Consider the following 115343-nt stretch of genomic DNA (forward strand, 5'->3'; position numbering starts at 1 on the left):
AATCCAGACTGGGCCTGCCTGTCTTGGACGTAATAATTTCAACAATATCGCCGTTCTTAAGCTCATAATCAAGAGGTACGATTTTACTGTTTACCTTGGCACCGACGCAGCGATGGCCCACGTCCGTATGAATGCGGTAAGCAAAGTCGATGGGAATAGCCCCCTGCGGCAAGTCGATAACGTCGCCGCGAGGTGTAAAGACGAAAACTTCATCCGAGAAAGCATCCAGTTTCAAGGCATTTACAAATTCCTGAGGGTTGCTCGTGTCCTGCCATTCGAGAAGGTTGCGGAGCCAGCCCATTTTTTCGTCAAACGACGATTTGGGAGCGTTCGCGTTTCCTTCCTTATAGCGCCAGTGGGCGGCAACGCCGTATTCGGCAATGTGGTGCATTTCCCACGTACGTATCTGTATTTCCACGGGCTGTCCGCGCGTGCCGATAACCGTCGTATGCAGAGATTGGTAGTTGTTGGACTTGGGCATGGCAATATAGTCCTTGAACCGGTAAGGCAGGGGCTTCCACAGGCTGTGCACGATGCCGAGAACGCCGTAACAGTCCTGAACGGTGTCGACAATAACGCGAATGGCATACAGATCGTAGACCTGGCTGAGATCGCGGTTATCTTTCTTCATTTTTTTGTAAATGCTGTAAAAATGTTTGGGCCTGCCGTTGATTTCAAAGGAAATGCCCGTTTCGGATAACGTTTTTTTCAAGACGTCAATAGCTTCGTTGACGATTTCTTCGCGCACCTTGCGCTTTTCCTTCATCTGATCTACGAGGTCGTAGTACTTGTCCGGCTCCATATAGCGGAAAGACAGATCTTCCAATTCCCATTTGATATTGAAAATACCGAGACGGTGCGCAAGTGGTGCGAATATTTCCAATGTTTCCCGGGAAATGCGCTTCTGTTTTTCGCCGTTCATGTACTTCAAGGTGCGCATGTTATGCAGTCTGTCGGCAAGCTTAATGACGACGACACGCACGTCCTTGGCCATGGCGAGAAACATCTTGCGCATACTGTCGACCTGCTGGTCTTCTTTCGTCCTGTAATCGAGGCGGTTCAATTTGGTAACGCCGTCGACCAGAAAGGCCACTTCTTTACCGAAAATTTCTTCTATATCTTCAAGCGTATAATCCGTATCCTCGACGACATCGTGCAGCAGCGACGCCGTAACGGTCGTCGTATCAATGCCCATATCCGCCAGAATTTGAGCAACCGCCAAGGGATGGAGGATATAGGGATCGCCGCTGACACGTTTTTGATCCTTATGTGCCTCGCCGGCCAGTTCATAGGCCTTGCGCACGCTTTCACAGTCCGCTTGGGGCCAATATTCTTTTATTGTTTTCACTAAATGCCCGAACGCTTCGCCCGGCTCCGTAAAGGTCATGGCAAATTCCTCCTATTTCCCGCCGCAGGCGACATACGTGGCCGAATCGCTCAGGGAAAGTTTCACCGCCTGTACAGGCATTTCATAATATATGTCATCTTCGGCGGTACGGCTTGTAAGGATTCCCAGTTCCCTGCAAACCTGCAGGGCCGCCAACAGAGTATGTCTTTCTTTTTGCGGCAAAGCGCCGCAAAGGTACTCCCGCACGTCATAAGCCGCTTTGGGCTTCCCTTCCATATACGCCCTGAGGGCCTTGTAGACGGCCACCATAAAATCTCTGTTCAGGCAAACGGGAGCTGCCGTCGTGAGGCGCGCATCCTTTAAGACGAGCCGGGCCGATTCGTTGCCGCGGAACGAATTGATATCGAGCTGAAAAGCCAGGTCAACTTCATCACCGGGAAGAAATTCTTCTGTAAGTTCCGCCATGGACCAGCCGACAGCACTCACTTCACTGCCGTCGGCAGCCTTTGCGGCCAGGCGCAGATGCGTCTTGTCGCGGCCGATTTCTTTCAGTGAGTCCACCGTTGCACCGGTCAGAACGAAAACGGGGCGGCCGTTGCCCATGCCGTAGGGTTCAAGACGGCTTAATTCACGTATACCGTCAAGTGTAATATCCGCACCTGTGAGAGCGGCGTCGACGGCAAGGGTAGGCACGTAATCCTCAGGTGTAAGCGTTTGAGCGGCAAACTCCTTAAGGCGCTGCCGCAGGGCGTCAATATTCCCGGCGGCTACGGAAAAGCCTGCAGCCATGGCATGACCGCCATACTGAATGAGTAAATCGCTGCAATATGACAGGGCCTCATACATGTGAAATCCTGCAATGCTGCGGCATGATCCCTTGCCGACGCCGTCGGCGACGGCAATGACGAGAGCCGGTTTATAATATTTTTCGACAAGGCGAGACGCGGCAATACCGATAACACCGCTGTGCCAACCGTCGCCGGCGGCTACGAGGACATTGTCCCGCTCGCAACCGCCGGCCTTAATTTCGTCGATGGCTGCGCGGGTTATACTCCTCTCTATATCCTGCCGTTCTCTGTTCAATTCATTTAAGTCGACTGCCGTCTTCCGCGCCTTCTCTCCGTCTTTTTCAAGAAGGAGAAAAACGCTTTTTTCGGCATGACTGATACGGCCGGCAGCATTCAGGCGCGGTGCCAGGGAAAAGGCAACGTTGCCGGCGTTGACATGATCAATGTCAATGGACGCGGCTTCCGCCAGGGCGCTTATACCCGCATTGTGACCGACAGCCATACGTGCCAACCCGTGAGCCGTAAGAATACGGTTCTCCCCCATGAGCGGCACGAGATCAGCTATCGTGCCCAAGGCGACAAGCTCCGTATACTCCTGCAGGGATTCATGAAAACGGCGCCGCCACAAAACGCGGCAGAGTGCATAAGCCACACCGACACCGGCCAAATCCTTATACGGATAGGGGCAGCCGGGCTGTTTCGGATTGACGACGGCAAAAGCATCGGGAATCTTTTCCGGCGGCTCGTGGTGATCCGTAATGACAATACAGACCTTATCTTTAAATTCTTCTACCAAATCATACGACGAAATGCCGCAGTCTACAGTGATGATGAGATCCGTGCCGCGCTCGGCCAATTCCTCCAGAGCCTCCCGGTTCAAGCCGTACCCTTCAGATTGGCGTTCGGGAATATAAAAAGCCGGATCGCCGCCCATACGGACCAGAACCTCATAAACGAGAGACGTCGAGGTAATGCCGTCCACGTCATAGTCACCATAGACGACGATACTTTCCTTGCCGGCCAAAGCAGTCTCAATACGCTCTGCGGCCTTCTCCGCTCCTTTTAAGAGGAGCGCATCGGCCAGACTGTCCATATCGTCCCGGAGAAAATGAGCGCCCGCTTCCGCATCCGCAATGCCGCGGTTTATCATAACGGCGGCGAGGACGGGCGATATATTAAGCTGCCGAGAAAGGGTCTCTGCCCTTTCGATTGACGGCTCCTTAAAGAGCCAACGTTTCTTCATTATCCGTGGTTACCCTGCAAAATAAATAATTTCTATCAATTAGGCCTTTTCATTCTATCACATTTTCATTCTCAAATAAAGAGTTAATTTTGCGAATGGCCAAAATAAGCTATATCATTTATACACCCAAAGCTGTCAGAATTATGTTTTTATTATATATGGTCTCCAATGCAAAAATGCCCCTCCGTGCGGAGAGGCATTTCTGCAAATAATCTATGCGATTTTACTGAGCGAGCTGAGCTTCGAAGCCGCTTTCCAAACGGACATACGATTCACGCCGCGCTTTTGCATCGGCAACAGTCTTGTCGTAGAGAGACTGCGCCAATTCGGGGAATCCCTTTGCCAGGGATGCATACCGTACTTCGCCTTCAAGGAATTCCTGGAACTTCGTGTAATCCGGCATCTTGGAATCAAGCTTGAACGGATTCTTACCCTGTTCCTTGAGTTCCGGGTTATAACGGTAGAGGTCCCAGTAACCGCATGCAACGGCAAGCTTTTCTTCTTCCTGGCTCTTGCCCATGCCCTTGCGAATACCGTGGTTGATGCACGGGCAGTAGGCAATGACTACAGACGGGCCGTGGTAGGCTTCCGCTTCGGTCATGGCCTTCATGAGCTGATTCTTATCGGAACCCATAGCAACCTGTGCTACATATACATAGCCGTAGGAAATAGCCATCATGCCGAGGTCTTTCTTCTTCGTACGTTTACCGGATGCGGCGAACTGTGCGATTGCTGCCGTCGGCGTTGCCTTGGAAGACTGACCGCCCGTGTTGGAATATACTTCCGTATCAAGAATGAGGATGTTAATATCCTGATCCTGCGCGAGTACATGGTCTACGCCGCCGAAGCCGATATCATACGCCCAGCCGTCGCCGCCGAAGATCCAGTGCGAACGCTTAACGAGATATTGCTTGTTTTCAAGGAACTCTTCGAGAACAGGCTTGCCTGCCGCTTCTTTTTCGAGGAGAGCCGTAACCTTATCAGCCCGTTCACGCGTGCCTTCGCCTTCATTTATATTGGCGAGCCAATCACTGAGAGCTTCCTGCAATTCAGGCGACGCAACAGCCTTGGCCGCTTCCACCTTGAGTGCCAAGTCCTTACGGATCTTGTCGACGCCCGTGAACATACCGAAACCGTATTCAGCGGCATCTTCGAAGAGGCTGTTTGCCCAGGCCGGGCCGTGACCCTTTTCGTTCATCGTGTACGGAGCAACCGGAGCGGAACCGCCGTAAATGGATGAGCAGCCCGTTGCGTTGGCAATCATCATGCGGTCGCCGAAGAGCTGTGTTGCAAGCTTAACATACGGTGTTTCACCGCAGCCCGCGCAGGCGCCGGAGAATTCAAAGAGAGGTGTTTCAAACTGAGAGCCGATAACGGTCTTCTTGTTCTGCGGATTCTGTTTGGGAGCCACTTTTTCGATACCGTAGTACCAGAGATCCATCTTCTCCCGTTCTTCGTCCGTATTCGGTACCATCGTGAGTGCCTTTGTCGGGCAAACGTTGGCACAACTGCCGCATTCGAGGCAGTCGAGCTGGTCAACTACAATAGTATAACCGTATTCTTTACCGGATTTGGCCTTAGGAGCCGTCTTGAAGCCTGCAGGAGCTGCAGCCCGTTCTTCTTCCGTCGTGAGGACGGGGCGAATCGTTGCATGCGGGCAGACGAAGGAGCATTGTACGCAGCCGATACATTTTTCACTGTCCCACGAAGGAACATAGAGAGCCGGGCCGGCTTTTTCGAACTTAGCCGTACCTGACGGCATAGTGCCGTCTTCGCGGCCGGTGAAGTCCGATACCTTCAAATCGTCGCCTATTTGACCGAGAACAGGTGTTGCTACCTTTTCAAAGTATTCCGTCGCCGGACGGCCTGCCGCAACTTCATCCACCGCGTCGGCCCACGATGCGGGATACTTGACTTCATGGAATTCACCTACGCCGGCATCAACGGCAGCCCAGTTCATATCGACAACCTTCTGCCCCTTCTTACCGTAGCTCTTGACGATGGAGTCTTTCAAATATTTAACGGCGTCATCCAGGGGGATAACCTTGGCAAGCGCAAAGAACGCCGCCTGCATAACCATATTGATACGCGTGCCGAGGCCGAGTTTCTGGCCGATAGCGTCACCGTTCAAGGTGTAGAATTTAACGTGATGCTTAGCGATGGCCCGCTTGATACGTGCCGGCAATTCGTAATCCAGTTCTTCATCGGACCAGGTACAGTTCAGCATAAACGTGCCGCCGTCCTTAATGCCGCGGAGCAGGTCGAAGCGTCTTACGTAAGACTGTCTGTGACAGGCAATGTAATCTGCAGCGTCAATGAGGTACGGCATGTCGATAGGCTGTGTGCCGAAACGCAAATGCGAAATCGTTACGCCGCCGGATTTCTTGGAATCATATGCAAAGTAAGCCTGCGCATACATGTCCGTATGGTCACCGATGATCTTGATGGCCGACTTGTTGGCACCGACAGTACCGTCGGAACCGAAGCCCCAGAACTTGCACGCCGTAAGACCGGTCGTGTCGATAGGCATCTTATCCGCACGCGGCAGGGACAAATTGGTAACGTCGTCGACAATACCGAGGGTAAAGCCGTTCATGGGGTGCTCTTTCTTGAGTTCGTCGAATACGGGCAGGATGTCTTCCGGCAAAACGTCCTTCGAGCCGAGACCTGCGCGGCCGCCGATGATGTCCGCATCAAGGCCGACTTCCTTGGCAAAGTTGACAACGTCGAGGTAGAGCGGTTCGCCCATAGCACCCGGTTCTTTCGTACGGTCGATAACGGCAATTTTCTTAACCGACTTCGGCAATACGGCCTGCAGATGTTTTGCGGAGAAAGGACGATAAAGGTGAACATTAATAAGGCCGACTTTTTCGCCCTTGCCGTTCAAATATTTAACGGCCTGCTTTACAACGTCCGACAGGGAACCCATAGCTACGACGACGTATTCCGCATCGGCTGCGCCGTAGTAATTAAAGAGTTTATAATCACGGCCCGTGATTTCGGAAATCTTGGCCATGTAATCGGCTACGATATCAGGCATGGCGTCATAGTATTTATTGTTTGCTTCGCAGTGCTGGAAGTAAATATCCGGATTTTCGGCAGTACCGCGGATTTCCGGCACATCCGGGTTGAGAGCATGCTGGCGGAATCTCTTAAGTGCATCCCAATCGAGGAGGTCACGGAATTTCTCAAACTCCATGACTTCAACTTTTTGAATTTCGTGAGACGTGCGGAATCCGTCGAAGAAGTTAATGAACGGCAAAGATCCTTTCAACGCTGCCAAGTGGGCGACACCGGCAATATCCATAACTTCCTGTACATTCGATTCCGCCAAAAGACAGCAGCCTGTAGCACGAGCGGACATAACGTCCTGATGGTCGCCGAAGATGCTGAGCGCATGGTTTGCCAAGGCACGAGCGGCTACGTGAAATACACCGGGCAGCAATTCGCCGGCAACCTTATACATCGTCGGAATCATGAGAAGGAAGCCCTGAGACGCCGTATAGGTCGTCGTCAGCGCCCCCGCCTGGAGAGAACCGTGGTATGCACCTGCGGCGCCCGCTTCGGACTGCATTTCAACGACCTTGACGGTGTTGCCGAACAAGTTCTTGAGGCCCGCTGCGGACCAGTCGTCAACGTGTTCCGCCATCGGTGAAGACGGAGTGATCGGGTAAATGGCGGCAACTTCGGTGAAGGCGTAGGACACCCAGCCGGCAGCCTCATTCCCATCCATGGTTTTGAATTTACTCATTACTGAAACACGCTCCTTTTGTTAATAACAACAATACATCAATAAAAATATATTGAACTTTGAAAGTTAAAAACAAGCTAGTCCAGTCCACTCATATATACACCATAGTTTACATATTTTATACATACACGTCTCGACCATACCTTTTGGGTATATAGCGCGAGAAGGTGCAGAAATCCGCCAAAAAAATATTGTCATCTAGGAATCCTTGTATTATACTTAAACAATAAAGTACTATACGGGCGTGATTCGGTATGACAACTTCTCATGCGATTTCCGACCAGCACATGAACGGCTTTTCTAACTTTTTCACGTTCATTATATTCTTTGCAAATTTGAAATTCAATAGTCCGGGCATGCTGTTTTCACTATTAAAATGTGCAAATTTGTAAACATATACCTATTCAGTGCACTATATTCCAGGAGGTATTGAGATGGATTTTCACCACTTAAAATATTTTACAGAAGTCGCCGATAAAAAATCATTCAGCAAGGCTGCCCGGACATTACACATCTCTCAATCTGCCATCAGCCGTACTATTAAAGCCCTGGAAGAAGAGCTGGGCGTCGTTCTCTTCATGCGCAACGCAAAGGCTGTAGAACTCACGGACGCAGGTGCCATCTTCCTGACACACGCGAAACGCGTGGTCTTTATGTTTGAACATTTGAAAACAGATTTTGAGAATGAATTTAAACTGGAACAGGGCACGGTTCTCATCGGTTTACCTCCTATTACGGGCGCACCCGTCTTTGCAAATTTATTAGGCGCATTCAAGCAGGAGTATCCTCAGATTGAATTGGATCTTTACGAACACGGTTCCAAAAAAGTCGGCCTCAGCGTTCAGGAAGGACTGATCGACTTGGGCATTATTTGCACACAGCCGAAGGAAAAAGACTTTGATTCGTTCTTCCTGGATCAGGATCCGATGAATGTCATCATCCACCGGGACAACCCGCTCAGCAAGGAAGCGACGATTCCCCTGAAAAAGCTTGCCAACGAATCGCTCGTTCTCTACCGCGACGACTTCAACTTACACGACGAAATCATTACGAATTGTAAAAAAATCGGTTTTCAGCCGAAAATAGTATTTGAAACGAGCCAGCGTGATTTAATGATTCAGACGGTCGTCGCCAATTTGGGCATCGCCCTTTTGCCGAGCCGCCTCTGCCCGACTAAAGAAACGTCGCCGCGCGTATACGAATCCGTTATCGTCCGCCCTTTGGTAGAGCCGAAAATTCTCCATGTCCTCTACGTTATTTGGAAGCGGGGTCATTATCTGTCTCACGCAGCTCAGTTGTGGCTTGACTTCGTAAGGAGCAGAACACGTATTTCCTCTAATGTATAGTATAAGTAAAAACCTGCAGACTCTGCGCAACTTCATAAAGGCCTTTCTCGAGGGCGAGGAAATTTCTCTTGTCCGCTTACGTCGGATGGCCTTTGCCGCGGTTCTTCTCATCTGTATAGAAACGGCATATATTATTTTCCTGCAAATACAAATAGCCGCATTGACGGCAAAGGTTGAGACACAAGAAACGCGGATTGCACAAACCGAGCAGGATTATGACAAGCATAATCACCTGTTGTACAGTCTGAATGAAACCATTACGTCTATACAACGACAATGGTCGGCATTAAATTTCAGAGTTCTCGAAAACTCGTGGAAGCTGGACGAGGCGGCATCGGCTAATCCGCCGCAGGATGCACGCTAAAGACGGTGTAGAAATTACAAAACCCCGGAGCAATTCGCTCCGGGGTTTCCTGTCTTTTCTCGACTTACTCTTCCTCGACTTCTTCGGCCAGGAGTTGTTCATACTCTTTAAGGACGCCGTCAAATTCTTCATCTGTCGGCGCGAGAAAAACGAGTTCTCCGTCTTCCGTTTCAACACGGGCTATGATAGCTTCGCCATCTTCCATTTCTTCACCCGTTTCCGTGACCTGTGTGAGAAATGCAAACCTCTTACCGTCAAATTCAATTTCTCCGTCTTCGAGATAGTATTCCTCCGTTCCGTCTTCGCCGGTAATCGTAATTATACTTACTTCTTCCAACATTTCTTCATCAGCCATGAGATCCTCCTTGGGCGTCTAAATAATTTTGTAATATAAACACGGCCGCAATGGTGTCGACCATAGCTTTGCGCTTTTCTCCGCGCACGCCGGCAGCCGTCAGTTGCCGCTGTGCCATAACCGTAGTCAACCGTTCATCGCGATAGACCATCTCCGTCTCGGGCAATTTTTTTTGCAAGGCTGCCACGAGTTCTTCAATACCGTCCATATTGGTGCTTCTGTCACCGTTCATGTGAAGCGGTTTTCCCACGACGACACGGTGTACCTCTCGCTCTTTGCAGATGGCGGCCAGTTCGGCCACATCATCCTTCAAGGTCCTTCGCTTGACCGTCCTGACGGCCTGTGCCGTCAAGAGAAGGGCGTCGCTGCAGGCGACGCCGATTGTTTTGGAGCCCACGTCCAATCCCAGTACACGCATACTTATAAATCCCGCTGTTTTACATATGAACTGAGCAGTTCCTCCACCAATTCGTCCCGTTCGATTCGGCGAATATTGCCGCGCGCATTATTGTGGCTTGTAATATACGTGGGATCACCGGAAAGAAGATATCCGGCTATCTGGCTGATCGGATTGTATCCCTTTTCTTTCAATGCGTGGTATACATCTTCCAAAATCATGGAAGCCACGGTTTGATCGTCATCCCGCTTCTTGACAATCATGGTTTCATCATTTACTGCCACTATACTCACACTCCCTTATTGCCCGTGCGGACATTTACGAGATTATTTCTTCAACTGCTTTCTTGCCTGCTGCCAAAGCGGCATCCAATTTTTGCGGCTCCTTACCGCCCGCCTGGGCCATATCGGGACGACCGCCGCCGCCGCCGCCTACCGTTACGGCTGCGGCTTTGACGATCCGACCTGCATGAAAGCCCTTCTGTACGGTGTCCTTCGCCACTTTACAGACAAAGTTCACTTTATCTCCCTGCACGGCACCCAAAAGGACGATGCCGGTGCCGAGTTTATTGAGGACCATGTCAGCCATGTCACGCAGGCCTTCCATGGATTCGGCCTGTACAGCTGCCGCCACGACGGACACGCCGCCTACATCCGTTTCGGCCGCCAAGATTTTGTCGAGTGAAGAGGTCGCAAGTTTGCGCTGCAGCTGCTGCAGTTCCCGTTCACTCTCCTTAAAGCCGGCCAAAACCTGTTCGACTTTGGCAGGTATTTCCTCTTCCTTTGTCTTTAAGAGGGCTGCCGTCCGTGCCAAAAGGAGCGAGTCATGTGCAGCCGTTTCGTAAGCGGCCTGTCCCGTTACTGCTTCAATACGGCGAATCCCCGTACCCGTACCCGATTCGCCGACAATACGAAAGAATCCGATGACGGACGTGTTCGTCACGTGTGAGCCGCCGCAGAGCTCGCAGCTGAAGCCGGGAACCGTAACAACGCGAACGATATGGCCGTACTTTTCGCCGAAGAGGGCCATGGCACCCTTCTTTTTCGCTTCATCTATAGGCATCTCTTCAATTTCAAGAGAAATATTCTTCCAAATCTGTGTATTCACTTCCCGTTCAACAGCGGCAATTTCATCAGCCGTAAGCGGCGAGAAGTGAGTAAAGTCAAAGCGCAGCCTGTCCGGGGCCACTAAAGAGCCGGCCTGATTGACGTGACTGCCCAGAACCTTGCGCAGGGCCGCCTGCAAAAGATGCGTTGCCGTATGGTTGCGGGCAATGGCGAGGTTGCGCACCTTGTCAACCGAAAAAGTGACGTCGTCACCCTTCTTGAGACTGCCTTTCGTGACGATGGCAATGACGTAACTGAGGCCGTTGGGAAGGCATTTCGTGTCGGTTACCTCGGCCGTACCGTTTGCGCTCATCACGAAGCCCGTATCGCCCACTTGACCGCCGCCTTCGGCGTGGAAGGGCGTTTTGTCGAAAATAATCGTTACGGCTTCGTCTTTTTCCGCTTCATTCACGGCGACACCGTCGTTGCCGAGGATGACAATCTTCCCTGCCGCCGCGCTCTCGTCAATGACAACGTGAGACCGGTCAAGGCCCGTCGTATCGGGAACGGCAACGGTGGCGGATACTTTTGCCCGCGCCGTACGCGCCCGTTCCTGCTGGGCTTTCATCGCTTCGTCGAAGCCGGCCTGATCGAGTGCAAGGCCGTGCTCCCGGGCAATTTCTTCGGTCAGTTCCAAGGGGAACCCGAAGGTATCGTAAAGGCGGAAGACCTGCCTGCCTTCCAGGATCTTCTTGTCACCGACTGCCGCTATCATTTCATTTAAAAGTTCCAATCCCTGCGCCAGGGTTGCACCGAATTGAGCCTCTTCCGTGTCGATGACGGTCTTGATCAGTTCTTTGCGTTCCAGAAGCTCGGGATACGCTTCCTTGTACATGTCGACAACGATGTCGACAAGATCGGCGAGAAACGCTTTTTCTATACCGAGGACTCGGCCGAAGCGGACGGCACGGCGCAAAATACGGCGCAGCACGTAGCCCCGGCCTTCGTTACCGGGCAAAATACCGTCGCCGATCATCATGGTCACGGCGCGAATGTGGTCGCCAATGACCTTCATGGCGATCTTTTGCTGCGGATCCGCATAGTTACCGTGACATATATCGATTACTCTTTCCATGAGCGGAAAGAGCAAGTCCGTTTCAAAGTTCGAATCTTTTTGCTGAATAACCGAAGCCAACCGTTCCAATCCGGCTCCCGTATCAATATTCTTCTTTTCGAGCGGTTCGTATTTGCCGTCCTTCGTACGATCGAACTGCGTAAAGACGAGGTTCCAAATTTCCAAGTACCGATCGCAGTCACAGCCGACCGTACAGGTAGGTTGCCCACATCCCCGTTCGGGACCGAGGTCGTAAAAGATTTCCGAGTCCGGACCGCAAGGCCCTTCACCGATTTCCCAAAAGTTGTCTTCCAGTTTAAATATCCGTTCGTCTGCAAGACCGATCATATTGTGCCACAGATCGTAGGCTTCTTCGTCATCCGGATAAACGGTGACGTACAGCTTGTCCGCATCAAGTTCCAAAACTTCCGTCAAAAACTCCCAAGCCCATGCGATGGCATCCTTTTTGAAATAATCACCGAAGGAAAAATTGCCGAGCATTTCGAAGAATGTATGATGCCGCGCCGTACGGCCTACATTGTCCAGGTCGCCCGTGCGAATACACTTCTGGCTGGTCGTTACACGATACGAAGGAGGGACGAGTTTACCCGTAAAATAGGGCTTGAGCGGCGCCATACCGGCACCGATAAGCAAAAGGCTCGGATCGTCTTCCGGCACGAGAGAAAAACTGTGCAGCTTTAAATGTTTCTTGCTTTCAAAAAAATCCAGAAACGCCTTGCGAATTTCATTGCCCGTCATGTACTTCATAATCGTGGTAACACTCCTCATAGTTCGACTGCCATTCCCCGGAGTCGTTATTTTTTTCGTGCCCCGTACTCCCTCGGTACGGCACATGAACGCTATATTTATATACGGCAATTTCTATTTCTTAATCCGTTTGGCACCGACGTAGCGGGAACGCCAATATTCGCTGTTCAGGCTGTCCACGTGAATGCCGCTGCTCGACGTGGCACTGATGAACTGGTTATTGCCGACATAAATCCCCGTATGCGATATGCCCGATTCATAGGTCGTAAAAAAGACCAGATCGCCGGGAATGAGATCCCGCTTGGAGACGGACGCTCCCAGACGGTACTGCTCGTCGGCCATGCGCGGCAAAGTAACGCCGCTGTGGGCGAAGACGTACCTGGTAAAACCCGAGCAGTCAAAACCGCTCGGCGTGTTGCCGCCGAATACATAGGGAACGCCAAGGTACTGATAAGCCTGCGAAACGACCTTATTACCGAAGACGTTGTGCTTGATATCGTCTTTGCCGGCCTTGCCTTTGCCGTAATCCTGGATAGTAACGGCTTTTTTCTTGTTTTTTCCGCCGGAAACCGCCTTTTTCTCCGCTTTCGGCATAGTCTTTCCGGTCAAAAGTTTATAGGTCTTCGCATCAACGTTACCGCTGATATCAAGGCCCTTGTCGGCCTGAAAACGTCCGACGGCGCGGCTTGTCTCGCTGCCGTAAATGCCGTCGGCGGAAATTTTATAGCCCCGCTTGACGAGCTGCTTTTGAATCAACAGCACGTCCGCTCCCTGCGAACCGACGGAATAGGCACCGACGGGTAAAACCGCAAGTGCGGCAACGGCGCATGCAATAACGGTTTTAGAAATCGCTCTCCACATAAAAACTCCTCTCCGCCTCCGAGGTTAACTGACGGGTTAGGCTTGAAGGCAGCCCGCCGCGGAGCGGCTTCACCCCAAAAACATGGTTCCCCCGTACCTGTCAGACAGGATTCGGCACTACATCTTTACCATGGAGCATCGTCGTCACGATGATGTCCCAGTTCGGCCTTTATCCAATATAAGGGCCGTCCCTTTACTTCTTCAAATATTCTGCCTATATATTCTCCGATAATACCGAGAAATGTAAGCTGCAGGCCGCCGACAAGGCAAACGACAATCATTGTTGTCGTCCAGCCCGGCGTAGTGCGGCCGGTCAAATCACAATACAGAACGTGAACAATCATGAGAATACTGAGGAGTCCGCTCAGTAAACCCGTATAAAAGGATATGCGCAAGGGCACTTTGGAATAGGCCATAATGCCGTCCAAGGCAAAACTCAGCATCTTGTGCAGGGAAAACTTCGATTCCCCCGCATAACGCTTGGGCGCTACGAATTCGACGGTCGTCTGCCTGTAGCCTATATCGGCGATAAGACCGCGAATAAACCGGTCATGTTCGCGAAAGAGCTTGAACGTCTTGAGGACGCGCTTGTCAAGAAGGCGAAAATCGGAGCCGCCCGGCCTGATATGGACAGGTGAGATGACGTTCAAAACAGTATAATACAATTTTGACGTAAGCCGTTTAAAAACCCCCGCATCATCCGTCGCCAGCCGAATGGTCTGCACGACGTCATAGCCTTCGCGCCACCGCTGCAGAAGATCGGGAATCATTTCCGGCGGATGCTGCAGGTCACCGTCCATCGTAATAACGGCATCGCCTGCGGCGTGGTCCATACCGCACGTAAGGGCCGACTGATGGCCGAAGTTCCTCGCGAAAATGAGGGCGCGGACACGCTCGTCGCGCTGTGTCAACCTGCTGAGAACGAGAGGCGTGGCATCTCGCGATCCGTCATCGACAAAAATGATTTCATAATCATAGTCGAGATCCGCCATGGCCGTCGTCACTTCTTCATAAAACTTTTCAATATTCAAATGCTCGTTATACACGGGTGCAACGATAGAGACCGTCTTTTTCGCCTGATTTTCTAAAAAGGTCATTTTTAATTATACCATTCACATAAAATCACTGTCAAAACAAGGTGCATGCCCAATCGGCACGTCATATTGCGCCAAACGGTTTTATTATTATACCACTTTGCGTGAAAACACGCCAATTACGGTCAATCTGACCAACCGGAATCCCGTCAATCAGTAAATTCGCAAAATAACATCCGGAAAAATCCGCCTACAGGAAGTTATTCTAAGAAGTCTGTATACCGGAAGTTCCCCTGAGAAGGGGGCTTGTCGGAAGGATGATTTTATGCATACCAACACGACTTGAAACTATGCGCATTTAACCTTAGCGGATCAAACCACCATTGAGCAATTCTTGCAAGAAGGTCTTTGTTTTGCTCACATTGCTGCCAAACTCCACAAAGATCCATCCACTGTTTCCCTCTCACCAAAGAATCGTTCTATGAAATGGCTGCACTTGTTACACAAGGCTTGGAAAAAAGGCAACATCTGTACCAAATTCATTGTGCAGACACATCAGCTGTCCCATCATGTATGGATACGGTCATCGGTCGAATCGGCGGCAAAGCACTGCTTACCCTAACCTTTACGCGCTATAATTTCATGATAGGCAATTATATTACCAGATAAATCGGCAACTTCCGTTTCTACTGCCATTCTTACGTTGAAAAACTGACTGCTGCGTTCGGGCACTACGTTTGGACACTATGTCCCGGTCCTTCTGACCGATAACGGCAGTGAGTTTTCTTACGTTCACGTCCCGTAACAAGGACCGGACCGGCAACAAGAATCGCACGTATTTTTCTGCCACCCCGGGCGCCCTGATGAAAAAACGCATGTCGAGAAGATGTATGCATTAGAAATATCTGCCCGAAAGGAACTTCGTTCGTTTACGCAAGATGCGGTAAATGAAATCGTTTCCCATATCAACTCAACTACCCGCAAATCGCTTCACGGAAAGGCCCCCGTATGAGATGTTTTCGTTTCTGTATGGGGAAGAGGCGACTCATCTTTCTCCATAGCAGACAAGCAGTTCCTTCTCATACAAACATCATAGTAATCGGAACTTACCGTAAGAAATTCCTGCTTACGGTCTGTCTGCTATGCCCAAAAACGGAAATTTCTCACGTGCGTATGCCATTTTTCAGCTCATTTCCCACGCTTACTTCCGGTAACAGCCGCAATAAGACTAACTTCCGGTTTACCTAGAACTTACTTACAGCTAAAAAAACTCTCTGCGCCTGCATAATCGCAAACACAGAGAGTTTTTCCCGTATTAAACTATATAAGCCCTCTTTCGCAGAGACTGACGTAAATGCCGTCGCCGATGATGATATGGTCGAGGACGGGTATTTCCATAATGCGCCCGGCCTCGGCGATGTAGCGGGTTACGGCAATATCGTCGCGCGACGGTTCCGGATCACCTGACGGATGATTGTGCGCCAGAACGATAGCCGCCGCATTATATTGCAGAGCGTAGCGAAAGACTTCGCGTGCCTTGGCAAGACTGGCATTAATCGTACCGACCGTCAGTTCCCGAACGGCAATAAGCTTGTTTTTGGACGACAGGTAAATGGCCGAAAAACGCTCCTGCTTAAGACAGCGCATGTCTTCCATGACATAGGCCGCAATCGTTTCGGGCCTGCTGAAATCGGGCGCATTCTTTTTGACGCGCTGCCGCGCTATGCGTCGTCCCAGCTCAACGGCCGCACAAATAGTGACGGCTTTATCCCGACCGATACCGCGGTGGGCGCAAAGACCGGCGATGTCCGTCTCACCGAGGTAGTAAACATTTTCTTCCGGCAGGGACTGTAAGATGCGGCGCGACACGTCCAAGGCGGACGCGCCCTTCGTGCCCGTACGCAATAAAATGGCCAGTAAATCCTGATCCGTCACGGCCTGCGGACCGACGTGCAGGAATTTTTCCCGCGGCTTTTCGCACGTCGACATTTCTTTTACGATTGTCGTCATAGGCGTATACCCGCTTTATGCATGAGCATGCAAAGGGCACACAAGGGAAGACCTACGACATTTGTGTAATCGCCGACAATTTTCTCGACGAAAACGGCACCCCTGCCTTGGATGCCGTAAGAGCCCGCCTTATCCATGGGTTCACCGGTCGCCACGTAAGCCGCAATTTCCGCTTCCTCAAGGGGGCGGAAAAAGACGCTCGTCTTCTCTACATGGCTGTATACGCTTTCGCCACACTGCAGAGCAATACCCGTATATACGTCATGACCCTTGCCGGAAAGATTCCGCAACATTTGTACCGCTTCGGCCTCGCTGCCCGGCTTTCCTAAAATCTTCCCGTTCGCCGCCACAATCGTATCGGCACCGACCACCCACGCATGAGGATACAGGGCGGCAACGGAGGCAGCCTTGCCGACTGCCTGTGTATGTACAAACTTCTCGGGATTATCACGTCCCGGCACATCTTCGTCATACGTTCCGGGGCATACAGTAAAGTCCGCGCCTATTTGCTGCAGGAGTTCCCTGCGGCGCGGCGAGCTTGATGCCAGAATAAGCATAGACATGAGACCTCCTATAGGCGTCTATAAATGAATAAGGCAATCAAGATACCGATAATACTGAGAAGATTCGGGGCAAAATGAATACCGAAACTCAGTTGCATCACGTATAAGTTTAATTGTACATTCTGAATATTAAAAATTTCGTAGTGTTTAATGAGCGTCGGCATAATACTGCCTATATTTAAGCCGGACAAGGCGTCACCGACAATGCCGCCTAAAATACCGCCGGCGACAAGCAGTAAAACGAGAAATAAAACGCCTTTGCTTCCTACCGCTTTCATACTTCGTCCCCCTGTATAACGTCAACTCTTTTTCTGCAGCTTCGCCCACGTATCGCGCAGACCGACGATACGGTTTACGACGAGTACATCCGCCGTCGAATCTTCGTCGATAATAAAGTAGCCCCGGCGGAGAAACTGGAATCGGTCGCCTGCCTTAAAAGCTGCCAAACCCGCTTCGCCCTTACCTTCGGTCACGATTAGGCTGTCCGGATTTATTTGACTGAGGAAGTCGCCGTCATCTCCTTCACTGTCCATGCGCAGGAGCGAATCATAGAGGCGGCATTCCATATTGACGGCATCCTTCGCGTTTACCCAGTGAAGAGTCCCCTTTACTTTGCGGTCCGCATTGACGCCGCTGCCGCTCTTGCTTTCCAAGTCACAGGAGCAGTGAAGTTCTTTAATTTCGCCGTTTTCGTCTTTTATCACTTCATCACACTTAATGATATACGCGTACTTCAGGCGTACTTCCTTGCCCGGCGCAAGGCGGAAGAACTTCTTCACCGGTTCTTCCATAAAGTCTCCCCGTTCGATGTACAATTCATTGCTGAAGGTCATGCCGCGCCTGCCCATAGCTTCGTTTTCCTGATTATTGTCAGCCTGAAGAACTTCCGTCCTGTCGGCCGGATAGTTCGTCAAAACGACCTTAATCGGATCGATGACGGTCATGTAGCGCGGCGCTTTTAATTTCAAATCTTCGCGAATGCACGCTTCCAGGAAGGCCGGTTCCACCGTGCTGTCCGCCTTGGCTACGCCGATGCGCTCACAAAAATCGCGAATCGCTTCAGGCGTATAACCGCGGCGCCGTATACCTGCAATAGTGGGCATGCGCGGATCGTCCCAACCGCTGACCAGTCCCTTTTCCACGAGAAGCCGTAACTTCCGCTTGCTCATGACCATGTGGGCCACGTTGAGACGGGCAAACTCGATCTGCTGCGGCTTCTGTCCTTCCGGATCCTCCCATTCGGCAACGACCCAATTGTACAGAGGCCGGTGATCTTCAAACTCCAGTGTGCAGATGGAGTGCGTAATCCGTTCGATTGCGTCTTCCAACGGATGAGCATAGTCATAGACCGGATAAATGCACCACTTGTCACCCGTACGGTGATGGGATGCGTGTACGATGCGATATAAAACGGGGTCACGCATATTGATATTCGGACTGGCCATGTCGATTTTTGCGCGCAGCACTTTTTTGCCGTCTGCATATTTGCCGTCCTTCATTTCTTCAAAGAGATTCAAATTTTCTTCTACGGATCGATTGCGATAGGGACTTTCTTTACCGGGTTCATTGAAAGTGCCTCTGTATTCACGAATTTCGTCACCCGTCAAATCATCCACATAGGCCAGCCCCTTGCGGATGAGTTTCAAAGCGTGTTCATAAAAAATGTCGAAGTAGTCGGAAGCGAAATAGAGGCGTTCTTCCCAGGAAAATCCGAGCCAGGCGACGTCACGCTTAATGGACTCCACGTATTCCACGTCTTCCCTGGACGGGTTCGTGTCGTCAAAACGCAGGTTTGTGAGGCCCTTGTATTTTTTGCCGATGCCGAAGTTCAAACAAATGGACTTGGCATGCCCCAAGTGCAGATAACCGTTCGGCTCGGGCGGAAAACGTGTATGAACGCGGTTACCGTAGGTCCCGGCTTCATTATCCTTATCAATAATGGTTTCAATAAAATTTCTCGTATTTTCCTGATCCATAATGTAGGCAAACTCCCTCTCATCAAATATTGCTTAAATTGTAACATAAACGCCCGCCACCTACCAGTAATACAACAATTTATAACCTTGACCCGCCATTTCTATGATATAATTTAGACATCATACATTTCGGGAGTGAATATACATGGAAATAAAAAAGCTTATTACCTTTGAAGATGCGGGCTTTGAGCAGTGGGGCGTCATTTCCGAAGACGGCAAGAGCGTATACGGCGCCATTGCCCTGGAAGAAGCGTTCTTTACACCCCTGCCGGAAAAGCTCGTCGAATTTATTGCCCAAGGAAGCGAAGGGCTTTTAGCCTTGGCGGACAGCTTGGAACAAAATGAAAAGACCGGCGCCGTCGCGGCCCGCCCCTTGGATACGCTGCACATTCTTACGCCGCTGCGCGGTATGAGCCGCAATATATTCTGCGTCGGCAAAAATTACGGCGACCACATTGTGGAATTTGACAAAGTCACGACACCGGACTTGCCGCAGTACCCTATTTTCTTTACCAAGGCCGCAACCTCCGTCATCGGCCCGAATGATATGATCGACAGTCATCCGGATGTAACGGCACAGCTTGATTACGAAGGTGAGCTGGCGGTCATTCTCGGCAAGACGGGTGCGGATATTCCGGAAAGCGAAGCCATGGACTATGTCTACGGCTATACGATTCTTAACGACGTAACGGCCCGCGACTTACAGCGCAACCATGTACAATGGTTCCACGGCAAAAGCCTCGACACGTTCTGCCCTATCGGTCCGTCCATCCTCCTGCGTGATGCCGCTCCTCCCTCATTCGACGTGGTGACCAAGATAAACGGCGAAGTGCGACAGGACGGTTCGACAGGAGAGTTTATCTTCTCCATTCCCCGCCTTATTGCGGAGCTCTCCAAAGGAACTACTCTCCTTTGCGGCGATATTATCGCCACGGGAACACCGGCAGGCGTAGGCGTCGGCTTTAATCCGCCGAAATTTCTGAAAAAAGGAGATGTTGTGGAAATCACGATTTCCCACATCGGTACCTTAACCAATACGGTAAAATAGCCATCTGCCTGCATAGCAGACGGCTTTCTTCCAACTATATCAAAATGAACGAAAAGTTCTGTCACACGTATGCTCATTATGTCGAACGTACTGACAGGTGATAATCATACATAAAAATCGGGCAACGGTATTAGGCCGCTTGCCCGATTTTCGTAACAGTTATTAAAGGTTAGAACTTTTATTCCTGTGTTTCTTCCTGAACTTGAACGCCCTTTTGCAGCAAACTGTGACGATAGCCGTAGACGCCGTAAAGGACGGCGCCCAAAACGGACCAGCCTACAAAGAGCTCCAATGTATGTGGCGATAAATGAGCGAATACAAAAGCACAGAAGACGAAGCCCAGCGGTGCAATAAGATATACTGCAGGGCAACGGAAACCGCGCTTAATATTCGGGTAGAGTTTACGTAATACGAGAATGCCTACGCACGAGCAGAGGAAGGCAAAAATCGTGCCGGCGCTGCATGCTTCCGCAACGACCTGGATAGGCGTAAAGCCCGAAACGAAAGCAACGATAATGCCGACAATAATTTGTACGCGGTACGGCGTTTTATACTTTTCGTGAACCTTGTACAGTCCCTGCGGCAGAAGGCCGTCGCGGCTCATGGAATAGAGGGCACGGCTCTGTGCAAAAAGCATATTCAGGACAACCGTGGATAAACCGCAGAGAGCGCCTGTACCGACCAAGGCCGAACCGGCACGCATGCCTATGTATTCGAGAACATACGAGGCGGGCGCTGCCGTATTGAGTTCTTCATAAGGAACTACCCCCGTCATGGTGGCACAAACGGCAATATACAAAATCGTACAAATCGTTAACGCCGAAATAATGCCGATAGGCATATCACGGGTAGGATTCTTCGTTTCTTCCGCAGCCGTCGATAAAGCGTCAAAGCCGAGGTATGCAAAGAAGAGTACCGCCGTCCCTGCCGTCACGCCTTCCCAGCCGAAGGGAAGGAAAGGTTCCCAGTTCGACGGTTCAATGTGAGGGCCGGCGAAGAAGAGGAAGACAAAAATCGTGACAATTTTTACAACGACGAGTATCTTATTGACCCTGGCTCCTTCGCGAACACCGATAATAAGACAAAGTGTCGCAAGAAGCACTATGATAAAGGCAGGCAAATTGATGATACCGCCGTCGGCCGGCACGGCCGTCAAAGCCTTCGGCAAATCAATGCCGCATGAATGAAGGAGGCCGACGAAGTACGCCGACCAGCCGCCGGCAACGGCACTGGCGCCGACGGAGTATTCCAAAATAAGGCTCCAGCCTACCCACCAGCCGAAAAATTCACCGAGAGACGCGTATGCGTACGTATAAGAACTGCCTGAAACGGGCAGGAACGTGGCCAATTCGGAATAAGCCATACATACGAAAGCACACGTAACGGCCGCCAGAACAAAGGATAACATCAGACCGGGACCGGCATACTTTGCCGCGCCGATACCGGTGAGTACGAATATGCCCGTACCGATGATAATACCCAGACCCATTAACGTAATATCAAAAGCCCCGAGAGCTCTGTCCAATTTTTTATCCTGTGCATTACGCATGAGATCTTCATACGGCTTCCGTCGCAGAATATCCACAAGAATCACTCCTTTATTATTTCGTATCGGATGACGAAATTCTCCTCCCGGAACGCAAAGATATTGCGATTTCTCAGTAAAATTTCGTACTTATGCGGCCGTTTTAGAATTGACCGCCGCCTTCCATGCAAGGCCGATGACAAAACCGACAACGGCAAAGCAGAGCCAGCTCATACCCAGGGAATGGAGAGGCACGGTCATACTGAAGAACGTATCAACGGCACCCAAGGGAATTTTGGCCGTCTGCAGACCCGTAACAAAGGCGGGAATAAGCGTCAGGCCGATAGTCCAGGCATATACACATTGCCGTCCGCCGAAGAGCTTGTGCAGGAAGGTCAAAATAACGAGAGCCACGACGATAGGATAAATAAACATCAATACGGGAATAGCGGCGGTGATGATTGTCTTCAAGCCGAACATTGCGACGGCAAAAGAAATGACGGAGAAAATAGCTGCATACGTCTTGTAGCCGAAGCCGCCCAAAATCTGCTGGAAGTACGTTGCGCAAGACGTAATAAGGCCGATACTCGTCGACAGGCAGGCAAGCAGCACGATAACCGCCAAAAGCATGGCCCCCGCTTCACCGAAGAGAATCTTTGCACACAAGGAAAGGACGGGAGCGCCCGTTTCCTGCATACCGATAGCCGTTACGCTGTCCGCACCGATTTTAGCAATAAAAATATATACGAAAGCCAAACAGGAAACGGCAACAACACCGGATTTGAATACGTCGAACGTGATTTCGCTCGGTGTGGAAGCACCCGCTTCAACGACAAATTCAACGACAAGAATGGCAAATACGAGAGAAGCGATGGCGTCCATCGTATTATAACCGTCGAGAAAGCCCTGTACGGCAGCCAAGGTAGCCGTACCGTATTCCGGCGTCGCACTCAAGGGATCCCCTAAGGGCGAAATGAACGACTTGACGATCAGGGCCAAAATGGCAATCAGAAGACAAGGCGTCAAAATTTTGCCGATACGGTCAACCAGTTTGGACGGCGATGCCGAAAGCCAATAGGAAATGATGAAGAAGATAACGAGGAATATAGTCATATTCATGTCGGTACCGCCGTTTTCCAAAAAGGGACGGACTGCGATTTCATAAGATACGCTGCCCGTACGGGGAGTTGCAAAGAACGGTCCGATTGTTAAATATGATAACACCGTAAAGAAAAGACCGAATTTGGGATGGACGCGGCCGGCCAATTCTTCCAAATTCTTACACCCGGAATAACCGATAGCCAATACGCCTGCCAAGGGCAGCCCTACACCTGTAACGATGAAGCCCAGGACAGACCACCATACGTTGACCCCTGCATGCTGCCCCATGGCCGCCGGGAAGATAAGATTCCCTGCGCCGAAAAAAAGCGCGAACAGCATAAGACCGACTGCAATAAATCGTTTTCCGTTTTTCTGATTCTCATTCATTTTCGATCACACTCCGTTCTAAAAAATTTATGCCGCCCTTTCGCCGTTTCCGCAAAGGCGCGGCATATTTACAAAGCATCTCTTATAAACTATTACTTTTCCGCAAGCAGATGCTTTAACTTTGATGATATTGTATCATAATAGTATTTTTAAATCATCACTTTTCTCCTGTTTTTTTTAATATATCCGTTTTTAATCTAATAAACGTTTAACCTTTGCGTTTTTCTCACTAATGATATAGTTATGTATCTCTTTTATTACGGTTTCATTATCTCTTTCATTTTTTACGGCAAGGCGCATAAATTGAGCGTTTAAGCCTTCATACATATGACAGGGCCGGACCAATATGCCCCTTTCACGCAAATAGGCGACGCAGTCCGTGCCGCTGCCGAATGAGGGCTTTATTTTTACAAGCAAAAAATTAACGGTCCCGCCGAAGACCGTAAGACCTGTCAGAGAACGCAGTTTCTCAGCCATAGCGTACGGTTCTTTTTTTATAAAGGCCAAGGTCTTTTCACGATAGGCCTCATCTTTTAATGCCGCCGCGCCTGCATACTGCGCCAAGGTATTGACATTCCAACAATCCTTATGCGCTTCAAGTTGTTTGCAGACGTTTTTATGCGTAACACCGAACCCGAGGCGCAGTCCCGGCAAGGCGTAAAATTTCGTAAGTGAACGCAAAACGAAGAGCCCCTCATTGCGGGATGCCAAGTCCATTACCGAATAGAGAGCCTCATCTTCACGAAAATCAAGAAAAGACTCATCCACGACAAACTGAACGTCTCGCGCCGCTCCCGCTTTCAAGCAGCGTTCCAGAGTTTCGCGACCGATTAAGTTGCCTGTCGGATTATTGGGATTGCACAATACAATACAGGCTTTTGCGGGACAGCTATCTATGACGGCTTCCCAATCGGCCGCAAAATCGTCTTCTTCTTTCAAGCGGACATGGTGAATGACCGAACCGGCCGCGCAGGCGGCTTTTTCATACTCACTGAACGTCGGCACGGGCAAGATAACCGTCTTCGGCTTTTTCGCATGAAAATAGACATATAAAAGTTCGGCCGCGCCGTTACCGGCAACAACGGCATCCGCATCTATACCGTAACGGGCGGTAACGGCAGCCTTAAAGGCCTTCGCTTTCGGGTCGGGATAATGGACAATATCGTCTATGTGCTCCGTCACGGCACGACGAACCGATTCGGAAATGCCGAAGGGATTTATATTGGCACTCATGTCGAGCCACTTTCCCTTTGTTCCGTCCGCATTATAGACGTTGCCGCCGTGGACGAATTCTTTCATCTCATTCCCTCCGTTCAATCGTATAGCCGCCTGAAGAAAATCTGTATGTTCCTACGTAGCGCAGGCTCGGCAAGGTTCGGCTCACGGCCGCAACAAAATCCCTGCCGGCGGCAGACGCCGCCTTTTCGGGCAGCAGCATGTTGAGAAGTGTTCCCGTATGGGCCGTGCCGACGCCGACGGCACCGCAGTTTTCGGCCAGGCGGATAAATTCAATAAGCTCCGGCTTGTAAAGGACTTTTTGATTCAGCAAGGCGCTTCCCGTCGCCGCCCTGCCCCAAACACGGGAATCCGTCGGCCTGCGAAGCAGCGCTTCATAAAATTCACTTACGTCGGTATTTTGACCGGAACCGCTTTTGCGGCCATAAAAAGCCAGTGTATCAACAATACCGCCCCTGTCAAAGCAAAGAACGGCAAGAGGCGGTACATGCGTGAATGTATGTATAATTTCGCCGCTGAGCCTGTTCATAACGGCAAGACCCGTACAAAAGACGGGATTTGTCGGCTCAACGGTCAAGGCAATTGCGCAAATCTCCCGCTCCGACAGGGTCACGCCGAACGCTGCGGCGACGGCGACGATGAGAGCGCCCACGTCGGCACTGCTTGACGACATCCCCTTCCCCTGCGGCACGGTTGACAAGAGTTTGATATCGTAAGGAAACCGCTTTTCACCCAAATAAGCGAGCGTCGCAGCAACGGCACGACGCGATTTTTCCTGAAGGCCCGTCTCCTCATAGACGCCGTCCGAGACGACAGCCTGCACGCAGAGGTTAATCGGGCAGGTCACAATGGCGGATATCGTTTCTATATTTCCCTGTAATATCTCACCGCACCCTGCCGGTACGGTAACGGTCATTTCCATACTTACTCCCAATAGCGGCACAAGGCCGCCACAATAACGGCGCCTATACTTGCCGTGTACATGAGCTGCACGGCACGAAGAATCGTCTTTTCCGTAAGATCCCGCAAGGGATCACCCATGTAAGCGCGAAAAGACATTTTGCCGAAGTACGAGTTATAGCCGCCTAAACGCACGCCCAAGGCCCCGGCTGCGGCCGCTTCGGCCCAACCGCCGTTCGGGCTGGGATGCTTGTGCGCATCACGCCGTATGATACGCACGGCATTACGGTAATCAAAGTGCCGAAGAAAAGCCGCCCCTACGAGAAGAATCGCCGTAATGCGGGCGGGAATAAAGTTGCATACATCGTCCAGGCGCGCCGCAAAACGGCCGTAATAGAAATACCTGCCGTTTTTATAGCCCATCATCGAGTCAAGCGTATTGACGGCCTTATAGACGGCCGCCAAGGGCAGGCCGCCGAGAGCATAAAAAAAAAGGGGCGAAACGATGCCGTCCGTCGTATTTTCCGCCACTGTTTCCACGACGGCCCGGCAAATTTCGGAAACGTCCAAATTTTCCGTATCTCTGCCGACGATATACCCTACTTTTTTACGGGCCTCCGCCAAATTGCCGTTTACGATTTCCCGTCTGACGGCAAGGGCCGCGGCAGCAAGACTGCGCGGGCAAATGAGAAAAGCGAGGATAACGCCCTTGACAATATAAACACCGTAAAGCGGCAAGGTCATATGAAGAAGCATTACCATACTCCGCATCAGAGCAAAGGTGAGGGCCGTTACGGCGACGGCAATACCCGCACCGGCAATCAGATAATAGGCCGGCGATTTTCCCGGTTTATAGAAAAACTTATCCGCCGCTCCGATGAAGCGTCCCAAGAGGGAAACAGGATGGTATTTTGTCTGCGGATCACCCAGGATGCAGTCCGTAATAAATGCGATAAACGTCGTGATCATGAGCTCTGTTCACCTAATACCGCATAGACCGCATCCATGTCGAGGCTTGCTTCGGTCAGGTCGGCCAATCTGTCGTAACACTCGTCCTTTTTTTGTCTATAGTTTCCGCGGTTTGTAAGAGGCGCTAACCCCTTATGCCGGCGAAGGGCATTTAAAAAGGCATTGCGAAACTCGTCGTTATCAAAAAGGCCGTGTACGTACGTGCCGAATATCATTGCGTTTACAGATGCGGCGCCGACAATTTCATTACAGGGCCTTCCCTTCCGCTCCGTCAGCTCAAATACGAGCATGACGTCGTCAGTAAACGTTGTTTGTCCCATATGAATTTCGTAGCCGAGCATACGGGTAACCGTGATTTTTTGCCCGAATACGTCAAGGCCGTTACATGCACAGCACACTTGTGCCGTCAATTTTGTGCCGGTAAAGACCGTTTCCATAGGTAATAAACCCATGCCCTGCACGAGTTCACGGTCGGACTCGACGCGGTGCGGATCGGCAAGGCTCCGCCCGAGCATTTGATAACCGCCGCATATACCGACAATGGGAATGCCGCGGCGCTGCACACTTTTGACGGCCTCTTCCAAACCGGACCGGCGCAAATAAAGGAGGTCTTCCGTCGTATTTTTGCTGCCCGGTAATATAAGAACGTCCGCTTCAGCCAGAGCCGCCGCATCTTTAACGTAATAGAGGCTTACGTCTCTTTCAGATGCAAGGGCGTCAAAATCGGTAAAGTTTGATATCCTCGGCGTCAAAAGGACACCTATTTTTATATCCGCCTCTTCCGGCCGCAGCGGTTTTTCCGCAAGAGACACGGAGTCTTCCTCATCGATGCCGAGGTCGTCTATATAAGGCATGACACCGATAACAGGCTTACCCGTCTTTTCTTCCAAAAAGGTGACGGCCGGTTCAAAAAGATGCGGATCGCCGCGAAATTTGTTGATAATAAGGCCTTTCACCAAATCCCGCTCTTCCGGTTCCAGGAGTTCCAGTGTGCCGACGAGGGCAGCTAAAGAGCCGCCGCGGTCAATGTCCGCAACGAGAAAAACGGGAGCGTTCAGATATTTGGCAACGCGCATATTGACGATGTCCGTGTCCTTCAGGTTAACTTCAGCCGGGCTGCCGGCCCCTTCAAGGACGATGAGTTCATATTCTTCATCAAGGCGCTGCAAAGCTTCTTTGACGGCCTCAAAGGCTTTTACGGAATATGACAGGTGATATTCACTTGCCGACATGGTGCCGACGGGAACGCCCCTGATAATAACTTGTGAACGGCTGTTGCCGACGGGCTTGAGGAGAACCGGATTCATGTCCGTTTCCGGCACGAGCATGGCCGCTTCGGCTTGGGCAACCTGCGCTCTGCCCATTTCCCCGCCATCCGGCGTAACAAAGGAGTTGAGCGCCATGTTCTGCGCTTTAAAAGGGACGACTTTGCACCCTTTGCGCGCAAAAGTCCGGCAAAAGGCGGCGGTTAAAATGCTTTTGCCCACATGGGAGCTCGTACCTTGGAACATAATGTATTTCGCCATGGTTTTCCCCTTCCCTTCGCCAATGCATAAGAGATTTATTCCGATTTTACGTAAATACTGGGTACACCGCCCACGTCGGCACAGCGCGTGCGGCAGTTTCCGTTACTGCAGAGCCAGTAGTCGCCGTAGAGTCCTTTGCGTTTTATAAAACGGCCTGTCCTGCAGCGCGGGCAGGTATATTCCGATACCTCCCGCGATGCCGATTCAACCGCTTCCGTGTGCCTGCACTCGGGATAACCCGTACAGCCGTAGAATTCTCCGAATTTACCGTTTCGTTTGATCATCATTTTGCCGCAGTCGGGACAACGTTTCCCTGCCGCTTTGTCGGCAGCCGCGACGGAGGCTGCAGCCGCTCTCCCGATGAGGCGCTTCAAAAACTCTATTTGGTCCGCCAGAAAAGACTGCAGATCATCCTTGCCGAGACTCATCTGATGAAGCCGCTCTTCCCAGATTGCCGTTTCGTCGGGATAAGAAAGCTCGTCAGGTAAAGAGTCTATGAGTACATAGGCCGAATCGGCCGGCACGAGATATTTCTTTTTGCCCTCTTCGAGGAGAAATTTACGCGCAATAAGCTCGTTAATGATCGTCGCCCGCGTCGCTTCCGTACCGATACCCTGCACTTCCTTCAGCTTTTTCTTCAAACCGTCGTCCTTGACATACTTGTATATTTCTTTCATCGCCGCCAAAAGGGTCGACGCCGTAAAGCGCGGCGGCGGTTTTGTCTCTTTTTCGTCAATAAGGCCGGCTCTATACGTCACGGCCATTCCCTTGCGCAGAGCCAGCAGCTCTCCTTTTTCTTCTTCCCTGTCGTCCGCCTTGTCGCGTCCGTAAAGACTTTTCCAGCCCGGCACGGTAACGGTCTTTCCGTAAGCAATAAAATTTTCCTCCGCCGCGCGAACGGTAATGCGCTGACTGTCATATTCATGAACATCGTAAAACTGAGCTATATATGCGAGCGCAATAAGAAAATATATATTGCGTTGTATCTCCGACAGTTTATCGTACGGGCATATGACGGTTGTCGGAATAATGGCGTGATGAGCCGTGATTTTACTGTCATTCCAGGCCCGGCTTTTCACGGTGCAGTCGGCTTCCCCGGCCCAATTCGCCAACGAATCGCCGGCAAGTCCGCTCAAGTTCTCCAAAATTTTCGCCGCGTCACGACGCTGATTGAGGGGCAAATATTCACAGTCCGAACGGGGATAAGTCGTCAATTTCCGTTCATAGAGCTGTTGTGCCGTATCCAGTACCTGCTGCGGACTGTAACCGTATTTTTTCCCCGCCTCCACTTGCAGGGATGACAGGGAATGCGGCAAACGCTGCGGTTCCTTCTTATGTATGACACGACGTTCCGTTACGAGGCCGTCGGGCTTGCCTTCCAATTTGCGCAGAATTTCTTCGGCAACATCCTTGTCTACGCAGCGGTTTTCCGCGTCAATACCGCCCTGTGTATCCTGCGGCTGCCACTGCGCACGCAGACAGCCGTCACCGTAATCAAAATCCGCCTTGACAAGGTAGTAGGTGACGGGCCTGAAATTATCCAGCTCCCTCTGCCGCCTTACGACAAGTGCCAAGGTCGGCGTCTTGACACGGCCGACGGGAAATACGCCCTTGTGCCCCTGTCGCCTCGCAGCCAACGTATAGGCACGGGACAAGTTCATGCCCATAAGCCAGTCGGCACGGCTTCTCGCCAAGGCGGAGTCTTTTAAGGGCCGAAAATCTTTATTATCGCGCAAATCCGCCAAAGACTCATGAATGCTTTTTTCGTCGAGCGCATTGAGGAGAATCCGCTCGACGGGCTTCGTCGTACCTACGTAATCGAGAATTTCGTCGATGAGGAGCTGCCCCTCCCTGTCCGGGTCACCTGCGTTGACGATGGAATCCGCTTCGTCGATGAGACTGCGAATAATTTCAAATTGCTCCCTTGCCGCCGATGAAACGAGAAGCTGCCACTTTTCGGGAATAATGGGCAGGTCCTGGGCACGCCATTTCTTAAAGGCCGCATCGTATACTTCCGGCTCGGCCTGCTGCAGAACGTGGCCGTACGCCCACGTAACGATACCGCCGCCCGTATAAATACAGCCGTTTCCCCGCCGCTGCGGACCGGGGAGGCACTTGGCCAGCTCCCGGGCCATGCTCGGTTTTTCGGCTATGAATACCTTCATACTTACCACACTTTCATCAGAAAAAAACGCTGTTTCTGTCCTTTGCCATTTCCGCCGCCGCCTTAATAACTCTTGCAAAAGAGGGCGGGATCCAGTCTTTTTGTAAATACAGGCCCAAATACCGTCCCAAAATAACGCCTTTATTACTGTACATCCAGGCAAAATAATACAGCTCCAGTTCCGCCGTATTGCGAGGGTTGACGTTGCATAAAAGGCGCGGTTTGTAATCGTGATAATCCAGATCCAATTTGCGGCACACTTTTTTCAGCATATCCGAAGTCACGCGGGAATGTTCTCCGCCGACCATATCGAAAATACGGTTCAGCTCCCGTTTTTTGCCGCAAGACAGCATCGTCTTGACCAAATCCATTTCAAAGCAGATTTCTTCCGTAAAATAAGTGTTTTCTTCGCCGCGGCGAAGCCTTTTGACGTCCGCATCATAGAGAGAAACGGTCGGGATTTTAAAGTACTGCAGCAACTTTCTGATCTTATCGATTGAGCTTTCGCCTCTCGCATTGATCAACGTAATGCCGTAATAATCAAAAGGAATCCCCATAGTTTTGCCGAAGAGGCCGAAGCACCCGTACTCCGTCTCCCCTTCGACGATAATCACGCTGCGTGAATATAAAGCCGCCTTTACTTCCGGAAAATGCATGATCAAATGTTTTTCTATTTCTCCGTTAAAATAAGCGACAGCACCGCAGGCAGCACAAACCTCATCTTTTCCGTTCCTGTAAAAGCGGATGATATTGCGATAGTCATCCACCAGCGAATCCGTCGAATGCGTAACGACTATCAACTGCCCGCGCAGGCCGTCGAGATCGAACAGCTTTTTCAAAATGTGAGAAAATGCGGGTTCCTCATTCCGCAGCAAGCGCTTGATATAATCCAAAACGGCGCGCTGCATATAGGGATGCAAATGGATCTCCGGCTCGTCGAAAGAAATAATAAGAGGTAAGAGCCGGCGTCCCTGCCCATCTACGATAACGGTCTGTTCAGTCCGTACATTCTGCCGATTCATCATATGGTAGATACGGCTGAGCAAATGCAGTGCGACAAGAGAAATGAATTTCACATTATCGGCCCGCGCTCTGTCCTGTCGCCCCAGCAGCTTTGATAAAAGCAAAATATTGATATAGTATGAGGAATCATAAACGCTTATCTGCTCTTCATGCTCGATAAACGCCTTAGCCGCTCCTATAATAGCCGGTTTATTTTCTCCTAAAACGGCGTACAGCTCTTCTTCCAGGGAACGATAGACATATGTCGGAACGGTATCATGTTCGGGATATAAAGCGGAATGACCGATATAGCGTACATGCCGTACTAAATGGAGCGGCAGCTCCGCGCCGCTCTCATCATCGAATAACCGAGGGTAAATATCCTCTATGTGCTGCTCCAGTCTGACGCGTATATACGAGCTGCGATCATCCGGCGTATCTTCATAAAATTCCTTTTCATTATTGAGCAGATTTATATCCAGCGTAATAATAACAGGCAATAAAGGATTGCGAAAATCCTTTTCATCCACTCCCGCACCGCTGCTGACGGAGCCGAGAAGATGCAGAAAGCCGCTCTTGCCTATATTATTCTCACCGACAAGATAATTGGCCACATGGTGGAATTTTATTTCAATATCACTGAAACTTCGGTAATTCCGGATCCTCATATAACGGATATACAAAATTAATCACCTGCTTATCGCACGTTCACACGGGCTGAACCGATTTCCCCGTCCTTATCATAACATGTTCCTTCATCTAAGCGTATCCCGTTTCTCCGCCAATGCTTCTTTATAGGTGAGAAAGCGTACGGAGATCGGCAAATCTCGAAGCAATTCCCGCACTTCCGCCGCCGTATCGGCAGTAGTCCGTAAAAAAGCAATTCCCCGTTTGCCGTCAAGGGCAGTCAGTACGCCTATATGATCAACGCCCTCCACAATCCTGTTGACAAAAGTCATCTGCGACGGCTCTATCTGAAAATAAACGTATTCTTCATATAACATGCAAGCCTCACAGTTTCCGCCGCATCATACCGCCCGCTTCAAGAGCGGCGTCCGTCTTCATATAGACGAGCTGCCGCGGATGACGGGCTGCATCCAGCTCATTGCCTTCCGCATCGGCAAGTGCCGTAACAACCGTTTTGACGAGCGGAAGACGGGGCAGGAGGAATTCCACTTCCTCTCCGACTTTAAAATAGTTGCGCTGCTCTATACAGACGGTCTTCGTCTTTTCGTCATAAGACTTGATGAAACCGATAAAATCATAGGTTTGTGTATTGCTCGACTTGCCGTATACCTGATCGTCCGCCGTGGGCTTGCCGAAATAAAAACCCGTTGTATAAGGACGATGGGAAATCTTTTCCAGTTCTTCCGTCCATTGCGGCCTGACCGTAAAATGTTCCGGATCCGCTTCATATGAATTCATCGCCTCACGGTAAACCTTGATGACCGTCGCCACGTAATGAAGGCTCTTCATGCGCCCTTCCACTTTGAGACTGGCAAAGCCGGCCCTATAGAGCTCCGGCAGATACGGCAAGAGACAGAGGTCTTTGGAATTAAATATATATGTCCCCCGTTCGTCTTCCATTACGGGAAAATACTCGCCCGGCCGCTTCTCTTCGACGAGATTGTATTTAAAACGGCAGCATTGAACACATTCACCGTGATTGGAGTCGCGCTCTTTTGTAAAATAATTGCTCAAAAGACATCGGCCCGAATAGGAAATGCACATGGCGCCATGGACGAATCCTTCCAAGTCGACATCCGTCTTGGCACTGATTTCACGCACATCTGAAAGAGGCACTTCCCGCGCCAACACAACCCGTTCGGCGCCGCAGTCCTGCCAGAATTTGACGGCCGACCAATTTGTCGTATTGGCCTGCGTCGAAATATGAACGGGAAGGGCCGGTGCCACTTCGCGGCAAAGGCGGAATATGCCGGGGTCCGCAATAAGGACGGCATCGGCATGAATTTTTTCCAAATAACGCAAGTAATCGGGAAGCTCCTCAAAGTCCCTGTCCGACGGGAAAATATTAACAGTCACATATATCTTTTTCCCCTGTATATGGGCATAGTCTATGGCCTCTTTCAGCTCGTCCGGCGAAAAATTATCACTGAAGGCCCGCAGGCTGAAGGACGTGCCGCCCAGGTAAGCCGCATCCGCACCGTAGAGAAAGGCGAGCTTTAATTTTTCCATATTGCCTGCAGGCGCAAGTAATTCCATTTTTTTCATATCCAATCCTTCCGGCGGGAAACGGTCATTCCGTCCCCGTTTTCAAACACGACGGTTTCAAAAAGCGCCTTATTGCCAACGAGTTCCAAAAACTCGCGCAGCCGCCTTACGGCCGTGCGGTGTTTATGAGGAAGCTCACCGTCCATATACATCATATCGTGATAACGCACATTGTCGGCGGCGATGACGGCACGCGCTGCCAAATGCGGCATGAGCAGCTTAAGCTGCCGTCCGTACTGCCCCTTCGGACCGTCGAGAAAGACGAAATCCCAAGGACCGCTCAAATCTTTGATTATCTCCGTCGCATCGCCTTGAAGAAGCGTAATTTTTTCGATATAAGGCGAACGGCCGAGAAACGATTTTGCCCGCTCATAACGCGCCTCATCCAGCTCAATTGTCGTCAACGAGGCTTCGCCCTGCAAACACTCCAAGATGAGAAGTGCAGAGTAACCGATGCACGTCCCTATTTCCAAAATCCGCTGCGGCCGGGTTCGCCGTATAAGGTGCTGTAAAAGACTGACCTCTTCCGTGCGCAAAACGGGCAGCCCGTGAGCTGCCCCGTATGCTTTCATTTCTTCGCTTAACTTCGTCATGGTATATACCGGTGAACGTTGTTCATATGGTCTTCATAAGTCATAGCAAAATAATTATGACCTTCCTTATCGGCAACGAAATAAAAATAACTCGTCTCCGGCGCGTTCAGAACGGCTTCCATGCTCTTCAAACCGGGATTGCCGATAGGTCCCGGCGGCAGTCCCTCGTGGAGATACGTGTTGTACGGCGAATCGTAAGTGATTTCGTCGAGGTTGTACGCGTACTTATGTGAACCCATAGCATAGGAAACGCTTGCGTCCGACTGAAGCTTCATATCCCGTTTTAAACGGTTCAGGAAAACCGATGCGATAAGCGCCCTGTCGTCATCATACTTCGCTTCCTTTTCCACGAGGGACGCGATGGTGGTAAATTGGTAAATCGAATAACCCGTGGCAGCAATTTGTTTTTTCATAACGTCCGTCAAATGATTGTCGTAGTTCTTAAGCATCATGCGTACCAAGTCATCTGCCGCCCCGCCATAATGGGGAAAATACGTATCCGGAAAGAGAAAGCCTTCCGTAATATACGTAGTCTTTCTATTTCCTTTCATATAAGGATAGAGAAGATCCGCCTTATTTGCAGCAGCCAGAAATTCTTCTTCCGTCACGTTCGTGTTCGCCGCGACGACTTTCGCGATTTGCCTCACCGTATAGCCTTCGGGAATGACCAGGCGATAAGCCTCGGACTGACCGCTCGTCAGCTTGGCAATGACGGCATGCAGGCTCATGTCGGACTGAATCGTATATTCGCCGCGCTTCAAGTCGCCAGCCTGACCGGTCAGGAGCAGGGCAGCGCGGAAAAGCCCCGTACTCTCAATAAGTCCCGCCTCGGAAAGCTCATCGGCGATTTCGGCACCCGACATGTCCGCTTTGACTTCTATATACGCCTCTTTTGAGGTCTTCCAAAAGGCCGGCATGTAATATACGAGGGCCGCGCAAAGGACAATGAACGCAACCGCAGCACTTATAAATACGGCAGGACCGAGTTTGCCGCGCCCGCCTCCTTCACTGCCGGAACCGGCCGCCTTCTCCGTGAGTTGACGTGCCTTCCCCTCTATGTGTACAATCGTCTTATTATCCATAAACGGTATTATACATGAAAAACCTGCAGAATAAAAGGATACGCCTTCAGGCGCCCGTATTCTGCAGGCTTTTTGCATTCATTTGGTTTTACATTATCGTGAAGGCGACCATGTTCTGCTGCGCTGCGCAATCTGTTCGCTTTGTCTGTTCACTTCCTGCGTGCGTACTTCCGTGTCGTATTCGGCCTGGGCCGCATCTTTATCCGCCTTTAAGCGGGCCTCCGTTGCCGCGTCGAGTTTACCGTCTTTGCTTTCCTTTTTCGCCGTATCGTATGCCTTTACGGCCGTTTCCAGTTTTGCCGCCAACCGGGCAAGTCTTTCGGCGTCGGCCTTTTCGCGAACCTTTGATTCAAGCTGCACGTTCGGCATCGCGTGAACGTCCACGTACACTTCGAAGAGGCGGTTCCACGGCAAGGTGACTTCCACCGTCTGCGGGTCAACATCCAAATAAGTCTCGGCATAGCGCTGCAGTTCCAGTTTGGCAATGCCCTGAAGCTCACGCATGGTCGTCGGGTAATATCGTCTCAGTTTACCTGCTTCAATGGACTGCTGCATGCGGTAGAGGTAGCTGCGAATATTGGCCTGGTACACCCAGTTGTCGAGGTACTGCGTCGTCAGCATGCGCTTATGGGCATCGGCGCTCATATACTTGGACAAAATGCCCTGAGAAAGACCGTAGCCTACGGAATTGCTGGCCGTATTCCAGCCGTTGTAAGCCGTAAGGCGATACATCATCTTATCCTTGTAAAGGCCGTAAACGAGAGTATTGTCCGAGCCGTTGGAGAAAGCCATATCTACAATACTCACGGGAATGCCGTCATTGACGGCGCTTTCGATTTGTCCCAAAAACTCGCGCGTCGAGTCGAGCATAATGGGAAAGTTTTCAAAGCTTCCCGATTCGGACGTCGTCGTCGAAAGGGGCGTATTCACGGCCAAAAGCAAATCGGGGCGGCCCGTATCGGTAACTTCCCCGCCGACAGCTTCAATGTGCTCGGCAATAGTCTTGCCGATGGCCTGCCCGTCATAGGCGGGCACGGTTTTTTCACCGCCGCCGAGGGGGTAGATTATCGTAATCTTGGGATGATAATTATTGAAATCGTTGCTCGCCCGCGTAATCAACAGAAGACCGAGCTGATCCGCACCGGGGAAGGAGCCGAAAGCCGTCTTCGGCACGTCGGCGCTGCGCATTTCCAGGTACTTCGCTTCCAGTGCCGACTGGGTATGAGCCGAATTGTCGTCATGACCCAGACTGAAATAGGTAAAAATGCCCTTCTTCGCATCGTCAATGAGACGGTAGTTGACGGACATATTCTTTTGCCGCCGTTCGTACCAGTCCTGCAGGTATTCAAGGGGTACACGGCGCATGAGGGCAAACCAGTTGGCCCGTTCTTCCGGCGTGAGAACATCCGTGTCCGCCTTGTTCTGCAAAGCCGCAAGCTCATAAATGTCGCTGCCGAATTTTAAATAATAGTCGGGTTCCACACCCTGACCGCCGGCCCAAGGACTGCGCATGACCGTGCTGAAAGCGTAAATGGGAACGTGCATATACTTGGAATGCAGTGCTTCGACGCTGCTCAGACGGCCCATAAGGGTATGCATATCCAAGTTGTGCTTGCGTGAATCGACAAGGCCGCCGTAAACGAGAGAGTCTACGGAAAGAACCATGGCATCCGCTTCGGCCGCATGCATTTCCACCCAGTCCATGAGCTGCTCCGGCGAGCCGCGGAAGTTGGCTCCCGACAAATACTGCTCCGGCGGCGTAAGGACCGTATAGCCCGCGTCCTGAGCTGCCTTCACCGTATAGGCGCAGTCGACGGGACGATTATCCTGCGGTACATATAAAATAGTTTTGCCGTGTGAAAAAGCAGTTACGTTGGCCAATAAAACGGCGCAAACAACCGTTTTGAGCAAATTTGAAACCTTCACAATATCACTCCTGACTAGATGACGTACAAGTGTTCCCATTATAGCAAATGCATGACAAAAGATGAATTTACAAGAACTGGTCGTGCCGTTTCCGCTTGATATGCGGCACGTCAAGTTTCGCCTTAATGGCGACGAACCGGCAGGAAACGGTAACGGCAAAGGATACGAGTGACGCAATTTCAAGCGGCCACTCAAAAGTATAAAGAATATAAAGCGTGAAAGATCCTAAAATAGAAGCCGTCGCGTAAACTTCGTGAATCAGGACGGTCGGCACTTTGCCGGCCAGGACATCGCGAATGATGCCGCCGCCGACAGCCGTAATGACGCCGAGGGTAATGCAGAGAACCCACAAGTTCGGCGCGTAGTATATGCCCGACAGGGTACCCGTAATTGTAAAAGATGCGAGGCCGATCGTGTCGCCTGCCAAATAAAGGTACAAGGAGCGGTGCATAATCTGCAGGCGCAGGTCCATGTCAAAGTAGCGCAGAATTATGGTCGTCGCGACGATGGCGCCTACAATAAGAAAGAAGTACAGACCGCTCTGCAGCGCTATGGGCGGCGTATGGCCCAACATGGTGTCACGTATAATGCCGCCGCCGACGGCAGTTACTGCGGCCAGAACAAATATACCGAATAAATCCATTCGCCTGGACACTGCCACCAGTATACCAGAAACGGAAAATGCCAGAGTTCCTAAAATATCAAAAATCTGCCACCAAATAGCTTCCATGTACTCCTGAAATCCTTTCCGTTTATATAATGGCGAGTAACCGTGCCGCTGTTACGTATTATACAATTCTTTTCGGTCTTTCGCAAAATTTTACCGCCCCTATACAATTGCCTTCTCCCCTTTTCGTCTTGTACAATGGATAGTACAGAACGGAGAGGATTGTATGACAAAAGATGAATTTTATATGGGAAAGGCCCTGGAAGAGGCAAAATCAGCCGCTGCCAAGGGCGAAGTCCCGATCGGCGCCGTCATTATTTATAAGAAGAAAACCGTTGCACACGCCCACAACCTGCGCGAGACCATGCCTTCCGCCACGGCCCACGCGGAGCTCCTGGCCATCGAAGAGGCTTGCCGCGTCCTCGGCCGCTGGCGCCTTACGGGCTGCACGCTTTACGTCACGGCCGAACCCTGCCCCATGTGTGCCGGCGCCATAGTCAACAGCCGCTTGGACCGCGTCGTCTACGGTTGTGCCGACACAAAGGGCGGCGGTTGCCGCTCGCTTTTTACGATTGCCGACGATGAGCGCTTAAATCACAGAGCGGCAGTCACTGCAGGCGTCCGGGAAACGGAATGTGCCGCCTTATTAAAAAATTTTTTCAAGCAAAAACGTCTTGCCGATACGCAAAAACAGGGTCCGGAATAATTCCGGACCCTGTTCCGATATAGTTTAGATAAGCATTTGGCCGAAGTAAGTAATAAGACCGGCGAGAATAATGAAAGCAATGAGATACGGCAATGCAACTTTCATGATTTCGCTTTCCTTACCGTATATGTCTTTATCGACAACGCCGACAGCACCGATGGCAATAGCGATACTCTGAGGCGACAGCATCTTGCCTATACCGGCACCGGCGGAGTTTGCCGCAGCGAGCCAAATCGGGCTGGCGCCGGGAATATCGGCAGCGGCAGCAGTCTGCAGCAGACCGAACAGCACATTACTGTTCGTACCGGAACCGGTAATGAAGGCGCCGAGAGCACCGGCAACAGGTGCAAAGGCGGGATATGCCGTTCCCGTCGCGGCAACGAGCGCTTTGGCGATACTGCCGGTCATACCGCTGTATGCCATGAGTTTTGCCGTAATAACGACAGTAATAATCGTAAGGAACGTGTAGCGGAGATTCTTCATCGTTTCGCTGAATTTACCGAATATTTCACCGAAAGACGCGCCTTGATACTTACCGCCGAGAATAGCCGCGAGAATAATCATGATACCCGGCGTTGCAATCCATACAAAAGTATACGGTTTCGCACCGACAGCGGAGTAAATTTGAACGGATGTTTTAATGGAGCTGAGCGGACCGTTAATAACCGGAACCAGTTTGGACGTGATAATGAGGAATACGAAAATCAGGATAAAAATCATGGCCGCTTTCACACCGGCAGAGAATGATACCGGCTGCGTCTGAATATCCATAGCATATTCGGGATCGTTTGTTTTAAAAATTTTCGAGTAAATAATGATAACGCCCATAATGATGATGGACGGCAGCATAACGGCCAATTCAGGCCCGAGCGTTGCGGAAATCAAGTATTCCGGAACGACCAGTGCAAGGCCTGCCAGCAGGGTCACAAAGAAAACGCCCTTCAGCGCACGTACGGAACCGCCTATAACGATTACCATGAAGAAAGGGCAAAGAATATCGAGAAGGCCGAGCTGAGTCGTAATATACGTTGCCAATTGGATAGGATCGAGATCCGTAAGTGCCGCCAATGTCGTCGTCGGAATACCGATAGAACCGAATGTCGTCGGCACCGTGTTGGCAATAAGGCAGGCCAGAATGGAACGAATCGGATTAAAACCCAAACCGACGAGTATGCTGGCAGGGATGGCAACCGCCGTTCCGAACCCCGCCATACCTTCCATGAAAGCGCCGAAGCCCCAGCCTATGAGGACGGCAAGGATACGTTTGTCATTGCTGACCGTCGTCAACATTTGTTTAATGACGTCCATACTCTTCGTATAAACGGTCAGATTATACGCAAAAATTGCTGCCACGATAACCAATAAAATCGGCCATACTGCCAAGGCAACACCTTCCAGTGCGGCAGTTCCCGCATTCAGCGCAGGCATATCAAAGGCATATACGGCTATAACAGCCGCAATAACGGCTGCAATCGGGCAAGCCTTATAACCGGGAATCTTTAAAAATCCGAGACCGATAACCAGCCAAATTATCGGCAGCAATGCTAAAAACACCATTTCTTATCAACCCTTTCCCTGTGTAAGTTCGCGTGTTCGGAACGGGCAAGCAATTTTACGTAAAGCATAAAAACCGACTGAAAAATATTGTTCCCTGCCTGTTGTCACGCTTTTCTCAGTGTAGACCGTTCAAGTAATCAGTCCTATCACATTATAGTATAATAACTGCCGGGAATAAAGTATTATTCCAAAAAACAGCATGTTTTTTGCAGTAATGACTTTCAGGGATAGGTTAACAAAAAAAAGAGATGCAGGCCGCAAAAAACCTGCATCATCTTCTCAGGCCTCCAAAGCCTTTATCAATAATTCATTAACCGCTGCCGGATTGGCCCGGCCCTTTGTCTCTTTCATGACCTGCCCGACAAGAAAACCGACGGCCTTCTTCTTGCCTGCCTTATAATCCGCTGCCGATTGAGGATTGGCAGCAACAATTTTTGTAATGATTTCTTCCAGTGCGCCTGTGTCGCTGATTTGGACGAGGCCCTGCTCTTCCACGACAACAGCGGCTTTTTTGCCGGACTGCCACATTTCGGTCAATATCTTCTTGGCAATTTTCCCGGAAATAGTGCCCTTGTTTATGAGGATAATCAATTCCGCCAAATTTCCCGGCGGTATGGGCGATTGCTCTATGGGTACACCGCCTTCATTCCGGAGTTTGGCAAGGTCACCGAGCATCCAGTTGGACACGAGTTTCGCATCGGCACCGGCCGCAACGGCGGCTTCAAAGTAATCGGCCGTCCCTTTTTCGAGGGTCAGCAAGTCGGCGTCATACTCGGGCAGAGTCAGGTCCGTAACAAAACGCCGCTTCCGGGAATCGGGCATTTCCGGAAGTTCCCTGCGTACTTCTTCAATCCATTCTTGTGAAATATCGAGGGGAATCAAATCCGGTTCAGGGAAGTAACGGTAGTCGTCGGAGCCTTCCTTAACGCGTTGGCTGAAGGTAACTCCCTTTGCTTCATCCCAACCGCGCGTTTCCTGCACGATCGTGCCGCCCTCTTCCAAGACCCGTGCCTGGCGAACCGCTTCGTATTCGATGCCCTTTTGCACTCCCGTCAAGGAATTGATGTTTTTGATTTCCGCCTTCGTGCCGAGCTTGTCCGAGCCGACGGGGCGAACGGAGATGTTGGCATCACAACGCATGCTGCCTTCTTCAAGACGGCAATCGGAGACTTCCAGATACTGAATGACGGAGCGTAATTTTTCCAGGTACGCCCGCGCTTCTTCGCCGCTGCGGATATCCGGTTCCGAAACGATTTCCAAGAGGGGCACGCCCGTCCGGTTGTAGTCGACGTTGGACGATTCGGACGTATTGATGGTGGCGCCGCTATGCACGAGTTTGCCCGCGTCCTCCTCCATATGGATACGCGTCAGGCGAATACGGCGCTGCTCACCGTTTACTTCAATGTCCACATAGCCGTTCAAACAAATGGGCATGTCGAACTGAGACGTTTGGAAGTTCTTCGGCAAGTCCGGGTAATAATAATTTTTCCGGTCAAATTTGTTGTGCAACAAAATATCACAGTGCAGAGCCAATCCGACTTTAATGGCGTAGTGTACCACCTCTTTGTTAAGGACGGGCAAACACCCCGGCAGACCGAGGCAAACCGGGCAGACATGCGTATTCGGTTCAGCGCCGAATGCGGTGCTGCAGCCGCAGAATATTTTTGTTTTCGTCTTTAATTCCGTGTGGACTTCCAATCCGATGACTGCTTCATATTTCATTAGATTTCCACCTCTCCCGTCGGAAAGGACCGGCACAAATCCGTCCGTTCCTGTTCAAATGTATATGCTGCGCGCAGCAGTGTTTCTTCATCAAGGGCCTTGCCTATGAGCTGCATGCCCACGGGCAGGCCGTTCTTGTAGCCGCAGGGAATGCTGATCCCCGGCAGTCCGGCAAGGTTGACGGTGACCGTGCACACATCTCCCAGGTACATGGACAGGGGGTTTTCTTTGTTTTTGCCGATTTCAAAGGCCGTATCCGGTGCCGTCGGCGTAAGAAGAATATCGCATTGAGACAGGGCCTTGTCGTAGTCCTGCCTGACCAGCGTGCGTACCTTCATGGCGCGCAGATAATATGCGTCATAGTAGCCGGCACTGAGCACATACGTACCCAGGAGAATGCGCCGCTTGACTTCCGGCCCGAACCCTTCGGATCGGGTCTTGCAGTACATGTCGACAATATCCTTGCCGGGCACGCGCATGCCGAAGCCGACGCCGTCATAACGGCCCAGGTTGGAACTCGCTTCGGCCGGGGCGATAATGTAGTAAGCCGCCAGGCCGTATTTCATATTCGGCATCTTAACGGTGATGATTTGCGCCCCCAATTTTTTATATGTCTCAATGGCGTCATCCAATATTTTACGGCATTCCGTATCGAGGCCTTCGCCGAAGAACTCTTCAGGTATACCGATTTTCATACCCTTCACATCATTGACAAGGGCTTTTTTATAATCCTTCGCCCCTTGCGGCACGGAGGTGGAGTCCTTTTTGTCGTAACCTGCAATAGCGTTCAACATGACGGCGCAATCCTCCACGTCGTTTGTAAAACAACCGATTTGGTCGAGAGATGACGCAAAGGCGATGAGACCGTAACGGGACACGAGACCGTACGTCGGCTTTAAGCCGACAACGCCGCAGTATGCCGCAGGCTGGCGCACGGAACCGCCCGTATCGGAACCGAGGCTCCAAACGACTTCTCCCGCCGCAACGGCAGCGGCCGAGCCGCCGGAAGAGCCGCCGGGGACGTATTTCGCGTTCCACGGATTCGTCGTCACCTGAAAAGCCGAGTTTTCCGTCGAGCTGCCCATGGCAAATTCGTCCATATTCGTCTTGCCCAGACTTACATAGTCAAGGGCATTCAGCTTTTCTATAACTGTCGCATCATAAGGAGAACGGTAGGAAGCGAGCATTTTTGATGCACACGTAACCTGCTGCCCTTTGACGCAAATATTATCCTTTATAGCGCCGGGTATACCGGCGAGGTCGGCAATCGCTTCGCCGGCGGCGATTTTCTTATCTGTCAGTGCAGCCGCCTCCAAGGCAAAACCGCGATTATCCGAAAGAAACGCTTTGACAGTCGGCTCCAACCGATCTTTGCGGGCAATAAATTTTTCCGTCAGCTCGACTGCCGAAATTTCTCCCTTTACGAGTTTATCATGTAAGGAATGAATAGTAACGGGTTTCACAATACTCCTCCTTAGTCCTGGATAACCTTAGGCACTTTAAAGTACCCGTTTTCCGCTTCCGGCGCATTTTGTAACGCTTTTTCATTAGATAAGGATTCATGAGGCACATCGTCACGCATAACATTGGACAAAGCTACGGCATGTGCCGTCGGCTCAATATTTTCAATATTCGCCTGTTCGATAAGTTCCATGTACGATAAAATATCACTCAGCTGTTTTTCTACGGCTTCCACTCGTTCCGGAGCAAATTCCAACCGCGATAATAAGGCGATTTTCTTTACTTCTTCCGCACTGATTTTCATGGGAACACTCCTTATTACTAGAAATATATATCATAATTGTTTATTATATCATAAAGCAGCCGGCCTATAAGAATTTATTCCCGTTGCAGCCAAGCGACGAATTCTTCTTCCGATATAACGGGCGTGCCTAAAGCCTGCGCTTTTTCGTACTTGCTTCCCGGTTCGGTACCGGCGACGACGAGCGTCGTCTTGCCCGTAACGGAACCGGTACATTTGCCGCCGCGGTTTTCTACGGCCCGCTGTGCTTCTTTGCGGCTCATCGTTTCCAGCCTGCCCGTAAGCACGACAATTTCTCCGCTGAAAGAGGTTCCTTCGGCAATCTTTTTTTCTGCGGTCAAATCCACCCCGGCAGCACCGAGACGTCGTACCAGATCCTGATTATCGGTATTTACAAACCATGCCCGAACCGATTCGGCAATCCGCGGGCCGATTTCATCAACGGCCGTAAGTTCTTCCAACGACGCATCGGCCAAGGCTTCAACGGAACCGAAACGGTTTGCCAGAATACGCCCCGCCTTGGCGCCGACAAAGCGGATGCCCAAGGCGAAAAGTACGCGCGCAAGGCCGACATGCTTACTTTCTTCGACTGCCTGTAATAAATTGTCCGCCGATTTTTCACCGAATCCGTCCAAGACCGTTAACTCGTCTTTTTCCAAAGCATAAATATCGGCTACATCATGAATAAGACGCCGTTCGAGAAGCTGCCTGACAATAGCGCTGCCGAGGCCGTCGATATTCATGGCGTCACGCGAGACGAAATGGGCCACTTTTTCGGCAATAACAGCCGGACACTGCGGGTTGACGCAGCGCGTAGCCGCCTCGCCTTCCCGCCGTACAACGGGCTCTCCGCAACCGGGACAACGGGCCGGCATGACAAAGATTTCTTCCGCCCCGGTCCGTGCCGCCGGGACGGGACCGATTACTTCCGGTATGATTTCGCCGGCCTTTTGGATGATGACGGTATCGCCGATGCGAATATCTTTTTCTGCAATATAGTCTTCATTATGCAGGGTCGCCCGCTTGACCGTCGTCCCGGCCAGGCGGACGGGCTCAAGATCCGCAGCCGGCGTCAAGACGCCCGTTCTGCCGACGGTAACGGAAATACCGAGAACTTTCGTCTCCGCCCGTTCGGGCGGGAATTTATAGGCAATAGCCCATTTGGGAATTTTGACCGTATTTCCCAGCCGTTCCTGCTGAGCGAAAGAATTTACTTTCACAACTATGCCGTCCGTCGCGTAAGGCAACGTATTGCGCCGCTTGTCCCAGGTGTGAATGAAAGCGATTACCTCTTCCATATTGTCAAAGGTCTTATGCTCTTTGTTGACATGAAAACGGAAAGCCTTCAAATCATCCAGGAGCTCTTCCTGGCTCTTAATGTCGATGCCTGCAGTACCGCCGACGGCATAGGCGAAGAACGAGAGTTTTCGCTGCGCCGTAATCTGCGGATCCAACTGCCGTAAGGAACCGGCTGCGGCATTGCGCGGGTTGGCAAAGGGTTCAAGCTCATCTTCCACGCGTTGCTTATTGAGTGCGTCAAAGGCACTTACAGGCATATACACTTCGCCGCGGATTTCAAGATGCGGCGAAGCACTGTTTATCTTTAAAGGTATCGTCTTAATGGTGCGAATATTGGCGGTCACATCTTCCCCTACGATACCGTCGCCGCGCGTAACGCCGCGGACGAAAATGCCGTTTTCGTAAATAAGGTTGATCGCCAGACCGTCTATTTTAAGCTCCACTACGTACTGCGGCGCTTCTTCTCCCAAGTCGGCACGGACGCGGCGATCAAATTCGCGCAGCTCATCGTCGTTGAACACGTCACCCAGGCTGAGCATGGGCCGGTCGTGCGTATACTTATTGAAGCCGCCGGAGATCTTATGGCCTACACGCTGCGTCGGCGAATCGGCCGTAATCCATTCGGGGTGGGCGCCTTCAATCGTCTCCAGTTCGCGATACAGCATATCATAATCGTAGTCCGATATGGTCGGTTTATCGAGCGTATAGTACTGATAGCTGTAAAAATCAAGCTTTTCCTTCAGCTCCTGTAACCGGTCATAAGTCTTGTCCTGTTCCATAAATACTCCCTTCTTACATTTTTTCAAGAGGCGCGTATTGAGCTACAACCTGGCGCACCCCCTTCGTCGGAAACGCTATTTTCAGCTGCATGCCGGCGCCTGCGCCCATGACTTCCCGTACCGTGCCGACGCCCCATACTTTGTGACGCACCTTGTCACCGGCCCGCCACTCTTTATCTGTATTGCGGACTTTCGGCAAATTTGAGGTCACCTCTTTGGTCAGGATGGAAACGCGCTGCCTGCCCGGCATCCGTCCGTCCCGCTGAGGCATGGCGGCCTTGCGCTTATACTCTTCTACAAGCTCTTCAGGTATTTCCCGCAAAAAGCGGCTGGGCAAATACGCCGACACGCGGCCGTACATGGTACGCGTCGATGCGTTCGTCACGTAAAGCTGTTTTTCGGCACGCGTAATGCCGACGTAGGCAAGACGCCGTTCTTCCTCGATTTGTGCCGTGTCCATAAGAGTACGGCTGTGCGGGAACAGGCCTTCGTCAAGTCCCGCCAGAAAGACGACAGGAAATTCCAGTCCCTTTGCGGAGTGAAGCGTCATGAGCGTAACCTTGGAGGCCGTGCTTTCAAACTCGTCCAAGTCGCTGACGAGAGCGATATTTTCCAGAAAATCCTGCAAATTACCGTTTTCATTCGTATCCATATAGTCTTTGGCAACGGAAAGAAATTCGCCTACATTGTCACGGCGGCTCTCTCCTTGAGGATCATGCTCCGCTTCCCTGTCGAGCATGTCACCGTAACCCGTATCCTTGATGACATGCTCTATCAGCGTCAGGACGTCCCATTCGCCTACATGCTCCAAAAGACCGAAAATAAGGGTCGCAAAATCCTCAAGGGCTGTTTTTACCCGCTTCGTCACGGGCAGCTCGTCCGGCGTCGACAGGGCTTCAAAGAGGGAGATACCGCTTTCTTCGGCATAGTCCGTCAAATGTTCGATTGAAGCGGCGCCGATACTTCGCTTGGGCACGTTTAAAATACGCACGAGACTCAAGCTGTCTTCGGGATTACAGAGAAGCCTTAAGTAGGCGAGAACGTCCTTTATTTCCTTGCGGTCATAAAACTTCGTCCCCCCTACCATCGTATAGGGAATACCGTAGCGAATAAGTTTTTCTTCCAAGACGCGGGACTGAGAGTTCGTACGGAATAAAACAGCCATGTGCCCGTAAGGATCGCCTTCAATTTGATGGCGGTTGTAAATGACGCCGGCAATGTAATCGGCCTCATCGTGCTCCGTCTGGGCGTGATAGTAAACAACTTTGCGGCCTTCGGGATTTTCCGTCCATAAGTCCTTCTTCAGCCGCTCCGCGTTATTGGCGATAACCGCATTGGCCGCACGCAGAACTACCTTCGTAGAACGGTAATTTTGTTCCAAACGAATAGTAATGCCGTCCGGGTAGTCACGCATAAAGTTCATAATATTGCGAATATCCGCGCCGCGCCAAGCGTAAATACTCTGATCCGCATCACCGACGACGCAAATATTGCGCCACTTTGCGGCGAGCAGCTTCGTCAGCACGTATTGCGCTTCATTCGTATCCTGATATTCGTCAACGAGAATATATTGAAAGCGGTCCTGATACTTTTCCCTCACGTCCTGCCGTTCCTGCAGAATTCGCACGGTCAGACGAAGGAGGTCGTCAAAATCAAGGGCGTTGTTTTCTTTTAACTTCTTCTCGTACAAAAGGTATGCTTCGGCCACCTTCCGCTCGTAAAAATCACCGGCCCGCGCGGCATATTCTTCAGCCGACAGAAGCGCATTCTTCGCCCCTGAAACGGCAGCCAGCACATTGCGCGGCGGGAACTGCTTGTCGTCGAGATTAAGAGCTTTCAGGCAGTTCTTCATGAGCGTCAACTGGTCCGACGCGTCGTAAATAGTAAAGTTTTTACTGTAACCGCCAAAGCCGTCGATTTCCATGCGCAGCAATCTGGCGCAGAAAGAGTGGAACGTACTGATCCAAATGCGTTCCGCTTCGACACCGACGAGATTCTGTACGCGTTCAGCCATTTCTTTGGCCGCTTTGTTTGTAAAGGTAATGGCTAAAATACGGTACGGTTTAACACCAGACTCCAACAAATGCGCAATGCGGCAGGTCAGAACCTTCGTCTTGCCCGAGCCGGCCCCGGCCGTTACGGACAAAGGGCCTTCCGTGTGCATGACTGCAGCCAGCTGTCTTTCATTTAATGTATCATAAACGGGATTCATATCCTTCCCTCTCCCCAGTTACAGATAAAAAGACCCACACCGTCATGATGAGGGTCTTTGTCACGGCAAGCACCTTACATGGAAGATAAGATTTGCGGAATAATCTGCTTTTTACGGCTCATGACACCGGGCAAGTACACTTCGCTGTCAAGGACGTCTTTGTCGAAGGCCTTGGCCACGACGCCGTCCATATTGCCGGCGTAAACGAGATTCGTCGCTTCATCGATGATGCTCGTAATCATGAGAAATGACGCAATATAGCCGTTATCGGCGCGCAGTTTCTCCAAAGCATTGAGCAGGACCTGTTTTTGCGCCAACAAATCGGTCGTATCCATGACCTGTACCTGCGCGACCGTAAAGGTTTGGCCGTTGCCGTTAAATTCCTTCATGTCGTTGCGGACGATCTGGTCCGGCGTAAGGTCGGACACGTTGGCTCCGGCCTTGAGCATTTCCATTCCGTATTCCGCAATATCCACACCGGCAATGGCCGCAAGCTTTTCCGCTGCAGCCTTGTCGAGCCCCGTACACGTAGGCGAACGGAAGAGGACCGTATCGGAAATAATGGCCGAAAGGAGAAGCCCGGCCACCTCTTTAGGGATCTCGATACCCGCTTCGGCATACAAATCCGTTACCAGTGTTGCGGAGCAGCCGACCGGACGGAAGTGAATGAAAATAGGACCGTCCGTGGCGAGCGTACCGCCAATGCGGTGATGGTCGACGACGCCGACGATTTCCGCTTCGTCAATACCGTCAATAATCTGCTTCTTTTCGTTGTGGTCGACGAGGAAGACCTTCTTCTTCGCCGCTTTGGCAATGCAGTCGGCGCAAACGACACCTATGTACTTTGTGCCGTCGACGACGACATATCGCCCCGTTTCCGGAACGTCATGACCGTTATCGGACGGTGCGAATACCGTTTTCGCCTCATGTATCAAATCTTTGACCATGGTGAGTTCCTGACCTGTTACGGTCTTGATAAATTCTTCCGCCAGGGCGACGCGGTCCAAGAGGCCGACAAACGCACCGCCCGTAACGACGGGAGCAAAATCAAAGCCCTCATGACTTTCAAACCAAAGGGCCGCGTCTTTTAGGGATGCTTCCGTCGTAAGCGGCGCTACATCACGGTGAACGGCGTCTCCGATTTTAATGTAAAAATCCGTTACAATCGGTTGGGGCATGACATTGAAATAATTCAAGGCAAAGGCCGTTTCCTTATTAATATCGCCTGCCCGTACGGCAAGTGCGTTTATTCCCTGTAATTGTTTTAAGCGCGCCAATGCATAAGAAGAGCAAATCGTATCCGTATCGGGGCTCTTATGACCGGTTACCAAGATTTGTTCAGACACGTAAATCACCTCATCATTTCCTGTAATATATGGTATAAATTATAGCACAGCCGCCCTGCAAATACTAGAAAACCCGTACGCTTCAAGCGAGCAACTGTCGATATGTCCCATATTCATTAATCAACGATCATTACAAAGCCGACTGTTGTTTTCCCGCTTCTTTACTATTTTTCCACATATAAGCGCGAAGATTAAAAAAGGTTTGTCCTCCTTGCCTTTCAGGAAAAAGAAAAAAGAGACCCGGATAACCGAATCTCTTTCTCTTGATTTCTTATCTGCGTTCCCGAATACGGGCCGCCTTGCCTGTAAGACCGCGAAGATAATGAAGCTTCGCACGACGAACAATACCGCGACGGGAAACTTCGATTTTTGCAAGTCTCGGAGAATGAACGAGGAAGGTACGCTCTACGCCTACACCGTAAGAAAGACGACGAACCGTAAACGTTTCGCGAACACCGCCGTTTTGGCGGCCGATTACAACGCCTTCAAACACCTGAATACGTTCACGACTGCCTTCAACGACCTTTACGTGAACCTTTACGGTGTCACCGGGGCGGAATTTAGGGATATCCGTGCGAAGCTGTTCCTGTTCAAGTACACTGATTACATTCATTTTTTTCTTTCCTCCTATAAGACATTCGTGTCTACCGTTACCGCCGCTTTCACGGTAATCGTCTGACCGTACAGAGGAATGCCCAGATTAACGTAGATATTTTACCACGGCGCGGCAAGAAATTGCAACCTGAATTTTTACTTATTTACCCGTATAAACGGCACCTGTCGGAATGAAAGATGCCTGCATATGAGTACAATAGGCATCGTACGTCGCTTTTTCTTTTACCGGATAGACGACGGAAAACGACGTGTATGTGCCGTTGTCGTTGACGCAGACGGCTTCGTAATAGACCTTATCCTTCTTTACCCATGAAATAACGTAGCTCTTGTCGGTCAGTTCGTTCTTCGTAAGGGTCGGTTTACCGTTTCTGCTCAAGTCAATGCGGTACAGCTGAGCAGCCGTAAAATTCATCATATTTTTTGTGCCGTACACGGATATGACCGCATGTGCCTGCGGGTCCTGAAAATAGCAACCGTCGCCGGACGACGTGGGCTCCACATCGGATGCGGCGTCGGGAATATCGAGGGAGTAGCCGAAGGGTTCATTATAGTATGTTCTATACCCTGCCGTCTGTGACGACATCAGGATAACCTCCACGTCGACCATGCCCCGGCCGTATCCCGGTGCGGACGCGGCCATGACACCGCCCGTACCGACAACGGCAACGGCGGCCAATAAAAGTACCGTCTTTTTAAGATTCATCATATACCTCCTCTTTGCGTAAATATTTAGGACAACCTTTTAATATCACCCATGGGCCGAATCAAATCAAAGGTCTTTGTAAGCAAATGAATGCGGTTGTTTTTAACGGCTTCGTCTTCATGCATGACGAGAACTCTGTCGAGAAAGGCATTAATCTGAGGGACGGCCTTCTTCAAAATTTCAACGGCCGTCCCGTAGTCGTAAACGGCATAGGCCGCCGCAAGGGGATCGGCCAAATTCAGGCAGGCATCGTAGAGGCTCTTTTCTTCTTCCGTTTCAAAGAGCGCCGGCTCAATGTCCGCTGTAACCGTATCTTTTACCATATTTCCTACACGTGTGTATGCCTGCAGCAATTCTTCCTGCACAAGAATATCTGCGTCCCGCAGTGCCGCAGCGCGCTTGAGAGCGGCCGCCGCGTTAAGTGAATCATCCTGAAGGACGCAGTCAATGAGACGGTAGTCAAAGCCCATATCCTGCAAAATATTCTTTAAGCGGAGCGTAAAGTACTCGTGCAGACTTGCCGTCACGTCCGCCCGGTTTTCCGCCGGCGTACCCAGAGCTTCCAAAATAAAGGCAAACACTTCATCGCAGTTGAGGTTCCAGCCTGCATCCAAAATGATATTGAGCGTACCGATGGTCTGGCGCCGCAGGGCGAAGGGATCCTGTGAACCCGTCGGAACGAGACTCATGCTGAATGAACCCGTAATGGTGTCAAACTTGTCGGCTATGCTGAGGATCATGCCCAAGGTCGTGTGCGGCAGCTCGTCGCCGGCAAAGCGCGGCAAATATTGTTCATACAAGGCTGCAGCAATTTCCGGTGTTTCCCCGTCAAGGAGGGCATATTCACTGCCCATAATGCCTTGGAGCTCCGTAAATTCCTGAACCATTTGCGTGAGCAGGTCCGTCTTGGCGAGCATGGAGGCACGTGTCAATTCTTCACTGTCCAAAGGAAGGTCCAGTTTATTTTTCAAAAATTCCGTAATCGCTGTCAGGCGCTGCGCCTTGTCGTGCAAGGTGCCGAGGCCGTCTTGGAAGACGATTTTCCGTAAATCGTCCACGCGGTCCGCCAGCCTTTTCTTTCTGTCTTCGGTAAAGAAAAACTCCGCATCGGCCAAACGCGCGCGCAGAACCCGTTCATTGCCGTGCCGTACCGTTTCCAAATGAGCCGCATCGCCGTTTCGGACGGTGAGAAAGCGATTCATCAAATTGCCTGCGCCGTCATGCATAGGAAAATAGCGCTGATGGTCCTTCATGGGCGTAATAACTGCCGCTTCGGGAAGTTTCAAATATTTTTCATCAAAGGTACCGCACAGGGGTGTCGGATACTCGACGAGGTAAACCACCTCTTCCAAAAGGTCTTCGTCCATAATGACGGTGCCGCCTTCTTGTATCGCCAAATCCGTCAGGCCCTGCAAAATAAGCTCTTTTCGTTCTGCCGGGTCGACGATGAGAAAATGCTCCCGCGCAGCCGTTTCATAGCCGGCGGGTTCAGCGATTTCAAAGTCGCCGCTGCCGAGGAAGCGGTGACCGCGGCTGACACGACCGGATTTTACGTGCGCAATTTCAAAGGGGATGACGTCCGTCCCGTAAAGGGCTGCGATCCAACGAATAGGACGGGCGAAGCGCACCGTCTCGTTACCCCAGAGCATGCTCTTCGGAAAGGTTAAAGAGAGAACGAGGGACTTGAGCATTTCCGGCAATAAATCTGCCGTTTTCTTGCCTACTGTCGTCACATCGGCATAAATATAACCGTCCTCGACTATGAGATCGGCCACGGCGATGTTATGTCCCCGCGCGAAACCGATGGCAGCCTTTGTCGGTCTGCCGTCGCCGTCAAAAGCGATTTTAGCGGAAGGGCCCTTATTTTTTGCGAAAACATCTGCCTGTTTTTCCGCAATACCTTCTATGCGGAGAGCCAACCGCCGCGGCGTTCCCATCGTGCGAATATCTTTATAAGCAATATGGGCTTCCGTCAATCGGGCGGCAGCCGCTTCTTTTAACTGCTGCAGCGCGCCCGGCATATAATGGGCCGGCAGTTCTTCCGTACCGATTTCCAATAATACGTCTTTATTCATTTATCGTCCCTCCTTCAACATGGGGAATCCCAGTTTCTCACGTTCCGACAAGTAGGCTTTGGCACAGGCCCGCGCCATGCTGCGGACGCGGCCGATAAAGGCGGCCCGTTCGCTCACGCTGATAGCGCCGCGGGCGTCGAGAAGATTGAAGGCATGCGAACATTTAAGGACATAATCATATGCCGGCAGGACCCGGCCCGCGTCAATAACGCGCAGCGCTTCTCTTTCATATGTATCAAAAAGACGGAAAAGCATATCCGCATCGCTCAGCTCAAAAGCATATACGGACTGCTCCACTTCGTTTTGATGAAAAATATCGCCGTATGTAACGCCTGCCGTCCATTCTAGATCGTACACGTTTTCCACACCTTGAATGTACATGGCAAGTCGTTCCATACCATATGTAATTTCCGATGAAACCGGCCGTACATCGATGCCGCCGACTTGCTGAAAGTATGTGAACTGCGTGATTTCCATACCGTCGAGCCATACTTCCCAACCGAGCCCCCATGCACCCAAGGTCGGCGACTCCCAGTTGTCTTCGACAAAACGGATGTCGTGCTCCTGCGGATTAATGCCCAATACCTCCAAGCTCTGCAAATAAAGCTCCTGAATGTTATCGGGTGACGGTTTGCAAATAACCTGGAACTGATGATGCTGGTACAGACGGTTCGGATTATCGCCGTACCGTCCGTCTGCAGGGCGACGGGACGGTTCCACGTATGCCACGTGCCACGGTTCCGGACCGAGAGCCCGCAAAAACGTGGCCGGGTTCATCGTACCCGCTCCCTTTTCCACGTCATAAGGCTCCTGAATAATGCAGCCTTGAGAGGACCAGAATTTTTTCAACGCAAAAATCATATCTTGAAAATTCATGCTTTTACCTCCTGACAAAAAAAGCCCCTGCAACACGCTGTGTGTTACAGGGACGAGTATATTGCTTACCCGCGGTTCCACCCCGATTGGCCCGAAGACCCTCTCATGTATACCATCGGCCATACACATCCGCACGGACTTCCTGCCGCAGCCTTCAGAGCGCCTTCGACACATCGGTAAGCTCTCACTCTCCTTACCTCGCTGACAGAGTCTACTTATTCTCCTGCATCGCTGTGGTTTTATAATAGCAAAAGGCCCCGTATAAAGTCAATACAATGCCTATTTCAGTCCGATTCCTTCTTTTTCGACAGCCTGCGTCACAATACTGTCAATGTCGGCCATGTCCGCTTCTTTAATATCCGGTCCGGCTACAACCGTCGCCTGCGGCGCCAATTTTTGCACGGCCTCCGCCGTATCGCCGGCACCGCTGTTATACGAATCGGATACGGTAATTACCTTTTTCCCGGCCAAGTTCGTTTCTGCAAGGAACGTATTGAGAGCTTGCGGCAGTTCGCCCCACCAAATAGGATATATGAAAATAACCGTATCGTAATCGCTTATATCATCGATTTTCGTAGACACGCCCACTTTCGTGTTGTTGTCCAATTCTTCCTTGCCCGTATCCGTCGCTTCTTCATATTTGGAGGAGTAAGCCTTATCGGCCCGTATGGAGAAAATATCACCGCCCGTCTTTTCGGCAAATGTCTTGGCAATAACGGCATTGTTGCCGACCATTTCATTTTTGTCGAGCTTAACGCTGGCAGCCGTCAAAATATCATACTGATCCGAATGAACCGGCCGCCCGCCCGTATTTTCGACGTACGAAAAATACGCGATCAATATTTTCTGCTTATTATTTTCGCTCTTCACCAAGCCGGGCTGTACGTTTGCAATCTTCGCGTCGCTGATGCTCGTCGCTTCCTTAGGATTTTCGGCAGCGCTCTTCGACTCCCCCGTCAGACCGCAGCCGGCAATAAGACCGGCCGCTGCCAACGCGGCCAATAGAGTACTTACTTTTTTCATCCTGCTTTTCCTCCCCGTTCAAATAACTTCCTTTTGAATTGACATTATGTCATTTATTATAGTATAGCAAATCCGAGCCGCCTCATACAAGAATACGGCCTCGATTCTTATGCACGTTTATCATGTACCCGCTTTATCCTTGCGGGCGTTTTCGCTTCGCACCGTAATGACGATAATTTCCGGCGACACGCCCAGCCGAAAAAGAGCGCCCCACGAGCCGTAGCCCGAGGAAACGACAGCCGTCATGGAGCCGTACTTTTTCATGCCGTAGTCGAGTTCAAAGATTCGCTTCGTCGCCGCCCGATTCGGCCAAAACTGGCCGGCATGGGTATGACCGCTCACATACAGGTCGTATCCGGCCCTGGCGGCCGGTCTTATCTGTACCGGCTCGTGTTCCATAAAAATCGAAAAAGTCTCATCCGGTGCTTTCCGTATACGCTGCAGCGGCACATGCATGTGATCGGCCATACCTGCAATATAGAAACCGTCCTTCGTCGTATAGGACTCGCCGGCCAAGCAGAGAATGCCGCTCTCCGACAAAACTCGCCGTTCCATACCGATATCGATGCCGTAATGGTCGTGATTGCCGAAGACGGCAATGCACTCGGGCACCGCATCCCGGAGAAGCCTCAATTCCGACAGCGAGCCGTCACGGAGGACAAATTCCAAATTGCCGTCAATAATGTCGCCGCCTATGAGAAGAACGTCGGGCACCGCTTCTTTCAGCTGTGCCGCCAATTTTCGTACAAAGGGCTTGCCCAGGACGATTCCCAAGTGGAGGTCACTGATAAAGGCGATACGCCGCTCTTTCGCAAGAGGCTTGCCCGTCGCCACCTCCACGCGGCGGACGACGGGATGCCTCGCCACATAGGCACCATAGCAAAGGAGAATGATTAAAATAAGCGCCGTCAGTCTGCCGTACCATTCCGTCAAAGATACTAACCCGCCATTTTTCGTAAGCATTGCGGCAAGACGCAAAAGGAAAAACGGAATCATGACGATCAGCCCGTAATACGTTGCAATAAACCAATAGCCGCCGATATGAGCCAACACCTTTGTCAACGCTCGCGGCAGTTTCAAAGCGCCCACATAGGGGATAACGAAGAGAAGCGGCGACAACGCAAAAAACACAAACCCTCTATGGCCCGCCAATACGGGAAAGGCCGTTCCGTACATCTGCCACTGCCCGATCGCTGCCAATGAGCCGAGGACGCCTAAAATAACATAAAAAATGTATCTGTGTCGATTCATACTGCATTTCCTTTATTCATTCATCATCAACGGCAGGATATCTTTTATCATCTCGCAACGCTTCATATTCGGCTCTGTCAAAATCCGAATCAATCCGCTTACACGGCCTTTGCAAAAACGCCGTGTAAAAATATAAGTCCGCTTCCTCCGCACGAGATTCTCTCCAACCGAGTTTTTTTACAACACCTGCCGCAAATAGCGAATTGCATTTTTATAGGCGATTTTATCCAAATCCTCCTGCGAATAGCCGCGCTTGCGCAGAACGTCAAAGAAATTCGGCACTTCTCCCGCATGAAAAAGGCCCTTTGTAAAACTTCCTGCAGCAGACGCGAAAAAAGGTATACGCCCTTCCAGGTAATCGCAGAAGTCGAAGCCGCAGGCCACACAGTCAATACCGACAAGGCCGGCAATATAGTCCACATGGTCGGCCAAGTCTTCTACAGTCGGCTGCTTACTCTCACTGACAAAGGTCGGCCAGGCATTCATACCGATAATACCCTTTGAAGCGGCAACGGCTTTGATTTGTTCGTCTTTCAGATTCCGCTTGGCCGGGCATACGGCATACGCATTGGAATGAGACGCCATAAGCGGTTTGGTCGCTATCTTTTCAATGTCCCAAAAGGTTTTTTCACTGGCATGGGATACGTCGACGATCATACCGAGCTCTTCCATCAGCTTTACAGCCTCCACACCTGCCTGTTTCAGGCCGGTCACACCGAGTTCATCGCCGACACCGACGGCAAACTCGTTTTCTTCATTCCACGTGAGCATGCAGTGGCGTACACCCATACGATAGAGTGCCTCCAAGAAGATCGCCCTGCCTTTAAGGCCGCTCAGTCCTTCCATGCCGAAAAGAATCGCCGTCTTGCCGACCGCACGGATGCGCTCCACATCATTACCGCTTAAGACAAGGCCTAGGACTTCTTTATTCTCCCGCAATTCCGCTGCGGCGGCGCCGAGTATTTCCAGCATGCGTGCCGTCGGGTCGTCCGTATACTGCGTTTCAATCCACACGGCCGCAATCAACGCACCCACATTTCCCTCCTGCAGGTGCGGCAAATGATATTTTTTAAAGACGTTCCGCTCTCCTGCCAAGCGCCGCATCGTTATATTGCACCACATATCGGAGTGGCCGTCGAATACGAATGACATATTATATCCCCTTCTTAATTTTCCTATAATCCCAACATACTGCCCACAATAACACCCAAATACGTACCGATGACATAGCCGAAGGTGCCGACGAGCATGCATGGCCCGACGAGCTTATACCAGCCCTGAGAAATAGCCATGCCCGCAGCCGTCGTCGGTCCGCCGATATTGGCGTTCGACGCGAGAATGATGTCTTCCAAGTCGAACCTAAAGATCTTGCCGCCAATGAAGCAAAAGGCCATATTGACAATGACGACAATGAGACAGAAGGCGAGCAGCAAGGGGGCATTCTGCACGATTTCAATAATCGACGCAGGCACGCCGATGACGAAGAAAAAGAGATAAATAAGATACGTCCCCAGTTCCTGCGCGCCGTGCATGGTTGCCGCGTACTTATGACAAAAGGTGGCAAAGCACATGGCAATGAGCGTTATCCACACGTATTGACTGCCGAAGAAGGTGTTGCACATCTGCAGGAACCAACCGGTCTTCGGAATGGCGCCGGCCAAGGCTGCGGCAAAAAATTTGGAAATCGTGACGACAATAACGGCATACATGAAATTGAAAGCAATATCTTTGAGAGAAATTTCCTTTCTGCCCCAATATTGAGCCGCCAAAGTTTCACCTTCTTCGGACTTGCCGTTGGCAATGACATCGTCAATATGGGGATGCGTATAATATTTACGGAAAAAAGCACTGCCCGCAGTACCGATAAGAATCAAGAAATAAATGGCCATGTTCAGATTGTCGGCGACAACCGTTGCCGATATGAGGCCGCCGTCTACCTTAAAAGCATCGGCCAAAGCCGTGAAGTTGACGCCGCCGCCGATATAAGAGCCCGTAATCATGGCGGCAACCTGATTGAGGCCTTTTATGCAGTCGCCGAGGGCCACATACCCGATGAGAGTCCCCGCCACCGTGCCGGCGGCACCGATGAGGAAGATGAAGAGCATCCGCCCCGTTTCGCGCCAAATTTTTTTCATATTCGCCTGCAGGAGCAGAAGCGGAATGGCGATAGGCACGGCAAATCCCCAGACAACGTCGTCAAAGATAGGGGCCGACGTAGGAATAATATTCAAATTGACCAGAAGCAGCGCAAAAATCAAGGCAATGACGGCTCCCGATATTTTTGAGGCCCATGCATATTTTTGCTCCAAGTAAATGGATATACCGGCAGCGGAAAGCATAATCGCCATCAAGACCCACGTGTTTTCAGGACTTACTAATGTATTCATATCATCCACTCCTTTCAAAGTATGATTACTCTTTATTTATGATATTCAATACATTTATATGTGTCAATCAAGCCGGTCCGTGTATACATTATTCTTTACCGCTTACGCTCCGTTTCCCCCTGCCTTCATATGGACATTTACAAAGGGAATGAGTACAATAAGGATACGCTTTTTGCTAAAGGAGATGATACTCATGAAAGCGATGATTCTCTATTACTCCAAATCAGGAAAGACGGAAAATCTGGTCCATAAAATCTGCGAAATCCTTCCTTGCGACACGCTCAAGGTGGAACCGCAGGATCCGTACGGCAACTACCTTATGTCGGTCATTCGCGTCCGCAGGGAACGTAAGCATCATCTCGTTCATAAGGCGGTTACGGCCATTCCTGATTTACAGGCGTACAACCTCGTCTTCGTCGGCTTCCCCGTTTGGTTTAACGATGTGCCCGCTTTCTTTGCGGATTTTCTCTCCAACTGTGATTTACAGGGAAAGATCCTCGTCCCCTTCGCCACCTCCGGCATGGACAGTATTACAAAAAGTTTGTCTACCTTGGAAACGGTCTGTGCCGGTGCGACCGTAAAGTTTCCCTTCACAAAAATTAAATGGAAAAAGAGCGATACCCAAGATTGGTTGAACACTCTTAAAACAGAGTTCGCCCATAAGTGATTAGCTTTCCCATATGTACAAAATATCCCGTAACGGGCGACATACATCGCCTATACGGGATATTTTACGTTCTCATCAATCTTCCTCTACGAGCTTAATAATTTCCGATTTGGGACCCTTCGGTTTCATCATCAAATCATAGGTTTTAATTGCCGTAACCGCCAGGGGAATACCTGCGAGAAATCCGCAAATCGCGCTGTTTTGCGCATCATAGCCATAACCGACACCGATATACCGCCCGGCGGCCGCACAAACAAGCATCAGCAAAAGAGGCAGACCGAAACACAGCACCGCTCCTGCTACCATATTGTCGTCGGGAATCGTAAATTCCACATATTCACCTTTTTTTGCGCCGATAAGATTAACCGCGTCAATGACGACATTATCCTTACACATGGACGTGCTGCAAGGTGAATACAAGCTGTTTCTGTTGGTCTGAATTTTTGCCGTTCCATCGGGAAATACGGCTTCAACCGTTCCCGTATTGGTTCTCATCAAAAACACCTCGTTTATTGAAGCAACTAATTCATATTGCTATTATATCATGCTCTTCTTTCCATTGTTACCGGCAAACGTGAGGCGAGTCGTCTGCAGGGCCGGGACAGCCGGCATCGGGATCATAAGCCAGATTATTTGTTAAAAAAGCGTTTACCGCGTCGTCGCAGCGCGCGTATACACCGCCATATAATTCCATGCCCGCTTCGCGAACCGCTTTTTGCGCGCAGCCGCCGATATTGCCGCAAATAACGACATCAATGTCCAAGGCCTTCAAAAAGTCCGTCACGGCCTCGTGCCCCTCACCCGTGTTCTCGGCAATATGAGCAGCCGTGACCGCTCCGTCTTCCACTGTATATACTTTTACCTTCTTCGTCTTGCCGAAGTGTTGAAATACTTTTCCGTCTTCATAAGGTACTGCAATTTTCATGATACATCCTCCTTACGTTTTATTCTTAAAATTATAATATAAAGAAAAAAGGCCCGCGTCAATACGAAACATGGGCCGTCCCGTCGCCGCAGTGCAGCTCAAAGACATTCATTTCCCGCGAGCAGCCCAGGCGCAGAGGCAGCCAGTGGCCCGTGCCGCGGTTGACATAACAAAGAGATTCTCCCTGTTTATAGAAGCCGCGTAAATACTTGAAACGCTTCTTGACAATTTCACCGAGGGGCATCACCTGCGCGCCGTGTGTATGTCCGGACAGGGTAAGCGGGATCTTGCGTTCCGCAGCAGCGTCGAAGAAATCCGGATGATGAGCCAAAAGGACGGTGAACATTTCACCCTGCCGCCTGCGCAGAGACCGTCCCGTATAGAGGCGGCATTCTTCACGAAAGGCGTCGTCGCCCCTGGTAAAACTGTAGTCCGTGCCGGCCAGATAAAAAGCCGTATCTTTAAAACGCTGCGGTCTGACAACTATGCCGTCGTTGCGCAAAACCGCAACGCCCGCCTTTTCAAGCATGGCTGTTATCTCGCGAATATTATGATAATACTCGTGATTTCCGTAGCAAAAGTAGACGCCGTCCGGGAAAAGGCCGACGGTCTCCGCCAGGACACGGCCGCAATCGGGATTTAAGCACATTTCGTCAATAAGGTCTCCCGTAATGACCAACATATCCGGATTTTCGGCGGCCATGGCGAGCACGCATTCACGCAAATCGCCGGCATTAAGAAATACGCCTATATGAAAATCGGAAATCTGTCCGATTCTGTAGCCGTCCAGCCCCTTGGGCAAAGCCGCAAAGGTACACGCATAGCGCAGGGTCTCAACGATGTTGTTGCCTGCAAAAAGCCCCCATCCGTTTACGGCACCCAAGGCAAGGGGCAACGCCGCAAGTCCTTTCACAAAGGTGCGCCGCGAAAAGGTATGCTCCTGCCCTTCCTTTACATCTTTTTTATGCTTCGATCTTCTTCTGAATACATAGACGAAAAAGGCCGCAATGGCGGCAACGGGAAAAAAGACGAAAAGCGTAATAAGCCAGTCCAGGGATAAAGCGGCCGCGTATTGTGCAGCCTTTACGTACGGCAAATTGCGGATGAGGTGATAGCTCTCTTCATAGAGCCCTACAATACCTACTGCCGATGCCGTTACGGCAAGAGCCGCAACAATATATTTTCTCTTTCGCCGCTTCCCGCCCGCATAGGCCCACAAAACTGCCGTTCCGGCGGAAACGACAGACATAATACTTAAAAAAATAAGTAAAAAAAGACCTCTCATTATAACAAGGCAGTCAGTTTACCGTGCGGCCCTGCCCAGGGAATTTTCGTATAGTCCGCAAGAGGCAACCACTGCCACACCTCACTTTCTTTCAATGAACCTTCTTCCACATAGCCCTCATAGACGACAAGGTGCCACTTTTTATGGGAAAAGACGTGGCGCAGCTCCTGTACTGCGGCAGGTTCCATACGCGCTGTAAGCCCCTGTTCCGTCAAACAGTCCTGCAATAATTTCACGTCCGCTTCCGCCCGTTCCGACCGGACGGACGGAAATTCCCACATGGCTGCGAGCAGTCCCTTCGCCGGCCGCCGCCGAACGAGACATTTGCCGCCCCGAATGCAGACGGCAACGGCATACCGCTCCGTAGGGATGTTTTTCTTCGTCATACGCCGGGGCAGAACCCTTTCCAGATTGACCGCCTTGGCCTCACAGAGATGTACCAAGGGACAGATATCACACTTGGGATTTTTGGGAATACATACTTGAGCGCCGAAATCCATAAGCGCTTCATTAAATTTACCGGGACAGTCTTTCGGAAGTTGACCTTCCGCCAAGGCGGTTACCCTCTTTTTCACGGTATTTGACAAAACATTGTCCTCTATTTTATAAAGACGTGCGAAGATGCGCAGCACGTTGCCGTCGACGGCCGTTACGGGCCGATTATAGGCGAGACTGGAAATAGCACCTGCCGTGTAATCACCGATACCCTTCAAGGTCAAAAGCGTCTCCTTGTCTTCCGGTATGTGACCGCCATACCGGACAACCACTTCTTTTACGGCGGCGTGCAGGTTTCTGGCGCGTGAATAATACCCCAGCCCCTGCCACTGACGCAAAACGTCGTCATCTGCGGCACTCGCCAAGTCCCGAACCGTCGGAAAGCGCTCCATCCAATTTTCGTAATAGGGTTTAACCGCCTCCACCTTGGTCTGCTGCAGCATGATTTCCGACACCCAGACGGCATAGGGATTCCGAGTCGCCCCCGTCCGCCAAGGCAAGTCGCGGCCATGCGCGTCAAACCAATGTATAAGCAAATCACTCCACTGTGAATTCGTATGCACTCATACCATCCTTACCTGTTTTTTCATAGGTGTATTAAATTATACCACATGATTTTTAAAATTATATTCAGTATGCTACAATAGAAAATGCGAGAAACGGAGGCGTGTTTGATGAGTACCGGCGACGACGAAAGAGTTCTGGAATTTAATTTAAACATAGGCAAAAAAAAGCCGGATACGATCCATCGCCATGAATCGTACTGCCCTTTTTGCGACGTTGATAACTTAAAGGGTATTTTAGCCAAAGACGGGCCTATTATTTGGCTGAAAAACGCCTTTCCCGTCTTAAAAAACACGTACCCCACCTTAATTATTGAAACGGAAAACGACGACGGTGAGTTTTCCACGTATGAGCCGGTCTATGCGGAACGACTCCTGCGCTTCGCCCTGGACAAGTGGCGTCAATTGGAAGAATCGGGACGCTTTAAGTCGGTTCTTTTTTACCGCAACTACGGCTCCATGTCGGGCGGCACCATTCGCCACCCGCACATGCAAATCGTCGGCCTTGAAGAACACGACTACCGCGAAGACGTGCACCTCCGTCATTTGCAGGGTACGCCCGTTCTCGTAACGAAAACGCTGGAAATCAACCTCTCCGACAGGCCGCTCCTCGGCTTTTACGAAATCAACCTGATACTGCGCGATCACGCCGACTTTTCTGTCTTCAGCCGCCGTTTGCAGGGCATCGCCCTGTATATGACCCGGCAATTTTCCAAGTACACGAACAGTTACAACCTGTTTTTCTACGATTTTCCCGAAGAAGCCGGTCTTTTCGTAAAAGTAGTGCCCCGCTTCCTCACCAACCCCCTTTATGTGGGTTATAAAATACCGCAAATCACCGACACTGTGTCGCGCCAACGGCTGATTGACGCGGTGCGCCGTTTTTTAACCGAAGAAAAGGAATAATATATGCGTTTATTTGCCATAGGTGATCTCCACTTATCGGGCAATCCGCCGAAGAAACCGATGGAAATTTTCGGTGAACGTTGGAAAAATCACTGGCAGCGAATTAAAGAAGACTGGAAAAACCGCGTATCCGCCGAAGATACGGTACTCATTGCAGGCGACACGTCCTGGGCCATGCACCTAAATGAGGCACAAGAAGACCTGGATGAAATCCGCGCCTTGCCGGGAAAAAAGATTATTATCCGCGGCAACCATGATTACTGGTGGGAAAGCGCAGGCAAACTGAACCGCATGGACAATAAAAATAACATGTATTATCTTTACGGCACGGTTATTCCTACGGATGACGGAGAATTTGCCGTCTGCGGCACTCACGGCTGGGTCTGCCCGGGGGATATACACTATCATTCTCCGGAAGATGACAAGCCTTACCGCCGCGAACTCCTGCGCGTGGAGCGAACCTTGCAGGAAGCGGCCGACCTCGGCTGCCGCCGCACTCTTCTTCTTCTCCACTACCCGCCTGTATGTGATTTGACCGGACCGAGCGGCTTTACGGAATTGTTGGAGCAATATAAGGTGCCGATCTGCATATTCGGCCATCTCCACGGCATGAAACCGAACACCATGTTCCCCCGCGTCTATAACGGCACGCTTCTCCATCTCGTGTCGGCAGACTATAGGGATTGCAAATTATTGGACGTAACGGAAACCATAGAGCAAGGAGCAACACAATGAGTCAAATCGCAAAAAAGCACCTTCTCGCCGGTATTATCTTCGGTGATACGGCGACAGCCGAATACGTTTACCTGCCCGGCGGCGAAGTCGGCGCCGATCAGCCTCTCTGTCTGTATGAACACGACGGCAAAACGGAGGATATCGGCCTGGATGAAGCAGGCTACCTGGTGGAGCATCTGACATTAAAAAAATGCTCCCACCCCAAACTGGGAAAAAGAGCATTTTAACATATTATCGGGGCTTGGCGACGGTGAACCAGAAGGTAACACCGTCTTTTTCATTGCGCAAACCGTAGCGCTGCTCATGCAGTGCCAGCAAGGATGCCACAATCCCCAGACCCAGGCCGTGACCGCCGAACATGCGCTTCCCGTCGCGGCTGTGAGACGAGTCGACCTTATAAAAGGGCTCCCAAATGCGCCGGTGGTATTCTTCCGGTATTTGTTCGCCCTGATTGAAAACTTCCACCATGTAATCCGTTTCTTCTTCCACGACAGTGACGCGAATCTCGCCGCCTTCCTTCGCGTAATCGATGGCGTTGGAGAGAAAGTTGTTCATAATGATGTTATAGCGGCCGGGATCGCCATACACGGGCATTTCTTCAGGAAATAGCCACGTAAGCCGCAAGTGCTTCTCTTCCGCAGGTCCTTTAAAGCGATACTGCGCCTCGTCCATGAGAGCGCCGAAATCGAAGTCGGTCAATTCCAAATGCAGTCGTCCCGCTTCGAGGCGCGACAAATTGAGCAAGTCCTTGACGAGACCGTCCATTTTGCGCGTTTCCGAGCGGATGACATAGCAATAATATTCCTGCGTCTCCTGCGGCACGTCACGCAGATCTTCCAAAGCCTCCGCATAGCCCTGAATAATGGCCAGCGGCGTCTTAAGCTCGTGAGACACGGCAGAAATGAAGGACTTGCGCATATACTCGATTTCATTGGCCTTGTCGAGCTGTTGCTGCAAGGCCGCATTGCTCTGCTGAAGTTCATCGAGAGCCGTAGCCAGACGGGACGACAGGATATTGAGACTCTCGCCGACCATATCGATTTCGTCATGAACCGGAGAAACGTCGTTCCATTTACGGGAGAAATTAAGGTGCGCCATGTCCGTCGCAATGCTTTTCAGCTCATCCAAAGGTTCCGTAAGCCGCCGCGAAAAGCGCAGGGCCCCCAAGATCGCGACGACGACCCAAAGGATGCCGAAAAAGAGAATGAACCGCTGTACGATTCTGACATTTTCCCGCAAGGGTGCCAACGGCTGGCTGATGATGACATAAGCATTTTCGCCCATACGCGTAATAAGGCTGAAGAAGCGAATGTGCTCGCCGTTCTCGTCCGTATAGTACATGACCTTGCCCAAGTCCGCGTCCTGCGGTTTGTATCCATTGAGGAGAGACGCGATAATGCGAATGTGCTGCGGCATATTCGCCTTGATGCGCTGCCTGTCTTTTTTATCGCCTTCGCTGCTGCCGGACTCAAAAATCTTGTCCGGTCCGGACGAGTAGACCAATACGCCCTGGTCGACAATAAAAATATCCGTCCCGACAGAATGCGTTATTTCATTGATTTCGTCAAAACCCGTCGGCCCTCTGACCCCGTATATTTCACTGATTGAACGCGCCGCCGTGACCATGTTGTGCTTCTGAATGCTGTAATAAATAGGCTCGAAACCGAAGCCGATGGCCATGATTAGCGTAAGGACGAAAAAAAGAGTAAAGCCGACCAGATTAAAGCCGACTTTAGCACGCAAGGAAACATTTCTCATTGTTGTTTATCATATCTGTAGCCGTAACCGCGAACGGTCCGGATGTAAGAGCCGCGGTTGCCAAGCTTGATGCGCAGGCGATTGATGTGCGTATCCACTGTACGCAAATCGCCGTAGTATTCATAGTTCCAAACTTTGTTCAAAATCTGGCGGCGGCTCAAGGCCTTGCCGGCATTGGTCATCAAGTAGTTGAGCAGCTTGTATTCCGTCGGGCTCAAATCCGTACTCTTGCCGTCAATAAGAACCTGGTGCGCTTCCCTGTCGATCGCCACGCCCTCCTTGGGAACGGCGGACGCGTCCTTTTCATCCTGTTCGCCGTGGATATGGCGGAGAAGCACTTTTAACTTCGCTACCAACAGTTTCGGGCTGAACGGTTTCGTAATATAGTCGTCCACGCCGAGGTCATAGGCAAAGAGCTGATCAATTTCTTCGTCCTTCGCCGTAATCATGACGATGGGAACCGTCGAGGTACGGCGAATTTCCCGGCATACGGTCCAGCCGTCGTAACCGGGCATCATGACGTCCAATAAAATCAAATCCGGCCGCTGTTCGTTAAAAATTTCCAAGGCCTGCTTGCCGTCAGTGGCTTCCAATACTTCAAACCCTTCAGGCCGCAAAAAATCGGCAATAAGTTGTCTCATTAATTCTTCATCGTCGGCAATTAAAATCTTTTCCATATAAGCTTCCCCCTTACAGGCTTTTTTATTTCTTTGATCACATTTTGTTCCGGCAAGTTCTCAAGCAAAGAGCTGATGCGCTCACCGTCAATGCGTATGTCACCGGCCACCTGCAAAAGCGGCACGAGGACAAAAGCGCGTTCTTTCAAATAGGGATGAGGCAGTTCCAAAAAAGGAGTGTGACACTCTTCGTCTTCCCCATAAAGAAGATCCAGGTCAATCGTGCGCATGCCCCATTTCTCCCGGCGTACGCGGCCCAACTCGCGTTCAACGGCCAGACAGCGCTGTAAGACAGCCTCACCGGGAAAGGCGGCACGGACGGCGACGACGGCATTCAGAAAATCGGGCTGATTCGTCTTGCCCCACGGCGGCGTCTCGTACAAAGACGAATAGTCCTGCACGTCTATACCCGGCTCTGCCGCCAAAGCGTGCAGGGCAGACGTCATCATGCCCTCTCTGTCACCGCTGTTGGAACCGAGGCCGATGTAAAGTCTACTCATGTCGAACCCGTTCCATGTGCACGGCTATATCGGAGAAATTCCGCCGCACAGGTGCCTGCGGCTTGTGAAGCGTCACAGCGACCGAAGCAAGCGGCGCAAACTCCCGCAGCAGGGCATCACATACGGACGAGGCAACCGTTTCGATCAAATTACGGGGTATGCCTTCGACAACTGCAGCCGTGATTAAACACACTTTATCGTAGTCTACGGTATTCGTCAAGTCATCGGTTGCCGCGGCAGCCGACAAATCCAGCCGCAAGGCCAAATCGATAATAAAGGGCTGCGGCGCCTTGCGTTCTTCCGGCAAACAGCCGTGGTACCCTTGAAAGGTCAATCCGGTAATCAAGATTTCGTCCATAATTCCCCTTCTCTATTGTATACCATGTTCACAAGTGCCGAGCAGCTCGTCGGCCACACGGCACATACGGGCAATAGGTTTTACGTCGTGAACACGCATAATGGCACAGCCCGCAAGAACACCGGCCACACAAGTCGCACCGGTTCCTTCCATGCGCTCCGTTACGGGCAAATCGAGAATCCGGCCAAGGAAGCCCTTGCGTGACGTCCCCAAGAGGACGGGATAGGGCAATGCCGTTATTTCATCTAAGTGACGAAGTATATGAAGATTCTGTTCAAAAACTTTACCGAAGCCGATACCCGGATCAAGAATGATATTTTCACGGCGTACGCCGGCATCCTCGGCAATTTGCAGGGATTTTGCAAAAAAGTTCTTCATATCCGTTATTATGTCCCCATAGTTTGTATTGTCCCGATTATGCATTATTACGACGGGGACATCATATTTCGCCGCAACTGCCGCCATGCGTCCGGGCTCTTCACTATACTGCAGCCCCCAAATATCGTTCATCATATGGGCACCTTCGCCCATAGCCCATTCGGCCGTCTCCGCCTTAAACGTGTCCACGGATACGGGAAGCGGACAATTTCTAATGATTTCCGGCAGGAACTCGGCCAACACGCTCAGTTCTTCTGCCGCATTGACGGGGACAAAGCCGGGGCGGGACGATTCGGCACCGATATCGATAATGTCCGCGCCGTCCCGCACCATTTCTTCCATATGGTATAAAGCTTTATCAAGTGTATTCCACTTGCCGCCGTCGGAAAAAGAATCGGCCGTTACGTTAAGGATACCCATGATTAAGGTCCGCTCGCCGACAGTCAGGTTTTTCCCGTCACGCCATGCGTAGGTTATACTCGACTTCACCGTATTATTCCTCCTCCAATAAGCGCAGAGCACTTTCGTATAGAGTTTCTCCTTCTTTCAGAGCACCGCAGGCGGAAACCGTCACGATGTCCGCCAGGCCGGTCTTTTCACTGCACATGGCGAGGCAGAGGTGGCGCGCCTTGACGAGCACCAACACACCGGCAGGCGTCAAGCTTTCGGCAACGGCAGCGCAAATTTGTCCGGTCAGTCGTTCCTGAAGCTGCGGCCGCTGCGCAAAGACGCGTACAACTTCGGCAAAACGTCCGAAACCGGCAATTTTCCCGTCACACGGCAAATAAACAATACTCACGGTGCCGAAAAAAGGCAGCAGGTGATGTTCACAAATAGAATAAAACGGCAGCCGCCGCACGGCAATAAGGCCTGACGACTGCGTATGTATGGGCTCGCCCAAAACGGCAACGCCGTCTTTCCGCAGACCTGCAAAAAAACTGCCGAACGCGGCGGCAACCCGTTCGGGAGTCTCTTCCATGCCTTGCGCCTTAAGGTCCAAGCCGAGAGCTTCCAAAAACTGACGGATACCGGCTGCAGCCAAATCCGTTCGTATTTCCTTTTGCATCATGCCAATCACCCCGGCTCTTAATGAATATAGTAGGTACAATAAAAAATAATACCGCCTACGATTATACAAACGGGAGATAAATACTGTTTCCACAAGGGCAGACTGTGGTATAAGTAGATTTCCTTCGGACTCAGTTCATTATAGCGAATAGATACTTTATCGCCTTTTTTAAACTCCCACTCGGTGCTGCCGAAGCGGTATTCACTCTCATAGGTCTTCCCTTTGGCCTCAAAACGGACGACGGGATAATACATCGTGCCGCTGCGTGTCTTTTCCGCACGAAAACCCAAGAGGATGCCGTCGGCATGAATCTTGCAGCGGCGCACGACACTACGCAGCTTCCAGCCGTGAAAAGCACCGAGTAAAATAAAAATTGTGCCCATCACCAAAGGGATGTCATATAATATATCCATTATCGATTTCATCCGTTTCTTTATAAAAACACACACTTTTTGTTATAATCAATTATATCATTATGCGGCTGCACCGGTTTATATATCCGTATATAACTATATGTATTGTATTCTATTGAGGTATGCCATGTCAAAACGATTCATTCCCGCCATAACGTATATGCGCGGTCTTTGCATGCTGGGAGTCATTGCCATCCACGTCGGCTCGGCAGCTTTGACGAACCCGACGCCGAATTTGGCGCTCATCGGTATATTGGAAATACTTTCCCGTTTTTCCGTACCGGCCTTCTTTTTTCTTTCCGCCTTCGGTATGTTTTACAGTCAGCCCTTGTCGGCACCGTTTATCTATAAAGATTATTTAAAGCGACGTCTGCGCACGGTTCTTCTGCCTTACCTGACATGGTCGCTCTTTTATCTGCTCTACTCGGCCCTTCTCGGTCATACTTGGACGGGCTTTCAGCCGGCCAATCTGGTGAAAACACTTTGGTACGGCCTGGCCATGTACCATATCTACTTTCTCGTCATCCTTCTGTGGTTTTATCTCCTCATGCCCTTATGGCGCCGCCTCTTACGCCTCATGATGAAGTGTCCTGTGCACAGTTTTGCGATTCTCTTCACAGGCAATTTGATTTTTAACTTCTATTCCAGCTATATATGGACCTTCACGGGAACAAGTCAAGTCCTGCAGGACGCCTTTAACTACCGTTTGAATTGGGTCGTCTTTCATTATTTGTTCATCTTCATGTTCGGTGCCTTTGCGGCCGAGAAATTCACGCCCTTCATGGAGAGAATCAAACGGCTCGGTACACTCGTCAATGTCCTGCAAATACTTTCTGCGGCCGGAATGTTGTTCGCCTACTGGGGAGTCATGCATTATCTTCATTACGACGCCCTTTCCGCCGTCTACACAGTCCACCAGCTCAGCCCCGTCGGCATGATCTATACGGCAACGACCATGATTTTCCTTCTCTATCACTGGCAGTGCCGCCCCGTGGGAACTCTTACGGACAAAATTTTCTCTCACCTGGGCAACTTCTCCTATCCCATCTACCTGGTCCACCCCGTATTCCTCAGTATTTGCACCGGCACGGCAGCCCGCTTCGGCATTCCCTTGCGGGCGAGTTTAATTATAGTCATCTATATTTTCGTTACCCTTTCTTCGTTCTGCTTTGCGGCACTTCTGCAAAAGCTTCACCTGCCAAAATCCCTCTCCTGTTGCCTGCGCGGAAAATAAAACAACTTATAAACAAGGTTCAAACGCTCCCCGTTTTGTCGTTTACGGTCAAAAGAAGGAGTGTAATTTTATGTGTTAAAGGCATTTTTAGTATAATATTTTCTTATTGATTACATTTCTTCATTGCTCAAGTAATTTTTAGGAATATAGCTGTTTATACTTTTATTTGTTCTAAAAATATTCGTTTTTAGATAAAAATAATATAAATATTTATTTTTTACATGTGTTTTCAATTAAACCGTTAAACCTTATACCTGTTTTCAAGAGTCCGGAAAAATGCTATGCTATAGTGAGTTAAGAGAAACGGCGGGGAAACGCAAGTATTGAAATGAAGGGAGAGAATTACGAGCATCCCTGCAACGAAAGACAAGCGCCGCAAGATGTACAAAAAGTGAGTGCAAACGTATTAAGGAGGTTTCTGTTTATGAACAAGTATCTTGCATCCGTAATCGAAAACGTCAAAGCAAAACACGCAAATGAACCGGAATTCGTGCAAACTGTCGAAGAAGTATTGTCTTCTTTGGAACCGGTCATTGAAAAACACCCGGAATACGAAAAATATGACTTATTAAATCGTATTGTCGAACCGGAAAGAATGTTTACGTTCCGCGTTGTCTGGCAGGACGACCAAGGCGCATATCATACGAATATCGGCTATCGCTGTCAGTTCAACGGCGCTATCGGACCGTACAAAGGCGGTTTGCGTTTCCAGAAAAACGTATACCCCGGTATCATTAAGTTCCTCGGCTTCGAACAAATTTTCAAAAACGCTTTGACCGGTCTGCCCATCGGCGGCGGCAAAGGCGGCTCCGACTTCGACCCTGCAGGGAAATCGGACGCAGAAATCATGCGTTTCTGCCAGAGCTTCATGCAGGCTCTCTATCGCTACATCAGCCCGGACATCGACGTCCCTGCCGGCGATATGGGCGTAGGCGGACGTGAAATAGGCTTCCTCTACGGCGAATATCGTCGTCTCAAAGGCACCTTTGAAAACGGCGTTCTCACGGGCAAGGGCTTCAGCTACGGCGGCTCCCGCATTCGTCCGGAAGCAACGGGCTACGGTGCCGTTTACTACTTGGAAAACGTGTTGAAGCACGACAATGTCGATATTAAGGGCAAGACCATTGCCGCTTCGGGCTTCGGTAATGTTTGCTGGGGTATTTGTAAAAAGGCTGCCGAATTGGGCGCTAAAGTCGTTACCCTCTCCGGTCCGGACGGATACATTTACGATCCCGACGGTGTCACAACACCCGAAAAGATCGACTACCTCCTGGAAATGCGCACAAGCGGCCGCAATCTCGTACAGGACTATGCCGACAAGTTCGGCGTCGAATTCCACGCAGGCCAGAAGCCTTGGGGCGTGAAGGCGGACATCGTCATGCCGTCGGCTATGCAGAATGACGTTCACATGGAAGAAGCAAAACAAATCGTTGCCAACGGTGTTCGTTACTACATTGAAGTTGCCAACATGCCGACAACAAACGAAGCCTTGAAATTCTTAATGGAACAAAAAGACATGGTTGTCGCTCCGTCAAAGGCTGTAAATGCCGGCGGCGTATCCGTATCGGCTCTGGAAATGAGCCAGAACAGCGAACGCCTGGTTTGGACAGCAGAAGAAGTCGATGCTCGCCTAAAAGAAATTATGGACACTATCTATAAGAACTCCGTTGACGCGGCTGAACGCAACGGCTTGGGCTACAATCTCGTAGCAGGTGCCAATATTGCCGGCTTCGAACGCGTTGCTACGGCTATGATTGAACAAGGCGTATTCTAAAAGCTCCCCCCTGACGGGTCGCAAACACCCCGTCCGTCAAACGGACCTTTTACTGTGATGATTATAGTTTCGGCCCGCATAAAAAAAGACGAGTCAATACAATCGTATTGGCTCGCCTTTTTTATTATTTAACGGCCGAGCAAGGCTCTAAAGGAACCGTCCCGCGTATCTGACTCTTCTCTCGGATGAACGTTGTAAATGGAGAGCGTCAAAGCGTCCGGATAGTTCGTAAAGTCCAAAAATTCACCGTCTGCAATATAGTAGACGCCGCCCTTTACCGGAACCGCTCCCATCGGATAGAGGCGGGCAAATTCTTCCGGTGCCGTTTTGCAGTCAAAGCCCGTCCGGTCAAGACGACGGTCGCTCGTTGACTTGAAGGTGACGGAAACGACCCGCCCCACTTCAAAATCCATTTGGAAGCCGACTTTGTCGTAATACCACGTTTCTTTCTGCGGCGTATAGCGGGAACGGTCGGGCTTGCCGTAAATTGCTTCTACTGCAGCCATGGTCATGCCCAGATGCACGTCGCCTATCGATTCGTAGTACGCGTCATAGCTGTACGGCGAAAGGTTCCAAATATCATCAATAATGAGCTGTTCATGCATGCCCATGCCGCTGTGTTTTACTTGAATGTCGCGGATACGAGCGGATTCACGGATTTTAAAATTACCGATCGTTTCCGTCGGCGTATAGGTTACTGTGCCGCTAAGTACGGGGCACCCGTTAATGTATCCGCCCTCAAGAGACATGATATATCGGCCGTCGCTGTCGTACCAGTTTTTATTCCACTGACTCATCATTGCTTCGGCGGCTGCCCCGTCGACGGGCTGAGGCACTGTATCCGCACCTTGCCCGAATGTTGCCGATCCGACCGTAAGAGCTACGGTAAGAATGCCGAAAACAAAGCTCTTCCATACTTTTTTCATATAATAGTCCTCCTTCCGCAAAAACTTAATTTCGTCTATGATTACATACTTTTTCCGTTTCGTCAAACCGTCCTGCTTCTTCCCGGCAGCGCTCCGTTTTTGAAAGGCGGCATGATACACCGCCTTGACAAGGCTTTTTTCCGTGTTTATAGTAATCTTAATATTTAAGTTATATAGGATATTTCTCAGCCGATCCGTTTTTCCTGTAAAGAAGGTTTGATAATGAACAAGACCGATTTGGAAACTGCCGCCTTTGCCGCCGTCCGTGCGGCGAAAGGCAAACGCGTCTTTTCCTTTTCTCATAAAAACCGCTTATATTACGTAAAATGCCGTAAACGGAACGGCCGCAACAATTTTGCCAAAAGCGACACCGACACGGCCTTTTATCGGGAGGTTTACAAAATAGACGCCGTCAACAGTCGCCTCCCTTTGGCGCCGGTCATCGTCTTTCGGGCCGACGACTTCTTCGTCATGGAAGAAAGCGGCACACCGCTGCAGGTCATTGCCAAAAAACAGCCTCTTGAAGAAGCAACAACCGTCTTTTATGAAGCAGGCAAGACCCTGGCCCTCCTGCACAGCCGTAATTTATGGCACGGCCGCCCTGCTCTGCGGGATATTGTGTGGGACGACGAAGAAAAGAAGATCACCTTCCTCGACTGGGAAAATGTGGTGCCTCTCGTTAAAACGGATTACCGCGTTACGGATCTCTTTCTTTTTCTGCACAGTTGTTTTCGCGAAGAATGGCCTACGGCGGAACGCATTGACAGCGCCGTAGCCGGATACCGCTCCGTCCCGTCCGAGGCGTCCCGTTTTTACGACGTCGATGCCTTTATCAGGAGCCACAACCGCATTTTTTCCATTTGCCGCGCCCTGTCGGCTTTTCACTGGATTGACGTCGTCTCCGTCACTGCAACGGCGGCGTACATAAAAAAAATATTGGCAAAGTAAGCTGAAAGAGCCGCATATAAAAGTGTATGCGGCTCTCTTCATTTCCCTTTTATGCCTCGTTGTCCTCACTGCGCGTAATTTTGTACAAAAGTGCGTTGCAAACGGCGGCAGCCACGTTGCTGCCCCCTTTACGGCCGCGGGCGACAATATACGGGACGGGATACTTCGTAATCAGTTCCTTTGCCTGAATGACATTGACGAAACCGACGGGGACGGCAATGATAAGCTCAGGCTTAATCTTATCCTCATCCATAAGTTCCGCCAGTCGGACGAGGGCTGTCGGCGCGTTGCCGACGGCAATAATGACAGGACCTTCGATTTCGGCGGCTTTTTCCATGCACGCCGCGGCCCGCGTCGTCCCTGCTGCCGCGGCCTTTACGGCAACGTCGGCGTCGGCCATAAAGCAGGCCTTCGTGCAGCCTGTTTTTTGCAGGGCTGAGCCGTTAATTCCCATAAAGGCCATATTTGTGTCCGTCACGAAAGTGCAACCGCCGCGAATAGCCTTCAGGGCCGATTCTACAGCATCGTCGCTGAAGGAGAGATTACGGGCGTAGTCAAAATCGGCGCTCGTGTGGATGACACGCATAATAATATCCGCCTTTTCCGCATCCAACGTAATTTCACCGAGCTCTTCCCGAATTATTTCCATACTCCGCTTTTCTATATCCGCCGGTAAAACGTGGTCCATTTCCATCGTTTATTTCTCCTCTTTACGCCACAGGGCACAGGCATTTACCAAGTTTTCCGCCACATGGGGGGCGCCGCAAAAATGAATGTGCGCATATCCTGCCCAAAGGTTTTTCTCTACATGCAGATCCCGCCAAATTCGCCTGCTTCCTTCCTTGGTCACCGTAAAAGCCGTGCCGTCTTCACTTGTTTCAGAATAATGAAACTCATGAGCATGCAATACGTCGCCTGCTTTACACAAAAAATTGTCTTTCCGAGCCGTCAAGGTTTCATACCCGAAGCGTTTCAGCGACCGAGTCATTTTCACGACACCCGGCACTGCTCCGACCATGGGCAATACAGTATTATTGTACTTAATGGCTGCCGCTAAATACATAAAACCGCCGCATTCGGCAAAGCAGGGCATGCCGGCTTCTATGGCTGCGGCAATGTTCTTTCTCATAGCCTCGTTGCCGCTTAATTCCCGGGCGTACAGCTCGGGATACCCGCCGCCTATATAAAGGCCGTCGCAATCCGGTAAAGCAGCATCCCGTACGGGGCTGAACGGAATGAGGTCGGCGCCGAGATGCTCCAGAAGCCTCAAGGCCGCATCGTAATAAAAGCAAAAGGCTTCATCTTTCGCTACGGCAATATGTACTCGCTTTGCTGCAGGCGCCGTCTGCATTTCGTACGTCAAGGGCGGCGCCGACTCGGCCAAAGACAGAAGACCGTCCACGTCGAGAGCTTTTTCGGCCGCCTGTCCCAATATGTCTACACGATTCGTCAAATCCTTTATTTCGTTGGCCGTCACCAATCCCAGGTGACGGCTCGCTATGACCGCTTCTTCCATATAAGGCAGACAGCCGTACGCTTTAAGGCCCGACTCTTTCTCCCACAGTGCCTTATAGTGTTCATAAACGGATTGACGCACATTATTGACAACGAATCCTTTTATGCCGCTGTCGGCGCGAAAACCGGCCATACCTTTCAGCACGGCCGCAATCGACGCGGCCGCACCCTTGCCGTTGACGACAAGGACTACGGGAGTCTGCGTCACCCGCGCTAAGTCGTAGGCGCTATAGTCGCACGAAAGTCCGAGGCCGTCATAAAATCCCATGGCCCCTTCGAGAACGGCTACAGTTTTCTCTTCTCCCGCCTCACAGAGAAGACGTTTGGCCACTGCCTCTCCCCTGCCGTGACCGCCGAAGAGAAAAAGGTCCAAGTTATCCGACCGGGTACCCGTCACGACGGAATGAAACATGGGATCAATGTAATCGGGACCGCTTTTAAAGGCACAGACGGCACATTTTCGCTTAACGAGCGCCCGCAGAAGAGCGCAGGTCACGGTCGTCTTGCCGCTGCCGCTGGCAGGCGCCGTCAAAAGCAGGCGCGGCACGGCCTTACGCGCCATGATCCGCCTCCCGAACCGCAGCACTCATGACATAGACCGGGTTCTGTCCTTCCATGAGCGTATACGCGCCGACCTTACGGTCTCTCGCCGCAAAGAGCTGTACCGTATTCAGCACGCAGGACGGCTTATCCTTATAATACTCCGTCACGGCGGCAACCGTCTCAAGCGTAATAGCCGTAATGACAATACGGCAGGACGGATTTTTGCCGTACAGCTTGTCTAAAATAAGGGCAATCTCTCCCTTCGTGCCGCCTATAAAAGCGCAGTCCGGCCGTTCTATGCCGTCCATTGTTTCCGTGGCATTGCCGGCTATCAGGTGCAGATTTTCCGCGCCGAAGCGTTCCTTATTTTGCTGCACCGAGCTGAGAGCTTCAGCTTTCAGTTCAAAAGCATATACTCTTCCCAGCGGCGCCTGAAAAGCAAGTTCCACGGAGCACGACCCCGTCCCGGCGCCTATATCATATATGATGTCCGTCACTTGCGGCTGCAGCTTTGAAATGGCAAGAGCACGCACTTCCTGCTTTGTCATGGGAACTCTGCCGCGGTGAAAGAGCTCGTCCTCCCAACCGTGAACGGGCCGCACAGGTAAAGATGCGTTATCATTAAAAATCATCATAACCGCCAAGGATGAAAAATCTTTTTCCCTGATATCGGCTGCCGCAGTACGCGTAATTTTCTCATTATCATAAGACAGGTTTTCGCCTACCGCCACCTGTACATTTTCCAAGCCTGCTGCACAAAGTTCGGCACACAAAGCGCGTACGGAATTATCTCCTCCGGTCAGGCAGAAAACTTTCTCATGTGTCATAACCGCCGCAGTGAGCGGAGTCTGCCTGCCGTGGCGGCTGATGACAAAGGCATCTTCCCACGCCGTCCCGATAAGGGCGGCAAAATAGACAAGGCTGCTTATACCGGGATGGCGTATAATCCGGCAATCCGGAAAATCCGCGATCCCCTTGGCCAGGCTGAAAAAACCGACATCTCCCGAGACGAGAACGGCCAGGCAGTCTTTCTCTCCGTCCGCAGCAGCGGCGATGTCACGAATTTCCGCTGCCTTGAAAGTAGACACAAGCCGCTTTCCCCGGCACAGCGCCTCATCCAGAAGGCGCACATCGCCGACGAGTATGGTCGCTTCCGCCAAGGCACGGCGCGCTTTTTCCGTCAATAATTCGGGATTTCCCGGTCCCATGCCGATTACATGTACTGTGAGCATTCTCATTTCTCCGCATAAGTCTCTAAAAATTTTACCATTTCATCATACGCAATACCCGTATCTTCCGGCCGCTCAATGACGATAAGCCTGGCACCGGCCTCACGGGCGGCAATGAGCTTTTCTTCAAAGCCGCCGACGGCGCCGGAATTTTTCGTCACTACAAAGGCTGCCCCGGCGCTCTTGAACATTTCCCTGTTCAAGGCTACGGAAAAAGGCCCTTGCATGCAAATGAGCTGCGCCGGCGAGAGGCCGAGGTTCAATGCTTTATCCAAAGAATCGCGAACCGGTAAAATTCGGACAATGAGCCGTTCTTTAAAATGACGCAGCTTTATAAAGACGGGCAAGTCCTTGCTGCCTGTCGTTAAAAAAATCTTCCCTTCCTGCCGTCCCAGCCAGTCTGCAGCTGCTTGAGGGGACGAAAAGCGCAAGCATTCCGCCTCATCTCCTTCCGGCCGGAGCAGGCGTTTATAAAGGACTTCTTTTTCAGCGCAAACGCGGCGCAACGTCTCCGTCACAACGGCAGCATAAGGGTGCGTCGCGTCGACGACAAGATCCGGCGCGCAGTCGTCCAAAAAGCGGCACATATCGGCCTCATCGAGGCGCTTGTCAAAGACGGTCACATGTTCTCCCGCCTCGACGAGAGAGGCGCCGTATTCCGTGGCAACCGTAACGAAAATCTCCCAATTCTTACGGGCCAACTCCTCTGCAAGACGCCGCCCTTCCGTCGTCCCTGCAGCTATCCAAATGCGCCGGTTCATAGGCGATAGCCGCGCGGCGTCACGAGTCGGCCTTTGAGGTTCCGCGTTTGACTGTTGCCGATAATGACGGTCGTAAACATATCGGCTTTTGCCTCTGCCAGTTCGGCCAAAGTTGTAAGGACGGCCGACTCGCCGTCCCGGCCGATATTGCGGACAAGGCCGCAGGGCGTGTCGCCCGTTCTGTACTCGCGAATATGGGCACAGGCCCTGGCCAAATAATCGGGCCGGCCTTTGCTGCCCGGATTATAGAGACAAATAACGAAATCCGCGTCGGCCGCCGCTTGCAGGCGCTTGACGATTTTTTCCCACGGCATCATTAAGTCGCTGAGCGAAATAAGGCAAAAATCGCTGCAAAGAGGCGCACCGAGGAGTGCCGCGCCGGAGCAGGCAGCCGTAATACCCGGGACGACTTCCAGTTCCACATCGCCGTAAGGCTCGGCCACTTCATACATAATGCCGGCCATGCCGTATACACCGGCGTCGCCGCTGGAGACAAGGACAACGACCTTTCCTTTTTGCGCTTCTTCCAGGGCCATGCGGCAGCGGTCAATTTCTTTTTTCATGCCCGTAACGATATATTCTTTTTTGGGAAAGCGATCTTTAATAAGGTCAATATATGTCGTATATCCGGCAATGATGTCGCATTCCTGCAAGGCCTCGACGGCACGGTACGTCATTTCCTCCGCTTTTCCCGGTCCGAGGCCGACTATATAAATTTTTCCGGACATGCTCTCCTCCAATCAATACTCCCACGCAATGGCGCCCGTCTCACAGGCAACGGCAACGGTTATGCCGTTTTTTGCGTATTTTTTCACTATAAGCTCGGCCGCATCGGCACCGGCCAGGGCAGCCCGTTCACAAACGTTATCGACGCCGACCGCAGCCGCTACAAAGTCTGACGACGCTTCGGTCCCTTCAACCGCCCCCAGCTCGGCGGCATCGTAAAAACGCAGGGGCACATCGAAACAGGCGGCCGTTTCGGCAATCCCCGCCTCGTCGGTTTTAATATCAATCGTATTTATATCTTTTACAGACTGCAGGGCCAAGTGATTATCCTGAAAGACGGCTCTGATAAGTTCACAAATGGCGGTTCCTTTCTTGCCGCGCCGGCAACCGACACCGACATGGAGCACCTTCGGATAAACGGCAACGGTGACCGCAAAGGGGCATACATCCGTATGCGCCGTGAGGGCAATGCCGACAGGGCCTTTATCGGCAACAAACAAACCGGACGGCATCGTTCCCGTCAACGGAAACTCGCTGAAAACGGCGGCACCTTCATGTTCCAAAGCAGCAGAGGCAAAGGCCTTTGCCTCTTTAAGAGACGATAAGGCGAACCCTTTGCGGGCAGCCCATTCATCTACGGCAAAAAGGCCGTTCACATCGGTCGCCGTCGTAAGGATCGGTATCGCCCCCAAAGGCGCGGCTAAAAGTCGCGCCAACCCGTTGGCTCCGCCTATGTGGCCGGAAAGAAGCGGTATAACGAAGCGGCCGCTTTCATCGCTAAGAAGAACCGGCGGATCCGACGCTTTATCCTTAATATGCGGCGCAACTGCACGGACGGCGATTCCCGCCGCGCCGATAAAAATGAGGGCATCCTTCTCTTGAAAACCCTTGCCGACAATTTCATATAGAGACGGCACAATTTCCGTAAAAGCATCATCACGGCCGGCCAGACGGGAAACGGTATATATTCGGCTCTCATATCCGTACAATCGCAAGGCCCGCCCGATGCACAAGGCCGTCTGCCCCGCCTTGGCCGTAAAAAAGAATATTCGCGCCTTCATTATATCACCTGCTCAATCCTTTTTCTCGACTGCGGCCCTGCGGCAGGCATGAGAAAAGGTCGGATCATAGAGCCGGCTCCGCTCGTAAGCACTCGCCAGGAAAGGGCCGACAAGGACGAGAGCCGTTTTGATAATGCCCGCATCCGATGCGGTTTGCGCCAATTCGCCTACAGTGCAGCGGAAGACCTTTTCATCGGGCCACGACGCCTTGTATACGATGGCAGCCGGCGTTGCAGCCTTGTAACCGCCGCGAATGAGTTCACTCGTCAACTTATCGAGAAGTCCCGCACTCAGGAAAATGATCATTGTCGCCCGATGGGCACTGTAATCCGCGATAGTCTGTCTGTCGGGAACGGACGTACGCCCTTCCATACGCGTAATAATGACGGACTGACTCACGCCGGGCAGTGTGTATTCGCAGCGAACGGCAGCTGCCGCTGCGGAGAAAGAGCTGACGCCGGGCACATTTTCATAAATAATTCCCAGTTTGTCGAGCTCGTCCATTTGCTCACGAATAGCACCGTATAAGCTCGGGTCGCCCGTATGAAGGCGGACAACTATTTCATCCCGTGCGGCCGCCTCCTTCATCGCCCCGATGACTTCTTCCAGTGTCATGGACGCACTGTTCATGACGCGGCACTTCTTGCGGGCGTAATGCAAAAGTTCCGGATTGACGAGAGAACCCGCGTAAATAATGAGATCCGCCCGTTCCAGGAGCGCTTTGCCGCGGACCGTAATCAAGTCGGCCGCACCCGGCCCGGCACCGACAAAATATACCATTACGGCTCATCCCCCTTTTTTACAAGGATAACGGAAAAGTACGAGTTCTCCAGCGCATCGACCAAACGGGGATACAACGCTTCTCCTTCAAGACCGCACCGTTCCGCCAGGGACGCCCTGTCTATGAGTTTCTTGCGCCGCAGTATGTCCTTAATTTCTTCCAATTTACCGGACGGTTTCATAATAACCGCATTGTCCGCCTCGTCAAGGAGCGTTTCCACCTTTTCATGCATTGCCGGCACGATGATAAGGGACTCATTTTTCTTGCATAAATCCGTCTTTAAGGCAGCGGCGGCAGCTGCAAAGGATGTAACACCGGGCACTGTTTCCGTATAGAACCCGTCCGCCGCAACACGACGCCGTACGTACGTGCTCGATGCGTATACCGTCGGACAGCCGAGCGTAAAGAGGGCCACATCTTTACCGTCCCGTAAACGGGCTTCCACTGCAGCCGCATTCTCGCCGTGAGCTCTCGCCAAAACGGCTTCGTCTCCGGTCATGGGAAAATGCAGGGTCACAACTTCCTTGTCTTTCATTTCAAGACTGTCTATCAGCCGTATAATATTTTCCAGTATGAATTTGGCAGTCATCTTGCCGGCATGTCCCTGAGGCAGGGCCCAAACGGGGCATGACTTCATGCAGCGCACCGCTTTCAGCGTAACCAGCTCCGGATCTCCCGGTCCCACACCGACAGAAAAAAATTTTCCCTTCATAGTCTTTTCCTTCCGTTCCCATGAAATACCAGCAAGTTCTCCGCGCCGGCCGTCATACCGAGAACGCCATACGTATTGGAAAAGATAATAGCCTCCGTTTTGAGAGCACCGTGCACACGGTCGTCCATATAATAGGCAATTTTTTTCAAAGCTTTGTCCATGACCGCCTCGAGCAGGTTCTCCCGCTTCAGTATGTCAACGGCAACATCCGTCGTCACGCTCTCGTATATGGCTCGCCCTATTTTCCTGTCGGCACCGGCAAACATGGCTTCCATAGCCAGAAACGTTGTTCTCCCGTCGGCATAACGGGAGTGCGTGTTCATAATTCCCTGAGCCAATTTAAGGAGTTTGCCCGCATGGCCGATGAGGAGGATGTCTTCAAAGCCGCAATAAGCGGCGTAGTCCAAGAGCTCGCCTACATAGTTGCTGCACGTAATTCGATTTTCCGCAGTAATGCCCCATTCTTTCCGGCTGAAGTCGACGCCGTAGTTGCCGAAAAAAGCGAGGACGTGACGGTCTCCGGCAGCGCGGCGGGAATCCATTTCCACGTGAATCGTATCGACGAGAGCCTGTTCGCTCATAGGGTCTACAATTCCCGTGGTGCCCAAGACGGATAACCCGCCTTCAATGCCCAACTTGGGATTGAAGGTCTTCTTGGCAAGCTCGGCACCGCCCGGAATGGAAACGGTCACCTTCATGCCGCCACGATAGTCGTACTTGTTCATGACGGCCTGTACTGCTTCCGTAATCATACGTCGCGGCGTCTTATTGATGGCCGGACCGCCGACAGGGGAAGAAAGGCCCGGTTTCGTCACCGTGCCGACTCCTTCACCGCCGCAAAGAATGATGCCCGTGTCCGCCGTAAGTTCGGCCGTCACAAAAATAAGGAGGCCGTCCGTTATGTCCGGGTCGTCACCTGCGTCCTTTCGGACAGCCGCGCGGGCGCCGTGCAAAAGAAATGTCGCTTCTTCCGGCTCAAGCTCCAGGACAATTCCCTTGGGCGTCTTGATGCGGACCAGGTTGACAGGTTTACGGGACAAGCTCATTTCCGCAGCCACACTTGCGGCGGCAGCGGCACACGTACCCGTCGTATACCCATAACGAAGCGTCTTTCCTTCTTTTACGGCATAGTGTTCCCATTTCATAACAGAGGCCTCTTCATATTTTTATTTTAAATTCCCATCCATTCTATCACGAATGATTATCGTTTTTCCAGAGCATTCCATGCTTCGTTAGCGCGTTCTACAAACATCTTACGAACCGCACCGTTTTCACCCAGACCGTGAATGTACGTATTCACGGTGAATCCTTCCGCTTCAAGAACACTCTTGTGCGAATCCGGTTCGGCACCGGCCATATCGTTGTTTGCGTGATCGCCTGCGACCATCATCATGGGCATAAGCGTCACCTTCTTGATACCTTTGGCTTTAAGCTGCGGCATTACCGTATCAAGGTGAGGCCAGCCTTCAACGGAATAAACAAAGACATTACCGAGATTTGCCGCATCCAACCGGTTCTGAACGACCGAATAGTAAGCATTTGCCGGATGGGGCGTACCGTGTGCCATAACGAGAATCGCTTCGTCTTGCGCAAGTTTCGGGAACTGCGTGGATAAAGCCTGTACGAATTCTTCCACGTCATCACGCTGCTCTTCCTGACCCATCCAGTACATAATCGGCGTGCCGACAGTCATTTTTTTGAAGTCTTTCTTGTACAGATCATAAATAGCCGTATCATAAGCATATTCCATGCCCGGAATGACGTCGAGAGACGTAATGGCCACACGTGTATAGCCGTCTTTCTTCAAATCGGCCAAGGCTTTTTCCGGTGTCGGAATCATAAGGCCTTCGTTTTGCCCGATACGGTCTACGATAATGTGGGACGTAAACGCGAGAACAACTTTCGTATCGGGATGAGCCGCCTGAATTTCGGAAACGGTCTTGTTAATCGTCTTTTCCCGGCTGTCCTTAAAAGTCGTGCCGAAGCTGAGCACCAAAATGGCATCTTTATCGGGCGCATTCTTCATCGCTTCATTTTCGTATACGCGCACACCGATTTCAGCGGCTTGCTTCAGTGCGGGCGTAGCGTCCTTAACTTCCGGATTGAGCGAATACCCTGCCTGTGCGGGCACGCCCGTAATCACACCGAAGGATGCAACTGCAAGCGTTACGAGGCACATTCTTTTCAACATTGTCTTTTTCATAACGACACTCCTTTTATAAAATAATGTATTATTTATTTACCGGCAGAAAAGCTTTTTCCCCCGAAAGAGACATAAACTCTCCGACAGTAATACAAAACACGGAATGAATCAGTTCCGGCACGATAACCTCCCTTGCATTGCCGGCAGCCGCAATACGGCCATACTTCATGGCAACGGTCTTATCCGTATACTTGATGGCCTGGTTGATATCGTGCAGGACAACAATGACGGTTGTCCCCGTTTCTTTTTGCAGCTGCCTGAGCAGTTCCATAATTTCCAGCTGATGGCGAATATCAAGATAGGTTCCCGGCTCGTCGAGGAGTAATATTTCCGGTTCCTGCGCCAAGGCCATGGCGAGCCAGACACGCTGCTGCTCGCCGCCCGAAAGGGTATGGACCGGCCGTTCGGAAAAACCGGCCGTCCGCGTGATTTCCATGGCCTTTTGTACAGCCAGACGGTCTGTCCTGCGGGCCGCACGAAAGGGACGTATATGGGCAAAGCGGCCGAGCTCGACAAGCTCCTTTGCCGTCACCTTTCCCGGCAGTTCATGCTGCTGCGGTAAAATAGCAATATGCCGCGCCAGCTCTCTGCGGCCGTACGAATGTAAATCCCGGCCGCCTACGCTAATCGTACCGTCGTATGTACCGATGAGACGACACATGCAGCGAAGGAGTGTGCTTTTCCCGCAGCCGTTCGGACCGATGACGGAGATTATTTTCCCTGCTTCAATATTCAGACTTATGTTATGCAGAATTTCCTTATTGCCTGCAGTACAGGACAGGTTCTTTATTTCCATGGCGACGGGACTCATTACACTTCCCTCCTCAATAGAAATAAAAAGAACGGTGCACCCCAAAAAGCCATGATAATGCCGACGGGAAGCTCCATAGGCGCGAAGAGAAGCCTAGCCAATGTATCGCTGCCCGTGACGACGGCAGCACCCAAGAGAGCCGACGCCGGCATAATATATCGATAGTCCGTGCCGATTAAAAGGCGTGCCATATGCGGTATAATAAGGCCGACAAAGCCGAGCAGTCCCGCCACGCTGACGGCACTGGCCGCAAGCAGTGCCGCAAGAGCTGTAAAAATAATGCGCGTCCCTTCCACATTGAGGCCGATGCCCTTAGCCGCTTCATCGCCCAATTGGAGGATATTTAAATAGTACGCGCCTAAACAGCTGAGAAGCAGCCCCGCAATTGTGTACGGCAAGATGAGCTGCACGTCCGTCCAGCTCTTGGCGGCAAGGCCGCCGACCATCCAGAGAAGGGCACCATGGACGCGGTCACTGAAAAAGATGAGAAGTCCCGAAATACAGGCACCCAACAAGGCCGAAACGGCAACGCCCGCCAGAATGAGGCGCACAGGCCTGATGCCGTTTTTCCAGGCTAGGAGGTAGACAATACCTGCCGCCGCCATAGCGCCGCAGAAGGCACTCGGCACGATAAGGGCCGTATAGGCCGGCAGGACTAAAATAACGGCAATGCCGGCCAGGCCGGCTCCCGAAGAGACGCCGATAATATGAGGATCCGCCAAGGGGTTGTGCATGACCGCCTGCAGGATGGCTCCGGCAAGAGCCAGGTTGATGCCTACGAAAACGCCGGTAACCGTCCGGGGCAGGCGAATATTCCAAATAATCTGATCCGTCGTCGTCGACTGCGGCATTACGAGAGACTCTGCAACCCGTTCGAGCACAATATCGGCCGCGCCAAAAGAGACGGAGAGGACGAAGAGGCAGAGAGCCGCACCCGTAAAGAGAAGAAGCATCCCCCACTTACGCCGCCGTATAGAAGAAATTATCATAAACCGCTCTCCGGATAAACGAGTTTGGCCATATATGATACGCTTTGGGGATAATGAAGCCCCGGATTTAAGAGGAAGAGATTTTCCGGCAATGTATACACTCTGCCAGCCCTGACAGCGGAAAGAACGGACCAGGCCGGACTGTTCTCAAAGGTTTCTTTCATTATTTTCTCTATTTTTTCTTTTCGCCCCATGGTCGTAATGAAAATGACATCCGGATCCGCCTCGGCAAGACGTTCCATGCTGTATGGTACTTGCGCAGCGTCCGTCTTTACTTCACCTGCGGCGGCAACATTCGTAAATCCGAGCAGTTCGGCACAGGAGCCGGCAATAGAGTTGGGCATTTCTACGGAAACCTGACTGGGCGTGGCATGAATAATGACTATTTTTTTCCCTTCTTGCGGCACCCTCGCCTTTATAGCGGAAATTTCCGCATCCATCAGATCCATATGGGCCTTGGCCATATCGGCCTTGCCGTAGACTTTGCCGAAAATTTCCATATTGCGCTTAACATCGGCATATGTTTTGGACGAAAGGACGATGACGGGAATGTCGTTTTGCTCGAATAACGCCACCAGCTCGCCGTGCTGCGACTTACTGGCAATGACGAGGTCCGGATTAAGGTCCAAGGCGGCTTCCATGCTGACGTTGTAAACAGGCCCTACTTCGGGTACTGCTTTATACCGTTCGGGTACGACGGCATCGGCGGATTTAACAGCAACGCGGCCGACCAAATTACCGTCAACGGCATCGGCAAAATTCATGAGCGAAGAAGATAGGACAACGACGCGCTGCGGTTTTTCCGCAAGCGTCACGGTCCGCCCCAAATCATCCGTAATGACGGCGTAAGCGCTGCCGTCCTTGTTGCCGTCAACCTGCTGCGGCCCGCAGCCGGAAAGAAATACGGTTGTTATGAGAATACATAAAATAATAATTTTCTTCAGCATACCCTGCTCCTTAGAACGCATATTTGACGCCGAACGACCAATTGCGGCCCGCATCAGGATATCCGTGATAAAGATCGTAACCGTCGTCACCGATGTTTTGAACGGTCATATAAAAGGTCGTATCGGCATTGGCCGCATAGCTGGCATTGGCATCCCAGCGGATGTACGAACGGTTCATATAATATGAATCATTTCGCCCCGTTCCGGCCGTAATCATTAAATTGGCACGCCACTTTCCTGTATGATAACGCAAGGCTGCGTGATAACCGTTCGGACTGCTGTTGGACGGATCGAGGCGCATACCGCGGCGCTCGTCGATTTTTGTCTTAGTGTATGAATACCCCGCTTCGTAATCCCAAGCGGCATTCACCCTCTTTTGCAGGGAAATATCAATGCCCCTCTTGTCTTCACGGTTGAGGTTGCGCACCTGATAGGGCGTAACGCTTCTGTCCCAGCGAATGGCATCATTCAAATAGCTGTGAAAGGCGCTGAAACGCAGCACGGATTTTTTATCAAAGGCCCAATCAAAGCCGAGAGTTTGAGAATAGCCCGTTTCGGGCCGTAAATTCGGATCTCCGTGAGAACGGGCGCCGTTGTAATACATGTCATTCAGACGCGGTGCCGTATAGACGCGGCTCCACGAAGCATAAGCGTTAAAAGTACCGCTTGCCCTGTATTCTACGGCAAGACGCGGCGTCTTATGGAAGCCGAAATTGCTGTTATCGTCGAGACGCAGGCCCGGCGTAATCGTCCATTTATTAAAAACTGTCATATCTTCCACATAAACGGCCCGATTGGTCTTCTTACGGTCTTTATAATTGGCACCGTCATTGGAACCTGCATCCTTCGTCCATTCCAAGCCGGCAGTAACGAAATGGTGCGCATTCATCCAAGACGTCTCCGCCTGCACACCCTGTGTGCGCGTGTGAAAACGGTTGGTCCACCGGGTGCGTGTATAATCATTAAAATAACGAATAAATCCGGGCGTACCCGTGTTTTCCCCGAAGTGATAGGTCAGGCTGTAATTATTTACCAACCGTTCAAGGGGCTTAATCGCTTTGATTTTAAATTCGTTATGATTGACGCTGTACCCCGAGTCGAAGGTCACGGCATGACCGCGATACGTTTTATGAAAGAGGTTGAAGGTAAGAGAATCGCTCTTGCTGAGGCGCTGATCAATACGGGCGGAAATATTTTTCGCAGAAAAGTCGCCGCGAGCTTCATTACCTTTAAAGGCGTTCGGAAATTTATAGTATTCCCGCTTTTCCAAACTGCCGGCCACCATCCAGCTCGTATTGCCGGCAGAGCCTTCTTGCGTAAGGCCGTAGCGATGTCTCTTCCACGAACCCGTGCTGAGATCAAAGACGGTGCGATTTTTTTTGCCCTTTTTCGTAACGATGTTGATCGTGCCGCCTACGGCACCGGCTCCGTAGCGAACGGAACTGCCGCCCTTGACGACCTCAATTTCGGCAATCGAATCAACTCCCGGCAAGGTTCCCAAATCCACCGTGCCCCGCCCGTACGACGAGCCCTGGACATTGCCTATGTTTTGTCCGTCCACGAGAATGTTGACACGGTCGTCGCCGTTCAATTTTACGAAAGATGTAGCACCGGGAATCATACTATTAATGACGACGCCGTTTATTTGCCGCAATACGTCTTCCACGGATTTGTAATTGTCGGCGCTGATTTCCTTCTCCGTAAGGACGGTCGTCTGCGCATCCGGCAGATTTCGCTGTTTGCCGTCATAGGCATTGACTATAACCGGCCGTGTAGCCACGCGAATAATATCGTTGTTACCCGCCTGCACGGCCCGGGGACAGGTGCTGACGCCGACCAGGATCGTGTATATGCCTGCCCGTACTAATCGATTGAGTTTCAATCCGTGCTTCCCCCTAAGATTTTACACGCAAAAAAGGCCGCAAGGTATCACCTCACGGCCATAAGCCATCGTCATCGCCTTCGCAATCTCCATCCCCATCGCTCGCAGGTCCATCGGTGATTATCAGTCAGGCAGTTCTTCCGGCTCGGCTTCATTGCGCGATTGCGCCTTCCCATACAAACGTACAGTGACATCATGCAATCGCCCTCATCCTTACGGCGGCGGGACCGCGCCGGTTTCGCACCGGACTTCTCTGTTAGGTCATAGACACCTGACTTCTTATACGCTTTTTCGTAAAAACTATATCATACCCCTATTTCAGTGTCAACGACAGGCTCCGCTATAGCATCATAGAGTCTCTCCAAGAGTTTGGCGCGCCCGTTTTGCTTCAGCGATGAAGAAGCGATGACAGGGTATACCGCAGGAAAAAACTTATCTACAGCCGCCATATTCCGCTGTTTTTCCGACTGGTTCAGCTTATCCGACTTCGTTCCGACAATTTGCAGAGACACGCCTACCTCACACAGCCACGCATAGGCTTCCCGATCTATAGGAAGGCCGGGATGCCGTAAATCGATGAGCAGGCAAAGCAGTGCCAGGCGCGGCGATTTTTGTATATAATCGCCGACAAAACGGCTCCACAAATCACGGTTTTTGCCGCCAGTTTTGGCAAAGCCGTAGCCCGGCAAATCGACTAAATAGAGGGGGCGGCGAGTTGATTTATCGCCTTCCCGCAGCCGTAATTCACCGAAAAAATAATTTATGGTCCGCGTCTTGCCCGGCGCACCGCTGACCTTCGCCAAGCCGCGTTGATTACACAAGGAGTTAATCAGGCTCGACTTGCCCACGTTGGAGCGGCCGATAAAGGCTATTTCCGGGAGTTTCGCTTCCGGATACTGATCTTCCCGTACTGCCGAAGCTACATACTTTGCGTTAATCAGTGCTATATCCCGTTGTGTCATTACTTCACCAGCGCCTGTTCCAAAACCTGATCCATATGATGTACAAAGACAAAGGACATGTCTTCTTTTACGCGCAGCGGCACATCAACCATATCGCGCTTGTTTTCTTCGGGCAGGAGTACTTTTTTAATGCCTTCGCGGTGGGCGGCAATGACCTTTTCCTTAATTCCGCCGACGGGCAGCACAGTACCGCGCAGCGTAATTTCTCCGGTCATGGCCACATCGTGGCGTACGGCTTTTCCGGTCAGGGCCGAAGCAATAGCCGTCGCCATCGTAATACCTGCAGACGGGCCGTCCTTGGGAATGGCCCCTTCCGGCAGATGGATATGCAAATCCGTTTTCGTGTTGAAATCTTCGGGAAGCTCCAGCTCGGCTGCACGCCGGCGAATATAGGTTACCGCTGCCGTCGCCGATTCCTTCATAACCTCGCCCAGCCGGCCCGTCAAGGTAAGGCCGCCTTTGCCCTTGACCGCGACAGCTTCCGTTTCCAGCACTTCGCCGCCTGCTTGTGTCCAGGCCAGTCCCGTTACAAGTCCCACCTCATCGTGTTTGCTGCGGTTCATGGGCAGGAATTTTACCGGTCCCAACAACTCGGGCAACCGTTTTACTGTAATGGATAAATCGGGTGTTTGCTCGATAAGGAGTTTTTTCGCCAACTTACGGCACACTGCACCGATGGTTTTTTCCAAGGCACGCACACCCGCTTCACGCGTGTAATCTCGAATAATATGACGCAATACGGAGTCGGAGAAACGCGCTTCCTGAGGGGTCAAGCCGTTTTCCCGTTGCTGCTTCGGCACGAGGTACTTCTTGGCAATCTGCAGCTTCTCATCTTCCGTATAACTGGAAAAGTCGATGACTTCCATGCGGTCCAAGAGCGGCGTAGGTATATTGCCGACCACATTAGCCGTCATAATCCAAAAAACCTTGGACAAGTCAAAAGGCAGGTCGATGAAATGATCCGTAAACGTGTCGTTTTGTGCCGGATCCAATACTTCCAGGAGAGCTGCCGACGGATCACCGCGCAGGTCCGATGCCAGTTTGTCCACTTCATCCAGGAGAAAGACGGGATTTTTCGTGCCCGCCTGTTTCAGACCCGTTATGATACGGCCGGGCATGGAGCCGATATACGTGCGGCGGTGGCCGCGTATCTCCGCTTCATCGCGGATGCCGCCTAAGGACACGCGCACGTATTCCTTATTCATGGCCTTGGCAATGGAGCGGGCAATACTCGTTTTCCCTGTTCCCGGCGGCCCGACGAGGCACAGGATAGGGCCCTTTGCCTTATGCGTCAACATACGCACGGCCAAATACTCAATAATTCGTTCCTTTACTTTTTCCAACCCGTAGTGATCTTTTTCCAATACATCCCGCGCTACCTTGAGATCCTTGTTATCCCGCGATTCTTTCGTCCAGGGCAGTTCCATGACCCAGTCGATGTACGTGCGGATAATGGCGGATTCGGCCATCATGGGCGGCATCTGATCAAGACGGTCGATTTCTTTTGCCAACGCTTTGGCCACGTGCTTCGGCAAGTCGAGGCCGCGCATTTTTTCACGCAGCTCTTCCACTTCCGATTCTTTATCGACCTTATCGCCCAGCTCGCCGCGAATAACGCGTATTTTTTCGCGCAAATAATACTCTCGCTGCTGTTTGTCCATTTGTGTACGCACTTCCTGCGAGATTTCCGCTTCCAAACGGGCAATATCCGCTTCTATATCAAGGAGACCCGTAACGCGGCGAATTCGTTCGCTTACGGAAGTCATTTCCAGTATCTGCTGTTTTACGAGGACACGAATGGGCAGCTGCGATGCCACAAAGTCGGCAAGTACTGCCGGCGAGTCGATGGTCGACAGCCTTTCGCTCAGTTCGTCGGCATTTTTCAGGCGCCGGAGCCAATCTTCGAAGCGGGCATACATGACGCGGCGCAGCGCTTCTTCTTCCAATGAATCGATGCTGTATTCCGGTATTTCTTCGACAGCCGCTTTCATATAGCCGTCCCGTTCAGAAAATCCGTTGATTGCGGCACGGCAAATGCCGTCTACGAGAATGCGTACACCGCCGCCGGGAACACGCAGCATTTGCTGAACTTTCACGAGCGTACCGACGTGATAAATATCATCGAAGCCGGGTTCTTCATCGTTTTCGCGCAGTTGTGTCACGACCATCAAGAGGCGGTTATGATCCATCGCCTCTTCCACGGCGGCAAGAGATTTTTCCCTGCCTATGTCGATATGGCTGACGAGCTTCGGATAGACCACAATTCCCCGCAGCGTAATAAGCGGTACGGACAATACATTTATTTCTTCCATGTTTTCACCTTCTTTTCAGAGCAGTCCCGGAAAAACAAAACTCATTTTCCTTGGCAGAAAATGAGTTCTACATGTATTACTTGGATGATCTCAATTTTAGCTGAGGAGGTTTTCCGTCAACGACACTATCTTTTGTGACGACGCATTCTTCCATGTCCTTGCGGGAAGGAGCGTCAAACATGACATCCAACATAATTCGTTCAATAATGGAGCGCAATCCGCGCGCCCCCGTTTTACGTTTCAGTGCCTCTTCGGCAATGGCCTTCAACGCGTCTTCCGTAAATGTGAGTTTCACGTCGTCCATGCCGAGCATCTTCTGATACTGTTTGACGAGGGCATTCTTCGGCTCCGTCAAAATGTGCATCATCGCCTCTTCGTCCAAGGGATTCAACGTGACGAGAACGGGCAGGCGTCCGATTAATTCCGGTATTAAGCCGAACTTCTGCAAGTCCGTCGGGATGATTTCTTTTAAAAGCTCTTCGACGGACTCTTCATTCTTCTTGTGAATATCCGCACCGAAACCCATATTTTTTTCCGTGCGCCGGCTTCTGATAGTCTTGTCGATACCGTCAAATGCGCCGCCGCAAATGAAAAGAATGTTCGTCGTATCAATCTGAAGCATTTCCTGATGGGGATGCTTCCGTCCGCCTTGAGGCGGCACATTTGCTTCCGTCCCTTCAAGAATTTTCAGTAATGCCTGTTGTACGCCTTCACCGGATACATCCCGCGTAATGGAAGGATTTTCCGATTTTCTGGCAATTTTGTCAATTTCGTCTATATAAATGATGCCCCGTTCCGCTTTGGCAATGTCAAAGTCTGCCGCCTGAATCAGTTTAAGCAGACAATTTTCCACATCTTCACCGACATACCCCGCCTCGGTCAGGCTGGTGGCATCGGCAATGGCAAAGGGAACATCGAGAAACCGTGCCAAGGTCTGTGCCAACAAGGTTTTGCCGCTCCCTGTGGGGCCGACCATGACGATATTGGACTTTTGCAATTCCACATCATCATCTTTTTTACCGCTGCTGTTTGACTGCAGCCGTTTGTAATGATTGTATACGGCAACGGACAAGGTCTTTTTGGCAGCTTCCTGGCCGATAACATAATCGTCGAGGTTCTTCTTTATTTCACGAGGCGTCGGTAATTCTTTCATTTCAAAAGCCGGTTTTTCTTCTTCACCCAGTTCATCGGCTAAAATCGTTTCCGCCACATTAATGCATTCATCGCAAATGTATACGCCCGGGCCGGCAATCAACTTTTTAACTTCATCTTGTGTGCGGCCGCAAAAACTGCAGCGCGGCTCGTCTTTATGTTCTTTGGTCAATCCGCCTTACCTCCTTGTTGAGCGCCTTATTCCTTTACAGCCGCAGCATCGGGTCTGCTAAGAATTTCATCAACGAGGCCGTATTTCTTGGCGTCTTCACTGGTCATAAAGTTATCCCTTTCCGTATCTTTTTCAATGACCTCCAGGGGTTGACCGGTGTGAGCGGCTAAAATCCCGTTCAATTCCTTGCGCATGCGCAGGATTTCGCGCGCGTGGATTTCAATTTCCGTAGCTTGTCCCTGCACGCCGCCCAAGGGTTGATGAATCATAATCTGAGAATGGGGCAAGGCAAACCGTTTCCCCTTCGTGCCGGCAGTCAACAAGACCGAAGCCATGCTGGCCGCGGAGCCGACGCAAATGGTAGAAACGTCAGGCTTAATATACTGCATTGTATCATAAACGGCCATGCCGGCAGTGACAACACCGCCGGGGCTGTTAATATATAAATGAATATCCTTGTCCGGATTATCCGCTTCGAGAAAAAGCAATTGTGCAATTACACTGTTTGCCGTTACATCGTCAATAGCGCCGCTGAGAAAGATAATACGATCCTTCAACAGGCGGGAATATATGTCGTAACTGCGTTCGCCTTGGGATGATTGCTCTACGACAATCGGTACATACTGCATTTTCATTATTTCCCCCAAATTCTACGCTTCCGACGCTTCTTCCTTCTCGGCCGGTTCTTCAGCCGCTTTTTCTTCTTTCGCATTCGTATCTACGGCATTGGAGAGAATAAAGCCTGCCGCTTTTTTACGACCGACCGATTGAATCAGCATGGGAACACGTCGTTCTTTTAAAATAATCTTATAAACTTCCTTCGGATCGGCACCGAAATTCTGTGCCATCATAAAGATTTCAGCCTGCAAATCCGTATCATTGACTTCGATTTTCTCTTCTTTGGCAATCTTTTCCAGTATGAGGTCCATCTTGACATTTTCTTCGGCATTATCCTTGTACCGCGCTCTGAACTCATCCATGCTCTGCTTTACATGTTGCAGATAATCATTGAGATTCATATTCTGCGCTTCCAGTTTTAAAGAAAACTCTTCCACCATCTGGTCAATTTTTTGTTCCACCATGACGTCGGGAATATCCACGCTCGCATTGCCGATAGCCTGTTTCAGAACTTCATTGTTGAAAGCTTCGGTCACTTTAAAACGAGCGCTCCGTTCCAACCGTTTACGAACGTCTTCTTTCAATTCGTCGACAGACTTAAACTTGCCTACGAGTTCTGCAAAATCCGCATCGACAGGCGGCAATTCACTGTGTTTAATATCCTGTATCGTCACTGCAAACACGGCTTCTTTGCCGGCCAAATCTTTTTGGAAATATTCTTCCGGGAACGTAACTTTTACGTCCTTGCTGTCGCCGACACAAAGGCCGATGAGCTGTTCTTCAAAGCCGGGTATAAAGCTGTCCGAACCGATTTCAAGCGGATATGCCTTGCCTTCGCCGCCTTCAAAGGGAACACCGTCAACGCTGCCCTTAAAGTCGATAACCGCAAAATCTCCTTTGCCTATTTTTGCGCCTTCCGGAGCGGGAGCCAGGCGGGAATGATTCTTTTGCAGATTAACCAATTCTTTTGCAATATCTTCTTCCGTTACGCTGACTTCTTCCTTAGCCGCTTTAATACCTTTGTATTCGCCGAGCGTAACCTCCGGTTTCTTCGTTACTGTCGCTTCAAAGACGACGTCCGCACCTTTTTCGTCGGCAATCCGTTTAACGTCCGGCTCCGTTACGGGCACGATATTTTGTTCTTTCAGCGCATCGTTATATGCCTTCGATGCTACCGCTTCAAATATTTCTTCTTTTACGGCGTCTTTGCCCAAGAAGCTTTCCAACACCATACGCGGGGCTTTGCCCTTACGAAAGCCGGGAATATTCACACGCCCGGCCAAATTTTTGCAAGCCGCCTCTGCACCCTTGGCAGCTTCTTTGGCAGGCACCTCGATATGCAGGGTCACTTTATGTTGGTCTACTTCATTTACAGTTACTTTCATGCTGAACAAATCCTCCTCACGAGTCATCACGCCGTAGCGGTTTTCTTAAATCATTATCATACCGCTTACCATCATACCATACAATACAAGCATTGACAACAAGCATTGACAAGAAACGGCACTGTCTTCTTTAACCTTTTGTCCTTGCAAAATAGACGGGATATATTATAATATCACTAAAGTATACATTTTATGTATAGAAAGGGTTGAAAAAAGAATGACAGAATCATATGATTTGATAGTAATCGGCACGGGCGCGGCAAATATCGTCGTCGACGCGGCGGCTCGCCAAGGCCTGCGCATCGCCCTCATTGAAAAAGGCAAGTTCGGCGGCACCTGTTTGAACCGCGGCTGTATTCCCACGAAAATTCTCGTAACGGCAGCCGACTATATTCGCGAAATTGCGGAAGCAAAACGCATCGGCGTCATGGCTGACAACGTCACCATGGACTGGTCCGTCGTCTCCAGGCGTCTCTGGGACAAGGTGGACGGCGGCGCCGAAGGCACAAAGCACTATTATGCCGCCATGGAAAATATTGATATTTATGAAGGTACGGCCTCCTTTACAGGCAAAAAGGACTTGCACATTGCTCTTAACAACGGCTCGTCCGTCGATATTACCGGTAAAAAAATTGTCATCGGCACGGGTGCACGCACGAACGTGCCCAAACTGGAAGGACTGGAAGAAGCGGGCTATGTCACCTCGGAAAGCCTTTTCGGCGGCAAATACCCCAAAACACCGTATAAGAGCCTCATCATCGTCGGCGGCGGTCCCATCGGCTGTGAGTTTGCCCACGTATTTAATGCTGCCGGCACCGAGGTTTCCGTCATTCAGCACAATGTCCGGCTTCTGCCCAAGGAGGATGAAGATATTTCCGCTTTTCTCTTAACCCAATTGAAAAGTTACGGAATTGATGTCTTCCTCAATAAGGACACGCTCTCCGTCAAGACGGAAAAGGGGCAGAAAGTATTGTACTTCAAAGACCGCACTACAGGCGAAGAAGCATCTGTCGGCGCCGACGAAATCCTCATTGCGCCCGGTATCGTGCCGACAACGGATTTACTGCACTTGGAAAATACGGATGTAACGACGGATAAGCGCGGTTACATTGAAACAAATGAATTTCTCGAAACGGCTGCCGAAGGGATTTGGGCCCTCGGCGACGTGAACGGCCTCGCCCCGTTCCGCCACAAAGCAAACTACGAAGCGGAAATCATTGCGCACAACCTCTTCTCCGGCGAAAAGCCGGAAAACTGGCGTTGGGCCCGCTATGACGTCGTCCCTGCCGTTACTTATACATATCCGGAAACGGCACACGTCGGACTTACGGAAAAAGAAGCGCTTAAAGCCGGCTACGCAGCGGATATTGCCTATAACCATTACTCTGCGTCCGCAAAGGGCTACGCGCTCGGTTATCTCCCGGATGCTCCCGATGACGGATTTATCAAGCTCGTTGTCGACAAGAAGACCAAACATCTCCTCGGTGCCCATATCGTCGGTCATGAAGCTTCCATTCTCATTCAACCGTTCATCAATCTTTTGAATGCGGGAAAAGCGAAAATCGCAGTGCGTCATAAAGAAATCGCCTCTCCCACGGCAAAAGAACTGCGGGCAACCGGTCTGTCCAGAAATTTATTGCCCCAATCGGTTTATACGATCGGCGAAACCATGACGCCTCACCCGTCCCTGCAGGAAGTCACCATGTGGACGAGATATTATTACGAAAAGAAATAAGGAGTATCGGTTTGTTATAAAAAGAGGGGGACTGCCGCACATGAACAGTGTGCGATAGTCCCCCTCTTTTTACAGGCTGCCCGTATAACGGCAGTCCAAGCACTCAATACCAGCGTATCATCGGCAGCTCATTATTTGTCCCCCTGGTCATCAGGATCTGATGGACATCAATATTACCGATCTGGAAAGACACTGCGCAACCGCATAAATAGAGTTCCCACATCCGTGCGAATTCTTCGCCTTTATCGGCAATAACTTGCTCGCGAACAGCCTGAAAATTATGATACCAACACATGAGTGTCCTATAATAATGCCGCCGCAGGCTTTCAACGTCAATGACCTGAAAATCATAATCGTAAGCTTTGGCGATGATCTCTCTCAGGGACGGCAGCATGCCGCCGGGAAAGATATATTTGCGCATCCACGGGTTGCCGACGGATTCATCGTGTCCGCTGATGTAATGAAGAAGAAAGAGGCCGCCCTTCTTGAGCATATGGCTTGCAGTTTTCATATACAAGGAGTAATTGGAACGGCCGACATGTTCAATCATACCGACACTGACGATACGGTCATATTTCCGGCCTTCCTCCGCCAAATCACGGTAGTCGATGAGATCAATCCGGACTTGTCCCTCCAGTCCCAGCGCCTTAATACGTTCCTGCCCTTTTTTCCATTGCTCCCGGCTCAACGTGCAGCCGTACCCTTTCACCCCATATTTTTGAACCGCCTCGATGAGAAGATACCCCCAACCGCAGCCTATATCGAGAAGCTTCATCCCCTTCTTTAAATGCAGCTTCTCCAAAGTATAATAAATTTTATTATGTTGCGCCGTTTCCAACGTATCCGTATCATTTTTAAAATACGCGCAGGAGTAGCTCATGGAAGGATCGAGCCAAAGGCCGTAAAAATCATTACCCAAATCATAATGAGACGAAACCATTTTTTTCTGATCCGCTTTCGATTCGGAGGAATGAAGCAAATAGCCTAAAGCGCTTTTTTCCAGGGAAAACCGGTCATTTTGACTCAAAAGACAACGAAGAGCCGTAAACAAATCGCCTTCTATCTCCAGATCTTTGCGCATATACGCTTCGCCGAGAGAAAGAGAAGTGGAAGTAAGCAGTTCTTTCTTGGAAATATCCCTGTTGAACACTAAATTGAACAAAGGCGTCCCTTCCCCGACAGTATATGTTTTGCCGTGCAGCTTCACTGTAAAGCAATACTCATCGAAACGCTGTAAATAATGAATTAAAAACGTGTCGAAAATATGCATACGGATCACCTCATTTCGTTTTAAACCGCCTGCAGGGTACAGACAACACGCATTTTAAGCTATTATAATTATAACGAAATCAACACCGTGTCCGACAGGATGCCCGGAAAACTATCATCTCTTTTACCGTCACGACAAATACGGCAGCCCGTATATAAAAATATTTTATAAAAAATTGGCCGATTCTTTGCGCAATACTTCCTGCCGCAACTCGGAAAGTTTGGCACTTCTCTGCACATGCATCGGTTCGGGATTGATAAGACGCAGGTATTCGGGCCACAACGTATGTATCTCTTTTTCGGCATATGCTTCTATTTCCGGTAAATCCGGTCGTTCATACACGACTTCCCCGTTTTTAAAAACAGGCTGCAGCATAGTTCGAACATGATACGAACCGCCTAAAAGAGTACGATAACGCCAAGGCATGTCATCGACGAGAAGATGAAAACTCTCGGTCTCGTCTATTGTTTCTCCTTCCAGCACTATTACATCGGCTTTCATCTTACCCGTCTTGTCATCATACAGGCGCAAGACGTTTTTCAAGCCCGGGTTGGATATTTTTTCGGCATTATCGCTCAATTTGATCTTCGGCACGAACGTATCGCCTTCGTACTGCCCGACAAGCTTAAATACTCCCCCTAAGGACGGGCTGTCTTTCGATGTAATCAGGTTGGTACCGACCCCCCATGAATTGATGGCACTGCCTTGCAATTTTAAACCGCTGATAAGCTCTTCATCCAAGTCATTGGACGCGGCAATAACGGCATCATTAAAACCGGCGTTGTCAAACATTTTACGCGCTTCTTTCGACAGGTACGCCAAATCGCCGCTGTCCAGGCGAATGCCGTAACGAGGCGGCAACTTTCCCGCTTCCCGCAATTCCCTGAAAACGGTAATTGCGTCGGGAACGCCCTGTTTGAGCGTATTGTATGTATCCGCCAGGAGAATGAGGTTGTCATCATATTGGCGGGCATAAGCGCGAAAGGCTTCCAGCTCTGTCGGAAAGCTCATAATCCAGCTGTGTGCCATCGTTCCGAAAACGGGTATGCCGAACTTCGCGCCTGCATAGACATTGCTCGTACCGTTGAAACCGCCGATTACGGCAGATCTCGCGCCGTAAACGCCGGCAGACTTCCCCTGTGCCCGTCTGAGACCGAACTCCATAAGCGTATCGTTACCGGCAACGGTGCGAACACGGCGTGCTTTCGTAGCAATAAGGCTCTCATGATTCAGAATCATGGACAAACACGTTTCCAACAGGAGCGCTTCGGCTTTCTTCGTCTCCACCCGCAGCAGTACTTCCTGCGGAAAAGCCACCGTACCTTCGGGCATGGCATAAATATCGCCGGTAAACGCAATAGTTTGCAAATACTTTAAAAACTCCGCTTTGAACATGCCCGTACTTTTTAAGTAGTCAATATCATCATCGTTGAAATGCAGATGCTCCACATAGTCGATGAGATGCTCCAAACCGGCAACTACAGTATAACCGCCGGCAAAAGGATTACTGCGATAGTAACGATCGAATACGCAGCGCTGCTCATGCTTGCCTTCAAAAAACAGGCCCTGTATCATTGTCAGTTGGTATAAGTCGGTTAAAAGGGCATTTCCGTACATCCTATCGCCTCCGGTAGTGTATTTCCTCTATTATACCGCTATTGCATAAAGAGAATATATGTGTTTTTGATATTTATTATACATTTTACGTATTTCTTTGAATAAGCAATGCCTTTAACTCATCATATGCATTATCACCCGAATAATGTTATAATAATACTACTTTGTCATCCTGTTGCGACATGATGAATGCAGAGGAGTTTTTCTATGCGCTACCGTATTTTTCTGTTTATTACCGCCCTTGTCTGGGGCTGTGCATTCGTGGCTCAACGCATCGGTGCGGAATTTATGGGGCCCTTTGCCTTTAACGGTCTTCGCTTTTGGTTCGGCGCCTTGACTCTTTTACCGCTTACCTTCCTTTCAGGCTCCGAAAAACCGACGTTGCCGAAAAAAGAACGCCCTCCCGTTTCCTTGAAAGGCGCTATATGTATTCTCGGCTTCTTTCTCTTTACCGGTGCCGCGCTGCAGCAGTTCGGCATTGCGTATACGACAGCCGGAAAATCGGGATTTATTTCAGCCCTTTATATCGTCTGCGTTCCCGTTGCCGGAATTTACTTCGGCAATGCCTTGCGCCTGACACATCTCATCGGCTGTGCCGTTGCCATGGCGGGAACATATTTTCTTTCCGTTTACGGCGGCGGCCTTGAAGATATCAATCTGGGCGATGCCGTTACCCTGGCAGGTGTATTCTTTTGGACCTTTCATATTATTTCCATTTCCATCTTCGTCCGTTATTATGACGGTCTGAGGCTGGCTGTCGGCCAATTCATCGTCTGCGGCTTCTTCAATTTCATCGCCATGTTCATTGTCGGTGAGCCCTTGACTGTCGACATCATCCGCACCGTCGCTTGGCCCTTGGCCTATTGCGCCGTCTTTTCTACAGGCGTCGGCTTTACCTTGCAAATACTGGGTCAAAAAGGACTGTCCCCTACGGAAGCATCCCTTATCGGCAGCTTGGAAATGATTTTCAGCCTTATGGCCGGTTACGTTTACTTGGGCGAACAGCTGACGACGGCGGAACTTTTCGGTGCCGTCCTCATGACGTTCGGTATCGTAACGGCACAATTACCGAGCCGTGTCATTTGTGAGCGTAACAGGGCACATAAACCTTCGTAGCACCTTGTATCAAAATACGGCCGGTCGGTTCTTGTTTGCCGCATGAATGAACAACGGCGACTTTCTGTCCAAAGAAGACTTCGGCAAACGCAAAAAAGCTGTTGTATCCGCGTTGAACACGCTTCAGTACAACAGCTTTTTTAATTTTTTATCAACGCCCCGAACCGGGAACATGCCTATAATTCATACACCATCGCAAACGCCGGTCCAAGTAAAAGCAGCGCCAGTATAACGATAAGGAAGAAGATAGAACCGCACCCGCCCCGTTTGACGGCGCCGAGGGCACTCTTGATGCGAGCCGTAATCGGCGTCGCATCTTCCACGATGTGCCACGCGCCGCCCGTGAGCGGGCGTACGTACGGATAGCTGCAAATGGCTCCGCGCACGACCCGCATCCATCCGAGGAGCGCGGCTGGCAGCGCCACGAACTCCCATGCCATGAGGAGCCCCAGCCGCTCTCTATCAAAGGACCCGCTTGAGAAATACCGCCGCGCCCGACTTCCCCGCCTCGGGAAAGGTAATGGGCCCCAGCCACGCGAGGTAAAGAAGCACCGTCAGAAGGATCGGCTCGACGCGGTCGAGGAGATCGTTCGGCAGGTTGTCCGAGGTGACGATCGCCTTGTGATTCAGAAAGCTCTCTCCCGCAAATTCGCGCTCGCTGCCCTGGGCGCGCCGCACGGTAAGGGAGAACGGCCCCTGAAAGAGCCGATAGGGCAGATAGACGCCGCGCAGGCGCGCCTCCCCCTTGCCGGCACGCGCAGATCATTCATATGCACGCGCAGGAGTTCCGCCTCGGGCTTCCCCTTGTTGTCCTCCATCCATTTTTCGAGGATTGGGAACGCTTCCTCCTCTGCTGCACATAAAATTGTAATCGTCTAAATAAAAAACATACGCTCAGATCGTTTATATTATGGTGAAAAGCTTGCCGTGCCTTGTGAGGAAATATCTCTCGGGTATCGCGTGCCGCTCATGCGCCATATGCGACCATTGCATATGTTGAATATATTGTAACATGCCTGTAAAATATGAATCAAGCTGAAATTAGTAATCACTACTTACAAAGTATATCTTAATCCGGACTGACAACGACGATACATTCACCGCTGCAGGAAGAGTTAATTTACCTTTTATCTAATATTTCGTTAATATATAAAATAAGATATTCAGCCGGGACAATCTTATAAATTCATCAAAATATTATATTCAGAGAAAATGATTTAGCGAGGATGGTGCTTTATCATGGAAGACAGGCCAATATTAAATCAGGAAAATTACAGCGTTAAGGAAATTTATCAGGATTTTTATAAATTGCTTGCCGAAAGAGTTGCTGACAGAGGTTATAAATACCGGAAGTTCAAGCACGATTTACGAAAATCAATTAACAACTATACCATTTTCTTTGACTACCAGACCTTTTCCTATAACTGTCTGGGTGAGGGCATAGATATTTATATTCATAAACGAATAGACTATCAGGGAAAAGACGGCAAAACCGTATACAGACGGGTTTATGATATGGACGGCCGAAAGAATGCCGTAACGGATATATTCAATATCCAACATATAAACGATGATGAGTTGGAGACGCTTCTCGGCGACTGTGAAGCCTATTTGAAATATATGGAAGAGCTTGTAAGTAAACTTATTACTCAATAAAATATTTAACTTGACACTTTTAGAGGAGAGTTTACTTTGCAGTCATAAAACTTGACACATATCGTCATTTTCTTGTATACTTATGAAGTATTCACACGGTCGGTTAGCTCAGTTGGTTAGAGTATCTCGTTGACATCGAGGGGGTCGATGGTTCGAATCCATTACCGACCACCACGCATTTCGGATCCATCGTTCACGCGATGGATTTTTTATATTTTACGGAGGACTTCGTGGCGACATCAATATATTCTTCCGTCTGCGGACAGGCAAGCGGCGAATATACGGTAAAAAAATCCCGCTTTATTGCCAACGTCTTTCACGTTACGTCGGAAGAAGAAGCACAGCGGCACCTGGCGGAGATAAAAAAGAAATACTGGGACGCACGTCACAACTGCTACGCCTATCAGCTCGGCATGCCCGTAAGCATGCAAAAAGCGAGTGACGACGGCGAACCGTCGGGCACGGCGGGAAAACCGCTCCTCGAAGTGTTGAAGACCGGGGACTTAACGAATACGCTCGTCGTCGTAACGCGCTACTTCGGCGGCATCAAACTCGGCACGGGCGGCCTCATCCGAGCCTATATGACAGCGGCTCGGGCCGCAATAACCGCCGCGCCCGTCGACGATTACGTCCCCTGCACCGTTCTTACGTTGCAGGCGGACTACTCCTACGTAGCCGTCATCGAGAAACTTGCCGGCGATTTTGCCGTCCCCGTTCGGGACCGAAACTTCACGGACTCTGTTTCCTTCACCATAGAAATTCCGTCCGACCGTATATCCGAAATTACGGCAGTTCTCATGGATAAGACAAACGGCACGTTAACCGTCACTAACAAAACGGAAGAAACGGTACCGCGCCGGCGACAAACATAAAAACTCCTTTTTCCTCGATTATTCGATGAAAAAAGGAGTTTTCTCTTTGTCTGATGTTAAGGCTTAATAACCGCCAAAATATCACCGGTCTTGACGCTGTCGCCGACATCTACACGAACGGAAATAAGTTCGCCGTCTTGCGTAGCCGAAATATCGTTCTGCATCTTCATAGCTTCGAGAACGACGATGACGGTCCCTCTCGTTACGGTGCCGCTCGTCATCCTGACGGCCGAAATCTTGCCCGGCATGGGCGCCTTGACGAGAATCGCGTCATCCGGAATCGGTTCCGGCGGAACAGGCGACGCCGCAGACTCACTTGCCGCCGCGGCAGGTTCGGGAACCGCTGTCGGTGCGGCAGGATGAACTGCCGGAGCCGCGCTCACGGGCCGTATCGCTGCAGGTGCCGAAGTCTGTGCGGCAGCAGAAGCACCGCCCATTTCTTCTACTTCAACCTCATAGGCCGTTCCGTTTACGGTAACTTTAAATTTTTTCATACTGTCCTCCGTGATCTCAATTGATTCCTATTTCATACGGGCCAAACGGCCTGCCATACGCCAGTGCGCATTGTACTCTTTCTTCTTTCTGACCGGTCTGATTGCCAGCGGCACATAGCCGCAGGACGCAAGAACCGCCATGATGGCCGCCACCGTTTCCGGCTCAACACCATCCGCACGGGGCATCTGCACGGGCACCGCCGCAGCTTCTGCCGGTACTTCCGCCGACCGTACCGCAGCTGTTTCCTGATCCGCCGTTTCACCGCCTTCCGCGGCAGGTTCTTTTCCCTCAGCCGCCGGCTTCTCCTCTTTTCGAGTCGCTTCTTCCAGGCGGTTCAGCCGGACTTGCAATGCATTAAAGCGATTGAGCAAGAAAAGAAAGGCAATGAGCAAAATAAGTACCGCGGCAGTTTGAATCGTCAAAATGATGTCCGTATAAGCAAAAATAGACTCGTCCATCCTTTTCCTCCTCTTACAGCGGAATGTTACCGTGCTTCTTAGCCGGCCGTTCTTCACGCTTGCTGTATAACATAGCCAGGGCGTCAATAATACGCGGCCGCGTTTCCTTAGGTTCAATGATGCAGTCTACATAGCCGTGTTCAGCCGCCTTGTAGGGAGTGGCAAATTCCTCGATGTATTCCTTTTTCTTTTCTTCCTTGTCGGCATCGCGTTTAAAAATAATATTGGCCGCACCGTCGGGACCCATGACGGCAATTTCCGCCGTCGGCCAGGCAAAGACCATATCTGCACCCAGTTGCCGGCAGCACATGGCAATATAGGCACCGCCGTAAGCCTTGCGCACAACGACGGTCACTTTAGGCACCGTCGCTTCACAATACGCATAGAGCATTTTGGCACCGTGGCGAATAATACCGCCGAACTCCTGCGTCGTTCCCGGCAAAAATCCCGGTACGTCCACAAAGGTGACCAAAGGAATGTTGAAGCTGTCGCACATGCGAATGAAGCGCGCCGCCTTGTCGGAACCGTTAATATCGAGGCAGCCGGCAAGAAACTTCGGCTGGTTCGCAATGATACCGACAGTCTGTCCGTCATAACGGGCAAAGCAGGTAATGACGTTTTGCGCGTAGTTTTGCAAGACTTCATAGACCTCACCCTTGTCAACAGTCGCCTTGATGAGGTCAATCATATCATAAGGCATATTGCTGTTTTCCGGAATGACGGTATTCAGACTTTCATCAGTACGATCGGGTGAATCGTCCGTTTCCACGAGGGGGACTTCTTCCATATTGTTGCTCGGCAAATAAGAAAGAAGGCGCTTAATCTGTACAATACAATCGTCTTCGTTTTCACAGGCAAAGTGAGCCACGCCGGAAACGGTATGATGCGTTACGGCACCGCCCAGTTCTTCGGCCGTCACTTCTTCAGCCGTTACGGATTTGACGACTGTCGGTCCCGTAATAAACATATTACTCGTGTTCTTGACCATGAAGATGAAGTCGGTCAGGGCCGGACTGTACACGGCACCGCCCGCGCAGGGTCCCATAATAACGGAAATCTGCGGGATGACGCCGGATGCGGACGTGTTGTTCATGAAAATACGCCCGAAACCGGCAAGGGCATCAACACCTTCCTGTATACGCGCACCGCCCGAATCGTTGATACCGATAACGGGAGCACCCATTTTCATGGCCATTTCCTGAACCTGGCAAATTTTATGGGCATGCATTTCGCCGAGAGAGCCGCCTTCGACGGTAACATCCTCGGCATAGGCATAGACAAGACGGCCATCGATCGTACCGTAGCCCGTAACGACACCGTCGCAGGGTATTTCCTTCTTCTGCATGTCGAAGTTAACGCTGCGGTGACGAATAAATTGGCTGATTTCCGTAAAACTGCCGGCGTCAAAGAGCCGTTCCAAGCGTTCACGCGCCGTATATTTACCTTTTTCGTGCTGCTTGTCAATGCGGCTTTGACCGCCGCCCATTTCAATCTTTGCTAGCTTTTGATGAAATTGGTCAATTTTTTCCTGCACTGTAGCCATTACTTACCTCCGTTACTGTTGCACTGAGGACATCATTTGATTACTTGCTTTCTATTATAATACATTATTAAGCATTTTGCCTGCTTATTCTTCATCCGTGTCATCAGGCATATCGCCGTTATGATATACATCCTGCACATCATCCAATTCGTCAAAGGCGTCGATCATAGTTTCCAGCTTCTGCGCGTCTTCCCCGCCGAGAGTGATCATATTGTCGGGAACCATTGTAATCTGCGCATGCTCCGTCGGAATATGGTTGTCTGCCAGCGCCTTTTCAACGTCGTCAAATGCTTCGGGCGCCGTAATGATTTCAAAGGCGTCACTGTCGCTCTTAATGTCATCGGCACCGGCTTCCAAAGCAAGTTCCATGAGCGTGTCTTCATCTGCCGCGTCCTTGGCGACGACAAAGATGCCTTTATTCTTGAACATCCAGGCAACGCAGCCCGTTTCCCCCATATTGCCGCCGTACTTGGAGAAAATATGGCGCACGTCTGCAGCCGCCCGGTTGCGGTTATCCGTCAAAACATTAATCGTAAGCGCCACACCTGCCGGACCGTAGCCTTCGTAAACAATTTCTTCATAGCTCTGTCCTTCGAGCGTACCTGCTCCCTTTTGAACGGCACGGTTAATGTTTTCTTTAGGAATGTTGTTTTCCTTAGCCTTCTGCAGGGCCAGCTTCAAGCGCATATTGCCCGTAGGATCGGCACCGCCCATGCGTACGGCAATGGTTATTTCACGACTGATTTTCGTCGTAATTTTGCCGCGAACGGCGTCGTTTCTACCTTTTTTTCGTTTGATGTTGGCCCATTTTGAATGTCCCGACATACGCTATTTCCTCCCTTTCACTGCCACCACGCCTCACCGGCCAGTCTGTCCAGAATAATGGCGACTGCCGAGCGGACGGAAAGGTGGTTATACTCACCTGTGCCGTGTATCGGCTCCAGAATATAGTCAAATTTTTCCATCATTTCCCTCGTCATACCGTAACCTGTACCGAAAAGAAGTAAAATCGGCCGCTCTTCGCTCTGCCGTTTTTGACGCAATTTTTGATATGAAATCGTGTCGGCATAAGTCCTGGCATCGGTCGTAACAACATACGGCCGTACGCCCTCGGCTTCCGTCACGGCATTAACGGCCTCATCTACGCACTTTTTAATCTCGACGAGATTAAAGGCCTCCGTGCGGTAAGCATTGTAAGCCCGACCGGTTTTGCCGCGCCAGAATGACAATATTTTTTGAATCATATCCACCTGACCTTCAATATGGTGGATAAGATAGTATTTTTTCACTCCGTACGTCTTGGACGAGCGCGAAATGTCATGCAAATCATAATTTGTCACTGCCGTGGCAACGACGTTAGAATTCTTGTCATATATGGGATAATGTACAAGTCCTACATATAAAGGTGCGCTCATTCCCTCATCTCCCGCTCTATCTCAGTAAGCACGGCCTCATCCGCCTCGGACAGGTTGGCCTCTTTTAATAAGTCGGGACGCACCTTCGCCGTACGCATAAGAGATGCTCTGCGCCGCCATGCCGCAATTTTGGCATGGTCGCCGCCGCAGAGCACTTCCGGCACGGCAAGATTCCGAAAAACTGCCGGCTTCGTGTACTGGGGGTACTCCAAGAGGGACGCGGCAAAGGAGTCTTCCGCGGCGCCTGCAGCCGCACCGAGAACGCCCGGTATCATGCGGGCCGTCGCATCGGCAACGATCATGGCCGGCAGTTCCCCGCCCGTAAGGATATAGTCGCCTACGGAAACGGTTTCGTCGGCAAGCTTCGTTTCCACGCGATAATCAACACCTTCATAGTGGCCGCAAATGAGTATGATCTGGTTATATGCCGCCAGTTCTCTAGCCTTGGCCTGTGTAAACTGCGTGCCTGCCGGTCCCATAAAGATGACGCGCCGCTTCGGTACATGACGCCGCACCGCTTCGACCGCCGCAAAGAGGGGGCCCGCCTTCATGAGCATGCCGCAGCCGCCGCCATATACCGTATCGTCCACCATACGGTGACGATCATACGTAAAGCAGCGCGGATTGGTCACGTCAAATTCCATCAGGCCTGCAGCACGGGCGCGGCCGATAATGCTGTGCCCGTAAAAGGCCTCGATAAATTCGGGAAAAAGAGAAATAATGTCTATCCTCATGAGTCGGCCCACTCCGGCGGATCGGCGACGATTTTTTTCGCTTCAATGTCAACGGACACGATGACACTCGGAATAACGGGAAGCAAGATTTCTTCGCCGTCTTCGCCGGTAACGGCATATACGTCGTTACTGCCCGTTTTGAGAACATCCGTAATCGTACCGAGACGTGTACCGCTCGTATCAAAGACGGCGCACCCCATAATATCGAACACATAGTACCTCCCCTTCGGCAGGGGCATCAATTCTTCACGTGTAACTTGAATCTCCTTGCCCACCATGCGCTCCGAGCCGTCACGGTCATCAACACCTTTAAACTTCATGAGGACAACCCGCTTGTGAAAGCGTGCATTTTCCACATCGTATTTCATACCGTCAATATAGGCGTACGTCATTTTCAAAAATCGTTCGGGAAAATCCGTATCCGCATAAATACGAACATCACCCCGCACGCCGTGCGGGGCAACTATTTGTCCTATTGTAAAAAATTCTTCTTCAGTCATCGGTCACTTATTGGCGAAAGGCCGTGATTTTGCCGTCTTCCAGCAAAATCTCCGTGCCCATAAGCTGATTAAGATCGTCACCGATCTTGACCGTAACGGTCTGTTCCAACTGGCCCTGTCTGATTTCGGAGCCGATTTCCAATTGCTCCGCCTGGCTGCGGTCATTGCGCGCCTTTTCTTTTGCCGCGGCGAGGCGCTGCTTCTGCTCTTCCACTTGCGCACGCAGGGAAATCAGGCCTTGTGCGTCCAATTTGGCCTGTTCGGCCATCATGCGTTTTGCCTGAAATTCGAGATTCTGCATTTCCCGATCAATGTCGGTCAATATTTGATCCGTTTCTTTCAGTATCTTTTCTTTCAATTCCTGCGTCACCTTCGATTTGATGACGACAGGAATACGAAGTGTAATCTGATCCATGAATCCTCCCTAGACGATGTCTACGGCAACCTTCACGTCGGCGCGTACGGCTGCGGCCTTGACAACAAGGCGCAATGCTCGCGCGATTTTGCCTTGTTTGCCAATGACCTTACCCATATCATCCGGCGCTACGTGAAGCCGATAGACTTCGAGATCCGCTTTTTGAATCTTTGTTACTGTAACCGCCTCGGGCTGTGTAACCAGCGCCTTGGCAATACATGCAATCAACTCTTCCATCGTATGCGCCCTCACTTATTTCTTGGATGCTTCAAATTGAGCCATAATACCGGCTTTTTTGAAAAGAGAACGGATTGTGTCGGTCGGCTGAGCACCTTTGCCGAGCCATGCCAATGCGGCTTCCGTATCGACCGTCAAAGCTTCCGCCAAGTCTTTGGCGGGATCGTACATGCCGATTGTCGCAACGGGACGACCGTTGTTGCGGGCATTGCGAACATCTGCTACAACAACACGATAAATAGGTTTCTTTTTCGCGCCTAAGCGTGCCAAACGAATTTTAATCATTATTTTCACCTCCTTCACAGAATTCCCCAACTATGCGGGAGCTTACATCAGAACGGGAGCTTGGGCATAAACCTGCGTCCCTTTTTCTGCGATTTTTGAGCCTGTTTCATCATTTTTTGAAACTCCGTGAACTGTTTGAGCAGTCGGTTCACATCTTGTACGCGTGTACCGCTGCCATTGGCAATGCGCCGTTTACGACTGTCCTTAATGAGCAGTTTCGGATTGGCGCTCATTCTTTCTTTTATCGTCATGGACGTTATAATCGCTTCAATGCGTTTAAATTCTTTGCCGTCCATATCGACCTTATCCAACTCTTTCTTATACTTGCCGATACCCGGAATAAGGCTCAGGATACCGCCGAGGTTACCCATTTTCTTGATCATCTGCAGCTGCTTGAGAAAATCGTCAAACGTGAATGCACTGTTGCGCATGACTTTCTGCATGTCCGCTACGGCTTCTTCATCAAAGGCGGCCTGGGCTTTTTCAATAATCGTCTCCACATCACCCAAATCAAGGATGCGCGACGCGTAGCGATTAGGATGAAATTCTTCAAGGCCGTCCATTTTTTCGCTGACGCCGATAAACTTAATCGGCTTCCCCGTGACGGCCTTGATGGACAGGGCCGCACCGCCGCGGGCATCGCCGTCAAGCTTGGTCATGACGAGACCGTCAATGCCGAGGGCGCCGTCAAAGGCGGATGCGGCCGTAACCGCATCCTGACCGGTCATGGCGTCGACGACGAGGAGTATTTCGTGAGGATGAACGGCCTCTTTGATGCGGACGAGTTCATCCATAAGAGTTTCATCTATATGTAGGCGCCCGGCCGTATCGATGATAACGACGTCACGCAAATGGCTCGTCGCGTAAGGAACGGCATGCTGCGCAATCGCTACGGCATCGGCGCTGCCCTCTTCCGTGTAGACGGGAAGGCCCAAATCGCCGCCCAACACTTGAAGCTGCTCAATAGCGGCCGGCCGATACACGTCACAGGCAACGAGGAGAGGATGCTTCCCCTGACTGACGAACTTCTTCGCAAGCTTTGCGGCAGTCGTCGTCTTACCTGCCCCTTGCAGGCCGGCAAGCATGACGATCGTCGGCGGCCGTGAAGAAATGGTAATGCGGCTCTGCGTGCTGCCGAGAAGTTCCGTCAATTCGTCGCGAACTATCTTGATAACCGTCTGCGACGCGTTCAGACTGCTGAATACTTCTTCGCCGACAGCTTTTTCTTTAATCCGTTTAATAAAATCTTTTGTTACGTTAAAATTAACATCCGCTTCCAATAAAGCGCGGCGCATTTCTTTCAGCGCTTCACTGACGTCTTCTTCAGAAAGCTTCCCTTTGCCGCGAAGCTTTTTAAAGGCCGCCTGAAAGCGTTCGGACAAACTCTCGAACGGCATAGGTCGCCTCCTTTATCCAATCATATTGTCATCTATAATTCAAGATCCGCCAAAATCCGCTTTGCTGCAGCCAAGTCGACGTCGGTCCCCTTCTCAAGATGTGCCGCAGCCGCTCCTATACGTTCCTCTATCTGCTCCGTCCGTTCGGCCAAATGCAGCTTTGCTTCATAGTGCTCCAGACTCTGGGAAGCACGCTGCAGCAAATCATGCACGCCTTGGCGGGAAATGGCGAGTTCCGCCGCAATTTCGGCAAGCGACAAGTCCTCGCAGAAGTACAGCTTCATACAGAGCTGCTGATGCGGCGTCAACAGGGGTGCGTACATATCAAGCAACCGTCCCATGCGCACAACATCTTCTACCATATGCTCACCGCCTTCGCATCATACTGTGTCAGTATATACTAAAGCCTTTTCACATGTCAAGTATTTTTACTTGTCACGCAAAAAGGCTTATTTTTCCTTAGTGATGAAAGAGGCGAAGACCGGTCATGGCCATGGCAATATTGTACTTGTCACACATGGCGATGACATGGTCGTCTCGCACGGAGCCGCCTGCCTGGGCGATATAATCGACGCCGCTGCGATGAGCCCGTTCAATGTTGTCGCCGAAGGGAAAGAACGCGTCGCTGCCGAGGGACACACCGTGAAGTTCTCCGAGCCAGGTTTTCTTTTCTTCCCGCGTAAGGGGAACGGGGCAACGGGTGAAGACGAGCTGCCATGCGCCGTCGGCGAGGACATCATCGTAATCATCGGAAAGGTAAACATCAACGGCGTTATCCCTGTCGGGACGGTGTACGTCCTCTTTAAAAGGCAGCGCCAATACTTTCGGATGCTGACGGAGCCACCAAATATCCGTCTTATTACCGGCAAGACGCGTGCAGTGAACGCGCGACTGCTGGCCTGCACCGACGCCGACGGTCATACCGTTTTTTACGTAACATACCGAATTGGACTGCGTATATTTCAAGGTAATCAGGGCGATTAACAAATCGCGTTGCGCTTTTTCGGGGATGTCTTTATTCCTTGTCGGTCTCGTCTTGAATAAGTCCGTCGTAATCTTCGCCTCATTGCGCTCCTGCTCGAACGTAACGCCGTATACGTCCTTATGCTCCAAGAGGGCCGGCTTATAGTCTTTGTCAATTTTCAATACGCAGTACGTTCCTTTGCGCTTGGTTTTTAAAATTTCCAAGGCTTCCTCCGTATAGTCCGGCGCAATAACACCGTCCGATACTTCCCGTTTCAGGAGCGTTGCCGTTGCGGCGTCACACGTATCGGAAAGGGCGACAAAATCGCCGTACGAGCTCATGCGATCGGCACCGCGGGCGCACGCGTAGGCTGTCGCCAGGGGCGAAAGTTCCAAGTCGTCCACGTAGTATATATGCTTTAATGTATCGCTCATGTCCGTTGCAACAGCCGCCCCTGCCGGGCTGACATGCTTAAACGACGCAGCCGCCGGCAAATGTATCGCTTCCTTCAATTCCTTCACGAGCTGATAACTGTTTAAGGCGTCGAGAAGGTTAATATAGCCGGGACGGCCGTTCAGTACTTCAAGGGGCAGGTCGCCGCCGTGATTCATATAAATGCGTGCTGCCGCCTGATTGGGATTGCAGCCGTACTTTAATACCATTTCCTTCATGTTATGTTTTACCTCCCGTAACTGACAATTACACGGACACCGCTATCCGCCGTCATTCCTTAACAGCTACATCGCGGACGGTGATTTTTAAAACTTCCACGGTCATACCCGTCGTGTAAACGATTTCTCCCTCCACTTCCTTACGCAGGCGGGACATGAGACGTTTTATATTTTCGCCGTATTGCACGGTTAAAGCGAGCTCAATATTGAGACCGTTACTGTGGGAATCCCCATTCTTCCGCACACGCAGCCTGTTAATTTTTACAACGCCCTGCAGGGAACCCACCGTATGGCGCACGAGGGACAGAAGGACGTTGTCCGAAAAGATGAGTTTGCCGTAATAGCTGAATACGGGACGAACGACGGAGCGCTCAAACTCGGATTCTTCATTGCCGACATTCCTGCTGAAGAAAGAGCGAACCGAATCGAGGAGATACCCGCGAAAATGGGATTTCAGCTCCACCGTCGGCACGGGAATAATATGGCGCCCCGCTTTCAGGCGCTGTTCCCGGGCCTTGCCCATTTCTTCGGCTGTTGATACTTCTTCTATGGTTACATATGATATGGGCATAGGTAAGGTCAAGGTCTTACAAATGCACTCCACCATATGTTTCGACGTGCCCAAAATGAGCAGGCGTTCCGCCTTTATGCGGTGCAGCGCTTCCCGCATGACAGCTGCGGCTTCAGGATTGGAAAAAATGGCGCAGCGCACGGCCCGCAGCCGATTGGGCTCGTCTTTTGCCGAATGGCCGGCGATGATGCGATTGTGGTAAATGAGAAGGCCGTCATCAATAAAAGCGTCAATATGCCGGTCATAGGCAACGACCAGAGCATGATGACTCTTACCGGTACCGCTGGGTCCGACAAATCCGATTACGTCCATCTCAATTTTCCCCCTTCCCATAAGATAACAAGGCCGCCACATCCGCCTCATCAACCGTAAAGACGCCGATTTTCTCGGGGAATCTGCCTGCAGTGCCGTGAAAGTCGGAGCCGCCGCTCACAAGAAACCCCCGCTGCCGGGCAATGCACAAAAACTCGTCTTCCCTTCTTATATTGCGCGGATGATACACTTCCATACCGTCAAAGGGATAGGACACGACATCGGCAAGATGCTTCTTCACCAAAGCCGGGTGGGCCAGGACGGCAATGCCGCCGGCGCCGTGAATGAGGTCGATACACTCGTCAACAGTGTGCCGTTCGTACGGAATATAGGCCGGGCCGCCGCGATAGAGAATCTTGTCGAAGACAGTCTTTACATCGGGAAAATAGCCGGTCTTGACGAGAAGACGCGCAATATGCGGTCTGCCGATCACCGTATTTCCCGTCACGACGGACTCCGCTTCTTCCGCCGAAAGAGGATAACCGAGGGCGGCACAGCGCCGTATCATTTTCTGCGCCCGCTCTAAGCGCCTCTTTTTGAAGGTGCTGCAATACTCCTGCAAGTCCGCATCGGCGGGATTTACATAATAACCGAGAATATGGACATCTTCGCCCCCATAATCGCTGCTCATTTCAATGCCTCGAATAATACGCAGTTCCTGCGGATAAACATGCGACCCGTCATATGCGGCAAGCGTATCGTGATCCGTTATGGCTATAACCGAAAGCCCGGCGGCAAGAGCTTCACGTGCCAATTCTTCCGGTGACAGTACGCCGTCGGAGCAGGTCGTGTGCATATGTAAGTCCGCAGGCATTATTTATCGCCTCGCAACAAGGCCAATATCGTCTTAATACCGACGCCCGTCGCGCCGTAATACCCGTTTTCGTCCTTTTTCTCGCAAAAGGCCGTCCCTGCAATATCCAAGTGAATCCACGACGTGTTTTCTTTAATAAAGTGTTTAATAAAAAGACCTGCCGTAATGGCGCCGCCGTCAGAACCGCCGACATTCTTGAGATCCGCCGTCTCGCTCTTCAGCTGCCGTTCATACTCTTCGTCGGCCGGCAGCTGCCACACCTTTTCGTGCATCCGTTCGGCCGCCGTAAAGAAGCGATTCATCCACTCCTGATCATTGCCGATCATACCGCTCCTGACCGTGCCCAAAGCCGTAACACAGGCACCCGTAAGCGTTGCCAGATCGATTACCTTGCGTGCCCCCTTGGACTGGGCGTAAGCGACGGCATCGGCCAATACCAACCGCCCTTCGGCATCCGTATTTTTCACTTCCACTGTCGTACCGTCAAACATAGTTATAATATCGTCAACGTGGTATGACATGCCGGACGGAATATTTTCAGCCAAGGGTATGACGGCAAGGACATTGACGGGATACTTCAGTAGCATGAGAGCCCGAATAACACCCAGCGCCGCGGCGGCCCCGGCCATGTCGGACTTCATATGCTCCATACCGGTACGGCTTTTTAAAGAAAGTCCGCCGCTGTCATACGTAATGCCCTTACCGACGACGGCAACGACGTCACGGCTCTCCGGATCGCCCGTATAGGCGACGGACAAAAGCTGCGGCTGATTCATACTTCCCTTGCCGACGGAAACAATGCCACCCATATTGCGCTTTTCCAAATTCCACTTATTCAGGACTTCCACGAAAATGGCGTCGCCCTTACAAAGACTCGTCGCCGTATCGACGAACTTGCGCGGCGTCATTTCATTAGGCGGCATGTTGACGAGGTCACGGGCTAAATATATACATTCGTAAATAGAGGAATAGACATAACAGAGCGTATTGAAATCCTTACTCTTCAGGCTCGACGTAATGAGGTTGATATTCTTCAGCACCTTTGAGTCGACCTTCGTCTTATAACGATTGAAGGCATAATTATCGTATAAAAGACCGTCAATGAGTGTTTCCACGTCCATGTCGAGCGTATCAATGTATACGGCCAGTTCACTCACACCTTCATCCATAGCTGCGGCCATAATTTTCCGGGCATACATAAATTCGCGGAACGTCCCCCGCTCAGGCGAGTTCTCTTCAATACCGACGAGAAAATAAACCTTCACCGCATCATCGACGACGGAGCGCAATACATGAATGGCACCGCCTTTAAAGGCGGCGGGATTTTTCTCCGTATATGCCCGAATAAGCGCGCCTTCCGCATCCGTCAACCGCGACAAAGCACGCAGGCGATGATCAATCCCCAAGACGACCGCATCGAGATTGCCGCTTCCGTTACAAGTAATCATACTGTTGCCTCCATTTTACGAAATAAAAACCGTATGTTTCATTATACTGTTTTCATTCCCTCTAAATCAAGCCGCCAAGCCTTTTCTCCCTGTCCGCCGCTCGCAAAAAGGGCATATTTTCATACTTGATTTTTATTTTCGGATAGTGTAACATAATACACGTGCCTGAGAGGCATGCCATGGACCACTAGCTCAGCTGGCAGAGCACCTGACTCTTAATCAGGGTGTCCAGGGTTCGATCCCCTGGTGGTCCACCACACAAAATAACGATACCCATGTGGTTTATGCCGTGTGGGTATTTTTTATTCACGTCTAAAATAATTGTTCCGGTACTACTCTCCCATGACGTGTTTTAACAGTTCCCGTATACACATCAGGCAGTTTCTTGCGCAAGTCCTTCCAGCCTTTACCCGTATATTCCGCCTCGATGGCAATTTATATGAGAAGGTGCATCCAAATCCATTCATTATTCGTAATAGGTTGCTTGAACTGCTGCCCCGTTTCTCTTGTTCTTTCCCCCTTCTTTTGCTATACTGTCTTTATGGAAGGACGCATCACCGCCGTTGTATTCGGACGTATGGCCGGGGCCTTGAGCATCGACCGTGGCAGGAGCGTCTTTCCATATTGTTTTTAGGGTTATAGGATATTTCGTGTTGGTATAAGAGGCCGTTAAGCCGGTTAACATCCGGCTTAACGGCCTCTTATACTTATTTCAACCAACTTTGAGGGTGGATAAAACGTGTTATGACGGAAGCAAGTTGGAGGGCTTTCGCCCTCACCTGTCCGGCTCTTGTTATCATTTTTTAACTTT

At 51.0% G+C, this 115343-nt stretch carries 110 protein-coding genes, 2 tRNA genes, 1 pseudogene and 2 riboswitches (2 of these 115 cut by a window edge); of the genes and pseudogenes, 18 read left to right on the plus strand and 95 right to left on the minus strand.

The features are described 5' to 3' along the window. From BQ2674_RS03710 to nifJ, 3 genes are all read right to left on the minus strand, one after another. A protein-coding gene (locus tag BQ2674_RS03710) for a RelA/SpoT family protein (RefSeq protein ID WP_075572502.1) crosses the window boundary here: on the minus strand, window positions 1-1387 show its 5' portion. Its footprint begins 815 nt before the window's first position; only the first 1387 of its 2202 coding nucleotides appear in the window; the start codon lies at window positions 1385-1387; its stop codon lies beyond the left edge, outside the window. 12 nt (window positions 1388-1399) lie between these two features. Next, a complete protein-coding gene (gene recJ / locus BQ2674_RS03715; protein WP_075572503.1) occupies window positions 1400-3379 on the minus strand; it encodes a single-stranded-DNA-specific exonuclease RecJ in 1980 nt (659 codons plus the stop codon). Window positions 3380-3602: 223 nt separating this feature from the next. After that, window positions 3603-7130: a pyruvate:ferredoxin (flavodoxin) oxidoreductase gene (gene nifJ / locus BQ2674_RS03720; RefSeq protein ID WP_075572504.1), complete on the minus strand. Its 3528-nt coding sequence runs from the start codon at window positions 7128-7130 to the stop codon at window positions 3603-3605. Window positions 7131-7564: 434 nt separating this feature from the next. Between nifJ and BQ2674_RS03725 the strand changes: the two genes are divergently transcribed. Both BQ2674_RS03725 and BQ2674_RS03730 read left to right on the plus strand, forming a co-directional pair. After that, window positions 7565-8476 carry a LysR substrate-binding domain-containing protein gene (locus BQ2674_RS03725; protein ID WP_075572505.1) on the plus strand — a complete coding sequence of 304 codons (912 nt, stop codon included), beginning with the start codon at window positions 7565-7567 and terminating at the stop codon, window positions 8474-8476. Continuing rightward, entirely contained in the window at window positions 8469-8840 is a 372-nt protein-coding gene (locus tag BQ2674_RS03730; RefSeq protein WP_075572506.1) for a hypothetical protein, read from the plus strand. Before BQ2674_RS03725 ends, BQ2674_RS03730 begins: the two co-directional genes overlap by 8 nt. Before the next feature lie 64 nt (window positions 8841-8904). Here BQ2674_RS03730 and BQ2674_RS03735 read toward each other — a convergent pair whose 3' ends face one another. The 6 genes from BQ2674_RS03735 to BQ2674_RS03760 all read right to left on the minus strand — a co-directional run bounded on the left by BQ2674_RS03735 (window position 8905) and on the right by BQ2674_RS03760 (window position 14478). Continuing rightward, the gene (locus BQ2674_RS03735) at window positions 8905-9195 is read right to left on the minus strand and encodes a DUF1292 domain-containing protein (protein WP_075572507.1); all 291 of its coding nucleotides are present in this window, start codon (window positions 9193-9195) and stop codon (window positions 8905-8907) included. Further along, window positions 9188-9613: a Holliday junction resolvase RuvX gene (gene ruvX, locus BQ2674_RS03740; protein ID WP_075572508.1), complete on the minus strand. Its 426-nt coding sequence runs from the start codon at window positions 9611-9613 to the stop codon at window positions 9188-9190. Before ruvX ends, BQ2674_RS03735 begins: the two co-directional genes overlap by 8 nt. Before the next feature lie 2 nt (window positions 9614-9615). Further along, window positions 9616-9876: an IreB family regulatory phosphoprotein gene (locus BQ2674_RS03745; protein ID WP_075572509.1), complete on the minus strand. Its 261-nt coding sequence runs from the start codon at window positions 9874-9876 to the stop codon at window positions 9616-9618. A 34-nt stretch (window positions 9877-9910) separates the two neighbouring features. Next, entirely contained in the window at window positions 9911-12511 is a 2601-nt protein-coding gene (gene alaS, locus BQ2674_RS03750) for an alanine--tRNA ligase (protein WP_187364829.1), read from the minus strand. 123 nt (window positions 12512-12634) lie between these two features. Beyond that, the gene (locus tag BQ2674_RS03755; protein ID WP_075572511.1) at window positions 12635-13381 is read right to left on the minus strand and encodes a C40 family peptidase; all 747 of its coding nucleotides are present in this window, start codon (window positions 13379-13381) and stop codon (window positions 12635-12637) included. Then, window positions 13380-13508: riboswitch (cyclic di-AMP (ydaO/yuaA leader) on the minus strand. Its footprint overlaps the gene before it by 2 nt. Next, a complete protein-coding gene (locus BQ2674_RS03760; RefSeq protein WP_075572512.1) occupies window positions 13507-14478 on the minus strand; it encodes a glycosyltransferase family 2 protein in 972 nt (323 codons plus the stop codon). (Overlaps the previous riboswitch by 2 nt.) A 298-nt stretch (window positions 14479-14776) precedes the next feature. On the opposite strand from BQ2674_RS03760, the pseudogene BQ2674_RS08735 reads away from it, so the two are divergent. Next, window positions 14777-14863: pseudogene (locus tag BQ2674_RS08735) on the plus strand (hypothetical protein); the annotation flags it as partial. A gap of 872 nt (window positions 14864-15735) precedes the next feature. Here the strand turns inward: BQ2674_RS08735 and radC are convergent. The 4 genes from radC to BQ2674_RS03785 are packed head-to-tail and all read right to left on the minus strand — an operon-like array spanning window position 15736 to window position 18964. Further along, window positions 15736-16425, minus strand: coding sequence for a RadC family protein (radC, locus tag BQ2674_RS03770; RefSeq protein ID WP_075572514.1), 690 nt, complete (start codon window positions 16423-16425; stop codon window positions 15736-15738). Continuing rightward, the gene (locus BQ2674_RS03775) at window positions 16422-16988 is read right to left on the minus strand and encodes a Maf family protein (RefSeq protein ID WP_235828807.1); all 567 of its coding nucleotides are present in this window, start codon (window positions 16986-16988) and stop codon (window positions 16422-16424) included. The genes radC and BQ2674_RS03775 overlap by 4 nt, the downstream gene beginning before the upstream one ends. An 8-nt stretch (window positions 16989-16996) precedes the next feature. Beyond that, window positions 16997-17266 carry a DUF4321 domain-containing protein gene (locus BQ2674_RS03780; RefSeq protein WP_075572516.1) on the minus strand — a complete coding sequence of 90 codons (270 nt, stop codon included), beginning with the start codon at window positions 17264-17266 and terminating at the stop codon, window positions 16997-16999. Between the two features lie 21 nt (window positions 17267-17287). Then, entirely contained in the window at window positions 17288-18964 is a 1677-nt protein-coding gene (locus BQ2674_RS03785) for a glutamine--tRNA ligase/YqeY domain fusion protein (protein WP_075572517.1), read from the minus strand. A 145-nt stretch (window positions 18965-19109) separates the two neighbouring features. Between BQ2674_RS03785 and BQ2674_RS03790 the strand changes: the two genes are divergently transcribed. Continuing rightward, on the plus strand, window positions 19110-20012 hold the full coding sequence (locus BQ2674_RS03790) for a fumarylacetoacetate hydrolase family protein (RefSeq protein WP_075572518.1): 903 nt from the start codon (window positions 19110-19112) through the stop codon (window positions 20010-20012). Between the two features lie 178 nt (window positions 20013-20190). On the opposite strand, the gene BQ2674_RS03795 is transcribed toward BQ2674_RS03790, so the two are convergent. The 14 genes from BQ2674_RS03795 to BQ2674_RS03860 all read right to left on the minus strand — a co-directional run bounded on the left by BQ2674_RS03795 (window position 20191) and on the right by BQ2674_RS03860 (window position 37385). Further along, on the minus strand, window positions 20191-21597 hold the full coding sequence (locus BQ2674_RS03795) for an amino acid permease (RefSeq protein ID WP_075572519.1): 1407 nt from the start codon (window positions 21595-21597) through the stop codon (window positions 20191-20193). A 90-nt stretch (window positions 21598-21687) separates the two neighbouring features. Then, window positions 21688-23025 carry a branched-chain amino acid transport system II carrier protein gene (brnQ, locus tag BQ2674_RS03800; RefSeq protein WP_075572520.1) on the minus strand — a complete coding sequence of 446 codons (1338 nt, stop codon included), beginning with the start codon at window positions 23023-23025 and terminating at the stop codon, window positions 21688-21690. A 192-nt stretch (window positions 23026-23217) separates the two neighbouring features. Further along, window positions 23218-24324: a threonine-phosphate decarboxylase CobD gene (gene cobD / locus BQ2674_RS03805; protein WP_075572521.1), complete on the minus strand. Its 1107-nt coding sequence runs from the start codon at window positions 24322-24324 to the stop codon at window positions 23218-23220. A 1-nt stretch (window position 24325) separates the two neighbouring features. Next, window positions 24326-25183, minus strand: a complete 858-nt coding sequence (locus BQ2674_RS03810; protein WP_075572522.1) for a GHMP family kinase ATP-binding protein — start codon at window positions 25181-25183, stop codon at window positions 24326-24328. Window positions 25184-25185: 2 nt separating this feature from the next. Continuing rightward, on the minus strand, window positions 25186-26130 hold the full coding sequence (gene cbiB, locus BQ2674_RS03815; RefSeq protein WP_075572523.1) for an adenosylcobinamide-phosphate synthase CbiB: 945 nt from the start codon (window positions 26128-26130) through the stop codon (window positions 25186-25188). After that, window positions 26127-27656, minus strand: coding sequence for a cobyric acid synthase (locus BQ2674_RS03820; RefSeq protein ID WP_075572524.1), 1530 nt, complete (start codon window positions 27654-27656; stop codon window positions 26127-26129). The genes cbiB and BQ2674_RS03820 overlap by 4 nt, the downstream gene beginning before the upstream one ends. Before the next feature lie 35 nt (window positions 27657-27691). After that, entirely contained in the window at window positions 27692-29821 is a 2130-nt protein-coding gene (locus BQ2674_RS03825) for a DNA topoisomerase 3 (protein ID WP_075572525.1), read from the minus strand. A 16-nt stretch (window positions 29822-29837) separates the two neighbouring features. Next, window positions 29838-31490 (minus strand): ATP-dependent nuclease, encoded by a 1653-nt coding sequence (locus BQ2674_RS03830; RefSeq protein ID WP_235828808.1) that lies wholly within the window; start codon window positions 31488-31490, stop codon window positions 29838-29840. A gap of 87 nt (window positions 31491-31577) precedes the next feature. Continuing rightward, window positions 31578-31826 carry a DUF4911 domain-containing protein gene (locus BQ2674_RS03835; protein ID WP_075572527.1) on the minus strand — a complete coding sequence of 83 codons (249 nt, stop codon included), beginning with the start codon at window positions 31824-31826 and terminating at the stop codon, window positions 31578-31580. A 7-nt stretch (window positions 31827-31833) separates the two neighbouring features. Next, on the minus strand, window positions 31834-33054 hold the full coding sequence (locus BQ2674_RS03840) for a peptidase U32 family protein (protein WP_187364801.1): 1221 nt from the start codon (window positions 33052-33054) through the stop codon (window positions 31834-31836). Further along, window positions 33051-33647, minus strand: coding sequence for an O-methyltransferase (locus BQ2674_RS03845; RefSeq protein WP_075572528.1), 597 nt, complete (start codon window positions 33645-33647; stop codon window positions 33051-33053). The genes BQ2674_RS03840 and BQ2674_RS03845 overlap by 4 nt, the downstream gene beginning before the upstream one ends. Further along, window positions 33644-34729 carry an endolytic transglycosylase MltG gene (mltG, locus tag BQ2674_RS03850; protein WP_083222300.1) on the minus strand — a complete coding sequence of 362 codons (1086 nt, stop codon included), beginning with the start codon at window positions 34727-34729 and terminating at the stop codon, window positions 33644-33646. Before mltG ends, BQ2674_RS03845 begins: the two co-directional genes overlap by 4 nt. A 93-nt stretch (window positions 34730-34822) precedes the next feature. Next, window positions 34823-36694 carry a DUF4127 family protein gene (locus tag BQ2674_RS03855; RefSeq protein WP_075572529.1) on the minus strand — a complete coding sequence of 624 codons (1872 nt, stop codon included), beginning with the start codon at window positions 36692-36694 and terminating at the stop codon, window positions 34823-34825. A gap of 28 nt (window positions 36695-36722) precedes the next feature. Continuing rightward, complete coding sequence (locus tag BQ2674_RS03860) at window positions 36723-37385, minus strand: trimeric intracellular cation channel family protein (RefSeq protein WP_075572530.1); 663 nt, start codon at window positions 37383-37385, stop codon at window positions 36723-36725. 163 nt (window positions 37386-37548) lie between these two features. Between BQ2674_RS03860 and BQ2674_RS03865 the strand changes: the two genes are divergently transcribed. Then, window positions 37549-38028 carry a nucleoside deaminase gene (locus BQ2674_RS03865; RefSeq protein ID WP_075572531.1) on the plus strand — a complete coding sequence of 160 codons (480 nt, stop codon included), beginning with the start codon at window positions 37549-37551 and terminating at the stop codon, window positions 38026-38028. 24 nt (window positions 38029-38052) lie between these two features. On the opposite strand, the gene BQ2674_RS03870 is transcribed toward BQ2674_RS03865, so the two are convergent. The 15 genes from BQ2674_RS03870 to BQ2674_RS03940 all read right to left on the minus strand — a co-directional run bounded on the left by BQ2674_RS03870 (window position 38053) and on the right by BQ2674_RS03940 (window position 57635). Then, on the minus strand, window positions 38053-39585 hold the full coding sequence (locus BQ2674_RS03870; RefSeq protein ID WP_075572532.1) for an L-lactate permease: 1533 nt from the start codon (window positions 39583-39585) through the stop codon (window positions 38053-38055). Between the two features lie 279 nt (window positions 39586-39864). After that, window positions 39865-41307, minus strand: coding sequence for an Asp-tRNA(Asn)/Glu-tRNA(Gln) amidotransferase subunit GatB (gene gatB, locus BQ2674_RS03875; protein ID WP_075572533.1), 1443 nt, complete (start codon window positions 41305-41307; stop codon window positions 39865-39867). Further along, window positions 41307-42770, minus strand: a complete 1464-nt coding sequence (gene gatA, locus BQ2674_RS03880; protein ID WP_075572534.1) for an Asp-tRNA(Asn)/Glu-tRNA(Gln) amidotransferase subunit GatA — start codon at window positions 42768-42770, stop codon at window positions 41307-41309. The genes gatB and gatA overlap by 1 nt, the downstream gene beginning before the upstream one ends. Before the next feature lie 11 nt (window positions 42771-42781). Next, window positions 42782-43072: an Asp-tRNA(Asn)/Glu-tRNA(Gln) amidotransferase subunit GatC gene (gene gatC, locus BQ2674_RS03885; protein WP_075572535.1), complete on the minus strand. Its 291-nt coding sequence runs from the start codon at window positions 43070-43072 to the stop codon at window positions 42782-42784. Window positions 43073-43146: 74 nt separating this feature from the next. After that, entirely contained in the window at window positions 43147-45147 is a 2001-nt protein-coding gene (ligA, locus tag BQ2674_RS03890) for an NAD-dependent DNA ligase LigA (protein ID WP_075572536.1), read from the minus strand. A gap of 13 nt (window positions 45148-45160) precedes the next feature. Further along, window positions 45161-47359, minus strand: a complete 2199-nt coding sequence (gene pcrA, locus BQ2674_RS03895; protein WP_075572537.1) for a DNA helicase PcrA — start codon at window positions 47357-47359, stop codon at window positions 45161-45163. A 74-nt stretch (window positions 47360-47433) separates the two neighbouring features. Continuing rightward, entirely contained in the window at window positions 47434-48705 is a 1272-nt protein-coding gene (locus tag BQ2674_RS03900; RefSeq protein WP_075573352.1) for a manganese-dependent inorganic pyrophosphatase, read from the minus strand. Between the two features lie 271 nt (window positions 48706-48976). Further along, window positions 48977-49318 carry a 50S ribosomal protein L19 gene (rplS, locus tag BQ2674_RS03905; RefSeq protein WP_075572538.1) on the minus strand — a complete coding sequence of 114 codons (342 nt, stop codon included), beginning with the start codon at window positions 49316-49318 and terminating at the stop codon, window positions 48977-48979. Window positions 49319-49459: 141 nt separating this feature from the next. Further along, on the minus strand, window positions 49460-50026 hold the full coding sequence (locus BQ2674_RS03910; protein ID WP_235828810.1) for a hypothetical protein: 567 nt from the start codon (window positions 50024-50026) through the stop codon (window positions 49460-49462). Between the two features lie 23 nt (window positions 50027-50049). Then, on the minus strand, window positions 50050-52098 hold the full coding sequence (gene glyS, locus BQ2674_RS03915; protein ID WP_075572540.1) for a glycine--tRNA ligase subunit beta: 2049 nt from the start codon (window positions 52096-52098) through the stop codon (window positions 50050-50052). Next, on the minus strand, window positions 52099-52974 hold the full coding sequence (gene glyQ / locus BQ2674_RS03920) for a glycine--tRNA ligase subunit alpha (RefSeq protein ID WP_075572541.1): 876 nt from the start codon (window positions 52972-52974) through the stop codon (window positions 52099-52101). Window positions 52975-53253: 279 nt separating this feature from the next. Continuing rightward, window positions 53254-53997, minus strand: a complete 744-nt coding sequence (locus tag BQ2674_RS03925; RefSeq protein WP_075572542.1) for a flavodoxin — start codon at window positions 53995-53997, stop codon at window positions 53254-53256. A gap of 120 nt (window positions 53998-54117) precedes the next feature. Further along, the gene (locus BQ2674_RS03930) at window positions 54118-55248 is read right to left on the minus strand and encodes a metallophosphoesterase (RefSeq protein ID WP_075572543.1); all 1131 of its coding nucleotides are present in this window, start codon (window positions 55246-55248) and stop codon (window positions 54118-54120) included. Between the two features lie 177 nt (window positions 55249-55425). Next, window positions 55426-56400 (minus strand): dipeptidase, encoded by a 975-nt coding sequence (locus BQ2674_RS03935; protein WP_075572544.1) that lies wholly within the window; start codon window positions 56398-56400, stop codon window positions 55426-55428. A 23-nt stretch (window positions 56401-56423) separates the two neighbouring features. After that, window positions 56424-57635 (minus strand): DUF819 family protein, encoded by a 1212-nt coding sequence (locus tag BQ2674_RS03940; RefSeq protein ID WP_075572545.1) that lies wholly within the window; start codon window positions 57633-57635, stop codon window positions 56424-56426. A gap of 193 nt (window positions 57636-57828) precedes the next feature. Here BQ2674_RS03940 and BQ2674_RS03945 point away from each other — a divergent pair, with 193 nt between their 5' ends. Further along, complete coding sequence (locus BQ2674_RS03945) at window positions 57829-58302, plus strand: flavodoxin (protein WP_075572546.1); 474 nt, start codon at window positions 57829-57831, stop codon at window positions 58300-58302. A gap of 75 nt (window positions 58303-58377) precedes the next feature. Here the strand turns inward: BQ2674_RS03945 and BQ2674_RS03950 are convergent, their stop codons facing one another. The 4 genes from BQ2674_RS03950 to mutY form a co-directional block, all read right to left on the minus strand. Beyond that, a complete protein-coding gene (locus tag BQ2674_RS03950) occupies window positions 58378-58797 on the minus strand; it encodes a SoxR reducing system RseC family protein (protein WP_075572547.1) in 420 nt (139 codons plus the stop codon). 67 nt (window positions 58798-58864) lie between these two features. After that, a complete protein-coding gene (locus BQ2674_RS03955; RefSeq protein ID WP_075572548.1) occupies window positions 58865-59227 on the minus strand; it encodes a NifB/NifX family molybdenum-iron cluster-binding protein in 363 nt (120 codons plus the stop codon). A 58-nt stretch (window positions 59228-59285) separates the two neighbouring features. Further along, the gene (locus tag BQ2674_RS03960; protein WP_159427197.1) at window positions 59286-60476 is read right to left on the minus strand and encodes a metallophosphoesterase; all 1191 of its coding nucleotides are present in this window, start codon (window positions 60474-60476) and stop codon (window positions 59286-59288) included. Between the two features lie 35 nt (window positions 60477-60511). Next, window positions 60512-61570, minus strand: a complete 1059-nt coding sequence (mutY, locus tag BQ2674_RS03965; protein WP_075572550.1) for an A/G-specific adenine glycosylase — start codon at window positions 61568-61570, stop codon at window positions 60512-60514. 111 nt (window positions 61571-61681) lie between these two features. Here mutY and BQ2674_RS03970 point away from each other — a divergent pair, with 111 nt between their 5' ends. From BQ2674_RS03970 to BQ2674_RS03980, 3 genes are read left to right on the plus strand one after another with little or no spacing between them, the layout of a single operon-like run. Beyond that, window positions 61682-62476 carry a DUF4931 domain-containing protein gene (locus BQ2674_RS03970; RefSeq protein ID WP_075572551.1) on the plus strand — a complete coding sequence of 265 codons (795 nt, stop codon included), beginning with the start codon at window positions 61682-61684 and terminating at the stop codon, window positions 62474-62476. Between the two features lie 3 nt (window positions 62477-62479). Next, window positions 62480-63211, plus strand: coding sequence for a metallophosphoesterase (locus BQ2674_RS03975; protein ID WP_075572552.1), 732 nt, complete (start codon window positions 62480-62482; stop codon window positions 63209-63211). Continuing rightward, on the plus strand, window positions 63208-63438 hold the full coding sequence (locus BQ2674_RS03980) for a hypothetical protein (RefSeq protein ID WP_075572553.1): 231 nt from the start codon (window positions 63208-63210) through the stop codon (window positions 63436-63438). The genes BQ2674_RS03975 and BQ2674_RS03980 overlap by 4 nt, the downstream gene beginning before the upstream one ends. A gap of 4 nt (window positions 63439-63442) precedes the next feature. Here the strand turns inward: BQ2674_RS03980 and BQ2674_RS03985 are convergent, their stop codons facing one another. From BQ2674_RS03985 to BQ2674_RS04015, 7 genes are read right to left on the minus strand one after another with little or no spacing between them, the layout of a single operon-like run. Next, window positions 63443-64969: a HAMP domain-containing sensor histidine kinase gene (locus BQ2674_RS03985; protein WP_075572554.1), complete on the minus strand. Its 1527-nt coding sequence runs from the start codon at window positions 64967-64969 to the stop codon at window positions 63443-63445. Continuing rightward, window positions 64966-65646 (minus strand): response regulator transcription factor, encoded by a 681-nt coding sequence (locus BQ2674_RS03990; protein ID WP_075572555.1) that lies wholly within the window; start codon window positions 65644-65646, stop codon window positions 64966-64968. Before BQ2674_RS03990 ends, BQ2674_RS03985 begins: the two co-directional genes overlap by 4 nt. Beyond that, window positions 65631-66146: a 2-amino-4-hydroxy-6-hydroxymethyldihydropteridine diphosphokinase gene (folK, locus tag BQ2674_RS03995; RefSeq protein WP_075572556.1), complete on the minus strand. Its 516-nt coding sequence runs from the start codon at window positions 66144-66146 to the stop codon at window positions 65631-65633. Before folK ends, BQ2674_RS03990 begins: the two co-directional genes overlap by 16 nt. Next, the gene (gene folB, locus BQ2674_RS04000; protein WP_075572557.1) at window positions 66139-66504 is read right to left on the minus strand and encodes a dihydroneopterin aldolase; all 366 of its coding nucleotides are present in this window, start codon (window positions 66502-66504) and stop codon (window positions 66139-66141) included. Before folB ends, folK begins: the two co-directional genes overlap by 8 nt. Window positions 66505-66516: 12 nt before the next feature. Further along, a complete protein-coding gene (folP, locus tag BQ2674_RS04005; protein ID WP_075572558.1) occupies window positions 66517-67371 on the minus strand; it encodes a dihydropteroate synthase in 855 nt (284 codons plus the stop codon). Between the two features lie 4 nt (window positions 67372-67375). Beyond that, window positions 67376-67951, minus strand: a complete 576-nt coding sequence (folE, locus tag BQ2674_RS04010) for a GTP cyclohydrolase I (protein WP_235828811.1) — start codon at window positions 67949-67951, stop codon at window positions 67376-67378. A 17-nt stretch (window positions 67952-67968) separates the two neighbouring features. Continuing rightward, window positions 67969-68364: a DUF3592 domain-containing protein gene (locus BQ2674_RS04015; RefSeq protein WP_083222301.1), complete on the minus strand. Its 396-nt coding sequence runs from the start codon at window positions 68362-68364 to the stop codon at window positions 67969-67971. A gap of 127 nt (window positions 68365-68491) precedes the next feature. Here BQ2674_RS04015 and BQ2674_RS04020 point away from each other — a divergent pair, with 127 nt between their 5' ends. Next, the gene (locus BQ2674_RS04020) at window positions 68492-69598 is read left to right on the plus strand and encodes an acyltransferase (RefSeq protein ID WP_075572560.1); all 1107 of its coding nucleotides are present in this window, start codon (window positions 68492-68494) and stop codon (window positions 69596-69598) included. Window positions 69599-70022: 424 nt separating this feature from the next. Next, a complete protein-coding gene (gdhA, locus tag BQ2674_RS04025) occupies window positions 70023-71372 on the plus strand; it encodes an NADP-specific glutamate dehydrogenase (protein WP_075572561.1) in 1350 nt (449 codons plus the stop codon). 128 nt (window positions 71373-71500) lie between these two features. Here gdhA and BQ2674_RS04030 read toward each other — a convergent pair whose 3' ends face one another. Continuing rightward, window positions 71501-72298, minus strand: coding sequence for a hypothetical protein (locus tag BQ2674_RS04030; protein WP_075573354.1), 798 nt, complete (start codon window positions 72296-72298; stop codon window positions 71501-71503). A gap of 222 nt (window positions 72299-72520) precedes the next feature. Here BQ2674_RS04030 and BQ2674_RS04035 point away from each other — a divergent pair, with 222 nt between their 5' ends. Further along, on the plus strand, window positions 72521-73246 hold the full coding sequence (locus tag BQ2674_RS04035) for a BUD32 family EKC/KEOPS complex subunit (protein ID WP_083222302.1): 726 nt from the start codon (window positions 72521-72523) through the stop codon (window positions 73244-73246). Window positions 73247-73295: 49 nt separating this feature from the next. Here BQ2674_RS04035 and BQ2674_RS04040 read toward each other — a convergent pair whose 3' ends face one another. From BQ2674_RS04040 to tig, 19 genes are all read right to left on the minus strand, one after another. Continuing rightward, window positions 73296-73940, minus strand: a complete 645-nt coding sequence (locus BQ2674_RS04040; RefSeq protein WP_075572562.1) for a precorrin-8X methylmutase — start codon at window positions 73938-73940, stop codon at window positions 73296-73298. A gap of 3 nt (window positions 73941-73943) precedes the next feature. Continuing rightward, a complete protein-coding gene (locus BQ2674_RS04045; protein ID WP_143696396.1) occupies window positions 73944-75323 on the minus strand; it encodes a cobyrinate a,c-diamide synthase in 1380 nt (459 codons plus the stop codon). Continuing rightward, a complete protein-coding gene (locus BQ2674_RS04050) occupies window positions 75313-76536 on the minus strand; it encodes a bifunctional cobalt-precorrin-7 (C(5))-methyltransferase/cobalt-precorrin-6B (C(15))-methyltransferase (protein ID WP_075572563.1) in 1224 nt (407 codons plus the stop codon). Before BQ2674_RS04050 ends, BQ2674_RS04045 begins: the two co-directional genes overlap by 11 nt. A gap of 2 nt (window positions 76537-76538) precedes the next feature. Then, complete coding sequence (cobK, locus tag BQ2674_RS04055; protein WP_075572564.1) at window positions 76539-77294, minus strand: precorrin-6A reductase; 756 nt, start codon at window positions 77292-77294, stop codon at window positions 76539-76541. Beyond that, window positions 77291-78022, minus strand: coding sequence for a precorrin-3B C(17)-methyltransferase (cobJ, locus tag BQ2674_RS04060; RefSeq protein ID WP_075572565.1), 732 nt, complete (start codon window positions 78020-78022; stop codon window positions 77291-77293). The genes cobK and cobJ overlap by 4 nt, the downstream gene beginning before the upstream one ends. Before the next feature lie 12 nt (window positions 78023-78034). Next, window positions 78035-79081, minus strand: coding sequence for a cobalt-precorrin 5A hydrolase (locus BQ2674_RS04065; RefSeq protein WP_075572566.1), 1047 nt, complete (start codon window positions 79079-79081; stop codon window positions 78035-78037). Between the two features lie 12 nt (window positions 79082-79093). Beyond that, entirely contained in the window at window positions 79094-79861 is a 768-nt protein-coding gene (gene cobM, locus BQ2674_RS04070) for a precorrin-4 C(11)-methyltransferase (protein WP_075572567.1), read from the minus strand. Beyond that, window positions 79861-80574: a precorrin-2 C(20)-methyltransferase gene (cobI, locus tag BQ2674_RS04075; RefSeq protein ID WP_075572568.1), complete on the minus strand. Its 714-nt coding sequence runs from the start codon at window positions 80572-80574 to the stop codon at window positions 79861-79863. The genes cobM and cobI overlap by 1 nt, the downstream gene beginning before the upstream one ends. After that, on the minus strand, window positions 80571-81719 hold the full coding sequence (cbiD, locus tag BQ2674_RS04080; RefSeq protein ID WP_075572569.1) for a cobalt-precorrin-5B (C(1))-methyltransferase CbiD: 1149 nt from the start codon (window positions 81717-81719) through the stop codon (window positions 80571-80573). The genes cobI and cbiD overlap by 4 nt, the downstream gene beginning before the upstream one ends. 56 nt (window positions 81720-81775) lie before the next feature. Then, a complete protein-coding gene (locus tag BQ2674_RS04085) occupies window positions 81776-82777 on the minus strand; it encodes a sirohydrochlorin cobaltochelatase (RefSeq protein WP_075572570.1) in 1002 nt (333 codons plus the stop codon). Between the two features lie 28 nt (window positions 82778-82805). Beyond that, a complete protein-coding gene (locus tag BQ2674_RS04090; protein WP_075572571.1) occupies window positions 82806-83588 on the minus strand; it encodes an ABC transporter ATP-binding protein in 783 nt (260 codons plus the stop codon). Beyond that, window positions 83588-84577, minus strand: coding sequence for a FecCD family ABC transporter permease (locus BQ2674_RS04095; protein ID WP_075572572.1), 990 nt, complete (start codon window positions 84575-84577; stop codon window positions 83588-83590). The genes BQ2674_RS04090 and BQ2674_RS04095 overlap by 1 nt, the downstream gene beginning before the upstream one ends. Continuing rightward, the gene (locus BQ2674_RS04100; RefSeq protein ID WP_235828812.1) at window positions 84574-85524 is read right to left on the minus strand and encodes an ABC transporter substrate-binding protein; all 951 of its coding nucleotides are present in this window, start codon (window positions 85522-85524) and stop codon (window positions 84574-84576) included. The genes BQ2674_RS04095 and BQ2674_RS04100 overlap by 4 nt, the downstream gene beginning before the upstream one ends. Window positions 85525-85534: 10 nt before the next feature. After that, complete coding sequence (locus tag BQ2674_RS04105; protein WP_235828813.1) at window positions 85535-87406, minus strand: TonB-dependent receptor plug domain-containing protein; 1872 nt, start codon at window positions 87404-87406, stop codon at window positions 85535-85537. A gap of 113 nt (window positions 87407-87519) precedes the next feature. After that, window positions 87520-87696, minus strand: a riboswitch (cobalamin riboswitch). 15 nt (window positions 87697-87711) lie between these two features. Then, window positions 87712-88368, minus strand: a complete 657-nt coding sequence (gene yihA, locus BQ2674_RS04110) for a ribosome biogenesis GTP-binding protein YihA/YsxC (RefSeq protein ID WP_075572574.1) — start codon at window positions 88366-88368, stop codon at window positions 87712-87714. Continuing rightward, entirely contained in the window at window positions 88368-90680 is a 2313-nt protein-coding gene (lon, locus tag BQ2674_RS04115; RefSeq protein ID WP_075572575.1) for an endopeptidase La, read from the minus strand. The genes yihA and lon overlap by 1 nt, the downstream gene beginning before the upstream one ends. 76 nt (window positions 90681-90756) lie before the next feature. Continuing rightward, window positions 90757-92004: an ATP-dependent Clp protease ATP-binding subunit ClpX gene (gene clpX / locus BQ2674_RS04120; protein ID WP_075572576.1), complete on the minus strand. Its 1248-nt coding sequence runs from the start codon at window positions 92002-92004 to the stop codon at window positions 90757-90759. A 26-nt stretch (window positions 92005-92030) separates the two neighbouring features. Beyond that, window positions 92031-92639, minus strand: a complete 609-nt coding sequence (gene clpP / locus BQ2674_RS04125) for an ATP-dependent Clp endopeptidase proteolytic subunit ClpP (protein WP_075572577.1) — start codon at window positions 92637-92639, stop codon at window positions 92031-92033. A gap of 15 nt (window positions 92640-92654) precedes the next feature. After that, complete coding sequence (gene tig, locus BQ2674_RS04130) at window positions 92655-94007, minus strand: trigger factor (RefSeq protein WP_075572578.1); 1353 nt, start codon at window positions 94005-94007, stop codon at window positions 92655-92657. A 217-nt stretch (window positions 94008-94224) separates the two neighbouring features. On the opposite strand from tig, the gene BQ2674_RS04135 reads away from it, so the two are divergent. Further along, entirely contained in the window at window positions 94225-95742 is a 1518-nt protein-coding gene (locus tag BQ2674_RS04135) for a dihydrolipoyl dehydrogenase family protein (RefSeq protein WP_075572579.1), read from the plus strand. Window positions 95743-95845: 103 nt separating this feature from the next. On the opposite strand, the gene BQ2674_RS04140 is transcribed toward BQ2674_RS04135, so the two are convergent. Beyond that, window positions 95846-97012 carry a class I SAM-dependent methyltransferase gene (locus BQ2674_RS04140; protein ID WP_075572580.1) on the minus strand — a complete coding sequence of 389 codons (1167 nt, stop codon included), beginning with the start codon at window positions 97010-97012 and terminating at the stop codon, window positions 95846-95848. A 165-nt stretch (window positions 97013-97177) separates the two neighbouring features. Then, window positions 97178-98629, minus strand: coding sequence for a nicotinate phosphoribosyltransferase (locus tag BQ2674_RS04145; RefSeq protein ID WP_075572581.1), 1452 nt, complete (start codon window positions 98627-98629; stop codon window positions 97178-97180). Between the two features lie 207 nt (window positions 98630-98836). On the opposite strand from BQ2674_RS04145, the gene BQ2674_RS04150 reads away from it, so the two are divergent. Beyond that, a complete protein-coding gene (locus BQ2674_RS04150; RefSeq protein WP_075572582.1) occupies window positions 98837-99745 on the plus strand; it encodes a DMT family transporter in 909 nt (302 codons plus the stop codon). A gap of 176 nt (window positions 99746-99921) precedes the next feature. Here BQ2674_RS04150 and BQ2674_RS04155 read toward each other — a convergent pair whose 3' ends face one another. After that, entirely contained in the window at window positions 99922-100170 is a 249-nt protein-coding gene (locus BQ2674_RS04155) for a hypothetical protein (protein WP_143696397.1), read from the minus strand. A 37-nt stretch (window positions 100171-100207) separates the two neighbouring features. Next, the gene (locus BQ2674_RS08360) at window positions 100208-100423 is read right to left on the minus strand and encodes a hypothetical protein (protein ID WP_143696398.1); all 216 of its coding nucleotides are present in this window, start codon (window positions 100421-100423) and stop codon (window positions 100208-100210) included. Window positions 100424-100984: 561 nt separating this feature from the next. Here BQ2674_RS08360 and BQ2674_RS04165 point away from each other — a divergent pair. The 3 genes from BQ2674_RS04165 to BQ2674_RS04175 all read left to right on the plus strand — a co-directional run bounded on the left by BQ2674_RS04165 (window position 100985) and on the right by BQ2674_RS04175 (window position 102273). Then, on the plus strand, window positions 100985-101401 hold the full coding sequence (locus BQ2674_RS04165; protein ID WP_075572585.1) for a hypothetical protein: 417 nt from the start codon (window positions 100985-100987) through the stop codon (window positions 101399-101401). A gap of 97 nt (window positions 101402-101498) precedes the next feature. After that, a tRNA-Val gene (locus BQ2674_RS04170) sits at window positions 101499-101575 on the plus strand. Window positions 101576-101631: 56 nt separating this feature from the next. Next, window positions 101632-102273, plus strand: coding sequence for a YigZ family protein (locus BQ2674_RS04175; RefSeq protein ID WP_235828814.1), 642 nt, complete (start codon window positions 101632-101634; stop codon window positions 102271-102273). Between the two features lie 56 nt (window positions 102274-102329). Here BQ2674_RS04175 and BQ2674_RS04180 read toward each other — a convergent pair whose 3' ends face one another. From BQ2674_RS04180 to BQ2674_RS04255, 16 genes are all read right to left on the minus strand, one after another. Next, window positions 102330-102767: a biotin/lipoyl-containing protein gene (locus BQ2674_RS04180; RefSeq protein WP_075572587.1), complete on the minus strand. Its 438-nt coding sequence runs from the start codon at window positions 102765-102767 to the stop codon at window positions 102330-102332. A gap of 27 nt (window positions 102768-102794) precedes the next feature. Further along, complete coding sequence (locus tag BQ2674_RS04185) at window positions 102795-103226, minus strand: hypothetical protein (protein WP_075572588.1); 432 nt, start codon at window positions 103224-103226, stop codon at window positions 102795-102797. A gap of 13 nt (window positions 103227-103239) precedes the next feature. Then, entirely contained in the window at window positions 103240-104769 is a 1530-nt protein-coding gene (gene mmdA / locus BQ2674_RS04190; RefSeq protein ID WP_075572589.1) for a methylmalonyl-CoA decarboxylase subunit alpha, read from the minus strand. Window positions 104770-104853: 84 nt separating this feature from the next. Then, entirely contained in the window at window positions 104854-105594 is a 741-nt protein-coding gene (locus BQ2674_RS04195) for a YebC/PmpR family DNA-binding transcriptional regulator (RefSeq protein WP_075572590.1), read from the minus strand. Window positions 105595-105611: 17 nt separating this feature from the next. Next, a complete protein-coding gene (locus BQ2674_RS04200) occupies window positions 105612-106184 on the minus strand; it encodes an RNA methyltransferase (protein WP_075572591.1) in 573 nt (190 codons plus the stop codon). Further along, complete coding sequence (trmD, locus tag BQ2674_RS04205; RefSeq protein WP_075572592.1) at window positions 106181-106918, minus strand: tRNA (guanosine(37)-N1)-methyltransferase TrmD; 738 nt, start codon at window positions 106916-106918, stop codon at window positions 106181-106183. Before trmD ends, BQ2674_RS04200 begins: the two co-directional genes overlap by 4 nt. Continuing rightward, a complete protein-coding gene (gene rimM, locus BQ2674_RS04210) occupies window positions 106915-107418 on the minus strand; it encodes a ribosome maturation factor RimM (protein ID WP_075572593.1) in 504 nt (167 codons plus the stop codon). Before rimM ends, trmD begins: the two co-directional genes overlap by 4 nt. 7 nt (window positions 107419-107425) lie before the next feature. Continuing rightward, window positions 107426-107833, minus strand: coding sequence for a YlqD family protein (locus BQ2674_RS04215; RefSeq protein ID WP_075572594.1), 408 nt, complete (start codon window positions 107831-107833; stop codon window positions 107426-107428). 9 nt (window positions 107834-107842) lie between these two features. Beyond that, window positions 107843-108070: a KH domain-containing protein gene (locus BQ2674_RS04220; protein ID WP_075572595.1), complete on the minus strand. Its 228-nt coding sequence runs from the start codon at window positions 108068-108070 to the stop codon at window positions 107843-107845. 15 nt (window positions 108071-108085) lie between these two features. Further along, on the minus strand, window positions 108086-108355 hold the full coding sequence (gene rpsP, locus BQ2674_RS04225; RefSeq protein WP_075572596.1) for a 30S ribosomal protein S16: 270 nt from the start codon (window positions 108353-108355) through the stop codon (window positions 108086-108088). A gap of 47 nt (window positions 108356-108402) precedes the next feature. Further along, window positions 108403-109752, minus strand: a complete 1350-nt coding sequence (gene ffh / locus BQ2674_RS04230) for a signal recognition particle protein (RefSeq protein WP_075572597.1) — start codon at window positions 109750-109752, stop codon at window positions 108403-108405. 32 nt (window positions 109753-109784) lie between these two features. Beyond that, the gene (gene ylxM, locus BQ2674_RS04235) at window positions 109785-110114 is read right to left on the minus strand and encodes a YlxM family DNA-binding protein (RefSeq protein WP_075572598.1); all 330 of its coding nucleotides are present in this window, start codon (window positions 110112-110114) and stop codon (window positions 109785-109787) included. A gap of 97 nt (window positions 110115-110211) precedes the next feature. After that, window positions 110212-111387 (minus strand): phosphoribosylaminoimidazolecarboxamide formyltransferase, encoded by a 1176-nt coding sequence (locus BQ2674_RS04240; protein WP_075572599.1) that lies wholly within the window; start codon window positions 111385-111387, stop codon window positions 110212-110214. Between the two features lie 52 nt (window positions 111388-111439). After that, window positions 111440-112270 carry an Asp23/Gls24 family envelope stress response protein gene (locus BQ2674_RS04245; RefSeq protein ID WP_075572600.1) on the minus strand — a complete coding sequence of 277 codons (831 nt, stop codon included), beginning with the start codon at window positions 112268-112270 and terminating at the stop codon, window positions 111440-111442. Window position 112271: 1 nt separating this feature from the next. Continuing rightward, on the minus strand, window positions 112272-113084 hold the full coding sequence (locus BQ2674_RS04250; RefSeq protein ID WP_075572601.1) for a PHP domain-containing protein: 813 nt from the start codon (window positions 113082-113084) through the stop codon (window positions 112272-112274). Beyond that, complete coding sequence (locus BQ2674_RS04255; RefSeq protein ID WP_075572602.1) at window positions 113084-114532, minus strand: leucyl aminopeptidase family protein; 1449 nt, start codon at window positions 114530-114532, stop codon at window positions 113084-113086. The genes BQ2674_RS04250 and BQ2674_RS04255 overlap by 1 nt, the downstream gene beginning before the upstream one ends. A gap of 181 nt (window positions 114533-114713) precedes the next feature. On the opposite strand from BQ2674_RS04255, the gene BQ2674_RS04260 reads away from it, so the two are divergent. After that, window positions 114714-114789: transfer RNA gene (locus tag BQ2674_RS04260), tRNA-Lys, on the plus strand. A 209-nt stretch (window positions 114790-114998) separates the two neighbouring features. Here BQ2674_RS04260 and BQ2674_RS04265 read toward each other — a convergent pair. Together BQ2674_RS04265 and BQ2674_RS04270 are read right to left on the minus strand one after the other, a co-directional pair. Next, the gene (locus BQ2674_RS04265) at window positions 114999-115217 is read right to left on the minus strand and encodes a hypothetical protein (protein WP_075572603.1); all 219 of its coding nucleotides are present in this window, start codon (window positions 115215-115217) and stop codon (window positions 114999-115001) included. Between the two features lie 111 nt (window positions 115218-115328). Further along, window positions 115329-115343: the final stretch of a helix-turn-helix domain-containing protein gene (locus tag BQ2674_RS04270; RefSeq protein ID WP_075572604.1), read on the minus strand. 207 nt of this gene lie beyond the right edge of the window; only the last 15 of its 222 coding nucleotides appear in the window; the start codon falls outside the window, past its right edge — the gene reads right to left on this strand; its stop codon occupies window positions 115329-115331.

This window comes from Megasphaera coli, from assembly GCF_900095855.1.
GTDB classification, from domain to species: Bacteria; Bacillota; Negativicutes; order Veillonellales; family Megasphaeraceae; genus Megasphaera; species Megasphaera massiliensis_A.

What these genes read in the sequence shown, in the direction of transcription:
- glyQ (WP_075572541.1), bottom strand. Translation starts at nt 52,974, where the DNA reads ATGAATTTTCAAGATATGATTTTTGCGTTGAAAAAATTCTGGTCCTCT.
- BQ2674_RS03925 (WP_075572542.1), bottom strand. Translation starts at nt 53,997, where the DNA reads ATGAAAAAAGTAAGTACTCTATTGGCCGCGTTGGCAGCGGCCGGTCTT.
- BQ2674_RS04215 (WP_075572594.1), bottom strand. Translation starts at nt 107,833, where the DNA reads ATGGATCAGATTACACTTCGTATTCCTGTCGTCATCAAATCGAAGGTG.
- mmdA (WP_075572589.1), bottom strand. Translation starts at nt 104,769, where the DNA reads ATGGCTACAGTGCAGGAAAAAATTGACCAATTTCATCAAAAGCTAGCA.
- rplS (WP_075572538.1), bottom strand. Translation starts at nt 49,318, where the DNA reads ATGAATGTAATCAGTGTACTTGAACAGGAACAGCTTCGCACGGATATC.
- BQ2674_RS03755 (WP_075572511.1), bottom strand. Translation starts at nt 13,381, where the DNA reads ATGTGGAGAGCGATTTCTAAAACCGTTATTGCATGCGCCGTTGCCGCA.
- BQ2674_RS04045 (WP_143696396.1), bottom strand. Translation starts at nt 75,323, where the DNA reads ATGGCGCGTAAGGCCGTGCCGCGCCTGCTTTTGACGGCGCCTGCCAGC.
- BQ2674_RS04195 (WP_075572590.1), bottom strand. Translation starts at nt 105,594, where the DNA reads ATGTCGGGACATTCAAAATGGGCCAACATCAAACGAAAAAAAGGTAGA.
- rimM (WP_075572593.1), bottom strand. Translation starts at nt 107,418, where the DNA reads ATGACTGAAGAAGAATTTTTTACAATAGGACAAATAGTTGCCCCGCAC.
- BQ2674_RS04040 (WP_075572562.1), bottom strand. Translation starts at nt 73,940, where the DNA reads ATGGAAATGGACCACGTTTTACCGGCGGATATAGAAAAGCGGAGTATG.
- BQ2674_RS04250 (WP_075572601.1), bottom strand. Translation starts at nt 113,084, where the DNA reads ATGCCTGCGGACTTACATATGCACACGACCTGCTCCGACGGCGTACTG.
- BQ2674_RS03955 (WP_075572548.1), bottom strand. Translation starts at nt 59,227, where the DNA reads ATGAAAATTGCAGTACCTTATGAAGACGGAAAAGTATTTCAACACTTC.
- BQ2674_RS04255 (WP_075572602.1), bottom strand. Translation starts at nt 114,532, where the DNA reads ATGATTACTTGTAACGGAAGCGGCAATCTCGATGCGGTCGTCTTGGGG.
- BQ2674_RS04200 (WP_075572591.1), bottom strand. Translation starts at nt 106,184, where the DNA reads ATGAGCGCACCTTTATATGTAGGACTTGTACATTATCCCATATATGAC.
- BQ2674_RS03775 (WP_235828807.1), bottom strand. Translation starts at nt 16,988, where the DNA reads ATGTCTATGCTTATTCTGGCATCAAGCTCGCCGCGCCGCAGGGAACTC.
- BQ2674_RS03940 (WP_075572545.1), bottom strand. Translation starts at nt 57,635, where the DNA reads ATGAATACATTAGTAAGTCCTGAAAACACGTGGGTCTTGATGGCGATT.
- BQ2674_RS04035 (WP_083222302.1), top strand. Translation starts at nt 72,521, where the DNA reads ATGAACAAGACCGATTTGGAAACTGCCGCCTTTGCCGCCGTCCGTGCG.
- clpP (WP_075572577.1), bottom strand. Translation starts at nt 92,639, where the DNA reads ATGAAAATGCAGTATGTACCGATTGTCGTAGAGCAATCATCCCAAGGC.
- BQ2674_RS03945 (WP_075572546.1), top strand. Translation starts at nt 57,829, where the DNA reads ATGAAAGCGATGATTCTCTATTACTCCAAATCAGGAAAGACGGAAAAT.
- BQ2674_RS03935 (WP_075572544.1), bottom strand. Translation starts at nt 56,400, where the DNA reads ATGTCATTCGTATTCGACGGCCACTCCGATATGTGGTGCAATATAACG.
- BQ2674_RS04240 (WP_075572599.1), bottom strand. Translation starts at nt 111,387, where the DNA reads ATGAAGGAAATGGTATTAAAGTACGGCTGCAATCCCAATCAGGCGGCA.
- brnQ (WP_075572520.1), bottom strand. Translation starts at nt 23,025, where the DNA reads ATGAATGAGAATCAGAAAAACGGAAAACGATTTATTGCAGTCGGTCTT.
- BQ2674_RS03835 (WP_075572527.1), bottom strand. Translation starts at nt 31,826, where the DNA reads ATGTTATATGAAGAATACGTTTATTTTCAGATAGAGCCGTCGCAGATG.
- cobK (WP_075572564.1), bottom strand. Translation starts at nt 77,294, where the DNA reads ATGAACCGGCGCATTTGGATAGCTGCAGGGACGACGGAAGGGCGGCGT.
- BQ2674_RS04245 (WP_075572600.1), bottom strand. Translation starts at nt 112,270, where the DNA reads ATGGACGTAATCGGATTTGTCGGACCCAGCGGTACCGGTAAGAGTCAT.
- BQ2674_RS03790 (WP_075572518.1), top strand. Translation starts at nt 19,110, where the DNA reads ATGGAAATAAAAAAGCTTATTACCTTTGAAGATGCGGGCTTTGAGCAG.
- BQ2674_RS04140 (WP_075572580.1), bottom strand. Translation starts at nt 97,012, where the DNA reads ATGCATATTTTCGACACGTTTTTAATTCATTATTTACAGCGTTTCGAT.
- glyS (WP_075572540.1), bottom strand. Translation starts at nt 52,098, where the DNA reads ATGAATAAAGACGTATTATTGGAAATCGGTACGGAAGAACTGCCGGCC.
- folB (WP_075572557.1), bottom strand. Translation starts at nt 66,504, where the DNA reads ATGGACGAAATCTTGATTACCGGATTGACCTTTCAAGGGTACCACGGC.
- BQ2674_RS04020 (WP_075572560.1), top strand. Translation starts at nt 68,492, where the DNA reads ATGTCAAAACGATTCATTCCCGCCATAACGTATATGCGCGGTCTTTGC.
- cobD (WP_075572521.1), bottom strand. Translation starts at nt 24,324, where the DNA reads ATGAAAGAATTCGTCCACGGCGGCAACGTCTATAATGCGGACGGAACA.
- trmD (WP_075572592.1), bottom strand. Translation starts at nt 106,918, where the DNA reads ATGAGGATAGACATTATTTCTCTTTTTCCCGAATTTATCGAGGCCTTT.
- cobJ (WP_075572565.1), bottom strand. Translation starts at nt 78,022, where the DNA reads ATGTCCGGAAAAATTTATATAGTCGGCCTCGGACCGGGAAAAGCGGAG.
- BQ2674_RS03730 (WP_075572506.1), top strand. Translation starts at nt 8,469, where the DNA reads ATGTATAGTATAAGTAAAAACCTGCAGACTCTGCGCAACTTCATAAAG.
- BQ2674_RS03930 (WP_075572543.1), bottom strand. Translation starts at nt 55,248, where the DNA reads ATGAATCGACACAGATACATTTTTTATGTTATTTTAGGCGTCCTCGGC.
- BQ2674_RS04150 (WP_075572582.1), top strand. Translation starts at nt 98,837, where the DNA reads ATGCGCTACCGTATTTTTCTGTTTATTACCGCCCTTGTCTGGGGCTGT.
- alaS (WP_187364829.1), bottom strand. Translation starts at nt 12,511, where the DNA reads ATGACGGGCAATGAAATTCGCAAGGCGTTTCTGGATTTTTTTGAAAGC.
- BQ2674_RS03985 (WP_075572554.1), bottom strand. Translation starts at nt 64,969, where the DNA reads ATGAGAAATGTTTCCTTGCGTGCTAAAGTCGGCTTTAATCTGGTCGGC.
- nifJ (WP_075572504.1), bottom strand. Translation starts at nt 7,130, where the DNA reads ATGAGTAAATTCAAAACCATGGATGGGAATGAGGCTGCCGGCTGGGTG.
- BQ2674_RS04145 (WP_075572581.1), bottom strand. Translation starts at nt 98,629, where the DNA reads ATGTACGGAAATGCCCTTTTAACCGACTTATACCAACTGACAATGATA.
- BQ2674_RS03830 (WP_235828808.1), bottom strand. Translation starts at nt 31,490, where the DNA reads ATGAGGATCCGGAATTACCGAAGTTTCAGTGATATTGAAATAAAATTC.
- BQ2674_RS03950 (WP_075572547.1), bottom strand. Translation starts at nt 58,797, where the DNA reads ATGAGAACCAATACGGGAACGGTTGAAGCCGTATTTCCCGATGGAACG.
- radC (WP_075572514.1), bottom strand. Translation starts at nt 16,425, where the DNA reads ATGACGACAATCGTAAAAGAAATGTCGACGTGCGAAAAGCCGCGGGAA.
- ruvX (WP_075572508.1), bottom strand. Translation starts at nt 9,613, where the DNA reads ATGCGTGTACTGGGATTGGACGTGGGCTCCAAAACAATCGGCGTCGCC.
- pcrA (WP_075572537.1), bottom strand. Translation starts at nt 47,359, where the DNA reads ATGAATCCCGTTTATGATACATTAAATGAAAGACAGCTGGCTGCAGTC.
- ffh (WP_075572597.1), bottom strand. Translation starts at nt 109,752, where the DNA reads ATGCCGTTCGAGAGTTTGTCCGAACGCTTTCAGGCGGCCTTTAAAAAG.
- cbiD (WP_075572569.1), bottom strand. Translation starts at nt 81,719, where the DNA reads ATGAAATGGGAACACTATGCCGTAAAAGAAGGAAAGACGCTTCGTTAT.
- BQ2674_RS04065 (WP_075572566.1), bottom strand. Translation starts at nt 79,081, where the DNA reads ATGAAGGCGCGAATATTCTTTTTTACGGCCAAGGCGGGGCAGACGGCC.
- BQ2674_RS03725 (WP_075572505.1), top strand. Translation starts at nt 7,565, where the DNA reads ATGGATTTTCACCACTTAAAATATTTTACAGAAGTCGCCGATAAAAAA.
- mltG (WP_083222300.1), bottom strand. Translation starts at nt 34,729, where the DNA reads ATGGATAATAAGACGATTGTACACATAGAGGGGAAGGCACGTCAACTC.
- cbiB (WP_075572523.1), bottom strand. Translation starts at nt 26,130, where the DNA reads ATGATCACGACGTTTATCGCATTTATTACGGACTGCATCCTGGGTGAT.
- BQ2674_RS03825 (WP_075572525.1), bottom strand. Translation starts at nt 29,821, where the DNA reads ATGAAGGTATTCATAGCCGAAAAACCGAGCATGGCCCGGGAGCTGGCC.
- BQ2674_RS04100 (WP_235828812.1), bottom strand. Translation starts at nt 85,524, where the DNA reads ATGCTGAAGAAAATTATTATTTTATGTATTCTCATAACAACCGTATTT.
- BQ2674_RS03970 (WP_075572551.1), top strand. Translation starts at nt 61,682, where the DNA reads ATGAGTACCGGCGACGACGAAAGAGTTCTGGAATTTAATTTAAACATA.
- cobI (WP_075572568.1), bottom strand. Translation starts at nt 80,574, where the DNA reads ATGAAGGGAAAATTTTTTTCTGTCGGTGTGGGACCGGGAGATCCGGAG.
- recJ (WP_075572503.1), bottom strand. Translation starts at nt 3,379, where the DNA reads ATGAAGAAACGTTGGCTCTTTAAGGAGCCGTCAATCGAAAGGGCAGAG.
- BQ2674_RS03865 (WP_075572531.1), top strand. Translation starts at nt 37,549, where the DNA reads ATGACAAAAGATGAATTTTATATGGGAAAGGCCCTGGAAGAGGCAAAA.
- ylxM (WP_075572598.1), bottom strand. Translation starts at nt 110,114, where the DNA reads ATGGTAGAAGATGTTGTGCGCATGGGACGGTTGCTTGATATGTACGCA.
- folK (WP_075572556.1), bottom strand. Translation starts at nt 66,146, where the DNA reads ATGAGTAGACTTTACATCGGCCTCGGTTCCAACAGCGGTGACAGAGAG.
- BQ2674_RS03910 (WP_235828810.1), bottom strand. Translation starts at nt 50,026, where the DNA reads ATGATGAATCTTAAAAAGACGGTACTTTTATTGGCCGCCGTTGCCGTT.
- BQ2674_RS04220 (WP_075572595.1), bottom strand. Translation starts at nt 108,070, where the DNA reads ATGGAAGAGTTGATTGCATGTATTGCCAAGGCGCTGGTTACACAGCCC.
- BQ2674_RS03820 (WP_075572524.1), bottom strand. Translation starts at nt 27,656, where the DNA reads ATGGCGAAATACATTATGTTCCAAGGTACGAGCTCCCATGTGGGCAAA.
- BQ2674_RS04095 (WP_075572572.1), bottom strand. Translation starts at nt 84,577, where the DNA reads ATGATAATTTCTTCTATACGGCGGCGTAAGTGGGGGATGCTTCTTCTC.
- BQ2674_RS04015 (WP_083222301.1), bottom strand. Translation starts at nt 68,364, where the DNA reads ATGGATATATTATATGACATCCCTTTGGTGATGGGCACAATTTTTATT.
- BQ2674_RS03810 (WP_075572522.1), bottom strand. Translation starts at nt 25,183, where the DNA reads ATGGAAATGACCGTTACCGTACCGGCAGGGTGCGGTGAGATATTACAG.
- BQ2674_RS03840 (WP_187364801.1), bottom strand. Translation starts at nt 33,054, where the DNA reads ATGAAAAAAATGGAATTACTTGCGCCTGCAGGCAATATGGAAAAATTA.
- BQ2674_RS03870 (WP_075572532.1), bottom strand. Translation starts at nt 39,585, where the DNA reads ATGGTGTTTTTAGCATTGCTGCCGATAATTTGGCTGGTTATCGGTCTC.
- BQ2674_RS03760 (WP_075572512.1), bottom strand. Translation starts at nt 14,478, where the DNA reads ATGACCTTTTTAGAAAATCAGGCGAAAAAGACGGTCTCTATCGTTGCA.
- BQ2674_RS04050 (WP_075572563.1), bottom strand. Translation starts at nt 76,536, where the DNA reads ATGCTCACAGTACATGTAATCGGCATGGGACCGGGAAATCCCGAATTA.
- BQ2674_RS03855 (WP_075572529.1), bottom strand. Translation starts at nt 36,694, where the DNA reads ATGGGAACACTTGTACGTCATCTAGTCAGGAGTGATATTGTGAAGGTT.
- BQ2674_RS03845 (WP_075572528.1), bottom strand. Translation starts at nt 33,647, where the DNA reads ATGACGAAGTTAAGCGAAGAAATGAAAGCATACGGGGCAGCTCACGGG.
- BQ2674_RS04090 (WP_075572571.1), bottom strand. Translation starts at nt 83,588, where the DNA reads ATGAGTCCCGTCGCCATGGAAATAAAGAACCTGTCCTGTACTGCAGGC.
- BQ2674_RS03735 (WP_075572507.1), bottom strand. Translation starts at nt 9,195, where the DNA reads ATGGCTGATGAAGAAATGTTGGAAGAAGTAAGTATAATTACGATTACC.
- BQ2674_RS04135 (WP_075572579.1), top strand. Translation starts at nt 94,225, where the DNA reads ATGACAGAATCATATGATTTGATAGTAATCGGCACGGGCGCGGCAAAT.
- rpsP (WP_075572596.1), bottom strand. Translation starts at nt 108,355, where the DNA reads ATGATTAAAATTCGTTTGGCACGCTTAGGCGCGAAAAAGAAACCTATT.
- yihA (WP_075572574.1), bottom strand. Translation starts at nt 88,368, where the DNA reads ATGACACAACGGGATATAGCACTGATTAACGCAAAGTATGTAGCTTCG.
- BQ2674_RS03960 (WP_159427197.1), bottom strand. Translation starts at nt 60,476, where the DNA reads ATGTCTGTCGTTTCCGCCGGAACGGCAGTTTTGTGGGCCTATGCGGGC.
- BQ2674_RS03975 (WP_075572552.1), top strand. Translation starts at nt 62,480, where the DNA reads ATGCGTTTATTTGCCATAGGTGATCTCCACTTATCGGGCAATCCGCCG.
- BQ2674_RS03785 (WP_075572517.1), bottom strand. Translation starts at nt 18,964, where the DNA reads ATGGATCAGGAAAATACGAGAAATTTTATTGAAACCATTATTGATAAG.
- BQ2674_RS03990 (WP_075572555.1), bottom strand. Translation starts at nt 65,646, where the DNA reads ATGGAAAAGATTTTAATTGCCGACGATGAAGAATTAATGAGACAACTT.
- BQ2674_RS04185 (WP_075572588.1), bottom strand. Translation starts at nt 103,226, where the DNA reads ATGGACGAGTCTATTTTTGCTTATACGGACATCATTTTGACGATTCAA.
- BQ2674_RS04085 (WP_075572570.1), bottom strand. Translation starts at nt 82,777, where the DNA reads ATGAAAAAGACAATGTTGAAAAGAATGTGCCTCGTAACGCTTGCAGTT.
- gdhA (WP_075572561.1), top strand. Translation starts at nt 70,023, where the DNA reads ATGAACAAGTATCTTGCATCCGTAATCGAAAACGTCAAAGCAAAACAC.
- folE (WP_235828811.1), bottom strand. Translation starts at nt 67,951, where the DNA reads ATGATGCAAAAGGAAATACGAACGGATTTGGCTGCAGCCGGTATCCGT.
- BQ2674_RS03860 (WP_075572530.1), bottom strand. Translation starts at nt 37,385, where the DNA reads ATGGAAGCTATTTGGTGGCAGATTTTTGATATTTTAGGAACTCTGGCA.
- ligA (WP_075572536.1), bottom strand. Translation starts at nt 45,147, where the DNA reads ATGGAACAGGACAAGACTTATGACCGGTTACAGGAGCTGAAGGAAAAG.
- BQ2674_RS03780 (WP_075572516.1), bottom strand. Translation starts at nt 17,266, where the DNA reads ATGAAAGCGGTAGGAAGCAAAGGCGTTTTATTTCTCGTTTTACTGCTT.
- gatB (WP_075572533.1), bottom strand. Translation starts at nt 41,307, where the DNA reads ATGAAATATGAAGCAGTCATCGGATTGGAAGTCCACACGGAATTAAAG.
- BQ2674_RS04165 (WP_075572585.1), top strand. Translation starts at nt 100,985, where the DNA reads ATGGAAGACAGGCCAATATTAAATCAGGAAAATTACAGCGTTAAGGAA.
- BQ2674_RS04180 (WP_075572587.1), bottom strand. Translation starts at nt 102,767, where the DNA reads ATGAAAAAATTTAAAGTTACCGTAAACGGAACGGCCTATGAGGTTGAA.
- cobM (WP_075572567.1), bottom strand. Translation starts at nt 79,861, where the DNA reads ATGGTATATTTTGTCGGTGCCGGGCCGGGTGCGGCCGACTTGATTACG.
- lon (WP_075572575.1), bottom strand. Translation starts at nt 90,680, where the DNA reads ATGGAAGAAATAAATGTATTGTCCGTACCGCTTATTACGCTGCGGGGA.
- BQ2674_RS04265 (WP_075572603.1), bottom strand. Translation starts at nt 115,217, where the DNA reads ATGTTAACCGGCTTAACGGCCTCTTATACCAACACGAAATATCCTATA.
- BQ2674_RS04030 (WP_075573354.1), bottom strand. Translation starts at nt 72,298, where the DNA reads ATGAAAAAAGTATGGAAGAGCTTTGTTTTCGGCATTCTTACCGTAGCT.
- tig (WP_075572578.1), bottom strand. Translation starts at nt 94,007, where the DNA reads ATGAAAGTAACTGTAAATGAAGTAGACCAACATAAAGTGACCCTGCAT.
- BQ2674_RS03980 (WP_075572553.1), top strand. Translation starts at nt 63,208, where the DNA reads ATGAGTCAAATCGCAAAAAAGCACCTTCTCGCCGGTATTATCTTCGGT.
- gatC (WP_075572535.1), bottom strand. Translation starts at nt 43,072, where the DNA reads ATGAAAATCAGTGCGGAAGAAGTAAAGAAAATCGCCTTATTATCGCGG.